Genomic DNA, 113,127 nt, shown 5'->3' with positions numbered 1-113,127 from the left:
ACACAAACACCCCCGCCAGGAGAAATCCAGGCGGGGGTTTTGCGTTCGAGGCCACACCCTCCAGACGCACGAAATCACCCGGCCCACCAGCGCACAGCCCCTTCGAACCGGTCATCGCCACGGCTCCCCGCCCGCCGGCCCAAAGCCCAAACCACGGCAGAATCCTCCATGTCACAACGCGACCGCCAGGCTCACCAGTCCACCCGAAACACACCCCAAAAATAGCTCAGATCGCACAAAACCAGCGTCACCAACGACCCAAAATCAGATCCAAAAGACCCAAACACCGACAGAAACCACCAAAGCCCAATCCCCACACACACCCAAATCCAAAAACCGCTCGCGCGTCAGGACAAATCAAACCAAAAAAACGACCAGAACAGCGACCGAAACGAAATCCGGAAACCAAGCGGCAGAAACGTGGGACAAACCAGGGCGGTCGTTACGGTCAGCCGTGCCGGACAGGGCGGAAACTCGCGGCTGCGCAGAATTTCTTTCCGTGGCTAAAAGGTAGGCCGCCCATTTGGAAGAAGACCGGACGTTGCTGGCGGAACAATACTCCTTACCTGTGCAATCCGGCCGTCGGGCAGCTTTCGCGAGCCTTTTGTAGACCGGATCGGCTTCCTGCCGGTTTGCCCGATTGCTGTGCGATCCTGTTGTCCACGCAGACCATTCCGGTGTCTCGTGCCCGAATGAGTTGACAGACCATATGTGATCGTTACGCTCGCGCAGTTCATTGTAATTCTTCTCATTTTTGATGAGCGAGAGTTTCGGAAATAGCAAATTGTACGAGGGGTGCAGTTCATGAAGATCAGATCAATGCTTGCCGTTGCGCTTGTGTCGTTGGGCGTTTCGACCACCGTCGCACAGGCGGTTACTCTTCACATCGTCGACGGTAGGTTGCTCGGCGCGTCGGATGTTCTTGTCGACGGGACGTATTATGATGTTCAGTTCAAGGACGGGACGTGCATCGAGTTATTCGCAAACTGTGATCAGGTTTCGGATTTCACCTTTCAGACAATGCTAGCTGCTACGGCAGCATCCCAGGCTCTGCTTGACCAGGTTCTGCTCGATATTGATCCTCTCCATCAGTTCGATACTGATGTAACCTTGGTAGGTGCCATAAAGGCTATTTCCGGGGATATTTCTCAGATGGCAATTCGAACCCCATTTTATACCGTTGCAGATCGAAGCGTCTTGGACGTAATGCGGGCGGTAAATTCGGTGCGTGCGGGAGCTGATTATGTGGACTGGCGGAGTTTTGATGGCGCCCACAATAGTTCCACGGCTGTAGAAATCGATGAGATCTACGCGGTGTGGGCGCCGGTGGCCGCAGTTCCCTTGCCGGCGGGAGCCTGGTTGCTTCTGTCGGGCCTTGCCGGGATGGCCGGACTCCGTCGTTGGAAGAGACACGCCGCATAGGTGTAGATCTTCAAATACGCCCGGAACCACGCGTTCCGACGGATGAGACACAGCCCAAGAGGTGCGAGGCCCCCCCGCGCCTCTTCTTCTCGTAGAGCCGGGCGACCGTCTTTGTCATCCTCTCAATAATCTTCGGGGTGGCAGCAATCGCGCCGCGGAAGAAATGGTATCCCAGCAAGTCGAAAACTTTAAGTCTCTTACCGGCAGTCGCCGCACTGACCTTGAGCGACGGCGTCTGGCTCAGAGGATGATGCAGCAATTGCTGAGCATTCAAAGCATTTCGATTTAACACTGAGCCGGCAGTCGCTGCCTCTCGGTTTCAACTCGAACGTGATTGCCGATACGTGCGGAGACACCAATAGATCGAAATGCTCTTCGCTCCACCACTGGCCGCAATATGCACTTACCAACCCATCCCGAGTTCGGACCGCAGCAAGGCCGGGTCGATCGACGGTGGCATGATAGATCTTGGATCCGGGGGCACGCTGTGTGTTGCAGGAAGCAACGCGATGTTCGGACGTGCTTCCGGCTTTCTGTCCGGCGCGGATTCGGTTCCGCGGCGAGTTCAGGTGAGTGCGGTCGCCATTCGGTTTCCGTGACGCAAAATTGCAATAGCCCCGGCCCATGATCCGACCGGCAGGCTCCGAGACACCGGAATTGGTGGTATCGTTCCGTCAAGGCCATGCAGCGCCCGTGCGGGACACTGCGTTCGGGGAGGATCTGGCAAAGATGAACGTGAAATCCTTGTGTCTTGCCGCAATCTCGGGACTTTTGCTCTGCGCCGTCGCCGGGCCACTTCAGGCACAGGATACGGATCCGGACGTGGACCTCGAGGCCGGCGACACCGCCGGGCCAGATGCGCCCGAACCCAATCCCCTCGGGCTCTTCTCCCACGGCTATGTCCGCTTCGGCGTCGGTTCGACCGACAACGACCCGATGGTCGCCTTTCAGCTCAACGGCGCGGCGAGCAAATACCGCTTGGGCAACGAAAGCGACCTCTACGGCGAGGCCTCGATCGGCATCCGCACGCCGATGGCCGGAGGGTCGGATTTCGTGGCCGAGATCATGTTCAACGGATGGGCGGATTCCAATCTTCTCGTCTGGGGATCCGACGTAGACGATGGTGGCGGCGTGGCGCAGGCCTACTTGGGCATCGAACGGCTGGGAAACAGCGCCGCGGCGGAGTCGTTTCTCTGGGCCGGGCGGCGCTACTACCGGCGTCGTGACGTCCACATCACCGATTTCTACTATGAGAACTACTCGAACGATGGGCTCGGCCTCGAGAATCTCGACCTTGGCAGCTTCCACCTTTCGTCCGCGCTGTTCTACTACGACGACGACGATAGTGACTACCAGGCCGGGACCGTCGACCTGCGCTTCCACGACATCGCGCTCGGCGGCAAATGGCTTGGCGAGATCGGCCTGTCCTACACCCGGACGGACGGGACCGACGCGCCTTCAGACAACGATGGCTACGCGATCAGGCTGCATGCATGGAACCTCGACCTGCCATGGGGCGAATGGCAGAACGCACTCATGTACGGGCGGGGCTCGGGAATCAATTTCAACTCTTCCGGTGATACCGGCGCCACAATGGACGACGATCGCTGGCGGTTCGTGACGCAGGCGCTCTTCACCACCACCGAGGACTTCCAGACCCAGGCCACGGGAGTCTGGCAACGCACCGAGATCGGTGGCGAAACAGAAACCTGGTGGTCGGTCGGCGCGCGCCCGCAGTACAACATCACCGACAATTTCGGCCTCGCGGTCGAGTTCGGATACGACGTCGTGATTCCGGAGGACGACGACAGGACGTCGCTTGGCAAGGTGACGTTCGCGCCGTTCTACAGCTTCGGAAAGACCGGGTTCTTCGCCCGGCCGCAGCTGCGGGCCTTCGTGACCTACGCGAAATGGAGCGACCCCGGCGTGATCACCCAGCAGGCCGCTCTCGACGATGCGACCGACGGAACGACGATCGGCATCCAGTACGAGAACTGGTGGTAGGGACCAGAGCTCAACCGCAAGCTTGCTACTGGCAGGGCCGACCGTTCAGTTGCCGCCCAGGTCCACCCCGACGGACAGTTCCAGGTCCTTTATCCCCGAGACCATGCGCGTGGATTGGCCCGAACCGCCGACCACGCCCGTGACGGCGGTGCCGGAGATGTTGAAAGGGGACCCGGACGGCTCTTCACTCGCCGGTCTGGGGCTGCGACTTGGGCTGCACCCCGCCAGGGCCGCGAGGAGTGCGACGACAGACACCGCGTTCCGGATCATTGACTCTCTCCTGTCCACCGGCCCTCCTCATACCCGTTTGAACGAAGAGGTCTACCGGCACCTTGTACGCAGGCACGGATCGAGCGGATATCAAGGTCCCTCCGCCGGATCACTGGGGTGCGTCCTGTTCTGACCGGTCGCCCGCCGCCTGCCGGAAGAAGTCTTCCAGCCGGTGCGTGCCGTGCGGTTCTCCGACGACGTCCTGGCCCATCGCCGCCAGGAAGAACTGCACCGGCCCGTGCCAGGCCAGCGGGGTGACGCGGGGCAGGAGCCAGAGGGCGGCGCGGCGGGGCCAGTCGGGAAGGCAGGTGATCCGCGCCGGCTTGTCGAGCGCCGCGAAGGCAAGCTCGGCGATCTCGCGGTGGCTGAGGATGTCGGGGCCGCCGATCTCGAGCGACGTCCGGCCCGTCTCGATGGCATCCGCGATGGCGGCGGCGAGGTCGGCCCCGTGGATCGGGTTGATCCGGTGCGAGCCATCGCCAAAGAGCCAGACCCGGCCCGAGCGGGCCATGCCGAGGAAATCCTGCATGTCGGAAAAATAGCCCGAGGGCGAGATCACGCAGCTGGCGATTGGCGCGGTCCGGAGCTTGTCGACGAAGGCCTGCTTGGCGGCGACCAGCGCGACATCTGGCAGGGACGCGGCGCCCAGGACATGCACATAGGCGAACTTTCCGACACCGGCGTCGAGCGCCTCCTCGAGCAGGTTCAGGTTGGCGCGGTAGTCGACATCGCAATAGCTGAGCCCGTCGCGCTGGCGGGTGATGCCGAGGGCGCTCACCACGAGGTCGACACCGCCGAGAACGCCGCTGAGCGAGGTGCGCTCCGTCGCCTGCGCCTCGATCAGCGCATCTGCGACGAGGCCGCCGGCCTGCGCCCGCTGGCGGTCGCGTACCAGCGCGAGGACCTGCCAGCCGCGCCTGAGAAACTCCGCGACGAGAAATCTTCCGAGATAGCCGGTGGCGCCCGCAACACAAACCGTATTCATAGATGACCTCTTGCGGTGGTCGGAAAGCGCCGCGCATCGGGCCGCCTGAATTTGCCCGGAGTCTACCAGATCCCCGGGGGACGAGACATGAAAAACCGGTCACGACGTGGGTGACGTGGGTGCAGGGCGTCAGCGGGCGAGGGACGAGGCCGTTCCGGCCTCGGGGAAGCAGGTCGGGCGCTGGCCGGTCGCGGCCTGCCAGCGGCCGATGGAGCGGCGGGTCTTGTAGCCGGGAAGGCCGTCGACGCCGCCGACATCATGGCCCATTCCGACGAGCGCGGACTGGATGGCCGTGACGTCGGCCCGGGTCAGCCCGCCGACCGGGTCCCAGGACGCCGCGAAGTCTGCGACGCCATAGCGGATCCGGTCGCCGACATGGCCGACGAAGAGCGCGTAGAGATCGCTCATGTTGTAGTCCTTCAGGACGTAGAAATTGGGCGTGACGACGAAGGCGGGACCGAAGCGCCCCGCAGGCATGAGCAGGAAGCCTTCGGCTCCGTGCTCCGGCTCCGGAAAGGGGCGGCCGGAGACCCGGGTGATGCCCATGGCTTCCCAGTCGCGGATAGGCCGGCCCTGATCTGGGCCCTCCAGGGCGCAGGAGACCGAGGCCGGAACGGTGACCTCGAAGCCCCAGTCGCGCCCGCGGACCCAGCCGTGCCGGGCGAGGAAATGGCCGATGGAGGCCAGCGTGTCCGCCTCCGACCCCCAGATGTCGGCGCGCCCGTCGCCATCGCCGTCGGCCGCGTAGGCGAGGAAGGTCGATGGCAGGAATTGCGGCTGGCCGAGCGCGCCGGCCCAGCTGCTCTTCATGCCTCGCGGGGGCGTCTGTCCGGCCTCGACGATGCGGAGCGCGGCGATCAGTTCCTCGGTGAAGAAATCCGCGCGGGTGCTCATGAACCCCTTGGTGCCGAGCACCACGAAGGCGTCATGCGGAATCCGGGCGCGGCCAAAGGCGCTCTCGCGGCCCCAGATGGCGAGGATGATGTGCCCCGGAACGCCGGTCTCACGCTCGATCGCGGCGAGCTGGCCGGCGTGACGGTCGGCCATCCTGCGGCCGGTCGACTCGACACCGGCGACGGTGTTGCGGTCGAAATACCGGGCCGGTGCGGCGAATTCCGCCTGGTGCTGGCGCCGCGGCACCGCCGGCGCGCTGCCCGGTGGCACAAGGTCCGGCAGTGACCAGTCGAGCGTCACGCCGTCGAAGGCCGCGTCGAACGTCGCGCGCGAGACGCCCTGCGCCTTTGCGCGCGGCCAGATCTCCTGCACAAGCCAGTTGCGGAACCCGGCCTCGACACTGGCGCGGTCCTGCGCGGGCGCCGTCGCCGGGAGCAGGCCGAGCGTGGCGAGAAGGATCAGGACGCGGAGGATCATGCGGCGCGGAGTCCCTTGCGAGTGAACGGTGCCGGCATCCTAGCGCGGCCGGTCCGGCAAGTCTCCAATTGGCCGACGATCTTCATTCTTTGGCCATGTTGCCGACCCAGAGGCGGATAGACTGGGCCCCGGTTTACGGAGTGTGTGACGATGACCGGGTTCGGGTCGAAGGACGAGTTTTCCGAGCGGTTGCGACGGATCGAAAGCGAGCGCATTCGCAATGGGCGGGCCAGCACGACGAAGCGCTTGCCCGATTTCAGCAATCTTCCCGAAGAGCCGGTGGTGCCGCCGGTCCGGCGGGGCGGGCTCGGCGCGGGCAGCGTGATGGCCGCCCTGATGCTCTTCCTGGCAATGGTTGCCGGTGTGGCCGTCTATGTGTTTCGCGACAGCCTTCCGCTCGACGGTATAGGAACCGAGCTCGGCCGCCTTGCCGCTTCGGTTCGCCAGACGAGCGAGCGGATCGTCCCCTGGACGCTGACGGATGAGGTCGATGAGGGGCGGATCCTGCGCGCGCCGATGGTCGCCACCGCCGATTTCCGGGAGGTGAAGGTCGACAGGATCGTCCGGGAGGTCCAGCTGGCAGAGGCGGGAACCCGGCCGGCCGCGATGCACGAGATCGCGCCGATGCGCGACTGCCGGCCGCGCCCGCTCGGTGCGGGGGAAGGGCTGGCCAACCTGAGGCTTGAGTCCGGGCCGGGCGAGGCCGGGATGCAGGGCGGCGACGGCGCGGCGACGACCGGCGGGCCGCGCCCGAAGGCAGGGATGCCGATGGCCGATGTGTTCCTGACCGACACCACCACGCCGCAATATGTCGTGCTCCAGAATATGCGCGGCGCGATCTTATGGAACCTGCATACCGCTCCGGGTGTCGAGATTGCGCATGTGCTGGTGATCTCGCCGGGCGGCGCGGCCGTCTCGGCGACACCGGGAGATTTCGGAATCGAGGCGATCCGAATCGGCGACTACCTGTCGGCGGCGGATTTCGAGGCGATCGCGCGGAACGACTGGAACTCGGTGATCGTGCGGGAATGCTTCGTGGCGCCCTTCCGTCAGCCGCAGCCGATCTGGCGCGCCTGGAAGCGGGCGGAGGACCGCTACAAACGCGCTGGCGACACGATCCGCCGCTACCAGAAAGGGCGCGCCCGCTTCGACGTCTGGTTCACCCGGAGCTTCGGACAGTCGGCGGCGACCAACGCCGTCGAGGCCTATCAGGCGGAGATTCTGCTGGCGGGGCCGCTGCCCGATCAGCCATTCGATCCTGCGGCGCTCGACGCGCGCGAGGTCTGGGTGATGCCGGGAGGCAGCAACCTTTCGGGATCGGCCGAAGAGGGCGGTCCGGCCGGGTGACTTCCGTGCTTGTCCGTCCGGCCGTCAGGCCCGGACGGAAGCCGCCTCGGTGTGGATGGCCGCCGGCACACCGCTCTCGAGCATGCCCGCCAGCGCGCCGACCACCTCGCCGCGCCATTCCGGCGCGGCCATCAACGCTTCGGGGAAGACCCCGCGCAGCGCCGCAAGGCTGGTGAAGATCGCCTCCGCCGTGTCGGCCGTGCCGATCCGGGCGGCTATCTCGGCTTCGAGCGGGTCGCGCAGCGCGTAGGTCTCGCCGTCATCCTTGCGGCCGAGGCAGTAGCGCATCCAGGCCGCGGTGGCGAAGGCGAAGGGGCGGACGGGCTGGCCCGCCTGGAGCGCTGCCAGCGCCGGGCCGAGGACCCGCTGCGGCAGTTTCTGAGTCCCGTCCATGGCGATCTGGTAGGTCTCGTGCGCGATCGACGGGTTGGCGAAGCGCGCGGAGAGGTCCTGCGCGTATTCGCCGAAATCGATCCCCGGAAGCGGATCGAGCGTCGCCGCGGCGGCCGAGAGGTGGCGCTCGATCAGCGTCCTGAGATCGGGGTCCGCCATCGCATCGCGCACATAGCGCTGCCCGGCGAGGAAGCCGGAATAGGCCAGCATCGAATGCGCGCCGTTGAGCATCCGCAGCTTCATCTTCTCGTAGGGGGCGACATCCTTCACGAAGAGCGCCCCAGCCTTGTCCCAGGCGGGTCGGCCGGCGGGGAAATTCTCCTCCACGACCCATTGCGTGAAGGGTTCGGTCTCGATCACGGCGGCGTCGGAATGGCCGGTGAGGCGCTCGGCATCGGCGATCGTCGCGTCGGTGCGGGCCGGCGTGATGCGATCGACCATGCAGGATGGGAAGGCCACGGCGGACTCGATCCAGTCGGCTAGCTCGGGGTCGAGCCGGCGGGCGAAATCGACCACGCCGCCCCGGAGCATGACGCCGTTCTCCGGCAGGTTGTCGCAGCTCAGGACGGTGAAGGGCGGGGTGCCCGCGGCGCGGCGCGCCTTCAGCGCCTGAACGATGAGGCCGAGCACGCCGGTGGGCGCGTCGGGGCTGGCAAGATCGGCGGCGACTGCCGGGTGATCGGGATCAGCGCCACCTGCGGCCCGGTCGATCCCGTAACCCTTTTCGGTCACAGTCAGGCTGACGATGCGGATCGACGGGTCGGCCAGCGCGCGCCGGATCTCGTCGATATCGGTCTTGCCGCAGAGGGCTCGGGAGATGGAACCGATCACGCGAACGCGCGGCTCCCCTTCGCCGCGGATGATGAGCGTGTAGAGCCCGTCCTGCGGCGCGAGCTCCTCGGCCGGCGCGGCGCTCCGGAGGCTGACGCCGAGGATGCGCCAGTCGCCGCCCGCGAGCGCCAGCGCGTCGTCGGTATAGACGGCCTGATGGGCGCGGTGGAAGGCGCCGAGGCCGAGATGCAGGATACCTTCGCCATGCTTGGCGGGCGTGTAGGCCGGCATGGCGACAGTGTCGGGGAGCTTGCTCGAGGCGTTCAGGCGGGGGGGCATCAGGCGGCCTCCCCGCGATGCGTGGCGGCGGCGATGATGCCGCGCAGCTCGGCGAGCCCCTTGAGTCGCCCGATCGCCGGGTAGCCGGGCTGGGCCTTGCGCTTCTGGTCGTCGAGGATGTCCTGCCCGTGATCCGGGCGGAAGGGGATCGACCAGTCGGCGCGGCCGGCGTCGCGGCGGCGGGCCTCCTCGGCGAGCGCGGCCTTGATCAGGGCGACCATGTCGGTGTCGCCGCCGAGATGCTCGGCCTCGTGGAAATCGCCGCGGATGCCGGAGGTCTCGCGCTTGACGTTGCGCAGGTGCAGGAAATGCACCCGGTCGCCGAGGCGCTGCATCATCCCCGGAAGATCATTGTCCGGCCTTGCGCCGAGCGAGCCGGAGCAGAGCGTGATGCCGTTTGCCGGCAGGTCGACCGCCTCGACGAGCCAGCGGTAGTCGGCCTCCGTCGACATGATGCGCGGCAGGCCGAGCAGGGGGACCGGCGGGTCGTCGGGGTGGCAGCAGAGGCGCAGCCCGAGATCCTGGGCCACCGGCGCGACCTGCTCGAGGAAATCGGCCATGTGCCGGCGCAGGCGGTCGGCGTCGACCGCGGCGTATTCGGCGAGGTGCCGCCGGACATCCTCGAGGCTGAAGGTCTCGGCAGAGCCCGGAAGGCCGAAGACGACGTTGCGGGCGAGTTCTTCCTTCCGCGCTTCGGTCATCGACGCGAAGCGTTCGGCCGCTGCGTCGCGCAGCGGCTCGTCGAAATCCGCCTCGGCGCCGGGGCGCTCCAGGATATGCATGTCGAAGGCGGCGAAATCCACCAGATCGAAGCGCATGCAGGTCGCGCCGTTGGGCAGCCGGTAGGCGAGATCGGTCCGGGTCCAGTCGAGCACCGGCATGAAATTGTAGCAGACCACCTCGATTCCCGCGTCGGCGAGGTTCGCCAGGCTGGTCTTGTAGGCGGCGATATGATCGCGCCAGGCGCCCGATTGCTTCTTGATGTCCTCCGAGACGGGCAGGCTTTCAACCACGTCCCAGGTCAGCGTCGAGTCGCTGCCATCGGCCATTCTGCCGATCTCGGACTTGCGCCGCGCGATCTCTTCCGGCGTCCAGACGGCGCCGGTCGGGACATGGTGCAACGCGGAGACGATACCCTCAGCGCCCGCCTGCCGCACATCATCAATGGAAACGAGGTCGTTCGGGCCGAACCATCGCCATGTCTGTCGCATCGCATCCTCCGAAATCTCGAACCGGGCTCCCGGCTTCACAGGCTCTTCATAGCACCGCGCCGATCTGCTGACTAGTATGGCAGGGGCGCGGACTCCGCTACGTCGCCTGCTCCGATCCTGCGTAGCCGGATGCGCTCTTCTTGGGTTTTTCCGACCCGGAAGACAAGACGACACATTCCGCGCGATCGGGCCTCGACCCACCCTTCCGCCGCAGGAACGGTCCGAGCTCGTCCCGGCATCGACACAATCTCGCCCCGCCCGCGCATTAACCAAGACTCCAGCGGGACCACGCCCGTCAGCGACGCGTGCGTGTGTTCGGATTGTTGAAGCTGAGGCGGGACAGCCGAGGCGAGGACCCAGTATATGACGAAGTTCAAGACCGACCCCAGACAGCGCCGATCCTCCTGGATCCGCACCTGTGCGGTGGCCAGTGTCGTCTTCTGTTCCGGTGCCGCCGCATTCGGGACGCGCGCGGAGGCGACGACGATCCTGCTCGATGACTTCGACTCCGGCTTTGACGCCATGACCGGCGTGCTATCGGACACCGGCAGCACGGCCGAAGCGCCGAAACCGGGAACGCAATCCGGGATGAGGATCGACATGGCCGGGGTGGGTGGCTGCGACCACCTGATCGGCAGTTCCCAGGCGCTCTGTGGCGCCGATACGCTGAAATGGGCCGGGCCGAATGGCGCCTCGCTGCGCTACGCGGTCGATTTCGACGTGATCTCAGGAATCCTGTTCGACATCGCGGCCTTCTCCGACAGCGACCCGTTCGACCGCTATGACGGAGAGAACAGCGACCTCTGGGGCGACTATTTCCGCGTCTTCAGCCTTGTCGGCGGAAGCCGGACGCTTCTGGCCGAGTTCACGGGCGTGTCGATGGCGGAACGGACGCCGGAAACGGCCTATTTCCTGATCTCCACCGACGCCGGCGAATCGCTCGGTGCCGGCGTTGTCGCCGATGCGCGTTTCGACACTGTGGCGCTGAACTGGCTCGACGGGCGGTTTGGCGGCTGGGGCGAGATCGAGTTCCAGATTCGCTCGACTGGGTCGGCCGAGCAGATCGGCATCGACAATGTCCGGCTGTCCTCGGTTCCGCTGCCGGGCACGCTCTCGCTCGCGCTGTTGAGCCTCGGCGCGCTTGGTCTTGCGCGCCGGAAGCAGCGCGGCTGACCGACCAATACTGAAAGATCAGAGAGTACGGGATCGCCCGGACATGGGTGTACGAGATCGCCCGTACATGGCGGCCGCGTTCTGGCCTGCCGTTCCGCGCTCGTGAGACGGAGCCTGCGGATGCATGGCTCCGTCGTCCCGCTCGGCCCGGCTTACCAGCCGATGCCTTCGTAGCGGGCTTCGCCGGATTTGCGCTTGAGGACCTGTGCCAGGTCGACGATCGGCAGCTCGCAGGAGTCCAGAAGGGCGCGATAGGCCGGGATGTCGTGGTTGACGATCACCGCGTCGGCCTCCGCGATGGCCTGCCCGGCGTCACCTGCGAGCCGGGACGGGATCTGTGCAGCCATCCGGGCAAAGTCTGCGTTGCGCGTCCGGGCATCGCCGGACAGCCGCTGGGCGAGATGTCCGGCCGAGGCGAAATGCGCGTCATGCGCCGTCACGTCGACGCCTTCGGCCATCAGCCGTGCCACCACGTCGAGGATGGCGCTCTCGCGCAGGTCGTCGGTGCCGGGCTTGAAGGCGAGGCCGAGAACGGCGACGCGCCTCGCGCCGGTCGCCCGGATGAGTTCGACGGCCCGCTTCACCTGCACCTCGTTGGAGCGGGCGAGGCTGTCGATCATCGGCAGCTCGACACCCAGGCCGGCGCCGATATGCGCCGCCGCGCGAACCTCCTTGGGGAGGCACGAGCCGCCATAGGCGAAGCCCGGCTTCAGGTAGCGCGCGGAAATGTTGAGCTTGGTGTCTTCGCAGAAGACGTCCATGACCTCCCGGCCGTCGATCCCCATCGCCTTGGACAGGCGCCCGACCTCGTTGGCGAAGCAGACCTTCGCGGCGTGCCAGACATTGTCGACATATTTGACGAGCTCGGCGGTCTCGATCCGGGACAGGATCGGTGCGTTGTCCACCGGCTCGAAGATCCGCGCCAGCATGGCCTCGGTGCGCGGGTCGGATGCCCCGATCACCGTCTTCGGCGGGTCCCGGAAATCGCTCACCGCTTCGCCTTCGCGCAGGAATTCCGGCGCAAAGGCGAGGCCGAAATCGACGCCGAGCGACTTGCCGGAAATTTCTTCGATGCGGCGGCCGACAACACCGTGAGTGGTCCCCGGCGGCACGGAGGATCGCAGGACGACGACGTGGAACCGGTCGAGCCCGGCGATTGCATTCCCGAGTTGGTCTGCGACGGCCTCCACAAAGCGCAGGTCGCAGGAGCCGTCCTCGGCGGTCGGGGTGCCGACGGAGACGAGGGTCACATCCGTGCGCGCCACCGCGTCGGCGAGGTCATGGGTCGCCTCGATCGTGCCGCGTGCAACGCCGTCGGAAAGGAGGTCGTCGAGACCTTCCTCATACATCGGCGAGGTTCCGCTGCGGATCGCGGCGACCTTGAGCGGGTCCACATCCACGCCGATGATGCGATGCCCGAGATCCGACAGGCAGCCTGCTGTCACGGAGCCAACATAGCCGAGGCCGACGACGCTGATCGCTGCCTTTGCGGCTACCGGGTAGAGTTTGAAACGCGGGTCGCGGTCCGGCGCGAAATGGTCTGCCCTCAGTTCCTGCATGGTCGACACCCAGCCTTGTACTTTTTTCCTGTTTTCCGGCGTCGCATGGCGTTGCGTCAGGAATTAGGCAACGATTAAGACAAATTAAGGTAAAGTTGACCGCGTCCGCTCAGAGGCCACCGAACGTCGCGGTCCGGCCCATCAGCCACGCGACGCCGAAGAAGAAGGCGAGCATGGTGGTGACATACTGGAATGTCGCGACCGCGGTCTTGGCCCTGTAGATCCAGTTGTGGTCGATCGCCGCCTTCTGTCCGCCCCGGTTGGCCCAGGTCTGCTTGTGCGGGAAGAAGATCAGCACGGACTTCACGAGCGAGTTCGCGACCTGGTTGGCATAGAGAAGGAATGGCCAGGTCATGTCGACGCGGCGCGAATAGCTGAAGAGCATCAGCGACAGGAGCAGCCGCGAAACGACGACCCAGAGCAGGGCCGCCACGATATAGCCGGGGTGGAGAATGAGGCCGAGGAGGATCAGTGCCGGGCTCACCAGCATGGTCCAGATCGCGATTCGCTGGTCCAGCACGCACCACCAGATGAACGGGCCGACCCGACGGGGGCCGAGCTGAAGGGCGCGCGCGCCGTTGCGAAGCATGTTGCCCGACCAGCGCCGGAGATTCTGCAGCATACGCTGATAGCCGGAGCCGCGAATGATCTCGACGGTGTAGACCAGGGCGTCGGGCACGTAGCCCATCTTCGCGCCCTCGCGGAGCAGGTAATACCAGGTGCTCTTGTCGTCGCCCGAGAGGAAACGGAACCGCCCCCAGAGCCAGTGGTCGAGATAGTCGGCCTCGATCGTCCGGACGAAATCCTCGTTCGTCACCCGCCGCGCCCGGAACATGCTCATGCGGCCGGTGAGGGTGAGGACCTTGTTGCTCATCACGTGGCTCTGCATGGCCAGGCGCCGCTGGGCGAAGCGCATGTCGAGCCAGCGGCGCATCCAGCCGGGGCCGTAAGTGATGGCCTCCTCGTTGGTGGTGAGCGCCTCGAGCTTCGGATCGGCGCCGAACATGGCGCAGCATTTGGCCAGTGTGTCGGTTCCGAAGACGGTATCGCCGTCCATGAAGACGATCAGGTCGTCCGGGTCCGGCGCGGTGCGGATGATCGCCCGCATGATCAGCCCGATCGCCATGCGTTTTCCGGGCTGGTTCTGGCGCACGAACGCGATCTCGATATCGAGATCGTCCGGCAGTTCCAGCGCCAGGTCGGAGATGGTCCGCTCGTCCTGCACGTCGCCGGTGCCGACCCAGATCGTCGCCGGAATGCCGGACGCCGCGATCTGCGCGACGAGCGCCTCGATGACATGCCGCGTGATCGCGGGTTCCTCTCGGAAGGTTGTCATCTGGACATGCAGGTGGCCCGGCCGCCATCCGCCGTTCCAGACAGCATCGCGCCGCCGCTCCAGGCGCGGCCACACCCGCCGCCCGTAGGCGCGGGCGCGGCGCGCGTGGTTGAGCCACCAGCCATAGCGCCACGCCGCCAGGATGCCGAGCGCGTAAGTGACCTGCCGCGCGTGGAAATCGTAGATGAAGTTCGGCATATACATGACGGTGGCGAGGCAAGCCAGGACCGTCGCGGCGAGCAGGGCGGCGTCGCGCAGAGACCATTTGCGGATGCCGCTGGGCGCCGGCGCCTCGAGCTCGGCGAGGCGCTTCGCGATGTCGCCATACAGGTCGACCGGCAAGGGGAGGTTGCTGGGCATCAGAACCTCGCGACGTCGACCGGTTCGAGATAGGCGCGCGTCTCGTCGAGAATCGGCAGCAGGACCGGCTTGTAGGCGAGGACGCTCAGCAGCCCGTAGAGGCATAGAATCGCCAGCAGGCGCAGGGGGCGCGGCGACACGCGGCGGCGCCGGCGCTCGGTCTCCTGCGGTGTTTCGATCATCGGCACGATGTCGACCGGGGCATCCATCGAGGCGATCGTGTTCTCTAGCGGCACAACGCGGCCGGTGACGATCTGGCGGTAGAAATGCCGCAGAAGCTGCGTTTCCCGTTCGCCGAGATGGCTGAACCGCATCATCCCCGTTTCGAAATCCCGCTCCAGCCCGGCCTTGAAGGTGATCCAGAAGCCCTGAAACGGGATCGTGATGATGACGTTGCCGCCGTCGCCTTCGAGCTCTGCTGGCGGACGGATGCCGTCGAGCGACCACTCACGCACCAAAATGTCCCGGCCTTTCCCAATGCTGAGAAAGAGCGGGGCTTGGACCGTGTAGCTCAGGTCCGGACTTGGCCGTTCGTAGCGAACCTTCATTCTGAAGTGCCTTTTCAAGCGCCAGTCGAAATAATGCGCTTGAAAGCGGCGGAATTTTGACAGTTTGGCAACGATTTCTGGAGGCGTCAGACGGGCGGGTGTTTCCCGTTTCGCATACCCGGCCCTGAGGTGCGGGTCGGTAGATTTGCCTCGCGTCCCCGCTCCGGTTCCGGTCGGATCGGACGCTTCCTTGCGGCGCCTGTCAATGCCGCAGGGCATTCACCACGACTTTGAACGCGGGCAGGTTTTGATGCCGACTTGGGTAATAGATGTGGTAGCCCGCAAAACGCGGCGACCAGTCGTCGAGCAGGAGCGCGAGCGCTCCGTTTTCCAGATCTGCCGCAACCATATCCTCCGGCACATAGGCGATGCCGACACCGTCGAGTGCCGCCGCGACCATCGTGGCCTCGTCATTGAGCGTGAGCCGCCCTTCGACGCGCACCCGCAGTTCCTTGCCGTCCTTCTCGAACTCCCAGGCGTAGAGCCCGCCGGCCGTGGCCAGCCGCCGATTGATGCAGTCATGCGCCAGCAAGTCCTTCGGATGCGCGGGCCGCCCGCGCGCCGCGAGATAGGCGGGGGACGCGACCGCGACCAGCCTTCAGTCGGGCCCGACTCGCAATGCGATCATGTCCTGCTCGACACTCTCGCCGAGGCGGATACCCGCATCGAAACCGTCCCCGACGATATCGCGAAACCCGCCGTCAACGCTCAGCTCCAGCTTGATGTCGGGAAAATCCCGCAGGACCGGACGCAGCCTGGGCCAGATCAGTTGCGACGGCGCATGATGCGACAGGGCGATGCGCACCGAACCGGCGGGCCTGTCCCGCAGTTCCGTCAACGCGGCAATCTCTTCCTCGATCTCGGTCACCCGGGGCGCCAGTTTGCGCCGCAGCCGCTACCCCGCCTCGGTGGTCGACACCGAGCGGGTCGTGCGCGCGAGCAGACGCATGGCCATCCGCGTCTCCAGCTTCTTGATCCGGTGGCTCAGCGTCGATTGCACGACGCCGAGCTTGGCCGCCGCGCGAGTGAAATTCCCTTCTTCGGCGACGGCCGGAAACCACATCAGATCGTTGAAATCGGTCTGCGCCATGGCACGCTCATTCATGGTGTGTTTCGATAGGTCCAAGCGATGCTTGTCCCTTAATCAACAAGTCTGGGTCGGCCATATAACAATCAGTGCAACTTCAATGGTGGAGGCCATCATGAAAATCACCCGCGCGGGCACCAACCCGTCGGTCAAGGGGCCGGTCGACTGGTTCACCGGCAGCGTGCGCATCGATCCCCTGTTTCACGCAGAGCCGCCCGGACGGGCGGCGGGGGCCGCCGTCACCTTCGAGCCCGGCGCGCGCACCGCATGGCACACTCACCCGGCCGGGCAGACGCTGATCGTGACCGCCGGGCGAGGCCGTGTGCAGCGAGACGGCGGCCCGATGGAAGAGATCCGGCCCGGCGACGTGGTCTGGTTCCCGGCCGGCGAAAAGCACTGGCATGGCGCCAGCCCCGACGTGGCGATGACCCATATCGCCATTCAGGAGGCGGTCGACGGCGTGACCGTCACCTGGATGGAGCAGGTCAGCGACCCGGATTACCTCGGCTGAAATCCTCCCCAAACCCTCAAGGACATCGACAGGAAAGACGAAGTCATCGTCATCACCGCCGCATCGTCGGGGATCGGTCAGGCCACCGCGAAACTGCTGGCCGCAAAAGGCGCGAAGGTGGTCCTCGGCGCGCGGCGCGAGGACCGGCTCAAGGCACTGGCAGAGGAAATCCGCACGGCGGGCGGCGAGGCGGAATACCAGGTGCCCGATGTCACCAAGCAGGCCGATAACGACGCCATCGTGAAACTGGCGAAGGATCGGTTCGGCAAGGTCGACGTGATCTTTCTCAACGCGGGCATCATGCCCGGTTCGCCGCTCTCGGCGCTGAAGATCGACGACTGGCACGACATGGTCGATATCAATATCAAGGGCGTCCTGAATGGCGCCGCGGCCGTGCTGCCCGAGTTCATCGCCCGGAAATCGGGGCATGTCATCGCGACCTCATCGGTCGCCGGGCTCAAGGCCTATCCGGCGGCGGCGGTCTATGGCGGCACCAAGTTTTTCGTGCGCGACTTCATGGAAATCCTTCGCATGGAATCGGCGATGGAAGGCACGAATATTCGCACAGCGACGATCTATCCTGCCGCGATCAACACCGAGCTTCTCGACACGATCAGCGACACCGGAACGGCTGCGGGCATGGCGGCGCTCTACGAGCAGGTCGGCATCACGCCGGACCGCATCGCCAATGTCGTGGCCTTCGCCATCGAACAGCCCGCCGATACCAATGTCAGCGAACTGACTGTCGGACCGACGGTTCAGGCTTGGTAGAAGGGCCGGCGGCGAGGCCCCGGTTCCGCCGCCGGCCATCGAGATGTCGGGACTGCCGCGCCCGTCAGTCCACCGGCGTGACGTTCGGGAAGGTCCAGCTTCCGTCGAGGACCTCTTCGCGCGGCTCATAGAGGCGGACGGTGTAGTTCCAGCCCGGCGTGATGGGGATGCAGTTGATGCGCCCGTCCTCGCAACCGCCGAAATGGAGCGTGTAGGAGCCGTCCTCGTTGGGGGTGGCCGAGGTGTTGTTGAAGCTGTTCCGCCCCATTTCGTTGGGCGCGAGGAAACCGTCGGCGTCATAGACAGTGATCGACCAGAAGGCGTCCACCGGCACGTCGCGCAGCGTCACTGCATGCGGGGTCTCGCCGTCATTCATATCGACGGCGTCGACAAATGCACTGGCCGTCGTGGCCGGCTGCCCCGCCCAGCCCGCCATCCCGATCAGATGGCCAAGCGGGTCCACCTCGTCGCGACGGCCATAGGCGGTGCTGGCATCGAGGCCGACGGCAGCGGCGAGGTCGCTGACCGCCTTTCGCGCTGCCTCAAGGTTTTCAAGGTCCCAGTCCGGCGCCTCGAAGGGGCCACTTCCGCCGCCTTCGACGCGTATTCCGTCCTGCACGGCATGGGCGCGGGCGGCATCGTCGGGATCGCCTGCGTCGATGAAGGTGCGGAACAGGAGCATCGCGAAGCGGGTCCCGACCTCGTCCTCTGTCAGTTCATAGGCACCTAGTTCGGCATAGGCGAAGTTGTAGTGGTCCTGGCTGATCACCAGCACGGACTGGAACCGCCCGTCGCCCTCGGGCAGCGTCACCGTCACCGGCTCGGACAGGTCGATGATGGCGGACGAATACAAGGTGTCCTGGTTGGGCCTTATGATCGGCTGCGGCCCGTCGGCGGAGACGACCTGACGTTCATGGGCGATCTCGCCGACATTGGTCCCGTTGGTCTGCATGGTGACCCGGAACATCGTATCGCTCTCGGCGCGCATGAGGTTCTGGATCGTGATGTCCTCGGCGAGGACCGGCGCGGGTGCGGAGAGCGCAATGGCAAGAAGAAGATATCGCATGTTTTTTTCCTTTCCGTCAGTTCACGGGCTCGACGCCGGGGAAGATCCAGCTGCCATCCAGAACGTCCGGCGCCGCACGATAGAGCCGCACGGTGTATTGCCAGCCTTCCTCGAGTGGCAGGCAGTTCGCCCGTCCGTCCTCGCAGCCGCCCAGATGCACGGTCATGCTCCCATCGTCGTTGCGCGTGCCGCAGACCGAATTGACAACGTAGGCGCCCATCGCATTCGGCACGAAATAGCGATCCGCATCATTAACGCTGACCGACCAGAAATCCTTGACCGGCACGTCGGCCGGCACCTCGATCTTGTATTCACCTACGGGCAGGTTCGGCGCGATTCCCAGATAGAGCGCCTCATCCTCGGGCAAACCGCCCTAGCCGCCGGCCGTTCCGATGAAATGCCGCACCGGATCGACATCCTCCTTCTTGCCGAACATCCGGAAACTGTCCGGAAGGTAGGCGCCGACACCGACGGCGGCCTTCACGAGCCCCTTGTAGCTCTCTTCGTCATAGGGCGGCACGACGAAGGGTTCGGACGAGGCAGCCTCGATCGACATCTCGTCCTGGATCGCGTGCACGGCGGCCAGGTCCGCGGGGTCGGTCGCATCCAGCAGCACGCGCAGGTAGACGGCAACATAGGGCGTGTCGAAGCTGTCCGTGTCGAGCGTATATGTGCCGCCGCCGTGGAAGACCTCGTTGAGGTAGTGATCCTGGTTGATGACCATCGCCGACATGTAGCGGTTGCCGACATCTGGAAAGGTGACCGTCGCGCCCTTGCTGATATCGATGATGGCGGTGCTGTAGAGCGTGTCGCGATTCGCGCTGATCGTGGTCTGAGCCTCGACGGGCATTAGCTCACGAAAGTGGTAGAACTTGTTCACTCCACCGGCCAGCGCGACGTATTTCCCGAATTCGATATCGGTCGCCGCGCGGCCGCGCGCAGGCCGTGACTCCGCAGCGGATCGTTGCCGGCGCCGCTCGGTCTGGCGCCGGCTGGTGTCGTCAGATGAGGGTCAGCCCGCGATCTCGGCGTTGCACTTGCGGGCTTCCTCGATGGCGCGCTTGGTGCCGGTGAGGTCGATCACGAAAGCGACCGGCCGTTCCGGGAAGGCCACGAGCTCGTACCCTTCCGCGATGGCGGTCACCATCTCCGGGTTGTTGGTCAGCACGTAGCCGCCGCTGTAGCCGTCCTTGAGCTTGCCGCTCTTGATCCCGTCGGAGGTGCCGACGAAGATCGCACCGTCGACCGCGATGGCGATTGCGCCCTCCTTCTGCACGTCGATATCGGCCTGGGTGAAGATGCCGACATAGGCGTAGTCGCGATCCTTGGTTACGCCCATCTGCATCACGTTGCCCGCGTCGTCGACCCGTTCGACGAGGCAGGTCTTGGTGCCGGAATCGGCATAGATCGTCCAGTCTTCCACCATTCCGTATTCGGTGAAGGTGTCACCGCTTTTCGGGATCGGGCTGTCCTCGGCAAGGCCGGAAGTGGCGAGCACAGTCAGCATCGCGGTCGCGATCAGGGTTGTGTGAGTCCGTGTCATGTCAGGGTCTGGTCCTTGGTTGGATGGTTGGTCCGGCTATCGGACGTGTGTCGCGATGCGCCTCGGAATCGCTTTCAGGACGTTGACGTCCAGACTCGAAATGTAGCAGTCGCATCCGCCTTCGCCAGAAATTGTTGCGGCCGCCCCTGGCAACGACCGGCCTCCGCAGGTTGTCGCGGCGTCGGAACTGTCGGCGGGGTCGCCCCGGAACAGCGGTGACCGGATCAGGCGGATCGCGCAGGATCCTGCGCGATCCACGCCGTCACGCGTCGAGATTCTCGACGCTCAACGCGTTGGTCTGGATGAATTCCCGTCGCGGTTCCACCACATCGCCCATCAGCTTGGTGAAGATGTCGTCGGCCTCGGCCATGTCCTCGACCTTGACCTGCAGGAGCGTGCGCTCGTTCGGATCGAGCGTGGTTTCCCAGAGCTGGTCCGGGTTCATCTCGCCCAGACCCTTGTAGCGCTGCAGGCTCAGCCCCTTCTCGCCCTCTTCGAGGATGGCGTCGAGCAGGCTGATCGGCCCATAAATGTCGATCACCTTGTCCTTGCGCATCAGCACCGCGCCCTCGGCATAGACCTCGCGCAGCGCCTCCGTATGCGCGCCGAGCCGGCGTGCCTCGCCCGAGCGCAGCACCGGCCCGTCGAGGCGGCGGACCTCCTCGACACCCCGCACCAAGCGGGTCAGCCGGATGCCGCGATCCTGCGTCGGCCGACCCTGCCAGCCGCGCTCGTATTCCAGCGAGACGATGTCGAGCCGGGAGGCGACCCGATCGGCCGTTCCCTGCAGGTCGGAATCGACCTGGCCCGGGACGAAGGCGCCCGCGATCACCGCCTGTTCGAGGATGTGGGTCGCGTAATGGGTCGGGAAGCTGCGGAGGATGCGGCGCACGAGGCGGGCCTCCTCGACGACACGCGCGAGGTCCTGCCCGGCGATCTCCTCGCCAGTGCCGAGCCGGAGCCGCGCTCCGTCGATGCCCATCTGGATAAGGTAGTCGTCGAGCGCGGACTGGTCTTTCAGATAGACCTCCGACTTGCCGCGCGCGACCTTGAAGAGCGGCGGCTGGGCGATGAACAGATTCCCGTATTCGATGATCTCCGGCATCTGCCGGAAGAAGAAGGTCAGCAGGAGCGTCCGGATATGTGCGCCGTCCACGTCGGCGTCGGTCATGATGATGATCTTGTGGTAACGCAGCTTCGAGATGTCGAACTCGTCCCGTCCGATGCCGGTGCCGAGCGCGGTGATCAGCGTGCCGATCTCTTGGCTCGAGAGCATCCGGTCGAACCGCGCCCGCTCGACATTCAGGATCTTGCCGCGGAGCGGGAGCACCGCCTGGTTGCCGCGCGCCCGGCCCTGCTTGGCCGAGCCGCCGGCCGAATCGCCCTCGACGAGGAACAGCTCGGATTTCGCCGGGTCCTTCTCCTGGCAGTCGGCGAGCTTGCCGGGGAGGCTCGCGACATCCATCGCCGTCTTGCGCCGCGTGAGCTCGCGCGCCTTGCGCGCCGCCTCCCGCGCCAGCGCCGCCTCGATGATCTTGCCGACGATCACCTTGGCCTGCGCTGGGTTCTCCTCGAACCATTCCGCGAGCTTCTCGTTGACCAGTCCCTCAACCGCCGGGCGGACCTCGGAGCTGACCAGCTTGTCCTTGGTCTGGCTGGAGAATTTCGGATCAGGCACCTTGACCGACAGAACGCAGGTGAGCCCCTCGCGGGCGTCGTCGCCGGTGAAATTCACCTTCTCCTTGCGGGCGATGCCCGAGGATCCGGCATAGAGGTTGATCGTCCGCGTCAGCGCGCCGCGGAACCCCGCGAGATGGGTGCCGCCATCACGTTGCGGGATGTTGTTGGTGAAGGGCAGGACGTTCTCGTGGTAGCTGTCATTCCACCACATCGCCACTTCGACGCCGATCCCGTCGCGCTCGCCCTCCATGTAGATCGGCTCGGGCATCGCCGAGGTCTTCGACCGGTCGAGATAGCGCACGAATTCCCGCACGCCGCCCTCGTAGCAGAGATCCGCCTCCAGCGGCTCCGCGGGACGCTCGTCGCGCAGGATGATGCGGACGCCGGAATTGAGGAAGGCCAGCTCGCGAAGCCGGGTCTCCAGCGTCTTGAAGGAATAGTCGAGGTTCGAGAAGGTCGTTAGCGAGGCCATGAAGGTCACTTCGGTGCCCTTCTCGCCATCCGAATCACCGACCACCCGCAGGTGCTCGGTGCATTCGCCATGCTCGAAGCGTGCGTAATGCTCCTTGCCGTTGCGCCAGATCCGGAGGTCGAGCCAGTCCGAGAGCGCGTTGACCACCGAGACGCCCACACCGTGCAAGCCACCGGAGACCTTGTAGGAATTGCTGTCGAATTTGCCGCCGGCATGCAGCTGGGTCATGATGACCTCCGCCGCGCTCACGCCTTCCTCGGCATGGATGTCGACCGGGATACCGCGTCCGTTGTCGCGCACCGAAACCGAGCCGTCGGCCCGGATCGTGACGCTCACGAAGTCGGCATGGCCGGCCAGCGCCTCGTCGATCCCGTTATCGACCACCTCATAGACCATGTGGTGCAGCCCCGAGCCGTCGTCGGTGTCGCCGATATACATCCCGGGGCGTTTGCGGACGGCCTCCAACCCCTTGAGAACCTTAATGGAATCTGCGCCGTATTCTTCTGTCCGGTTCGCTTCGTCTGCCATGCGGCCCTTCCTTTGTATCGATGCGATTTTATACTTGGCCTCTCGGGGATTGTCACGCGGAGGACACAAGATTTGGTGGTCCGCGGCCCCCGTTTGCGCTCCGATCGGACGCGGCCTGTTGCGACCCGGTCACGGCATCGCCCAATCGCTCGGGCGGGTGCATGTCAAGACTTGATGGTGGAGGCCGGGAACCCGAGAACGCAGGAAAGCACAAGGGAGACTACAGATGTTCACGTCTCGTATTGCGATCTGCACCGCGATTTCCATGCTGGCCCTTGCGGGCACGGCATCCGCGCAATCTGCTGGTGAATGGACCCTCGGCTTCGGCGCCGCCTATTCGATGCCGAAATACGACAACGGCTATTTCGACCCCGATAACACGTCCAGCAACCAGACCGTCACGGTCAGCGATACCGCCAGCCTGACCTTCACGGGCGAGTATTTCATCTGGGACAATGTCGGCGTCGAACTCCTCGTGCCGCTGCCGTTCTCGCATTCGGCGGATGTCGAGGATTACGGAAAGGCCGTGGATCTGACCTATTTCGCGCCGACCCTGTCGCTGCAATACCACTTCCGGGCCTCGGAACAGATCTCCTACCTGATCGGTCTTGGCGTCAACTACTCCACTTTTACCGATGTGAGCACGAGCGGAGATCTCAAGGGCCTCGACCTGGATGTCGACAACTCCTTCGGCGGCGCGCTCCACCTGGGCCTCGACTACTGGATGAGCGACGACAGCGCGATCCGGGCCGACATGCGCTGGATCAGCATCGATACCGACGCGGATGCCGGTGGCAGCCGCGTCGGCGAGATCGAGGTCGATCCCTTCATCCTCGGCCTGTCCTACATCCGCAAGTTCTGAACCGGCGATCAGCCGAACATCTCGAGGCGGCTGCCATCGGCCGCCTCGAGGACGTTCAGCCGTTGCGCCCGAGCTCCCAGATCCTCGAAGAGCTCCGGCCCCGTCCCGGTAAGCCATGCCTGCGCGCCGAGCGCGAGGATCTCCTCGTAGAGCGCCGCCCGCCGGCCCGCATCGAGATGCGCGGCCACCTCGTCGAGCAACAGGAGCGGCGGCGCGCCGCCCGCTTCGGCCAGTGCCCGCGCGTTCGACAGGATCAGCGACAGCAGGAGAGCCTTCTGCTCCCCTGTCGAAGCATTGCGCGCGGCGATCCCCTTGGCGGCATAGACCGCCTCGAGATCGGCCCGGTGCGGCCCGACCAGCGTTCGCCCCGCCGCCATGTCGGCCCGCCGCCCGTCGCGCAGGGCAAGCAGAAGCTCGGCCTCTTCCGCCGGAAAACCCGGCCCGTCCGGCCCGACCAGCGCCAGCTCCGCGGCCGGAAACACCGTCTGCGCGCCTGCCTGCGCGGCCTCGATCCGCGCCAGAGCCGCGCGCCGGTTGGCCTGGATCGCCGCGCCCGCCTGCGCCATCTGCGCCTCGAGCGCGTCGAACCAGGCGCCGTCCCGCGCCCCGTCCTTCAGGAGACGGTTGCGCTCGCGCATCGCCTTCTCATAGGCCAGTGATACCTCGGCATGTCCCGGCTCGAAGCTGAGCACCATCCGGTCGAGGAAGCGCCGCCGCCCCTCGGCCCCCTCGATCCAGAGCCGGTCCATCGCCGGGACCAGCCAGACCACGCGCACGATCCGCCCGAGTGCCGTCTGGGTCGCCGCCTTGCCGTCGATCGTGACCTGCCGCGCCGCACCCCCTTCCGACCAGGTCGCGATCTCGTGCCGCCGCCCGAGCCGGTCGATCTCAGCCGTGACCTTCCAGCCAACCGCCTCCGGCTGCCGCGCCATCTCTTCGGCCGAGGCGCGCCGCATGCCGCGGCCCGGAGAGAGCAGCGAGACCGCCTCCAGAAGGTTGGTCTTCCCGGCGCCATTGGGCCCGAAGATCGCCAGCGGCGCCGGTCCGAGTTCCAGCCGGGCCAGACGATGCGACCGGAACTGCACGAGTCGCAGCGAAAGAACCGCCAGTCCCGCCATTCAGCGCTCTTCTTCTGCTCGGAAACATCCCCGCCGGAGGCATGACGACTCCGGCATGCCGGCGGTCACACGCGCATCGGCATGACGACATAGACCGCGCTGGTGTCGGAGCCTTCGCGCATCAGCGTGGGGTCGCCCGAGGAGTTGAACATGAAGACGGCGTTCTCGCGATCCACCTGGCTCGCGATCTCGAGCAGGTATTTCGCGTTGAAACCGATCTCGAGCTTCTCGTCGCCATAGGCGACCGAAAGCTCCTCCTCGGCCGCGCCGCTGTCAGGCGCGTTGACCGAAAGCACCAGCCGGTCCTCGTCGAGCGAGAGCTTCACCGCCCGCGAACGCTCTGAGGAGACGGTCGCCACGCGGTCCACGGCACGCGCGAACTCGGCCGCATCCACCTCCATCTTGCGCGGGTTGCCAACGGGAATCACGCGCGCATAGTCGGGGAAGGTGCCGTCGATCACCTTCGATGTCAGCGTGATGTCGGGCGTGGCGAAGCGCACCTTGGTCTCGGACACCGAGACCGCGATTTCCATGTCGTCATCGTCGAGGAGTTTGCGCATCTCGCCCACCGTCTTGCGCGGCACGATCACGCCCGGCATCGTCTCGGCGCCCGCCGGCAGGTCGGCGTCGATCCGCGCCAGCCGGTGACCGTCGGTCGCCACGCAACGCAGCACGCGGCCACTCTCGCCATCGGCGACATGCATGTAGACGCCGTTGAGATAGTAGCGGGTCTCCTCGGTGGAGATGGCGAATTTCGACTTGTCGAAGAGGCGGCGCAGCACCGGCGCGGGGGCAGAGAAATTGGAGCTGTATTCGCTGTTGGCCATCACCGGGAAATCTTCCCGCGGCAGCGTCGCCAGGGTGAAGTTGGACCGCCCCGCCTCGACCGTGAGCCGCCCCGCGGCGCCGTCATCTGTGAGCTTCACCAGCGCGCCGTCCGGCAGCTTGCGGACGATCTCGTGCAGGACCACGGCGGAGACGGTCGTCGCCCCCGCGCGCTCGACCTGAGCGAGCGCCCGGTCCACCACCTCGATATCGAGATCGGTCGCCCGGAAGGAGACGCTCTCGCCCTCCGCCTCAATGAGAACATTGGCGAGGATCGGGATCGTATTGCGCCGCTCGACAACCGATTGCGCTTGAGACACCGCTTTCAGAAGGGCGCCGCGTTCGATGCTGATCTTCATGCAATCGCTCCCATATTCCCCGGGAAGGTCACCCTATCGCTTTCGTTTCGCGGCACAAGTGCCTAAAGGCCACAGAACGCTGCTTTGCAGGGCTCACGCCTCCAGCATCCGGCGCAGCAATTCGAGGTCCTCCGCGATCTGGTTGTCCACCGCCTTCAGCTCCTCGATCCGCCTGACCGCGTGCATCACCGTGGTGTGGTCGCGCCCGCCGAAGCGGCGGCCGATCTCGGGCAGCGACCGCGCGGTGAGCTGCTTGGACAGATACATCGCCATCTGCCGCGGTCGCGCGATCGTCCGGTGCCGTTTCGGCCCGATCATGTCGGACATCCGCATGTTGTAATGCTCGGACACCTTGCGCTGGATCTCTTCGACGGTGACCTTGCGGTCGGAGGCGCGCAGCACGTCGGCGAGGCAGTCCTGCGTCAGGTCGAGCGTGATCTCGCGACCCACCAGCGAGCCGAAGGCGAAGAGCTTGGTCATCGCTCCTTCGAGCACGCGGACATTGGTCGAGATCCGGTGCGCGAGGAATTCCAGCACGCCGTCCTGGATCGCCAGGCCCGGATAGCTTTCGCGATACTGCTCGACCTTGTGCTGGAGGATGCCGAGTCGCAGCTCGTAATCGGTCGGGTGCAGATCCACCACCAAGCCCGATTGCAGCCGGCTCGCGATCCGCTCCTCGAGCTTCTTGATCTCGCCCGGCGCTCGATCGGCCGAGATGACGATCTGCTTGGCCTGGTCGACCAGCGCGTTGAAGGTGTGGAAGAACTCCTCCTGGGTGGAATCCTTGCCGGCGATGAACTGTACGTCGTCGACCATCAGCACGTCGACCGAGCGGAACAGTTCCTTGAACTGGATCATGCCGTTCTCGCGGAGTGCCTGCACGAAGCGATACATGAACTGCTCGGCGGAGAGATAGACGACCCGAAGGTCCGGCCGGTCGGTCTGCAGCTGCCAGGCGATGGCGTGCATCAGGTGCGTCTTGCCGAGGCCGACGCCACCATACAAGAACAGCGGATTGAAGCTGACGGAACTGCCCTCGGCGACGCGCCGGGCGGCGGCATGGGCGAGCTGGTTGGGCTTTCCGACGACGAACTTGTTGAAGGTGAAACGCTTGTCGAGCGGAGCGCCCGGCAGGTCGACGGGGCGCGCGCGCGGTTCCGCGGGGGCCGCCACGGGCTCCGCGGCGACGTGTGCCGGCGCACCGTTGGCCGCGGCGGCTAAAGACCCGGCCGGTTTCCGCGTCCCGACGGCGGGCACGTGGAACTCGATTCGCTCGACGGCGACACCGGCGCGCAGCAGGTGTTGCTGGATCTGGTCGCCGAAATTCCGCGACACCCAGTTGCCGATGAAATTGGTCGGCACGTGAAACCGTACGACACCATCCTCCGCCGCGTCGAATTCGAGCGGCTCGATCCAGGTTACGTAGTTATGTTTGCCCACTGCCTGATAGAGATCTTGCTGCACACGTCCCCAGGTGTCATCCGTCATTTTGCCCTTTTCCGCTTCGCTTATTCTTATGGGATCGCCTGTGTCCCTCGGCGTCCCTTATCTTTGGCGCAACCCAAAGCGTCAGCGGAAAAACACGAACAAGGCCGGCGCATTACGCCGGTGATGCCGGGCAGAAATCACCCGACTCAAGCCGTTTCTCCTATCGGGCATGCCGACAGGAACCCTGCTCTTTCGTGTTGTGGACATGGACGACGCGACCCGTAGCAACCACGAGCGCTCCGTCCCATCCCCGCGGTCCCCGCGCGACGGCGCGAACCAACGAGAACTCGATCCGGACACAATCCTCGCAGCGGTGAACTTCCCCAAGGCCGCTGCGCGATATGTCCGATCCATGTCCCCCCGGACGAAATGAATCGCAGGAGCACGCTAGCAACTGGCGTGAAGCGGGTGCAACTGAACTTCGATCTTGACTCCGACTTTGCCCGGGCGAATCCCGTGTCAAGCCCGAAGCCCCTGAAAAGTGGTAAATTTCCCGTCAATACAGAAAAAGGATGTGCCCTTTCGGACACATCCTTCAAATTCCGTGATGTCGCGAGATTTCAGGCGCCGAGGGCCTTCACGCGCGACGACAGGCGGGACATCTTCCGCGCCACGGTGTTCTTGTGCAGAACGCCCTTGGTCACACCGCGCATCAGCTCGGGCTGAGCGTTGCGCAGGGCGATGGCGGCGGCTTCCTGATCCCCGGAGGAAATGGCCTCCTCGACGTTCCGCAGGAACGTCCGGATGCGCGAGCGACGCGCCTTGTTGATGGCATGGCGCCGTTCGTTCTGGCGGGCGCGCTTCTTCGACTGGGGCGTGTTAGCCATGTGATCGGGTTCCGGATTTCGGTGATTTCATTCTTGAAGCCGCGTCTCTAGGCGGGTTGCCTCTCCGAGTCAACAGCGAATGCGGCACTACTTGTCCCGGAATTGCGCCTCGCGCTTGTCGAGGAAGGCCTGCATGCCCTCTTTCTGGTCCTCGGTGGCAAAGAGCGCGTGGAACAGGCGCCGCTCAAAGAGGAGCCCCTCGCGCAGCGGCATCTCGTAGGACCGGTTCACCGCCTCCTTGACCGCCATAACCGTCAACGCCGACTTGCGCGAGATCTTCGCGGCGGCTGCCAGCGCCTCCTCGACCAGCTTCTTGGCCGGCACGACACGGGAGACGAGGCCGGCGCGCTCTGCCTCTTCGGCATCCATGAAGCGCCCGGTCAGATGCATGTCCATGCTCTTCGACTTGCCGACGAATCGCGTCAGCCGCTGGGTGCCGCCCATGCCGGCGATGACGCCGAGATTGATCTCGGGCTGGCCGAACTTGGCCGTTTCGGCGGCAATGATGAAATCGCACATCATCGCCAGCTCGCAGCCGCCGCCGAGCGCATAGCCCGCGACCGCGGCGATGATCGGCTTGCGGCAGCGCAGGATCTGCTCGGCCTGGGTGCCGAAAAGGTCCGAGCTGAACACGTCGACGAAGCTCTTCTCCGACATCTCGGCGATATCCGCCCCGGCGGCGAAAGCCTTCTCGGACCCAGTCAGGACGATGCAGCGGACCCGTTCGTTCTCCTCCGCCTCCGCGAGCGCTTGGCCGAGTTCCCCGAGCATCTGCGTGTCGAGCGCGTTCAGCGCTTCTGGCCGGTTCAGCCTGATCAGGCACGTGTGATCGGTTATCTCGACGATCAATGTCTCGAAAGCCATGCTGGCGGAACCTTTCCGTGGTTTCACAGGACGGAAGGGTTACCATCCCCGTCAGGGCTTTCAAGCTATCTTTGGCAGTTCGGGCAATAGAAGGTGGAGCGTCCGGACTGGGTGACGCGACGTATCTTGCCGTCGCAGCCTTCGGTCCGGCAGGGGGCGCCCTCGCGCCCGTAGGCGCGGAAATCGTGCTGGAAATAGCCCAGCTCGCCGCTGGCCTGGCGGTGGTCGCGAAGGCTCGCGCCCCCGGCCGCGATCGCCGCCTCGAGCACCTGCCTGATCACCGGCACCAGGGCGGCGAGGCGAGCCCCGGACGTTCGGTCACAGCGCCGGAGTGGTGACAGGCCCGCGCGGTGCAACACCTCGCAAACATAGATGTTTCCGAGCCCCGCCACGACGCGCTGGTCGAGCAGCGCCGCCTTCAGCGGCGTCCGTCGGGGGCGCAGCGCCGCGGCCAGCCCCGGCCCGTCGAAGGCATTTCCCAGCGGCTCAGGCCCGAGTCCGCGGAGCAGCGGGTGGGACTCCCAGGCATCGCTTGCCACCAGGTCCATGGCGCCGAAGCGGCGCGCGTCGTTGAAGGCGATCCGGGCGCCGTTCTCCATGTGGAAGACGACGTGGTCATGCCGCTCCAGCGGCTGAATCGTGCGGTGAAAGCTTCCGGGTGCTTCGCCGGAAATCGTCATCCGCCCCGACATTCCCAGGTGGATGAGCAGCGACTCGCCGCTGTCGAGATCCGCGAGGATGTATTTCGACCGCCGCCGCAACCGCAGCACCCGCCGCCCCGAAAGCCGCTCTGCCATCCGCTCTGGCAGCGGCCAGCGCAGCTCCGGCCGGCGCACCTCCGCGGCGGCAATCCGCACACCCGCCATCGCCGGTTCCAGCCCGCGGCGCACGGTTTCCACTTCCGGCAGTTCCGGCACGCCCGGCTCCTTCCTGTCGCGCTTCGCCGCACTTGCCGGGGCGCGCCATTGCAGCCCCGCGGCTGCGCCCTATAAGGAGGGGTGAAAATCAGCGGGAGCAAGTCCCATGAGCGACGACTCACCCAAGACAACGCATTTCGGCGACAAGGTCGTGCCCGAGCACGAGAAGAAGGGCATGGTGCATGGCGTCTTCTCCTCCGTCGCCTCGCGCTACGACCTGATGAACGACCTGATGAGCGGTGGCATCCACCGGCTCTGGAAGGACGCGATGATGGACTGGCTGGCACCACGGCCTGGCCAGCGCCTGCTCGACGTCGCGGGCGGCACCGGCGACATCGCCTTCCGCTTCCTGCGCCGCGCACCCGACGCGACGGCGGTCGTCTGCGACATGACCGAGGACATGCTGGTCGAGGGCCGCAAGCGCGCCGAGGCCGAGCATCTCGCCGACCGGCTCGAATGGGTCGTGGGCGACGCGATGGCGCTGCCCTTCGAGGCCAATTCCTTCGACGTGGTCACCAATTCCTTTGGCACCCGCAACGTTACCCGGATCGAGGACGCGCTCGCCGAGGCCTACCGCGTGCTCCGGCCCGGCGGGCGGCTGATGGTGCTGGAATTCTCGCAATTGCCCAACCCGGCGATGCAGTGGGCCTATGACCGGTACTCGTATAACGTGATCCCGGTGATGGGGCAGGTCGTGACCCGTGACCGCGACAGCTACCAGTATCTGGTCGATTCGATCCGCAAGTTTCCCGACCAGGAACGCTTCGCGGAGATGATCCGCAACGCCGGGTTCGACCAGGTGAAATACCGCAACATGACCATGGGCGTCGTCGCCCTGCACTCCGGCTGGAAGCTCTGACCCCTTGCGCGGCCCCCACAACATCTGGCGCCTGATCCGCACCGGCGCCACGCTTGAACGCACCGGCGCCATGGGTGTCGTGCTCGAGGCCTTCAACGCGCCGGTCGCGGTCCGGATCGCGGCGCGCACCGCCGGCTGGCCGTTCAAGTGGCTGGGCTACAGGGGCGATCCGAACCTGCCGCCGCTTCTTCGGGCGTTGCAGGCGATGGGCCCGGCCTATGTCAAGCTCGGTCAGATCCTCTCGACCCGCCCGGATGTGGTGGGCGAGGACCTCTCGCGGCAACTGAAGATCCTGCAGGACCGGATGCCGCCCTTCCCGCGGGCGGTCGCCATCGCCTCGGTGGAGAAGGAGCTGGGAATCGAGATCGACGCGGTGTTCTCGGATTTCTCCGAGCCGATCGCCGCCGCCTCGATCGCGCAGGTTCACCGGGCACGGCTGCGCGAGACCGGCCAGGAGGTCGCGGTCAAAGTCCTCCGGCCGAATATCGAGCGCGATTTCCGGCGCGATTTCGATGCCTTCTACCTCGGTGCCACGATCATCGAAACCCTTGCGCCGGCCTCCCGCCGCCTGCATCCGCGCGCCGTGATCGAGCATTTCCACGGGTCGGTGCGCGGCGAGCTCGACCTGCGGCTGGAATCCGCTTCCGCCTCCGAATACGAGGCCAGCACCAAGGAGGATGAAGGCTTCTGGGTGCCGAAGATGCACTGGAAGCTGTCGGACCGCCGGGTCATGACGCTCGACTGGGCCGAAGGGCCGTCCTGTAACGAGCTCGAGGCGATCGATGCGGCCGGGCACGACCGCAAGGTGCTCGGCGAGCGGATCCTCGGCCTCTTCCTGAAGCACGCCCTTCACAACGGGTTCTTCCATGCCGACATGCACCAGGGGAACCTGAAGATCGCGGCCAATGGCGATATCATTGCGCTCGATTTCGGCATCATGGGGCGGCTCGACGAATACACGCGGCGGGTCTACGCGGAGATCATCTACGGATTCATCCAGAAGGATTATCGTCGCGTCGCGGAAGTGCATTTCGAGGCGGGCTATGTGCCCGCGGATCGCGACATCGACGAGTTCGCCAGCGCCCTCCGGGTCGTCGGCGAGCCGATCTTCGGCATGTCGGCGGGCGAGATCTCGATGGGACGGGTGCTGAGCTATCTCTTCGAGGTGACCGAGCGGTTCGGCATGGAGACGCGGATGGAGCTGATCCACCTGCAACGGACGATGGTCGTGGTCGAGGGCGTGGCGCGCTCGCTCTATCCGAACATCAACATGTGGGATGTCGCGCGCCCGGTCGTCGAGGACTACATCAAGAAGAGTATCGGCCCGCGGGCGTTCCTGCGGGACCTGTCGCGGACGGTCCGGATCCTGTCGCATATCGCGCCCCGCCTGCCGGAGATCGCGCAGGACCAGCTTGCCAGGCAGGCGCGGGTGTCGGCGCCGCCGGCCGAGGACGATCGCGGCGGAAAGCGATGGCTGTGGTTCGCGGCGGGGGCGGCCTTCGCCGGGGCGGTCGCCTTCGGCATCACCCTGATCTGACCGTCGGGCTTCCACCCTGTCATCCCTCCGCGCTGCGCACGGCAGAGATCTCCTCGGTCCCGACCGATACGCCGCCCGGCAGCATCAGCGCATAAAGGTCGCCGGATTTCTGCACTTCGAGCACGTCGGCATAGATCTCCGCACCGCGGGTCGAGATCAGTTCGCCGTCGGAATCGAAGCTCTCGACCTCGAAGGAATATCTTGACCAGGCGACATCATGGCCCGCCGCATCGCGGCCGTTCCATTCCAGGTCGCTCTCGCCGGTATTGATCATCAACCGATTCACCTCGGTGCCGTAGCGGTCGAGAACCACGAGTTCGGCGCGATAGGCGGTGGGATCCGGACTCGCATGAACCGGAACCGGCGTGCCGGCATAGTCGGCCGGTGCGACCACCCGCACCTCCTTGCCGATCCATTCCGCCATACCCGCCATGTCGTTGGAGGCGGAGACGGTGATCAGGTCCGACAGAAGATCGTTGGTGTGAACCTGCTGTTCGAGGGCCGAGAACTGGGCTAGCTGGGCAGTGTATTCGGTCGAATCCACCGGGTCGAACGGGTCCTGGTTGCGAAGCTGCGCGGTCATCAGGGTGAGCCAGGTCTTGAAGTCGGACCCGAGGAGCGACTCGGCCGTCATGGTCGTTTTCGCCTGGCCGGCGGTGGTTGATGAACTCGTTGCAGAGACTGTCGACATCACGAGTGTCCTTCAGAGCCTGAGATCGAGCCTGCCCGGCGGCGTGCCGGGCGCGGGAGGAGGGGGACGATCGGCATTCGGATCCACCGCGTCGAAATCGTCCGCCCCGTCCGCAGTTCCGGTCCGGGCCGGCCGGTCGGAATCGTTCGACCGGTCGCCTTCGAAGGACATGGTGACATCGTCATATCCGAGAGCGTGCAGGTCCTGGGAGAGAAGATCGATATTGCGGCGGAACAGCTCGAGCGTTTCGGGGCGGTCGGCCTGAATGACGACGTTCAGGCCGGTATCGGAGCCGACAAAGGATATCCTCAGCGTCCCGAGCTCTCGCGGCGACAGGCGCAGGTCGATGCTGCCATCCCCGCCGCGCGTCACCCGCTCCGCGATGGCCGCGGCCACCGGCCGCAGGACCGCCGCAGTCCGGACGGACGGGGGCAGCGCGCCCGACAGGCGTGCGGCATGGGGTGCCGGGTCATGCAGGCGAATCGCGGCTGCGAGTTCATCCCCTGTCAGAACGTCCTCCGGGTCGTCCGAGAACAGGGGCCCGGGCATATTGGTTGGTCCTCGCTGCATCACCACCTCTCCGGACACCACGGCGGCCCGAATCGCGGTGGTGCCCGCCGAGTAGGGCGATCGCCGCGCGGCCCCGGCATCGGCGAATCCCCGGATGGCGTCGCGCCTTTCCGGAAATGACGGGTCCGGACTTTCGCCGCGGGCAGGCTCGACCTCTCGTGCCGCGTCGCCCTCGCGCGTCACGTCCTGTGTCGAAAGCCGTGCCTGAAACGAAGTCTCGTCCGTGCGTGCCGGCGGTGACCCCATCGAAAGCGACGACGGCGGGGATGGGTCGCTGCGGGAAGTTTGCGCCTGCCGGAGTTCGGCGTCCGGCAGGCGCGCTTGGGGCGCGTTTGCCCGGGTCCCGGCGGGCGCAGGCGTCGTGACGCGGGGGAGGGTCGGATCGGCCCTCTCGTCGTCCGGATTGTCCATAGCGGATGCGCCCGGCGTTACCCGGCCTGCATCGACGGGCTCGGGAGTCGATCTAGGGAGATCGCGCGGCATCAGGCTATCCGGGCGAGGGACCGCCGCGCCGCCTTCATGCAGCGGCCGGGGTGCGGCTGCCACCAAGTCCGATGCCCGCGCCGAAGGATTTCGCGCGCCGGTCCCCTCGCGCTCACCGGAAGCCGGCGGTTGGACGATCCGGGGACCTCCCACCGACATCCGCTTCGGGCCGGCGGAACCGTCGCCGGACGGGTCGCGGAGCGGACCGTCCGGAGTCAGGACCTCCGCGTGGCGTGACGTATCGCCCGATCTCATCCGAGGTTCCCGCCCTGGCGCGGGCACCGAATCGGCATCCGGTCTTTGTCCGATCTCGGCCAGCGACATGTCCGACGCGTGCGGCGGGACGGCAGACGAGCCGCTTGCTGTCGATTGCCCCGCGGGTCGAGACCGTTGCGCGACGTTGTGGACATTCGGCAGCGGCATCTCCGCTTCCGGCCCCGCCCTGCGCTCAGGACTAGCCGACGCGGAATGTTGGCCGGAGGGCGCCTGATCGATCGCCTGGGCGGGAGGTCGCGCGCGATCGCTCGTCACGTCGATCCCGGACCCACCTTCGCCGACGGCGGCTGTCTCAGCGGGACTAGTGGCCGGGCGGGTTCGGGTTGGTCCCGTGGGCACGCCGGGCCTCTGGTTCATGGCCGCCGGCGTCAGTGAACCAGAGGCAGGGGCCGAATCCTCTTTGGCCGGCATGTCTGCCGCGCCAACAGGAGCTGCGGGTTTCGATCCGGCCACGACCGCTGCGATGTGCTCCCCAGGTTTGCCTGACTGGTCGGCGTCTGGGACGAGGGGCGTCGCGGCGGTCTTCGTCGGTGGTTCAATGCCCGGTTCGACCGCCGCGCGTTGCTGCACGCCTCGGGCGCGCTCCAGATATGGCCCGGGCATTGCGACCTCCCGACTGTCCGCGCGCGGCGGCAATCGGGAGTCGCCCGATACTGCCCCCTCCAGCATCATGATCGCAGGCACAGCCGATCCGACTTCCGCCTGCAGCGGGTCGGGCTCCGAGGGCGGCATTTCGTCCCGGCCCCGGATCGTGCTCGCGCCAGATGCATCGCGCCACTCCGAACCGGCCAGGTTCCCCGACACGGCGAAGATCTCATCAAAGCTTGCGCCGCCCTTTTCGGCGCGCGGTCTCGCTTCCCGCCCGGGATCTCCGACTGCGGCCCCGACGAGGGTCAAGGTGAGCGCCTGTTGCATGGATCACGTGCCTTCTGGCTAAGATTGCACGCAGATTGACGGGGTCGGGTTACCGATCCTTTACCCGCGGTCGGTAAATATCCGAAAAGTTTTAGCTTGCTGGAGACCGGGAAATGACTGTTCCGCCTGTCGACCTTGGAGTCGCGATGCCACCGCACGGGCCGCGCAACACGGAGGCCGGGCTGCGAAAGGTCGCACAGCAACTCGAGGCCGCGTTCCTGTCCGAGATGCTGAAGCATGCCGGCCTCGGCGACACGCCGGAGGCCTTCGGCGGCGGTGCGGGCGAGGACCAGTTCTCGAGCCTGCTGCGCAATATCCAGGCCGACCGGATCGCCTCGCGCGGCGGCATCGGTCTTGCTGAATCGATCTTCAACTCACTCCGGGAGCGCACGCATGACTGACACGACGCTGCGGCAGCTTCTCGCACTGCTCGACGAGGAGAGGAATCTGCTGCTCAAGGGGGATATCGGCGCGATTGGATCCCTGGAAGCGGCCAAACTGGATCTGGCGCAGCGCCTGGAAGCGGAGGATAAGCCGTCGGTGGAGGCGCTCGACAAGCTTCGTCGGAGCGTAGAGCGCAACCGCAGACTGCTCGAGGCCGCGCGGAAGGGCCTGAAATCCGGGGCGGATCGGCTGCGGGAGATCAGGAAGGCGCTGCTCCGGCTTGAAACCTATACCCGCGGCGGGGATCTCACGAATCTCCAGCAGGCGTCCCCGACTGTCTCGCGACGTGCCTGAATATGAAGAAATTCGCCTAAAATCCAATGTTTAGGACCCTGTGCGGTTAGGATTCCATTAGTTGGTCTCCATCATCGTGGGCCCAGCACCCGAACCAGGGTGGCGCGACCGGCCCGCGAGTCGTCCGTAAGATGCAGAATGCTGAATTCCACCGGTTTGTCCCGGTGGCCCCGATCCCGGCCAAAAGCGCCGTCAAGGAAGGACATTGGAAAATGACCAGCATCCTCACGAACACTGCCTCAATGGTTGCTCTTCAAACCCTGAAAGGCATCAACAACAACCTGAATTCGCTGCAGAACGAGATCTCCACGGGCAAGTCGATCTCGTCGGCCAAGGACAACTCGGCCGTCTGGGCGATCTCAAAGGTGATGGAATCGGACGTCAAGGGATTCGAAGGAATTTCGGACAGCCTCGCGCTTGGCGAGTCGACGGTCGCAGTCGCCCGCAACGCTGCGGAAACCGTGACCGATCTCCTGACCGAGATGAAGGGAAAGATCGTCGCCGCCCAGGAAGAGAATGTCGACCGCGAAAAGATCCAGACCGACATCCAGGCGCTGACCAACCAGATCAAGTCGGTGGTCGGCGCAGCCCAGTTCAATGGACTGAACCTCGTGACGGGTACGGAAGACGTGAACGTCCTCGCATCGCTTGACCGTTCGTCGGACGGCACCGTCAAGGCGTCCGATATTTCGGTGTCCAGGCAGGACCTGACCACGACCGCCGGCGTCTATGGCACCGGCGACACGGCGATCGCTGCGAACATCACGGCAAGCGCAAGCGCCATCGACAGCACGGGCGCGGCGAACCAGCTCGAGCTGACAATCGCTGGCGCCGGAACCGACGATCTCACCCTGACAATCAATGGCAAATCGCTCACGATTGCACATAACGCAGACCGCGACGCGATGATGCTCGACGCTGCCGGCCAGATCAACGCGCTCGGCATGACCGGGATTACCGCGGACGAGGATGCCGGCGGAACCGGGCAGTTAAACATCATCAACACGAACGCGTTTGAAACCTTCAACGTGTCCTGGAACTCCGGCGGCACCAACACCATCGCGGCGGTGAACAACGGGGATACCACCCAGAACGTCTCCGCGGCGACCGGATCGAACAGCAATATCCTCGAACAGCGTGCCGAAGAGGTCGTGCTGGACAAGAATGCCGCAGTGAACGACGGTGACAGCTACCGGATTTCGGTGAACGGAAACGATTTCAACTACATCGCCGGCAAGGGCGAAACGATGGAGGACGTTGCCAAGGGCCTGAAATCGGCGATCGATGCTGGCAACGAGACCGGGGTCGCCACCAAGGTCACGCAGAACGATGCCGGCGAGTGGGTCGTCATGGTCGACTATGACGGGTCCGACACGACGGCGGGCGCCACCATGACCCTGTCTGAGAACGGCCAGGCAGGCGGCACCGCGTCCGGTGGCCTGTTCGGTCTCGACAATATCGACGTAACGACCGATTCCGGCGCCGACGCGGCGCTCGACAATATCGAGACGCTCATCCAGAACTCGATCGACGCTGCCGCCGAATTCGGGTCGTCGCAAAGCCGGATCGAGATCCAGTCCGACTTCATCGGACGCCTGTCTGACTCCCTAAAGGCCGGAATCGGTACGATGGTCGACGCGGACATGGAAGAAGCATCGGCCAAGCTGCAGGCGCTCCAGGTGCAGCAACAATTGGGCATCCAGTCGCTGTCCATTGCCAACCAGTCACCGCAGTCTGTTCTCTCGCTCTTCCGCTAGGACACCCCGCCGGGGCGCGTCACGGCGCGCCTCGGCACCCTGTATCGGCACATCCCGAACCTTGAACGGAAGGAAACTCCGTGAACGCCGTCGATATGGCCAAAAGGGCCTATGGGGCAAATGCAGCCCCTGTCAGAACCCCGCGCAACACCGAATACGCAATCTTCGCGCGCATCACCCAACGGATTCGGGACGCGTCCCGAAACAGCGACCCCGGCAGTTTCAATGCCCTGGTCAGCGCATTGCACGATAACCGACGCCTCTGGCGAATCCTCGCAGTCGATGTCGCCGACACGGGCAACGCCCTGCCTCAGTCACTGCGCGCCCAACTCTTCTATCTCGGCGAATTCGTTGGCCAGCACAGCAGCAAGGTCCTGCAACGCAAGGCCTCTGCCGAGCCACTGGTCGATATCAACATGGCCGTCATGCGCGGTCTGGCTGGCGGAGGCGGCCAGGAATGAGCGGGCTCGTTCTGAAACTCGGTCCGAAAGAGCGCGTGCTCATCAACGGCGCCGTCATCGAAAACGGCGAACTTCGCAGCCGTTTGAGCATCGTGACGCCAAAGGCGCATATCCTGCGACTTCGCGATGCCATCCATCCCGAAGACGCGAATACGCCGGTGCGACGCGTGTGCTATATCACGCAGCTCGTGCTTTCGGGAGATGCCGATCCCGAGGAGGCACAGTTGCAGTTGCTTCGCGGAATCGAACAGCTCAGCCAGGTTCTGACCGATCCAGACAGCCAGAAGCGACTTGGCCTTGCGACCAGCGCGATCATCGAAGGACAGCACTACCAGGCGCTGAAGGCCCTGCGCGGTCTGCTGCCGCGGGAAGAACGCCTGTTCGCGGCGGCCCGGAGGTGAGCTTTCAGCCGGTTCTTCCCCTGGGCGGCTATGCGGGGTGGATGTTTCTGAGCCGAACGCTCGAAACGCAACAGGCGACCCACAAGGAGGGTCTGACCTCGGACACCGAGTATTTCGCCGAGAAGATAGGAGAAGTCAGAACGGTCGATGACCTGATGAAGGACAGGCGGCTTCTGCGCGTGGCCCTGGGAGCCTTCGGCCTCGGGGAGGACGTCAGAAACACCTATTTCATCCGGAAGGTCCTCGAAGAAGGCGTGTCGAACCCGGACTCGCTCGCGAACAAGCTATCCGACAAATCCTATCACGCCCTTTCGGAGGCGTTTGGCTTTGGCGCTGGGGAGGCGCGCCGCACTGGCCTTGCCGGGTTCGCGGAGGAGATCTCCAAGGCTTATGAATTGAACAGGTTCGAGATCGATGTGGGGGAGCAGAATGACGATTTCCGCCTTGCCCTGAACGCGCAGCGTGAACTTGCGGAGCTTGCGAAGGAAGAAATGGGAGGCAACGCGAAGTGGTACACGATCATGGGATCGCCTCCGCTGCGCGCCGTCTTTGAAACCGCGCTGGGATTGCCCTCTTCCCTTGCCGCGCTGGATATCGACGAGCAGCTCACGATATTTCAGGAAAAGCTGGAGCGGAAATTTGGTTCCGGCGACATCGCGCAATTCGCGGAGGACGGGAAGACCGACAAACTGGTTCAGACCTTCCTCCTCCAGTCCGAACTCAAGCAAGGAGTTCAGTCCATGTCGCCGGCCAGTGCGGCCCTGATCCTTGTGAGCGGCCGCTAGGGCACAGGCGTCTGGTAGCGTCCTGCCAAGTCTCCGCAATGTCCCGCGATGCGCAGCTTCATGCCATCGCCCCGGTCCAGTCGGCCGCAAAGGGCCTGCTGCCCGGGAAGGGTGCGCGGCGAGGACACCGGACTGAAGTCGCCGCGTTCGGATCGGAGTGGCGACCCAGCCTGCGCCTGTATTCGCCGCCGCATTGATAGCTGTCGGGCGGATGCAGAGAATCTCAGTGCCTGAATTGGCACTTTGCAGGGGTCCGCCTTGGCGCCTTGATCGTCCGCGCGTCGGCCGCGGCGGCCCGAACTGACTGGGCAACTTCCGGGGCAGTCTCGCGCTCACGGCCGGTGGCCCAAGGCGCGCCCCGCGGTCACGCTGTATGGGATCTCAGCACCACGAAACCGGCATGCGGGAGCCGAATGTCGATGGCCCCCGAGGTGCTGTCGATCGGACCGGGATTGCAGATCCCGTCGCCGCCATAGCCCGGATCGTCGCTGGAGAAGACCTCGGTCCAGGGCCGTGTCCCGATCCGGGGATGAACCAGAACATAGCCGTGAGGGAACGGCCGATCGTTCAGGCTACCGACGACGAGATAGGTTTCTGCCTCGTCCCACCGGGAGAAGGCGATGACCCGGTTCGCATTGTGCGTATAGAGGATCTCGATCTGCCGTTTCCGAAGGGCCGGCCGCGCCGCACGCAGTGCGTTGACCTCCCGGAAAAAGGCATAGAGCCCCGCACCGTCTCGCTGCGCGAGGCCGAGAAGATCCTCCTTGTGATCCAGAACTGCGTTGTATTTGAAGCGCTTGACCGCGCCGACCTCCTCTCCGAATAGGGTCATCGGGGTTCCCGCAGAGAGTGCGGTCATGCCCCAGGCGAAGCGCACACGCGCCTCGGCATAGGCGCGCGTTGCCCCGATGAGCGGCGCCGCGTTGGCCGCGACCACGAGAGACCGGTGCGAGGTGAATTCCTTGCCCGCATCCGTCATGTGCCGGTCTTCGAAGGCGCCGCTGCTGTTTCCGGCCTCGTCATGCGATTCCGGATAGACGACCCTGCGGTCGGCCGTGGCCGCAAGGACGCTCGCGAAGAGGTCCATCGCGAGGCCGCCGCGGCCCATCGAGACGGCTGCCTGGCGCAGCAGGTTCGCAGACCTGCCGGCGCGCCCGGTGTCCCCGGCCAGATTGTGATAGAAGTCGGAAAACCACCGCGCGTCGAACCCGATGCCGCCGGCCTCGACGGGCCGGGTGATCTCCTCCCACCCGGAATGGTCCTCGGCGATGAGCAACACGTCCGGGCGAACCATGCGCAGGCTGCGGCCGAATTCGCGCAGGAACTTGCCGCCGAATGCATTGGCGGCCGGGACGGGCCGGCCGTCGGCATGCAGCCGGTTGTAGCTGTGGATTGACGTCGTCTGGTCGACCCGGAACCCGTCGACATGGAATTCCGTCAGCAGGGCGATCGCGCTGCTGATGAACATCTTTCGGACCATTTCCTCGGAAAACCGTGGCGCATAGGCAGTCGAGAGATTGTCGAGATAGCCGCCGTCGCGCTCCCGGTACTGCGAGGGGTGCCCTTCGTACCAGTAGTAGAAGTCGTTCTGGGGATAGGGCGAGTCATATGCGGAGGTGGACCGTTCCGCGTCATGCGCGAAATGGTTGAAGACAACGTCGAGAAGGACCGCGAGCCCGCGCCGGTGGCATTCCCGGACGAAGAACTTGCAATGATCGCGCCCGCCGGCGCTCGACTCGATCGCGAAAGGATGTGACGGCGCATAACCCCAGTTCTCGCCGCTGCCGGCGAATTCCGCCAGCGGGAGCAGTTCCACCGCGTTGAAACCCGCGGCGGCGATGTGGTCGAGAAGGCCGATGGCATCCTCGAGCGTGCCCGGGCCGGGGCGGCCGAACCCGAGCGCGCCGACATGCAGTTCGTAGATGATCAGGTCCTCGATCCGGTTCGGCGGCCGCCTGCCTTCGGTGAACTCATCCCGCCAGAACTCCGTGGCGTCGATGAAATGGCGCTCCGGCCAGACCGGCTCGGCCCCCTCGAGATAGGGCGGGGACTCCCGGAGATAGGCGGTGACGCGGTCGGGATCGACGGTCACCGAGCAACTCACCGAGCCGCTGAGATCGGAGACCGGTCCGTCGAAGGCCGCGCCCCGCGGATTCATCGCGCCCCGGCCGATCTGGAGGCGCGAGTAGATGTCGCTCCGGTAGCGAACCGACCCGTCTTCGCGCGTGATCCGGTACATGTAGGGCAAGTGTTGCCGATAGACGCCGCCCTCGGGCAGGCCCGGGTCCCGTGGGTCGCTCACCCAGGTCCCGTCCGGACAGCGGGTGAGCGGGATCGCCGGCAGGTCGCTGCGACGGCCGGACCCGTCATCGGCGATATAGCCGCCGCGGATGTGGTCGGGCGGCAGGGCGCGATCGGCCGGGTGTCGCCCGGGATCCGTTCCGTCCCAGGTCGCGCCGAAGACCAGTTCGACGGCCTGTGCATTGGGCGCCCAGACCACGAAGCGCAGACCATCGGCGCCGCCAGCGCGCCGGACGCGGTTGGCGCCGAGCCAGCGGAGATGCGTCAGCCGGTAGCGGACCTCCTGAGCGCCGTCGCCGACGTCGAAACTGCAGAATCTCGCGCTGCTGTCGCTCCGGCCGATCTCGGTCGGAATGGCCCAGACCTCGCCGCCGTGCGGCCCCTGGAGCCCGACTCCCCAGTCGAGGCGCTGGCCGGGCGCGGCGTCGAGTTCGACCGTGGCGGTGAAGGCGACGCAGCCGCTCTCGTCCTCGACCTGCCGCATCGGACTGCGCGTCCAGTCGCGCGAGGGGCGCCCGGCTTCGTCCCAGCTTCCTGCGAGAAGCGGACTGCGCCCGTGAAAGACGCTGGTCTCCCCGAGGCAGCGTTGCGTCAGCCCGGTGTGATACCAGAATGTGACCTGAGCCATGTGATCCGTCCCTTGAAGCCGCAGGGATCCCTGCAGCCCCTCCTCGCGACCAGTCTACCATTGCCGCGCGCGGCATCGGTAGCCTCGTCGCGGGCAGAGGGTGCGCTACTTGCGCAGAAATGCGGAGAAAAACCCGTCAATCCGGCGCGCGGAGCGATTATTTCACGCTCGGCAATTGCAATCCTGCCGCGATCTGTCTGAACTGGGGATGCCGTAGGGCGGTTCCGCGCCGCGCCCGCGGACGCACCGCGCGACACGCACCGGACACAGATCGCATCCTCGGGATGCAAGGGGAGGACATCCATGAAGACATTTCTGGCCGCCGGCATCGCCGCGGCACTTGCCATAGCTTGTCCCGCACAGGCCGAGATCACGATTGCCCATGTCTACGGCAAGACCGGACCCTTCGAGGCCTATGCCAAGCAGAGCCATGTCGGCCTTGAAATGGGGATCGAATATGCGACCGGCGGAACCTGGGAAGTGAATGGCGAGAAGATCGTCATCATCGAGAAAGACACCCAGCTCAAGCCCGATATCGGCAAGGCGCTGCTCGAGGAAGCCTATGGCGACGACGATGTCGCGCTGGCGGTCGGGCCGGTCAGCTCCGGCGTGGCGCTGGCGATGCTGCCTGTGGCCGAGGAATACGAGAAGATCCTGATCGTTGAGCCGGCAGTGGCGGATTCGATCACAGGCGAGAACTGGAACCGCTATGTCTTCCGCACCGGGCGCAACTCCAGCCAGGACGCGATCTCGAACGCCGTGGCGATCGGCGGCGAGGGCGTGACCGTGGCCACGTTGGCGCAGGATTACGCCTTCGGGCGCGACGGGGTGGCCGCCTTCAGGGAGGCGCTCGAGGCGACCGGCGCGACGCTCGCCCATGAGGAATACGTGCCCACCGACACGACCGATTTCACCGCGGCCGCCGAGCGGATCTTCACCGCTCTGAAGGATATCGAGGGCGAGAAGAAACTCTGGATCATCTGGGCCGGCGGCGGCAACCCGATGGGCAAGATCAACGCGATGGATCCGGGTCGGTACGGCATCGAGATCTCCACCGGCGGCAACATCCTTGCCGCACTCACCGCCTACAAGGAACTGCCGGGCATGGAGGGCGCGACCTATTACTACTACGAAATCCCGCAGAACGAGGTGAACGACTGGCTGGTGAAGGAGCACATGGCGCGCTTCGACGCGCCGCCCGATTTCTTCACTGCCGGCGGCATGGCGGCGGGGATCGCCGTCGTCGAGGCGCTGAAGAAAGCCGGCTCGTTCGACACCGAGGATCTCATCGCGGCGATGGAAGGCATGGAATGGGAGACGCCGAAAGGCCGGATGGTGTTCCGGCCGGAGGACCACCAGGCGCTGCAGTCGATGTATCACTTCAAGACGGTCGTGAAGGACGGTGTCGATTACGGTGTGCCCGAACTGGTGCGGGAGTTGACGATCGAGGACATGGATATCCCGATCCGCAACTGATCCGCCGGATCCGGCGCCCGACGCGACGCGCCCGCCCGGTGGCAGCACCGGGCGGGCCCCGATTTCCCGGAACCATCCGGACGCACCGATGACCGCATCGCTTCTTCAGACCCGCGACCTGGCCGTCCGTTTCGGCGGCCACGTTGCGGTGGATCACGTCACCTGCGATTTTCGCGCCGGCGAGTTGACTGCGATCGTCGGACCCAACGGCGCGGGCAAGACCACCTATTTCAACCTGATCTCGGGGCAGGTCCCCGCCAGCGCGGGCAAGGTTCTGCTCAAAGGGCGGGAGGTCACCCGTCTGCCCGTCGCCGAGCGCACGCGGCGCGGCATCGGCCGGGCTTTCCAGCTGACCAACCTCTTTCCCGGCCTCAGCGTCTTCGAGAACGTCCGGCTGGTGATCCAGGCGCGCTGCCACCGCGGCTTCGACCTCTTCTCAATGGCGATGAGCCATGCCGAGATCAGCGAGGCGGCACAGGAGATCCTCGCGCGCGTGCGCCTCTGGGATCTCTCGGGCCAGCCGGTCTCGGAGCTCTCCCACGGCAACCAGCGCAAGCTCGAGGTCGCGATGCTGATCGCGCTCGACCCGAAGGTCTACATGTTCGACGAGCCCACCGCGGGCATGTCGGTGGACGAGGCGCCGGTGGTGCTCGACCTGATCGCCGGGCTAAAGGACGACGTCACGCGAACCATCCTGCTGGTCGAACACAAGATGGACGTGATCCGCACGCTGGCCGACCGGATCATCGTGCTGCACAACGGCACGCTGGCCGCGGACGGTCCGCCGGCCGAGGTCATGGCCTCGGATGTCGTGCAGGAGGCCTATATGGGCAAGGCGCTGGAAGATGTCTGAGCCGATCCTGAAACTCGAGGGCGTGTGCACCAACATCGCCCAGTATCACATCCTCCAGGGCGTGGATCTCGCGGTGTCGGCAGGCGGCGTGACCATGCTCCTGGGGCGCAACGGCGTCGGCAAGACGACGACCCTGCGCACCATCATGGGGCTCTGGCGGGCACATGCGGGCCGCGTCCTCTTCGACGGCCAGGACATCGCCGTGCTCTCCACGCCCGCCATCGCGCGCACCGGCATCGGCTTCGTGCCGGAGGATATGGGCATCTTCTCCGACCTGACGGTGGAAGAGAACATGGTGCTCGCCGCCGCCTCCGGCCCGCTCGACCCCGCGCGGCTCGACTGGATCTTTGCCGCCTTTCCGCCGATCCGGACCTTCTGGAAACAGCCGGCGGGCAATCTTTCGGGCGGGCAGAAACAGATGCTCTCGATCGCGCGCGCCATGGCCGAGGAGCGCCGGCTCTACCTGATCGACGAACCGACCAAGGGGCTCGCGCCGGCCATCGTCGCGACCATGGCCGGCGCGCTGCGCGACCTGAAGGCGCAAGGCGCCTCGATCCTCATGGTGGAGCAGAATTTCGGGGTGGCGAAACTTCTGGGAGATACCTGCGCCGTGATGGATGACGGCCGCACGATCTGGGCCGGCGAAATGCGGGAGCTGGCCGAAGACGCGGCGCTCCAGGAACGCCTGATGGGCCTCAACATGGAGAATGCATGAGCGCTCCCGACCATACCCCCACCATGGCGCGGACCGGAATTTGGCAGCGGCTCGAGCCGCACCTGCCGCTGATCCTGGTGCCGCTTCTCGCCGGTCTCGGGCTGGTGGCGATCCCGTCGCCCACTTCCTGGCTCACGCTCACGGTCTCGGGGCTCGCAATGGGGATGATGATCTTCATCATGGCCTCCGGCATGACGCTGGTCTTCGGCCTGATGGACGTGATCAATTTCGGCCACGGCGCCTTCATCTCGGTCGGCGCCTTTGTCGGCATCTCGATCCTGCTGGCGCTTGGTTCCATGACCGGCACGCCATCCCTCTGGCTCAACCTTGCGGCGGTCCTGCTGGCGATCCTCGGCGCCGCGCTGGCCACCGCCGCGCTCGGCCTCGCCTTCGAGAAGGTGATCGTCGAACCGGTCTATGGCGCGCATCTGAAACAGATCCTTGTCACCATGGGCGGGCTGATCATCGTCGAGCAACTGATCCTTGTTCTCTGGGGTCCGGACGAGATCTTCTTCACCCGGCCCGAGGCGCTCAAGGGCGCCGTCACCTTTGCCGGCGCTGCGATCGAGAAGTATCGGCTCGTCGCCGTGGGCTTCGGCCTCGCGCTCTTCCTCGCGATGCGCTGGATCCTGCGATCGACCAAGATCGGTCTGATCGTCCGCGCCGGCGTTGAGAATGGCGAGATGGTCGAGGCGCTGGGCTACCGCCTGCGGCTGGTCTTCGTCGGCGTCTTCGTCGCGGGCTCGGCGCTCGCCGGGCTCGGCGGGGTGATGTGGGGGCTCTACCAGGAGGTCATCACCGCCCATATGGGCGCGGACCTCATGGTGCTGATCTTCATCGTCGTCATCATCGGCGGGCTGGGCTCGGTCGAGGGCTGTTTCATCGGCGCGCTGCTCGTGGGGCTGATGCAGAACTACATCGCGTTCCTGCAGCCGAAGCTGGCGCTGATTTCGAATATCGGCCTGATGGTGGCGATCCTGATGTGGCGGCCGCAGGGCATGATGCCGGTGGTGAAGGCGAAATAGATGCTGACACGGCTCCTCTCCGGCGACGGCCCCCGCTCGCTCCCGCTGGCACTGATCCTGCTGGCGATTTTCCTCTGCCTGGCGCTTGCGCCCTTCCTCTTTCCCGGCACGCGCTCTGTCGACACCGCGGCGCGGATCTGCGTCTTCATCCTGCTGGTGGCGAGCTATGACCTGACGCTCGGCTATGCCGGCATCGTCTCCTTTGCTCATACCATGTTCTTTGGCATGGGGGCCTATGGTGTGGCGCTCGCCTCGACCCATCTCGGGCGCGGGTTCGACGCGCTGGTGCTCGGCACGCTGGCCGGCGCGCTGGCGGCGGCGGTCTTCGCGCTTCTGATCGGGCTCTTCTCGCTGCGCGTCCGGGCGATCTTTTTCGCCATGATCACGCTTGCCGTCGCCTCCGCCGTCGCGGTGCTGGTGAGCCAGCTTTCCGGGCTGACCGGCGGCGAGGACGGGCTCAATTACCAGATTCCGCGCGCGCTCACGGCGGCCCAGAAATACCTCGACGAGCCCGTCTTGGGCGTGCGTATCAACGGCAAGCTCCTCAACTACTACCTCGTCTTCGCTGCCTCGACCGCGCTTTTCCTGGTCCTCCTGCGCATCGTCAACTCGCCCTTCGGCCGGGTCTTGCAGGCGATCCGCGAGAACGACTTCCGCGCCGAGGCGATCGGCTACCGCGTGGTCTATTACCGCACGATCGCCACCTGCGTTTCTGCGGTTGCCGCGGCACTGGCCGGGTCGCTCTATGCGATCTGGCTGCGCTATGTCGGCCCGGACACCACGCTCTCCTTCGAGATCATGGTCGACATCCTGCTGATGGTGGTCATCGGCGGCATGGGAACGATGTATGGTGCGGTGATCGGCGCGACGCTCTTTATCCTGGCGCAGAACTACCTTCAGGGCCTGATGGGCGCCGCCGCGGCCGGGCTCGAAGGTGTGCCGCTCTTGCCCGGCCTGCTCGATCCCGACCGCTGGCTGCTCTGGCTGGGTGTGCTCTTCGTGCTCAGCGTCTATTTCTTCCCGACCGGAATCGCCGGGCGGTTGCGCGGCGAGTGACGGCCCGGGTCCGACCGGGCCGCCAGTGAAATGGCGGTGGCCTCCGGGAAAGGCATCGACATCATTTAAGTGAGCCCCGAGGATACGGCGCATGGACAAGCTCTCGGTGATGAACGCCTATTGCCGGATCGTCGAACGCGGCAGCATCGCGCGCGCCGCGGAGGATCTCGGCGTGTCCGCAGCGCTTCTGAGCCGGGAACTCAAGCTTCTGGAAAAGAGCCTCGGATGCAGCCTGATCACGCGCACCACGCGCCGCATGTCGCTGACCGATGCCGGCCGCCATTACTACGAGGAATCCCTGGGCATTCTCGGCGCAGTCGGACAGGTTGAGGACAGGATCCGCGCCGGCACCGGCGTGATCCGGGGCCACCTCCGGGTAAACGCGTCGAGCTCCTTCGGGCAGATGGTGATCGCGCCCCTGCTGCCGGATTTCCTCTCTGCCTATCCGGACCTGAAATTTACCTTGTCGATGGACGACCGGGTCGTCGACATGATCGAGGGCGGTTTCGATGTCTCGATCCGCATCCGGCCGGCGATGCCGGACTCCTCGTTGCTCGCCCGGCGGATCGGCATCATGCGCCAGCGGATCTTTGCCGCGCCCGCCTATCTGGAGCGCGCCGGGACGCCACGCACGCCCGAAGACCTCTCCGCGCATCGTATCGTTGGATTCCTGCTCGCCGATCACCTGACGGAATGGACGCTGGCCGGGCCGGACGGCGAGGCCGTCATCCCGCTCGACCCGCGGGTTCGGGTCGGCAACAGCCTCGTGTTGCGCGACCTTCTGGTCGCTGGTCAGGGGGTCGGCACGCTGCCGGATTTCGTCTCTCGCGGGACGGAGGCGCGCGGCGACCTCGTCCGCGTCCTGCCGCAGCACGAGTTGCCGGCGCCCGAGATCTTCGCCGTGACCGCCTCGCGCCTCGGCATGGATGCGAAGGTCTCGGCCTTCATCGAGCACCTTCGCGCAGCGCTGAAGAACCGGGATCCCTGACAAGACGGAGGCAAGGGGCCGGCTGTGCCAACCCGCTACGACATCGCCGGACCCGGCTCTGCGAAACTCTCCACGCGGAATGTCTCAAGCACGTAGTCGCGGCCCCAGTGGTCCGGCGGCAGGCCGGCTTTGCGCTTGAGCCCCTCGAGAAAGGCGCGCGGGTCGGCGAGCGTCTCCCAGACCGACGGCAGAAACACACCGCGGCGGCCACCGGAGGACAGGATGAGCCCATCCTTGCCGGGCGTGATCCGGGCGAGGGCCTCCGCCTCGTCGGCGCAGCGCAGCGGCTTTGGCCGGCCCAGCACGGATATCGAGATCCGCAGGCGGTCCAGCAGCTCCGCGGTCACGGGCGGGAAGCGCGGGTCATGAAAGCCCGCGCGCAGAGCGTTTTCCACAACGTCCTCGACGAGCGGGCGGTGGGGCGTGAGCGAGCCGATGCAACCGCGCAGTGCGCCAGCCTCGGTGAGGGTCACGAAGCTTGCCGCAAAGGTCTGCAACGGCGTGAGATTGCTTTCGGCGTGCGGCGCCGCGCGCCCGCCGATAAGACGGGTCCGGATCGCGTCCCGCGCGATCCCGAGCAGCGTGGAACGCGCCCCATGGGTCAGCATCGCCGCACCGGACGGGTAGAACGCCCAGGCGCCATAGCCCACGACCCTGTCGCGATCCCCGGTCACCGCTGCGCTGTCGCCCATGCCGAGCCGCAGCGCCCTGGCGCCCTGACCGGCCTCCGAGAGCAGCCAGCCGCGGAGGCCGGTGGCGCCGCAGGCATTGTCGGGTCTCAGTGCCTCCGCCTCGCCGGTCTCGATCAGACGCGCGGTCTCGGCGTCTTTCCGCGTCGCCTCGTCCTGGGTCAGGAAGTGGCTGAGATCGGAGGACAGGACCGTGAGCGTGTCAGGATCCGCGAGCGCGTCCAGTGCGGCGGCCACCTGCGTGGCCGGCACGTCGCCGCAGACGAGCGGCACGAGTCTCGCTTCCGGCCAGAGGCTGCGGATAAAGGGAAGCTGGGTCTCGATCCCGTGCTCGTTGTCATGTGCGGCGTCTTCCTGATGCGCGAGGCCGGCGTCGGCGAGGGCGGCGCAGGCGCGCCGGTCGATGGCAAGGGGACCGAGCGGGGTCGCGAAGACGTCCTGGCTCGGGAACGCAAGGCCCCGAAACCAGTACCGGTGCGAGGGTGACACGACGACAACCCGCGCGGGCGTCCAGGTCACCGACGCGAAGGACAGCCCGGCGAAGCGCCCCGAATAGGCGTATCCGGCGTGAGCCGACACGATGGCGCAGGGCGGTGCCGCGCCGGCCTCCCCTGCTGCCTGCAGGCAGGCCTCGACTTCGGCGGCGAGGACCCGGGCGTCAGCCGGAAAGAACGTGCCGGCGAAACGGCAATGGCGTTCGGACATCTTCCATTCCATGATCGTCGCCCCCTGTCTGTCGGGGACATGGCGCCCTATATGATACATGATACCACAAAAGGAGAGGCTCCGCTGCATACCGCGCGCTATTGGTCATCCCGGCCCGAGGACGGGCGGCTCGTCTGCGAGCTCTGCCCGCGCTTCTGCGCGTTGAAGCCAGGCCAGCGTGGGCTCTGCTTCGTGCGCAAGGCCGAGGGCAACCGGATCGTTCTCGACACTTATGGCCGCTCCTCGGGCTTCTGCATCGACCCGATCGAGAAGAAGCCGCTCAACCACTTCCTTCCCGGCACGCCGGTCCTCAGCTTCGGCACCGCGGGCTGCAACCTCGCCTGCAAGTTTTGCCAGAACCACGAGATCTCGAAGAGCCGCGAGGTCGCCAGCCTCTCGGACCACGCCACGCCGGAGATGATCGCCGATGCGGCCGAGAGAGCCGGCGCGGCATCGGTCGCCTATACCTACAACGACCCGGTGATCTTTCATGAATACGCCGTCGACATCGCGGCGGCCTGCCATGCGAAGGGCATCCGCAGCGTCGCAGTGACCGCGGGCTATATCTGTCCCGAGCCACGGTCGGAGTTCTTCGCGCATATGGATGCCGCCAATATCGACCTGAAGGCCTTTACCGAGAGGTTCTACCACGACCTCACGGCCTCGCATCTCGCCCCGATATTGGAAACCATCGAATATGTGGCCAAGGAAACCGACTGCTGGCTCGAACTGACCACGCTCCTGATCCCCGGCCACAACGATAGCGACCGTGAGTTGACCGAGATGTCGGAATGGATCATGGACCGGCTCGGCCCGGACGTCCCGCTGCATTTCTCGGCCTTTCACCCCGACCACCGGATGTCCGACGTGCCGCCGACGCCGCAGGCAACGCTGCTGCGCGCGCGGGACATCGCCCGCGCCGCGGGGTTGCACCATGTCTATGTCGGCAACACGCACCACTTGGACGGGCAGTCGAGCTATTGCGCGGGCTGCGGGGAACGGGTGATCGGCCGCGACTGGTATCTCCTCACCGACTGGAACCTGACCGATGACGGGTGCTGCCGGTCCTGCGGAAACCGCTTTCCCGGCGTGATCGAGGGGCCGCCGGGCAACTGGGGCCGCAAGCGTCAGCCGGTCCGGATTTCTGCCCCCACCTGACACGTCCTGCCCCGGCGGCCATTCCACCCGGCCTGTTGGCCCGACAAACACCCTGCTCGTCGCCGCGATCACGGCCCGCCGCAGTTCCAGCGGGCCGGATGTGACCTTACGTCAATTTTCTTGACAGGTTCGAAAGCCGGGTGCGAAGCTTCCCGGATAGGTTGCAGCGCACAGCAATAGCGCGAAATCCCCGTCCTGCCGGGCCGGACCGGCGGGAACGCCGCGACGACGAAACGAGGATTGCCATGCCGAAAGGACGACCTCACGTCACTGCCGCCGACGACCCGCTTCGCCTCCGAGCCGCGCTCGCGATTCTTTGTCTGATCCTGCCGTCCGCCGGAGTTGCCGCCGCGGATTGCACGCTCGGCGGAGCTGCCTATTCCAGCGGTTCCTCTGCCTGCATCCCGCGGACGCAGGGAACCGACGTGGTATCGGTCCTGCATTCCTGCGAGGACGGGCAGTGGGTTTCCGAAGGCAGTGTTTGCCCGGAGAGCTACGCCTATTTCTGCAAGGTCGGCCCTTACGCGATGGAGATCGGCGAGACCTTCCTGCTCGGGAGCGGCCCGCAGGCGATCCGGTGTGACTTTCCGGGCGTGCTCTCGCTCGCGTCGGCCGGTCCCGGGACAGACAGCGCGGTTGCCACCGTAGCGGACGCGGCAGACCCGATGGCGCCGAGCCGGATCGTCCGGCGGGTGCAGGCGTTCCTGACGTCCGAAGGAACCGGGGGCTCTTTCGGCATCGACTGCGGCGGTGCGGATTGCAGCGGCCTGGCCGACGCCGCGACCATCGATGCTGTCGCCACGCATCTTACCGTCAACATCGAGAATCTCACGGCTGAGGAGAAGGCGCGTTTCGGCATTCCGGCCGGGGACGGAACAGCAGAGATCGGCCATCTCAGCCCGATCGACCTTTTCCCGCTCTTTGTCGAGACATTCGACATTCCGGACTTCGACTGAGGGAGTGGCGCCATGCGTATCGCGGCGAGCATTTCGGACGATTTCCCGCAACTCGGCGGCGCCATCGAGGGGCTCTCCGAGAGTGTCGCGGCCAATCCCGCGCTCCGGGAAGCGCTGGAGGCGGCCTGTGCGGGCAGGCTCGACAAGCTGGACCATGCGCTCGGATATCCGACCAATCCCTGGATCGCTCTCGCCGAGCCGGGCGAGATCGAAGGGAGCGATCCGCGGGGCCACTACATTTCGACGCGGCGCAACACCATTGTGCTCGCGCGCGGCCTCGCCGAAGCGCTGGACGCCGGCGGCGAGGAGGCGATGCGGGCGGTGACGGTGGCGGCGCTGCGCGGCCTCGTCCACTGGATCGCCGGCACCGAGTGGATCACTCCGGACGCCGCGCCCGGCCAGGCGTTCGAGGCCGCGCTGCTGGCCCAACCGCTCGCGCCGCCGACGCATGACGCCCCGGCGACGACCGCGGAGCCGGTTCAGCCGGCAGCAGATGACGGCTCGTCCCCGGTTGCTTTCCGGCTCGGCGCGGCGATCCTCGACATCGCCCGCCGCCATATCGGTCAGCGCTATGCCTTCTCGCCGACGCCAGATTACGACGACCCGAACTGGTCCGGCCCGTTCGACTGCGCCGAATACGCCTCCTATTGCGCCTGGCGGGCCTATCGCATCCCCTATGGCGTAAACCGCGATCCGCAGAAGCGGTTCAACTCCTATTCGGGTTACTGGCAACGGGACGCGGTCGACCGCGGTCTGAAGATCGCCTGGCGCGATGCGTTGCAGATCCCCGGCGCGATCCTGTTGCGCTTTCCGCCGCGCGGGTCGCCACCGCCCTACGGGCATGTCGCGATTTCCCTCGGGAATGGCGGCGACACCTACGAGGCGCATGGACGCGCTCGCGGTGTCTGCCAGCACAATGCGTTGAACCGAAGCTGGGATTGCGCGGTGCTGCTGCCCGGCGTCCTCTACGACCTGCCGGACGGGATCGGCAGCGACCTGCTGGTGTTCAAGCTCCTCGACCCGCCAGCGGGCCACAGCCCCATCGTCGAGCGCGCGCAGACGCGGCTCGTCGAGCTGAGCCTGCTCGTCGAGCGTCAGGTCAACGGCATCTACGACGCCGCGACGGCCGATGCGGTGGCCGCCTTCCAGGAGGATCGCGGTCTGGCGGTGGATGGCGAACTGGGGCCGGAGACCGGCCGCGCCCTCGGGCTGGGCGAGATCTGGGAGGCGGCGCCGGTGGCCGACCGCCCGGCGTTGGCTGCGGCGCCACCGGTTCGGGACGCCGCGATCGAGGCCGAGATCCTGACGCTCGCCCGCACGCTTTACGGCGAGGCGCGGGGCGAGCCGCGCGAGGGGCAGGAGGCCGTGGCCAACGTGATCCTGAACCGCGTCCGGTCGGCGCGCTATCCGAACACGATTGCGAAGGTCTGCCTGCAACGGTGGCAATTCTCCTGCTGGAACGAATCCGATCCGAACCGGCGCGTCATCGAGGCGCTGGAACCCGGCGCGAACCCGGTCTTCGACGCGCTGCTCGAGATCGCGGCGGCAGCGGTCTTCGGCCGTCTGCCTGTCCGGGTTGCCGGCGCCCTGCATTACTACGCGAGCAGTATTGCCCAGCCACGCTGGGTCCGGAAATCCCCCGGGGCGACTCTGGTCGCGACCATCGGAAGGCACCTGTTCTGGAGCGGGATTCGCTGACGTCAGGGCAACGCGCGGTAGCGCCAAATGCTTCGGCGTGGTAAATTCCGGATCAGGCGCGCGAATTATTTTCCATTCCGGATCCCGGATGCGGGTCGGATATTGGTATTTCGTCGGTGATTGGATCATGGAATTCAGACCTTTCCCGCAGACCATTTTCGGCCCTCGCCCAATTCCGTCGGGCGCGGCGCCAGATCCATTCCGGCAAATGGAGCGGCGCGAATGACACGTCTTTTCGATTTTTTCGGCGCCGAACCACGGGTGGAACGGCAGCCCAATGCTTTGACGGTTTCCGCTGAACGCAGCCTCGGCAGTCTGATGTCGGCAATCGAATCGACGCGCCCGGACTGGGTCGTCGTCCGCCGCCGGCACGAATTCACCGGGGAGCATTTCGTCTACGCCTTTCGTGTGGAGGAAATCCGCGACATCGCCGGAGAGCCGGGCGCGCACTGGCAGGTGGCCCTGGTCGACGGTCTGGGCCTCCATGAATGGGGGTCGAGCCTTCAGGCGCGCGGCGACCGGGTCGTCACCGAGGACACCTACAACCGCCAGGGGCCAGCGGCCGAGAGGGTTGTCGAGTTCGACTCCACGGGAAGCGTCGTCGCGCTCGCTTATCCGGCCGAACCCGATGTCGCGTCCCCGCAGCTCGACCTGCCTGGCTCCGATTTCCCAGTGGAGGCGGATTTCGACTTGGAAGATGCCGGTGCTCCAGAAGGAGACCTGGGTCCGGTTGCCCCGATGCCGTCCGTCGACGATCTGGACTTCGATCTCGAGTTTCCGCGCCACGATGGCGGCGCAATGGAAGAGAGCGCGCCGAGCGCCGAACCGAGCTACGAAGATGCGGCCGAGGAGCCGATGGAGGAAACCGCGGCGCCGGAGGAGGAGGGATCGCCGGCCGAACCCGAGTTGTCCTTCGAAGAATTCGACCTCGACCGGGAGTTCGGTGTGGGCGATGCGTCGCCGGCAGAGGAGCACCGGCCGCAGCCGTCATTTGCGCCGCGTGAACCTGCGGACGCTCCGGCAGCGCCGGAGGAGGACGACATCATTCCCGGCGCATTCGAGATCGACTTCGGCGCAACCGGGACACCTCAGGACGACGACACGGACGGCGACCTGCTCGTCCTTGGCGCGCCGCGCGGGGCCGGCGATGCCGAGGCGGCGTCGCCCGCGACCGTCGACATGACGCTGTCGGCCAATGCGCCGGCGGAGCTCGAAGTCGGGACAGAGGCCACGATCCTCTACCTGCTCGAACGCAGCGCGGTCGCTCGCCCGTTGATACACGCGATCCGGACGGCGGCGCGGACGGACCGGTCGATCACCGTGATGCTGGCGATGCACGGGCCAGCGCTCGAGTTGATTGGGCAATCTATCCACGTCGTGGACCCACCTTCGGCCGACCAGCCGCGCTCGGGGTTCTTCCGGGTGCGCGGGCGTGAAGCGGGTGCGGCACGCATGGAGCTTGCCTTCTTGCAGGAGGGCTCGCAGCTGGGCGTGATCGGGCTGGAGATGGAGGTGGTTGAAGACGAAGCGAGCACCGTCGCCGCGCCGCGCCGCGTTCCGGCGCGCCCGCCGCGTGTGGCCGACGCGGGCACGCTCCTGCTGAGGATCAGCGAAAGGATGACGGGCGACGAGTTCCGCTACGAGTATTTCCTCTACGGGCCGAAGCTCGGGGTGGTGGAGAATTTCCTCTCCGAACCGCTTCGGGATGCCGGCGGTGGCCGGGCGCGGACCGAGATCGATTTCGTACGCCGCATCTATGAGCGCGTGACCCCGGAGCTCCGGTCCAGCGCCGATTTGCGGCAATTGACGAGCGATCTCAGGCGGATCGGCCAGATGCTGTCGCGGGAGCTCTTCCCCGATGATGCGATCCGGCGGCTCTGGCCGATGCGGGACCGGATCGAAGTGATCCAGGTGGTTTCCTTCGAACCCTATGTGCCATGGGAGCTGGTGCGGCTCGAGCATCCCGACAGCCAGGAGGTTGACGACAGGTTCCTCGCAGAATACGGGCTCGTGCGCAGCTCCGCGGGGGTCGAGGCGGCGCAGACGCTGGAACTGGGCGACTGGTGCTGGATGGCGGCGAACTTCCCGATGGGCTCGCTTGCCGCGGTCGGCAGCGAGACCGATTTCTTCACCGGTCCCGACCCGGCCCTGGTAAATCCGCAGATCCGTCTCGACTCGATCGAGCCGACCGTCGATGCATTGCTCGAGACGCTATCGCGCGGCGAGTTCGACGTCCTCCACCTCGCCTGCCATGCCGAGAGCGACCATGATGCGATCGAGGGCGCCCGGCTGATCATCGGCGACCGGCCGGGACCGGAAGGCGCGGCCACGCGGCTTGGCGTCGACACCGTGTCGATCCAGGCCGAGGCGCGCCTGAAGGCACGCCGGCCGCTGGTTTTCCTCAATGCCTGCGAGACCGGCCGGGAGGGTGTGGTGTTGACCTCCTGGGGTGGCTGGCCGAAGGTCTTCATGGAGCGCGGGGCTGGGGCCTTCGTGGGATCGTCCTGGCCGGTCTATGACCGCCCGGCCGCCGCCTTCGCCCGGCAGTTCTACCGCGTGCTGCTGAACGGCGAGTCCCTCGCCCGGGCGGCGCGGGAAGCCCGGAACGCCGCCAAGGGATTCGGCGATGCCTCCTGGCTCGCCTTCAAGATCTATGGCGATCCGGCCGCGCATTGCCCGGTCCCGCCCTTCGATCCGTTCGCCTGACCCGACTCCGGACGCCGGGCCGGCAGAAACCGCCAAAGAGGGAGACAGCAAAGATGCAATTCGACCAGTCCTGGCTCGAGGGGCCGGCCTTTACCTGGCGCAAGGCCTATGCCCTGGCTTCGGCCTGCAAGCTTGCCTATGCGCAGCCCGTCGAGATCCAGCGCATGCTGCGCGACCGCTGGCGGATGGGAGGGCGGATCTTCTCCCGCGGCGACACGCAAGGCTTCGTCGCCGTCGGACCGAAGGTGATCGTCGCTTCCTTCCGCGGCACCAAGGGGCTCGGCGACTGGATCGGCAATATCCGGCTTGCGCCCCGCGCCTTTCCGCCGGCGGGCGGGCATGCGCATGTCGGATTCGTGCATGGCTGGGAACTGGTGGCCGATATCGTCAGCGAGACGATCGCGGAGGCGCCGGGGCGCACGGTCTGGTTCACCGGGCATTCGCTCGGCGCCGCCGTCGCCCTGCTCGGCGGAACCGCCGAGGCCGCCAGAACCACGGGCGGCATCGTGACGTTCGGCCAGCCGCGCCTGCTCGACGCCGATGCGGCGCACAACGTGGCCGGGATCTTTGGCGACCGCTACACACGGATCGTCAACGACACGGATATCGTGGCGCGCATCCCGCCCTTCTACCGCCACACCGGCCGCCTGCATCACTTCGATTTCGTCGGCGCGCTGCGCGGCATCAGCCCGTTCGAAAGCCTCGATGCGGACGCGGGCCCGCCGGAAGATGACGGCCCCGACCCGGTTTCGGAGACCGTGCTGGACGACCTTCGGGACCAGATCGAGAGCTTCGAGACTGCGCGCAGCGTGCTGCCGGAGGCCGAGCAGGACATCCTTCCGGAGGATGTCGGCCCGACCGTCGAAGAGGATATCGACATTGCCATCGAGGGCATTCTGCCCGGCGTGGAGGACCACCGCATCGACGCCTATGTCAACCTGATGCGCCGACAGGCCTTTCCGCCGGCGCAGCCGGATCTCGGCGAGGCGGTGTCGCATCTCGTCGAGCAGGATCTCGGCCTCGGCGCGCTGCGCGGCGCGACCCTGGAAGGCGATTTCGGCGCCCCCGCGGCGCCGGGCACCGCCGCGGGAGAGCCGGTCCGGCGCCAACCGGTGCTGCTGCGGCTGCGACGCGCCGACTGGACGCCGCCGGACGGCATGCCGGTCGGCTCGCGCATGGGTACGATCGTCACCGCCCGCGCCAGCGCGGCGGATCTCGAGGCGCTCGAGAACGATCCCAACGTAGCGGTGATCGAGGCGAGCCGGCAGGCGGGCATCCTCGATCTCTCCGATAGCCTTCCCTTCGTCCGCGCCGACAGTGTACACCGGCCGCCGACCGGGGAACGCGGTGACGCGGCGCTCGTGGGCATCGTCGATACCGGGGTCGACATCCTGCACCGGGCCTTCCTCGGGGCGGACGGCAAGACCCGGATCCTTGCCGTCTGGGACCAGTCGGGTCGGACCGGGCCGAGCCCGAGGGATGTCGACCCGGCCTTCGAGTCCGACTACGGGCGCCTCTACGTGAAATCCGAGATCGACGCCTTCATTGCCGCGCATGCTGCCGGTTCACCGACCCACCCGGTGCGCCTGCGCGACCGTGGCGAGCACGGCACGCATGTCGCCGGTATTGCCGCCGGCCGGGCGACCGGCGCGCAACCGGACGGCATGGCCCCCGAGGCGGGCATCGTCGTCGTGATGTCGAGCCTGAGCCAGGCGCCGGGCGACCCGTTCTCGATCGGCTATTCCAACGCGCATGTCGATGCGCTCGGTTTCCTGCGGACAGTCGCCGAGGGGCGGAGCTCGGTAAGCCCGCTGCCCCGGCCGATCGCGATCAACGTGAGCCAGGGCATGAATGCCGGCGCACATGACGGCACAACGACGCTTGAGGCGGCCTTCGACATGGCGACCGGCATGGGGCGCGACCCCGGCTTCGTCATCGTCAAGTCGGCCGGCAACGAGCGCGGCCAGGCGGGGCACGCGCTCAAGAAGATCTTCCAGGGCGTCGAGGAGTTGCGCTGGCTGAGCGGCACCCGCCTGCGCAGCTCGGATTACTTCGAAGCCTGGTTCGACGGGCTCGACGACGTCGCTTTCTCGGTGATCGACCCGTCGGGCAACCGTTCCGACGAGGTTTCGATCGACAACCGGAATGTCAGCGCCGTCCTCGGTGGCAATCTCTGCCGGCTCGGCATGACCGGACCGGGCGGGCATCCCGACAACGGCCACCACCGGCTGACCATCGACATTCAGGCCAGTCCGCAGCCGATCCAGCCCGGCCAGTGGACCCTCGAACTGAACGGGCGCTCGGTGGTGAGCGAACTTGGCGAGGTGCATGTCTGGGTCGAGCGCGACCGGTTCCGTGCCGTCCGCTTCGCCGTGGAGGACGAGGAGATGACGCTCTCGGTGCCCGGCACGGCGCAGAGCGTGATCTGTGTTGGCGCCTGCAATTCCGCCTTGCCGTTGCGCCTCAACCGATCCTCGTCCTGGGGTCTGACGCGCGACGGCAGGCGCAAGCCCGAGCTCTGCGCGCCGGGCCACCAGATCGTCTCCTGCTGGAGCGCGCAGTCGGATCTCGAGGCGGTGACCGCCAAGACGGGCACGTCGATGGCCGCGCCGCATGTGACGGGGGCGCTCGCCCTGGCGCTCTCGGCGCGGGAGAAATCCGGTCTGCCGCAGTGGAACGCGGTCCAGCTCCGCTCGGCGCTGGTCCGCTCCGTTCGCGGCCTGCCGCAGCGGCACCATCTCGGTGCCGGCTACGGTGTGCTCGACACCGAACGGCTCATGCAACTGCTCGCGTGAGCCACTTCCGCACCAACCGGATTTTCTGAGAGGTTTCCATGTCCGATTCTCCCGCCGCCGCCATTGCATTCGTCGAAACCCTCGATCTGCCCGATATCGGCCTCGGCCCGCTGCGTGGAACCGAGGCGGCAGCTCTTCCGCCCCCCGATTTCACCAAGACCGGGAGCGACTCCGTCGCCGTCGGGTCGCAGATCGCCGCCTTTGCCGAGGGGTTCGACGAGGGCCTGCGCGAACCGATCGCCAACGCCTTCCTGCTGGCCCAGCTCGCCGCCGACAAGCAAATCGAGAAGACCGGCGGCGACACGGAAGCCTGGTACAGGGAATATGTCCGGGTCCTTGGCGGGCTCGGGCTGACCGACGAGGACCGCGCGATCACCCTCAAGGAGGTGACCGGGACGACGCTCGAGGTCCACAAGGAGATCATTCCGGTGCTGACGGCGGTGATGGCGCCGGCGGTCGGCGCGGCGACGGCGCTCAAGGCGGTGCTCGACGGCCTCGCGGCGATGGACAAGAACAGCCCCTGGATCACGCTCTTCGATCGCACGAGCCAGCGCGCGGAGGCGAACCAGTTCCAGATCAGCTATGCCGATGTCGTCGACGGCGTCCCGGTGATCTCGCTGGCGGCCTTCGTGCTGGAGGCGCATCGCGCGGTCACCCAGGTGCTGTTCTTCCGGTTTTCCGATTCCGGGGCGCGGCTGCGCCATTTCTCGAAGCGGATGACGGTCAACCCGACGGCCTTCGGGGCGGCAGGGCCCGCGGTGGCGAGGAAGCTGGCCGAGCGGACGCAAGACTTCGTGGCCGATATCGAGATCTGACCCGCCAGGAGCGATGGCTGGCACGCCGTCCTTCCGGGCAACCGGCCGGGGCGTGGCCAGAGTCTCCGATTTTTGGCATACTGTGCCCATTGCAACGGAATGGTGACGTGCGGTGAAATCCTGGCTCCTCTACGGAGGGCTGCTCGTAGCAGTCCTCGGATTTGCACTCTGGTATCAGATGCGCCCCGTCGCGGGCGTCGACACCATGGGCGACAGCGACGCCACCCTGGCCTGGATCGGACTGGCGACCTCGGTGACCGGCCTCGCGACGTCGCTGGTGACGCTGGTCGCGACGATCCGGAAGCGATGACGGCCGCGGTCGCAGCGGTATTCCTCCTTTTCCTGCTTGCAGGCGCTGCCGTCGCGGACAAACTCGAGGAGATCTGTGACGGCCACGCGCCGGAAAACGGCCTGTGCGAGGTCCGTTTCTCGGCGCGAGAGGGGCCGCCCTGGCCCCGCTTCGCGCGGCTTTTCGGAAAGACCCCGTTCGGGCAATCGATCGCAGTGGTGATCGGCATCGGCGACTACGAGTCGGCCTATGCTGACCTGCCGGGACGCACCGAGGACGCGCAGCGGATGCGGGATTTCCTGCTCGGGGAGGCGGGGTTCGACCTCGTGGTCCTGCTGACCGACCGGGCGGCCTCGCGGGCCCGCCTCGAACGGTTGCTGACGGAAGTCCTGCCGCCGCGGATCGGTCCCGACGACCGTTTCCTGTTTCACTATTCCGGCCACGGCGAGACACGGAGCCTCGCCGGCGGGCGCAAGCGGGGCTACCTCGTGACCAGCCAGGCGCGGAGCCGGACGAACTGGAGCGCCATGGTCAGCATGGAGTCGATCCAGGCCTGGTCGCTCGACCTCGCGCGGGCACGCCACGGCCTCTGGGTCGTCGATGCCTGTTTTTCCGGGCTCGCCGGGGCCCAGACCATGAGCGCGCCGCGGCGCACCACTCTGGCTCGGTTGTCGCAACGCGCGCATCACATCCTGACCGCCGGCCTTGAGGACGAGGAGGCGCTGATCGTCAATGGAAGGAGCCTCTTCACCAACGCCTTCATCGATGCCGCACGGAACGCGGACCTCGCGGCGGGTGGCGATCCGGATGGGTTCGTGTCGCTCCAGGAAATCCAGATCCACATCGCCCGGACGCTCGACAGGGAAATCGAGCGGCTGAACTCCCGGCGCCTCGGGCGCCCCTACAAAATGTCGCCTCGGGTCGCGGCGCTGCATGACGACGACGGCGCGTTCTTCTTCGAGGTGCCGCTTCGCTCCGGGGAGGAACCCGTGGCGTCGCGGCAGGATCCGGCCCCTCCCAGCGACGTCGTGTCCGCGCTCGGCGCGGGCGCAGGCGGTGGCGCGGCCCAATCGCCGCGACCGGATCCGCCGCGCCCGGCGGACCTACCGGAGGCCTTCTCCGATTGCGCCGGATGCCCGGAGATGGTGGTGCTGCCCGCCGGCGCATTCGAGATGGGGGCCGATTTCGGTTCGGACGTGGAGAAGCCGAAACACCCGGTCGTGATCGGCAGCCCGTTTGCGATGTCCCGGACCGAGGTCACCCATGCCGAGTGGGACCTGTGCGAGAGCGATCTCGCGTGCCCGCCGAAAGCGGGCGCTGCCAACCATCCGGTCACCGGTGTTACCTGGGAGGATCTCGACAAATACCTGGCCTGGATCGGACGACGCAGCGGGGCGGCGTATCGGCTGCCGACGGAGGTCGAGTGGGAATACGCCGCGCGCGGCGGCATGCAACTTAAGTTCCCGACCGGACCGGTTGCGATTCCCGGCGCGGCGAATTTTGGCGATCTTTCCGAAGCGCCGGTCCCGGTTGCGAGCTACAAGGCCAATGCCTTCGACCTCCATGACCTCTCGGGCAATGTCTGGGAATGGACCGCGAATTGCGCGACGGCCTATCTGGACGGCCTCGGCGGTACGGTCGACGACAGCCCCACCTGCACCGGCGTCCTGCGTGGCGGCAGCTGGCGCTCTCCGCCCGAGGAGACGCGCGCATCAAACCGGTTTTTCTATCCCCGCGGCCAGAGCCGGGAGGATTTCGGCTTCCGGGTCGTCCGCCCGCTTTCCACCGGGGAGCCGGTCAAACCGAACTGAACAGAACGGATTTGCCCCATGAACAGCCTTCGATCCCTTCCGATCCTGCTGGCGGTCCTGCTCTTCACCGCAACGGCGCTCCCGGCGCAAGAGCGGTTCATCCTCCTCGTGGACGGGTCGGGGAGCATGTGGGGCGAGGTGGATGGCGAGGACAAGATCGTCATTCTCCGTCGCAGCTTGGAGCGGCTGCTGGCCGAGATCACCACCGAAGCGGAGGTCGGTCTCGTCGCCTTCGGGCACCGCGAGAAGGGCAATTGCAATGATATCGAGGAACTCGTCCCGCCTTTACCGTTCGACCCGGAGCTTCTGGGGGCCGCGATCCGCAGTATCCAGCCGAAGGGGAAGACGCCGCTGGCGGCGGCGGTCCGGAAGGCGGCAGAATCCCTGAAATACACCGAGGAGCGTGCCACGGTCGTGATCCTCGGCGACGGGCGCGAAAGCTGCGGCATGGACCCTTGCACGACGGCGGAGGAGCTCGAAGCGACCGGCGTCGACCTTACTGTCCACGCGATCGCCTTTGACCTTGCCGACGAGGAGGGGACACGGCAGCTCAAGTGCTTTGCGCAGTCTACCGGCGGACTCTTTCTCGAGGCGAGCAAGCCCGACGAACTCGTGGCGGCACTTGAACAGGTTCGCGAGGTGGTGGCACCGGAACCGGCAGAGCCGGCCGGGCTAGCGCTGGTCGCCCGTGACTCCGCGACAGGGGCCCCGGTGAAGGGCGCGCTGCAATGGACCTTCATTCACGGCGAGACTGAGGTGGTGACCGCGTTCGAAGCCGCCAGCGGCGCCACGGCGCCGAAGCTGGCGCCGGGCGAATATGATGTCGTCGTCGAGAGCGCGGCCGGAATCGGCGAGGCCCGTGCGCGCGTTGGCCCCGGACAGGCGACAGAACTCGTCGTCGAGATCGTCGCGACCGCACCTGTCGGGTTGGTCCTGTCCAGCGACACGGTGCAAGCGGGCCAGGTGCTCGACGTGGAATGGACCGCCGACAGCGCACCCGACGACTTCCTGTTCATCCTGCCGCGCGGGGCTCCGGACAACCAATATGCGCGCGACGAGTATCGACGGCACGTGGTCCGGGACGGCCCGGTCGCCCGGCTTGTCGCCCCGGCCGAGCCCGGCGACTATGAGGTGCGCTATTTCCGCCTCGCGGCGGACGGCCTGCTGTACCGCGCCGCGTTCCGTGTGACCGAAGCTGCCGTCACTATCGACAGCCCGCCGGAAGCGCTCGCCGGAGGCATGGTCCGCATCGAGTGGAGCGGCCCCGCCGCTCCCAGAGATCTGCTGTTTGTCGCGCCCGTCGACTGGAAGCTGAACACCTATCCTCTGGATGAGGATGCCCGGGTTGCCGCGACTGCGCCCGGCACGCTCGACCTGCCGGTGCCGCCGACGCCCGGAAGGCACGAGATCCGCTACTTCAGCTGGGCCAATGCCACGGTGCTGGCGCGCGTTCCACTCGATGTGACACTTCTGGCGGCTAGCCTGTCCGCGCCGGACAAAGTTCCGGCAGGATCCGTGACATCGGTCGAATTCACCGGGCCGCGCGCGGAGGGGGACAGCCTGTTCTTCATGCCCGAGGGGACCGAAGACAACCGCTATTTCGGCGGCGAGAGCAGCGACCTCGTCCGCAAGGGGTCGCCGGCGCAGATCACCGCGCCGGCCGAGCCGGGGCGGTACGAGCTTCGCTATTTCAGTCGCGAGAATGGCGGGCTTCTTGCGCGCCGGGCCATCACCATCACCGAGCCGGAGGTTGCCCTCAGCGCCCCGCGCCTGGTGCAGCGCGGCGAGCGTTTCGAACTGGGCGCGAAGGGGCCGGGCGCGCCCGGCGACATCGTCTTTCTCATGGAGAAGGAGGCCGGGGACAACCGGTATCCCGGCGCGCTCAACGACCGGTTCAGCCCTGGACCCGATGGCGGCGGCTTCCTCGACGACGAGGGTCTCTATGTCTTCGAACTCGTCGCTCCCGCGCAGCCCGGGCAATACGAGATCCGCTACATGAGCTGGCCCAATGCCGCCGTCCTCGCGCGGCGGACGCTGATCGTTCGCTGAAGCGCGCAGCCGCACGGCGCCGCGCTCAGTCCTTTCGGAACCGCGTGGCGAGATCCGCGAGGACCTGTGCCGGGTCGCGCTTTACCTCCTCCGCGAAGATGTCGAGATACGGCCGTTCGCGCTCAGGCGGACGCGGAGCCGCCGTCGCTGCGACCGGGGCGCGCCGGATGCGGGGTTCCTCGGAGATGCTGAGGCGCAACATGACAGGGCGGTGATCGGAGACGCGCGTGACGAAGCCGGAATCCCGCCGGTCCTGCGCGACGATCATGAAGTCGTCGGCATCGACGCGCGGACGGAAGCCCGGCGACAGGAAGATCGAATCGATCAGCGACCGGTGGGGTCGGTTGAGATAGGTGACGGCGCCGCCCTTTTCGTCGGCCGCGCTCATGGAGCGGAAGCCGGCATCCTGCAACGGGTCGAACTCGCCGGTCGCAAGCTCGGCATTGAAATCGCCGCCTATGATCCAGTCGTTCTCCGCGACCCCGGTCCCGGACGTTAGCTCCACCGCTCGGGCGAGGATCGCACTCGCCATGCGCCGACGCTTGGCACCCTCGCTCTTCGCCTTGAGATGCACCGGCACGAGGTTGAAATCGAAGGGCGGCGCGCCCGCTGGTTGGTGCAGCGCCGTGAACCGGAAGAGGCCGGGGTAGCGATCGAAGATCCTGCCTTCGACCGCCTCGAACCGGCGTGCTTCCGGATCGTCGCTTCTGAGCTTGAGCAGCGAATGGATCTCCTCCGGCCAGTCCAGCCGCACCCCGTCCACGGTCCGCGTGTTCCACATCACGGTGGTCGACTGCCGGCCTGAGGCCGCCCCGGGCTCAGAGGCAGCGAAGTTGAAGCTCTGGCCGAACGTGCTGTTGAGATAGTCCACAAGCGCTTCGGTCGCCTGCGGCGAGGTTTCTTCCATGGCCCAGATGTCGAGGCTCAGATCGGCCACGATGCGGGCGACGTCGTCGATCTTCTCCTCGTAGCGGCGGTTGAACCACTCGACGTTCCAGAAGGCGATGTCGACATCCTCCGAGGTGCCCCGGTAGGTGTCGACCACGGCTTCCAGGCCCTCTCCCTTGCCGCTCCGGCCGAGCGAGCCGAAGTAACCGGTGCGCGAGTCCGTTCCACCAAGATAGGACTGCACGTGCCGCGCGGCCGCCTGGTCCGGTCCGCGCGCCGCCCGGCGGTCGATGTCGATCGCGATCGCCGAGGTCTTGATTCCTTCGTTCAGCACGGTCACGTCACGGCCGATCTGGTTCAGGATGCGCGTGCGGATCTCGTCGGGAAGCGCCTCGCTCACCGCGTGGTGCAGCGCGAAGAGACGCCAGTCATCGGTCAGGACCGGCGAGCCCGAGCTGCCCTGATCGGTATCGGTCGCATAGTGGATCAGGACCTCCCGCTTGCCGAGATCGACCACCTGATTGTTCTTGATCGAACTGCGCTTGGGCTGGCCCTGCGGATGATGAACGATATTCGCATTGGCCCGGTCGCGCGCCATGAAGGAGCCGCGCCAGAACGGGATTGTCCCGAAGCTCTCGTGCGGGGCGCCATCGATCCAGACGAAGCTGTAGTCGAGCTCGCTGAAGGCGCTGGAGATGAAGAGGCGCTCGGGATTGAGCGTGAAGGTCGTCGTGGCGGCGAACCGGCCGGCGGATTCCTCGTAGAAGTCGAAGATCGCCCGCGCCGACCGCGCGACCTCGGCCGAGTTGATGACGTGATTGTTGGTCAGCAGCAGGTTTGGCGCGACGAGGAAACCGGTGCCGCGCCAGCGCCCGCTCCGGCCGTTGAAGCTGATCCCCTCGCAGGTCAGCTTGCAGACCGCACGGCCGACCTCCGCACCGTTCGCAAGGAAGCGGAAGGGCAGGGAATCGTCGTCGTCGATGGCCATCTCGGGGGTGGCCCGCCGGGCGATCCGCTCCCGGGTGCGCGCAAATCCGGAGGCGAACTTGTCGACATCCCCGAAGCCGAGCAGCGCCGGGTCGAGGTCCTCGATCCGGTCCTTGAGAAGGTTCATTTCCCGGATCTCGACATCGATCTCCGGCGCAGGGACCGTGCCCTCCGGGCCCGGAATGCCAGCAATCCGGGGCGGGCGCTGCCGGACGACATCCCTCAGGACCCCGCTGAAACGTTCGGCGACCCGGGCAAAGCCGTCCGAGGTGGCATGGATCTCGTCGGTCCAGTCCCGCAGCCTCGGAAGCGTGCCGCGGATGTCCACGACATGGACATGCTGGTCAGTCTCGGCGACGCTTTCGAGCATGTCGTAGAGCGCGTCGATCAGGATCTCGACGATCTCGCGCCGCAGCTCCGGATCGTCGATCTCCTTGGCCGCCATCGGTGCGCCGAGCCAATGGTCCCTGCCGGCATAGGGCGGATCGCGCGGATCGCGCGCGCCGGCCGGGAAGGGAAGCGCGTAATCGTAGCCGTGGAACAGGATGGGCAGGTTCGCGAAGCGGGCATCCGAGCGGATCGTGCGGACCACCGTCTCATACCCCTCGCGGAGCGCGGCAAGGACGCGGTTGAGCTCGGTCTTGTTGACAAGCTGGTGAGCGGTGCGTTTCGCATCGGAGCGCCGGTGCAGAATGCGTTCCAGCGCCGGGACGCCGTTTTCGTCGGCGCCGATGACGTCGTTGCCGGCCGCAGACAGGAGGAACGCCGCGACATCCTTGGCCTGCTCGTCCAGCGCGCTCATGTATTCGGGTGCGTCGAAGATCATGTTCCGCGCGGTGTCGCCCGCCGCGCCGCAGCTATAGGCGAGGTAACCCGCGTCGAGATGGTCGACGACGTCCTCGATCAGGAACGGGAACTGGAACCAGCTGTCGCCCTCGGTGACAATGACCGGCAGATCGACCCCGTTGCGGCGGCGCCACCAGAACCGCGCGCGGCGCCTTTGCCGGCAGATCCGGTTGCCGATCACCATCCCGCGTTCTTCGCGCCCGGTATCGACAAGCTCCGGGTCCGGAACGAAAACCGGGTCGAATGCGCCGACTCCGCTTTCGGCTTTCAGATACTCGGCAATTTCGGAGTCCGGCACGCTCGGGTCGTCGAGCATGGATTGAAATCCGGCCAGGGAAATTCTCTCGGGCATGGGAATGTCTCCTGTATCGCGCGTCTAGGAATATATCACAGAACGAACGATAATTCTGGGGTGCGAATGATATCCAAGTTTAATTCCAGGCGGCCGTTGCACGAAGACACGCACATTTTCGGAATCGTAAAAAGGACAATCCCCGTCGAATTGCAGTGAGCACGGTAATCGGTTCCGAAAATCGCGCGGCCGATTGGAAACCGGTTGCCGGTACCAATCGGCGATCTGCCGGGCCACTACATGGCGACATTGCCGCCGCTCAGGAACCGCAGCGCGCTCCGCCCGGGCATGAAGAAATATCCGCCGCCGCGGACCCTCACCACGTCCTGGAAGCCCTGAACGACGATCGGGCCGCGCGCCGTGGGGATGGTGATCTGGCCGCCCTTCTTTCCCCGTCCGATGATCGCGTCGACCTCGTCGGTGAGGCCGTGGAACTGGCGCGACATGTTCCAGGTCTGCTGGACGAATTCGAACTGCCGTTCGAGATCTGCATTGAGGCAGATGAAGAGCAGCCCGCGCGCCTCCGTGCCGTCCTCGCGCAGCTGCCGGTAACCGCGACCCGCGCGCAGGATTCGGTGCCGATTGACGATGGAGATCTGTTCCTCCGAGCCTGGAGTGAAACTGTCCCGCGGGTTGGAGCGGCGAATATGCGAGCCGAACGGGCAACGCTCGCCCTCCGGGTCCTCGACGCCGTGCAGGAAATCGTTGTCCGGCACCACCTCCCTGCTGCCGTCCCAACCGCTCGCGGGAGCGTTCGGGTGTCGCGTCAGCGAGGAGCCATCCGGCCAGCGCCCGACCGCCTTCGATTTGACCCAGATCGAGAGCCGTTCGCCGGTGAGGCCTGCCGGAACGCAGGGGTGACCTTCGAACGCGGTGGCCATCTCCCGCGCCTGCGCGTTGAAACGCTCCACCGCCTGTTCGAGCTGCCGGATGACGAGGTAGGAGCCGTTGCAGCCGAGGTCGCGCGCGGCATTGGCGGTGCTGCGGCGCGGGTCCGGCCAGTCGAGATTGGCCGGGTTGCGGTCGAGGGCGGGCAGCAGGTTCGCGGGGTCGCAGGAGGCCGCGACGTGGGGCGACGGGGGCAGGAAGCCCCGGTTGTCGGGATAGCCAAGCAGGAATTCGCCCGGCTCGACCACGTCGCGCGAGCCCTGGTTGGCGGGCCAGCGTCGGGTGCCGCGCAGGATCGGCTGCGAGACTCCATCGACAAAGCCGAAGGGTTCGGTGATCGGGCCCGAGTCCGGCATCCGCTCGGTTTCCACGATCGCCACGAACCCGCCACCGGCCGCCTCGAGCGGCGGCAACAGGTCTTCGACCAGCGCCAGCGCGGCATTGTCCTCGCCGGCGGGGGCGGCGAGCAGGTAGAGCGCCGCGTCAACGGCCGCAGCGCCATGGCCCCAATCCCAGCCCTCGGGCTTGTCGTCGCCGGTGTCCATCAGCACCGAGCGTGCCCGGCGCGCCTCGTCCATTCCCTGCCGGAAGGCGGCGGGAAATGTGGCCATTTCGGCCTCGCCGAGGCCAAGCCGCTCCAGCCCCCGCGCCGTGAAGGCCAGGAGCAGCGCCGAGTCTCCAGGTTTCTCGTCGCCGAAGGAGACGCGCGGGGCGATCTTCCGGAGCCAGCTCCGTGCCGCCTCCGCGTCCTCCGGCAGGCGGATGAGGCAGCAGGCGCCGTCTGCCAGCGACCGCATGCCGCCAAAGGCGATCTTCTGGATCTCCGGCGCCTGCAAAGAATTCGCCCGCCGCTGGCGCGAGCCGAAGAGCTCGAACCATTCGCGCGCCTGGTCCTCGGTCGCGGCCGTCAGCAGGCCGTGCCGCATCGCTGCGTTCAGGCGGACCGTTCCGGTCGTCTTGTTGGGATAGGCTCGGTACCAGAACCACGAGGGGCGCTGCTGCCGACGGGCCCAGCGTTTGAACCGGTCGCCGTCGCGCGCACCCTCGAAGAAGAGGTTGGAGGTGCGCGGGAAGCCGAGCGTGTTGCTCCAGACGCCGGTAAGGCCGTTCGCGGCCTTGGTGATGAAATCCTCCAGATAGCTCTCCCAGCTGCCGCCGAAATTGGAGAAGAAGAGGAGCTTGTCGGTGCCCGGCAGCAAGACCCAGCGGGCGGAGTGGATAGTGCCGATCTCGCCGAGATAGCCGGGCCGGAAGCGTGTTGCGGCGAGTTGGCCCACGAACCAGAAGGCGATCTTGAGCGTCAAGCGGCGCAGCAGCCCCGGCTTCATGATCGAGATTCCCGCAAGGTGGTTGATGTCGCCGTCATCCTCGATGCTCATGACATCGTTCAGGACCCTGTAGTCGGGCGTCGTGTCGTCCGGAGCGTCGGTGGTCTCCCGCCTGCGCAGACCGGTATAGAAGAGCAGAAGCAGCGCGATCAGCAGCACGACCCAGGCGATGAGTGCGAGCCCTGCGACGGTGATCCCGGTCCATACGCCGCTTGTCATGCCGGCCCAGACCCCGAGCCCGAGGATGCTGAGCGCGGCGAGGATGAGGACAGGCCAGGTGAAGATGACGATGCCGCGGACCACGAGGCCTGGCAGATAGCCGCGCCCCTCTGGAACCTCGCGCGGGGCGAGGAAGCCGACATCCTCGGGCTGCATCAGCCCTTCGGCCTCGGGCAGGTCCGCGGCCAGCGCCCGGATCGCCTTCAGCCGGCTCAGCGGCGAGCCGTCAGACTTGTCCGCGACGACCAGATCGCGCAGGCGGTTGGCGAAGGCCTCCTCGCGAAAGATCCGGTCGACCGTCATGCCCGGCACGCCACGGTGATTCAGCCCCGGCGTGTCGAAGAGGCCGATTCCGGTCTCGATCGCATGCTCCCCGAGGAACCGGCGCAGCCCGCCCGTCGATGCGTAGATGCCGGCGGCGGCGAAGATTGCCCGGAGGCTCTCCTCCAGATCATTGGCGATCACGTCGAGCGCGTGGCCCCTGTCGCCGTCATGGGACGATTCGAGGACAAGGTGCGCCTTCTCCGTGCCAGTGGCAGGCACCGTCGTGATCGACAGGAAATGCACGCCCTTGCCGCGCAGCGCATTGCGCACCTTGCCGCCGCGATAGGTCTCGCGCCCTTCGGCGGCCAGCACGGCGTCGGTCTCGGCCACGCGGCCGGCGTCGAATGGGAAGGCGAGGGTCAGGTAGGTGAAGCTCATGGCGTTTCTCCCAGTCGCACGACGAGTTCGTCGGGGAAGGGCCCCCGAGCAGCGGTGCTCACGACCTTGTCCGCGCCGGCCCGCAGCAGATGCGCCACGAGGGCAGGAATCTGCACGTCGTTGATGTCGCGGCCGGCGCAGACATGCAGGCCGTGGCCGTAATGCAGGTAGCGGCTCGCTTCGCGCTGCGGCAGGAGCCTGCCGGGACGGGGGAAGACGCTCGCATCCTGCATCGCAGCCAGCGTCGTCGCGATGACCGTCGTGCCGGGGGCGATGTCGCGGCCGGCCAGGCGTGTTGCGTGCCGTGTCCTGCGCAGGACGATTGGGTTGTGCGGGCGCTGCCGGAGCGCCTCCTTGCACCAGCGCGTCATGGCGGCCGGGTCGTCCAGGTCGCGACGCACCGCCCGGAGAACCTTCGGGCGTTCGAGAATCACGCGGGCGGCGTTGGCGACCGAGGTCGCCGTCGTGTCGATCGCCCCCACGATCAGCCCCGCCGCCATCCAGACCACCGCCTGCGGCTCCAGCGGCAACTCGCGCTGCGCCCGGATGAGACCGCCGAGAACGTCCGATCCGGCATCCTCACCGCGCCGGGCGATCTCGGCGGCGAACCAGTCGGCGAGTTCTTCGCCGGCGGCCCGCCCGCGCGCCTGGACCTCCGGGTCGTCGCCGAGGTTCAGGAAGGTTTCGTGAAAGACCGCACGGATGACCCGCACAAGATCCGCCTCGGTCGGCCCGGAAATGCCGAAGATCTCGGCGGCGGTTCGGGCCGCGACGAGGCGGGCGTAGCCGTTGATGACATCGATCCGTCCATGGCGTTCGCGCGCAGCCTCCAGCAGCGCAGAGGCCTCCCGGTCGAGGATATCGCGTGCCGCGCCGGGGCCGGCCTGACGCAGCGAGGCGTAGACGGCCTCGCGCTGCGGAAAGAGGTCGGGGTCGCCGCGGTCCATCGAGAGGATGAAGGGGCCGCTCACGCCCTCGATCCGGGGCGCGTTCACTGGGGCGATGATGAAATCGCTATCGCGTTCCAGCATCTCGGTGACGCTCTGCCAGTTCACCGCCAGCACGGTTCCGCGGAGCGAGATCGTGCTGCGGCGGGCCGCGAGCCAGCGCGCGGCCCAGAGGGCAGGGCGCGATTCCGTCAGGCGGTTGGCGAGGCTGCCACGGCTGCGCAGTCGCGTCATGGGTGGCTGCGGCTCGGGTCGGGCCAGCCGGTATGTCTCGAGCGCCAGGATTCCGGCTCGGCGGTCGCGGAAACGTATGACGATCTCGCGATAGTCTTCCGGCAGTTCCTCCACGGAGGGAAGCGGGGCCGGGAAATCGGTCGGCAGGAGCATTGGGCCGGCGAGCGCGGCGAAGATCACGTCGAGATCGGACGGCGTGGCACCGCCGAGAAACCCGGTCTCGCCGCTTTCCGCCTCGACCGCGTCGAAGACCGCGCCGATGCTCCCAAGCGCGGCGTCGAGATCGAAATCCTTGAGGCCGATGCCCTTTCGCATGGCCTTCTGCCAGGTTCCGAAGCCGGTCCGCACGAGGAATTTCTGCCAGTCGGGCGCGCGGTCGAGCGCGTAGCGCGTGACCGTCTCGCGGTGGTCCAGCATGAAGTGGTAATAGACCTGCACTGCGGGCCAGAAGAGCTTGTCATAGAACAGTGCGATCCAGTTTTCGGCGCGCTCCCGTTCGGCATCTGTCTCGCCCAGCACCTTCTCGCCGGGCCGGCATTTTGCATCGAGGCCGTGCAGGAATCCCTTCAGGCCGACCCATGGGCCCTCGGGTGTCCGGACAAGCGGCAGTTCGATGCCGACACCGTGGCGGCGCGAGACGAAGGCGTGGAAAATCGGCGCATGTGCCTGTTCCTCGTAGGGAATCCGCCTTCGCTCGAGAAGCCATCGGGCCATTTCCAAGGGTGGGCCAAGCCGGGTGGAAACGAGCGTGATACGCGGCAGCTCGAGGATGCGTTCGTCCATGAAAGGCTCCGGCGGAAAAACTCAGGCTATGCCGGAAGTGTACATCATGCCGGGAACCGCTCAATCGGCGATATTACGTAGCGTCCGTTTGGGGGCGAAGCGGCCGGGAGCAGGGCGCGTCAGGCGAGCCACGCGAGGGTGATAAGGGACAGGGCCGAGGTCCAGATGATGACAGGCGCGATCTGGTCGGTTCGCACGCCGTGCAGCATCGCCAGGGAGAAGGCCATCGCCCCGGAGGGGCCGGCCGCGCAAAGGACGAGCATCGCGTTCCAGTCTGCCGGCCGCTCGCCGAGATGCAGCACCGCCCAGACGAGAGCGGGGAAGGCCAGCAGTTTCAGCGCGGAGATCGCTGAAACGGTCGGCGTGGGCGTGAGCGTCTGCCCGGACAGGATGACCCCGAGCGCGAAGAGCGTGAGCGGCGCGGCGGCGGAACCGGCGAAGTCCATCGCGGTCAGGACGGGCGTCGGGGTGGTCAACCCCAGGGCGTTCCCGAGACTGCCGAGGACAATGGCGATCAGCACCGGGTTCGTTACGATTCGCAGCGCGGATTTCCCGGGCGCGGACCCCCGATTAACCAGAAGGTCCGTCGTCACGATGAAGAAGGAAAAGCTTACGGCCGTGTCCCAGGCCACGACGCCGGTCACCGGCAGCACTGCCGCATCGCCGTAGATCAGAGCGGAGATCGGCCAGATATAGAGCAGCGAGTTGACGAAGATCGTCGCCATCGCCAGCAGCCAGGCCTCGATCACGTCGCGTCTCAGGAGGACATGGCCGACAAGGAAGGCCACCGCGAAGAGAATGACCTGGGAGCCGGCGTAGAGGCCGATCGCGTCTAGGCGAAAGAGTGTCCAGTCCAGCCCGTTCATCAGCGGAAAGATGAGCGCCGGTTGCAGCACGAGGAAGGCGACGCGGTTGATCGCGGCGGCCTCGGCGCGAGACACCTTCCCGGTGCGGCCGAGGAGGAACCCCAGAGCCAGCATCGAAAAAACCGGAAGGATATCTTGTGTCAGAACGTGGAGCATGCGGCGCGCCGTGAAATCGCCCCGGTGAAATCACTTTGGCCGGTCCGGCACAAGGGCTCAGGTCTGAGAAATCGAGCCGCGCGCTCGGAGTGGCGCGCGGAGCATGGTCCGGGAGCGACCCGAGAAGTTTCTTTCGCATAGCAGAGGCGGTTGCACCGGTCCGACACGTTCGGTCGGCGCCCTGACAGGCTGCCGAGTGGCTACGCGCCGGGCGCGGAGCTCCCTCCGGATGCAAGCTGGCGGAAGGCTCTGAGCGTGTCACGAATCCCGTCTGCGGGTGCGATCGAGGGATAGTCACCCAGATGGGCACGGATCGGCGCATCGTCCAGGTCGGCGGGAATCGGCAGCACGGTTCCCGTCGTGGTCACGCCGTGGTCCGGCGCGAGATCCGACAGCAGGGCGATCGCGTCTTCCACCGTCATGCAGGTGCCGTTGAGGTCGAAGACGGGCGCGTCTTCGCCGTCGCGACAGATCGCTGCGATGAAGGCCGCCGCGGCCTCGCCTGCATAGAGCCAGCTGGCCGGACCGCCGAAGGCAACTTCGAACGGCTCTCCCCGCGCAACATGCGACAGCGCGACGCTGAATCCCGAGGTCATTCCCTGGTCGCGGGCGATGCCGTAGACGACATTCGGGCGAATGCCGATGGACGGCACGCCCCAGTCGAGCCAGAAGACCTTTGCGGTATACTCGTTCGCGAGCTTGTAGGCGCCATAGAGAGTCGAAATCACCGGGCCGCCCGGCGGCATGCCGTGGACCGCTGTTGAGCTGGCATAGACCAGCCGGCGGATCCCGGTGCGGCGGGCGGCCTCGAGGATGTTGATCGTGCCCTCGACATTGACCCGAGCCCCGCGAGCGGGGTCGGCCTTGCAGAAGGGCACCTGCAACCCCGCAAGGTGAATGATCGCCGTGATGCCGTGGCGGTCGCAGATTTCGTTCAGGCAGCTCTGATCGGTGATGTCGCCGGTCTCCCAGAGCAGATCCTGCGCGCCTTCCTCGCCGAGGACGAGCGCCGGCCGCCGCCGGTCCTCGTTGAGGTCGAAGGCGACGAGCGGCACGCCGGACCGGGAAAGGATGGCAAGCGTCCAGGCGCCGATGCAGCCGCCCGCACCGGTGACGAGGACCGGCCCGTTGATCCGGTTCGGGTCGATCAGAAATGCGTCCGTCAGAAAGTCCATGGTCCTCGTGCCTCCCTGCCATGTTCGCCCTACACTGGCGCAGCGGATGCATGCCGTCCAGCCTTTCGGCGCCGCCCGAACCCGGCTGTCGATGTCGCCTTCTCCGCGATTCCGCTTGGGATTTCCGCTGGCGCAGGATGCGTTGCGGACATAGGTTCTGCGGCGAAACAGAGAGGAGTTGTTGCGATGCCCGGCCTGCGCCCCGATATCGACCCTGACGGTTTGAGCGAGTTTTCGGTCGTATTCACCGACCGTTCGCTGAACCACATGTCGGCCAAGTTCCAGGGTGTGATGCGCGACATCGCCGCCATGCTGCGGGAGGTCTATGCCGCGGAAGCCGTGGCGCTCGTGCCCGGTGGCGGCACATTCGCTATGGAAGCTGTCGCGCGGCAGTTCGCGACTGGCCGAAGGGCGCTGATCGTCCGCAACGGCTGGTTCTCCTATCGCTGGACGCAGATTTTCGAGGCCGGCGGCTTCGCGTCCGAGACGGCGGTTGTCATGGCGCAGCGGGCTGGCAACACGGCGGTTGCCCCCTTCGCGCCGCCGCCGATCGAGGACGTGACGGCCGCCATCCGCGACACCCAACCCGACATGGTCTTTGCGCCGCATGTGGAGACCTCGTCCGGCATCATCCTTCCGGACGACTACATTCGCGACATGGCTGCGGCCGCGCATGAGGCCGGCGCTCTCATGGTTCTCGACTGTATCGCGTCGGGCTGTGTCTGGGTGGACATGGCCGAGACCGGCGTCGACGTGCTGATCTCCGCGCCGCAGAAGGGCTGGTCGGCCTCGCCCTCGGCCGGCATGGTGATGCTCTCTGCGCGGGCGGCGGAACGGCTGGAGGAGACGCAGTCGACCTCCTTTGCAATGGACCTCAAGAAATGGCGCGCCATCATGAAGGCGTATGAGGACGGCGGCCACGCCTATCATGCCACCATGCCCACGGACGCCCTTGTCGGGCTGCGCGACGCGATGGCCGAGACGAAGGCGATGGGGTTCGAGGCCTCCAAGGAGGCGCAGTGGCGGCTCGGCGCCGCGGTGCGCGAGATGCTGGCCGGGATGGGCGTGGTCTCCGTCGCCGCGTCGGGCTTCGGCGCGCCGGGCGTCGTTGTCAGCTATACGGACGATCCGGAGATCCAGAACGGCCGGAAGTTCCTCGCCCATGGCATGCAGATCGCTGCCGGCGTGCCGCTTCAGGTCGGCGAAGGTTCCGAGTTCCGGACCTTCCGGATCGGACTCTTCGGGCTCGACAAGCTGTCCGACATCGACGGGACGGTGGCACGGCTGCGGTCGGTCCTCGAGAAAGTCGTCTGACCGGATCGGCCCCGGCGGACGGGGCGGAGGGGCCTGACCGAAGGCAGTCAGGATGGGTGCCCGTATTTGGATAATTCAATTCATATATTTGAATTGAATTTGCCGGTTTTGCCACAGCTGATTCACCGCCGGGCCTTGTTGCCCGTGAAATCGCGGGGACTGGGGTACCTGCGACGAAATGGAGAGATATCCGCGAGATGCCCGCATCGAGCAGAATGTGAATTGTGGATACTTGTTAACTCCGTCGACATGCGGGCAGATTCGTATGCGCGCCTCAGGCCAAAAGACGGGCTTTCTCCGCGGCCGGGATATCAAACGGCTGACAAACCTGAGGGGGCTGCGCGTCATCCGATGGATTCCGCGTGTTCGGCGGCGTGCCCCGGGAGCCGCATTGCGGCGGCGCTGGAAGAACTCGTTTTTGGGATAGATATTTAGGCCGTCGAAAATCTGCCGCGGAGCCCTTTCCTGAGCGCTTTCGGTGCGATCGCTGGCCTTGCAAGAGCCAAATGGCAGGTCTACGCTCGAATTTAAACGCTTGAGATAAATGAAAATCTGAGCGCGAATAGGAGGGACCCATGAAATCGACACTTAGGACCGCCGTTGCAATAACGATCGCGGCAGGCATCGCCGCATGGGGAGGGATGGCATGGCAGCAGACGGCCTCGGCCCAGGAAAGCATGATACCTGCGCCCGCGACCCTGATGCCCGAGATTCCCAATCTGGACGAATGGCGCACCTCGCCGCATGCCGACATCACCAAGGAGGCGTTCCGCCATTGGGATGAAGAAGACGACAAGATGATTCCGGAAGCCTGCTCGCAGTGCCACTCGACGGCGGGTTTCCTCGACTATATCGGTGCCGATGGCAGCGAAGCCGGCGTGGTGGACGCCAAACAGTCGCCTGACCCGGCCACGGCGATGGGCATCTCTTGCATGGCCTGTCACGACGAGACGGCTGAGGAGCGGACGGTGGTGACCTTCCCCTCGGGCATCGAGCAGGAAGTCTTCACGCCCGATATTCGCTGCATGACCTGCCACGGCGGTCGCAACTCGACCGTTCAGGTCCTGGCCAAGATCGAGGAGGCCGGCTCGCCGGATCCCGACACGACCTCGCCCGACCTCGGATTCGTCAACATTCACTACAGGGCCGCGGCGGCGAGCCGTTTCGGCGGCGAAGTCCAGGGCGGCTTCGAGTATGACGGCAAGGACTATGTCGGCTACTACTTCCACGACCAGATCTCGCAGACCTGCAATGACTGCCACAACCCCCACACGCTGGAGGTGAAGGTCGAGTCCTGCATGGAGTGCCATGACGAGGTGGTCGAGGGCGACAAGGACTCGCTGCTCCAGATCCGGACGTCCAAGGCCGATTTCGACGGCAATGGCGACGTCAAGGAAGGCATCCAGGCCGAGATCCAGGCGCTTCACACCACGTTGCTCGACGCGATCATGGCCTATGGCGAGAAAACCGCCGGCGCCGCGATCGGGTATGACTCGCACAACTACCCGTATTTCTTCGTCGATGGCGACGGAAGCGGTGCGATCGAAGAGGGTGAAGCCAAGTATCCGAACCGGTATCAGACCTGGACGCCGCGCCTTCTCGAAGCGGCCTACAACTACCAGGTCGTGGCGAAGGATCCGGGGATGTTCACGCACAACCCCTACTATGCGCTGCAACTCCTGCATGACAGCATCGCCGATCTGGCGGATGCCGGAAGCGGGGTCGCGGTTCCCGGAGAGCGTCCGAACTGATCGCTGACGCATACCACAGGCACGAAACGGAACTGGCCGCCCTGGCGGCCTTTTCCGCAGAAGGACAACAAGAGGCACAAGGACGACCGACATGGCAGGGAACTGGGCAGGCGTCTGGCTCCGCAGGACGATTCTGGCGCTCGGTCTGACCGCCGCGGCCACGGCGCCGGCGGTTTCGCAATCGGCCGCAGCGACGGGCGGAACCGAGACGGCTGCGCTCCTTTCGGCGCTCGCTGTCCCGCCGTCAACCGCCGATCACAGCAAGTTCGAGGAACTCGCCGGTCCGTTCAGCGATGCCGCGGAGGTCAATCAGGCTTGCCTTGGCTGTCACAACACCGGACCGGAACAGCTTCATGGCACGGTGCATTTCGAATGGACATGGCCGCCGGCCCCCGTGCGCAACATGGAGGCGCCGGGCGCCGAACTGCTCGCCTTCTTCGGGGCTCTTTCCACGGAAGATGCCGAACCGTCCGGGATGCGCCATGTCGCCAACGGCTTCCTGCTCTCGACGCCGTCCAACCTGGACGCCTGCACTTCCTGCCACATCGCCGGCACCCGTTTCGACGATCCGGCGATGTTCGACGCGTCCAGCGAGCCCGTCGCGCCGGTGGACTGCCTGTCCTGCCACGAGCCGACAGGTCAATGGACGCGCGCGAATTTCCACGAGGGCGGCGCAGCCTGTTCGATGTGCCATGACGAACGGCTCCGCGGTGACACGCCGGAGGTCGAGGATCTCGTGGCCGCGGCCCAGTCGGTGGGTCCGTCGACGCTGGCGAGCTGCGGCAGCTGCCACTTCCAGGCCGACGGCGGCCCAGGCGTCAAGCATGGAGACCTGAACCCAGACCTGATCAACCCGCCAGTGGCGCTCGACGTGCATATGGCGGCCGCGCCGGATGGGGCGGGCTTCACTTGCAGCACCTGCCACACCACGACCGAACATGCGATCTCGGGAAGCCGTTACGCCGGTGGTCCCGGCGACGGGCCCGACAGGCCGGCTCTGGCCGGTGCCGCGGCGTCCTGCCAGGGGTGCCACAGTGCCACGCCGCATGAGGACCTTGCCAGCGGCGCACGGCTCGACCGGCATATCGACCGGGTCGCCTGCGAGACTTGTCACATCCCCTCCATCGCGCGTGGCGAGACGCAGACGCGGGTTCTCTGGGACTGGTCGTCGGTCGGCAAACGCGGGCGCGATCGCAAGCCGATGGTCCAGAAGGACGAGGACGGCCGCATCACTTATGCCACCGAGAAGGGCAACCTCGTCGCCGCCGGTGACGTGAAGCCGACGCTCATCTGGTCCAACGGCCGTCTTGCCATGCACCGCCCCGGCGAGCCTCTCGCTGAGGGGAGCGATCCGGGGGAGAGCGAGACAGAAGACCTGGCCGATCTCGCGATGATCGAAGCCGCGTTTGCCGGAACACCCTGGATCGCATCCTTCGAGGGCGATCCCACGGATGAGGATTCCCGGATCGCGCCGGTCAAGGTGATGCATTCGGTGGTACCGGTCGATGCCGAGGACCGGCGCCTTGCGGCGGTGAAATTCTCAGGCCGCAGCGGTGACGCGCTGTGGAACCGCTTCGACTGGGAAAAGGCGATCGACGCCGGCATGGAAGCGGCCAACACACCGTTCAGCGGTGACGTGGCCTTTGCTCGCGTCCGGCAGATGATTCCAGTCAACCACATGGTGGCCCCTGCGAGCGAGGCCTTGGCCTGCCAGTCCTGCCATGTGTCCGACGGCCTGCTCGCCAACCTGCCGGGCGGATATCTGCCGGGACGCGACGGCTATTCCTGGCTCGATCGCGCAGGGCTCGCACTGCTCGCCGCAGTGCTGGCCGGCGTGATCCTGCACGGGGTGCTGCGACTCGGCTTCGGGTTCTTCAACGGGAGGGGCCGGCATGGCTGACATTCCTGCGCAGGACGCACGTGGCGTCTATCTCTTCACCGCATTCGAGCGCTTCTGGCACTGGGTCCAGGCGGTGCTCATCATCTTCCTGCTGACCACGGGCTTCGAGATCCACGGCTTCTACAGCCTGCTCGGCTTCGAGCGGGCGCTGAATCTCCACATCTTCGCGGCGTTTTCCCTGCTCGTGCTGTGGGCCTTCGCGATATTCTGGCATTTCGTGACCGGGCAGTGGCGCCACTACGTTCCGAGCACGGACCGGATGTGGGCGACCATGCTGTTCTATGCCACGGGGATCTTCTTCGGCGCGCCGCACCCCTTTCGGCCGAGCGTCAGGCGCAAGCACAATCCGATGCAGGCGCTGGTCTACCTCATCTTCAAGGTGGCTATGGCGCCCGCGATCTGGATCTCCGGACTGATCCTCTGGGTCTACGGCAAGTTCCCGGCGCTCTACCCCGACGACCTGCCGGTCCTGTGGGTGAACGGCATCCATGTCGCCACGGCCTTCCTGATCGCGGCCTTCCTGATCTCTCACCTCTACCTGATCACGACGGGCGAGACGCTCACCTCGCAGCTTCGCGCGATGATCACCGGCTGGGACCGGCACGGCGAGAGCGAGCCGGACTGACCGTCCGGAGGCGTGAGGCCGTTTCCACGCTTGACCTTGCACTTCGAAGCATCGACGGTCTGCCGCAGCAATTAGCAGCGAGGCAGAATTGAGAACTTTCTTCAGCGAGGATCACCGTCGCCACTTCCCGCAGGCGGAGCTCAACGGCGGCCAGTTCGTGACACCTTTCGAGCGGCCGAGCCGCGTGGAATATGTGCTGAACCGGCTCAAGGAATGCGGGCTGGCCGATATCGTCGCCCCCGGCGCGGCGGACATGGAGGCGATCCGCGCGCTCTGTGCTCCCGATTACCTCGACTTCCTCGAGACGGCCTGGACCGAGTGGAAGGCGGCCGGCATGGCCGGCGAGGTCATCGCCGCCAACTTCCCGGCGCGGCGCATGCAGACCGCGCGCCCGCCGCGCGACATCGACGGCAAGGTCGGCTACTACGCGCTTGCCTCGGAAACGGCGATCACGGCGGGCACCTGGATCGCCGCGCTGTCCTCGGCGGCATCCGCACAGGCGGCGCAGGCCCATGTCGCTGCGGGCGCGAAGGCGGCCTTCGCGCTTTGCCGCCCGCCCGGACACCATGCGACGGCCGACATGTATGGCGGTTATTGCTTCATCAACAACGCGGCGCTGGCGGCCGAGGCGTTCCGGCGCGACGGTGCGGAACGTGTTGCCGTGCTCGACATCGATTTTCACCACGGCAACGGCACTCAGGACATCCTCTACGGGCGCGGCGACATCTTCTTTGCCTCGCTTCACGGTGCGCCGGAGGATGCCTTCCCCTATTTCCTCGGCTACGCCGACGAGACCGGCAGCGGCGATGGCGAGGGCGCGACCGCGAACTACCCGATGTCGCCCGGCACCGGCTACGACGTCTGGTCGGGCGCGCTTGACGATGCGCTGGCGCGCATTCGCGGCTTCGGCGCCGAAGCGCTGGTGGTGTCACTGGGCGTCGATGCCTACAAGGACGACCCCATCAGTTTCTTCAAGCTCGACAGCCCGGATTTCACCGATGCCGGTCGCCGGATCGGAACGCTCGGCCTGCCGACCCTGTTCTGCATGGAGGGCGGCTATGCGGTCGAGGCCGTCGGGATCAATGTCGTGAATGTTCTGGAAGGATTCCTCGATGCCTGAGGTCGCAATCGCGGTAACGCAATTCGCCTGTGGCGACGACCACGACACCAATGCCGACCGCGCCGAGGCGCTGGTACGGCAGGCGGCGGCGGCCGGCGGTCAGGTGATCCTGCTTCAGGAACTGTTCCACGGACCGTATTTCTGCAAGACCGAAGACCCGCGCTACTTTGCCTGGGCGCAGCCCTTCGAGGGCAACCCGCTCGTGGCGCGGTTCGCGGACCTGGCGCGCGAGCTTGGCGTGGTGCTGCCGATCTCGTTCTTCGAGCGTGCAGGGCCGGCGCATTTCAACTCGCTCGCGATGGTCGATGCGGACGGAAAGATCCTCGGCTGCTATCGCAAGAGCCACATCCCGCAGGGGCCGGGCTACGAGGAGAAATACTACTTCTCGCCCGGCGACACCGGGTTTCGCGTCTGGGACACCGGCTTCGGACGGATCGGCGTCGGCATCTGCTGGGACCAGTGGTTCCCCGAAGCGGCACGGGCCATGGCCTTGATGGGCGCCGAGATGCTGCTTTACCCAACTGCGATCGGCTCGGAGCCACCGGCGCCGGGCTATGACAGCCAACCGCATTGGGAGATGACCATGCGCGGACATGCGGCGGCCAACATCCTGCCGGTCGCGGCTTCCAACCGGATCGGACGGGAGGTGCAGGACGGGCAGGAGGTCATCTTCTATGGCACCTCCTTTATCTCGGATCCGGCCGGCCAGCTCGTCACCCAGGCGGGACGCACAGAGGAAGCGTGCCTGGTCGCGAAGTTCGATCTCGACGCGATTGGCGAGCTGCGCCGCAGCTGGGGCCTGTTCCGGGACCGTCGGCCGGATCTCTACAATGCGCTGAAGGGGTTCGGCGGCTAGCCGTCAAAGCGGCGGCGGCCGGCGGTTTGGCCAGTCTGTCGCCCGGTGATAGGCATCCCCCATTGCCAGCAGCGCGGCGTCCGTGCCGGTCGGCCCGAAGAGTTGCAGCCCGGTCGGCAGGCCGGTTTCCGAGAAACCCGCGGGCAGGGCAAGGCACGGGGCGCCGAGGAGGCTCACCGGGACGACGACCTCCATCCACCGGTGATAGCTGTCCATCTTCCGCCCCGCGACCTCCTCTGGCCAGCGCCAGGCCACCGGAAACGGCCAGACCTGCGCCGCCGGAAGCGCGAGCGCGTCGAATTTCGACAGGAGTTGCGCGGCACGCCTGAACCAGCCGGACCGGATCTCGCTCGCCGCGTAGAAGGCGCGGGCGCTCAGATCCGCGCCCTGCTCGATTTCCCAGAGCGTCTCGGGCTTGGTCGCCGCGCGTTTTGCCGGATCGGCGGCGAGTTCCTCGCGTGCGCCGGCGATGATCCCGGCCCGCAATGTTGTCCAGGACGACCAGAGCGCCTCGGCCGGAAATGGCGGCGCAAGAGGCTCGACGATCGCACCAAGTTCCTCGAAGACCCGAAGGGCCGCCTCGCAGGTTCTGAGGATCCCCGACTCCATCCGGTAGGCACCGCCCCAATCGGCAAGCCAGCCGATCCGCTTGCCTTTCAGATCGCCGCCGAAACCCGCCGCGAAATCCTCGAGAGGCCGGTCGAAGGGCACTTCCGGGTTCGGCCCGGCCAGCACCGACAGAAGCAGCACCAGGTCGCGCGGAGACCGGGCCATCGGACCATCGGTGCTGAGCGTCGAGAGGAAGGTGTCGCCACTCGCATCCCGCGGAACGAGCCCCACAGTCGGCCGGAAGCCGTAGATGTTGCAGAAGGCGGCCGGGTTGCGGAGCGAGCCCATCATGTCCGATCCGTCGGCAAGCGGCAGCAGGCGCGCCGAAACCGCCGCCGCCGCCCCGCCCGAGGAGCCGCCGGCGCTGCGCGCGAGATCGTAGGGATTCCGAGTTGCCCCGAAGACCGGGTTGAACGTGTGGGATCCGTGGCCCCACTCCGGCGTGTTGGTCTTGCCGACGACAATTGCGCCGGCCGCTCTCAGCCGCGCCGCCAGCAGATCGTCTTCGGCGGGAACATAGTCGGCGTAGATCAGCGAGCCATAGGTCGTGCGCAGCCCCTTCGTCGCGACCAGGTCCTTGATCGCGACCGGCAGGCCCCAGAGCGACCCGGCCGGATCCGCCCGGTCCGCCGCCTCGGCCTCGGCGAGAAGCCCGGCGCGCGCGCGCAGGGAGACGATGGCATTGACACGGGGGTTGGTCGCCTCGATCCGGTCGAGGAATGCCGACATGACCGCGCTGGCCGAAACCTCGCGGTTTCGCAGCGCCGTAGCCAGGCTGGTGGCCTCGGCAGAGATCAGGGTGTCGGCGTCGAAATCCTTCATCCGGCATGTCCCGGAAATGGCCGGGGGACATGCCCCCGGCGGGGCGGGCGCCGAAGCGCCCGGGTTTCTATTTCTGGAGCTCGGTCCAGATCGCGGTGTAGTATTCCTGCGCCTTCGGAGAACAGGTCGGCAGGAAATGCCCGGAACTCTGGAACTCCTCGGCGACGACGATCTCGGGAGCGGTCATCATGTCTTCGGGCATGAAAGGTTCCGACCCGGCGATGCCGTTCGCGTAGCGCGCGAAGGACGAGATCATGGCGGCATTTTCGGGATCCATGATGAAGTTGAGAAACTGGTGCGCCTCGTCGACATTCTTGGCGTCCGACAGCAGCATCACCTGGTCCATCCAGAGCGGATACCCTTCCTTCGGATAGCCATAGACCACGTCGGGATTCTTCAGCCGGGCGCGGAAGATGGCGCCGTTCCAGTAGACCGAGGCCATGACGTCGTTGGCCGCCATCTTCTCGGTCATGCCATAGTCCATCGACTGCCATTTGGGCTTGGCTTCCATCAGGGCGTCGCGCGCCTTCTTCAGCATCTCGGTGTCTTCGGTGCAGGGTTCGCCGCCGACATACCAGAGCGCAAGCGACATCACGTCGTTCATCTCGGGCGTGACGTTGACCTTGCCTACCAACTCCTCCGGCGGGTCCATGAAGATCGACGAGGTGTTGATGTCGCCGTCATAGGCGGTTTTGTTCACAGCGATGCCGGTCGATCCCCACTGCCACGGAACCGAGTATTTGCGGCCAGGATCGTAGGGCGACTCGAGCCATTGCTGCGCGATGTTGCCGTGATTGGGCAGTTTCGAAAGGTCGAGTTCCTGTATGAGACCCTTCTCGATGAAGATCGGCACCCAGCTGTTGGACGGCACGACGAGGTCGAACCCGTGCCCGCCGGCCTCGATCTTGGCCATCGCGGTGTCGTTGCTGTCATAGTCGGTGATCGTCACATTGATGCCCGTCTCGTCCTCGAACTTCTTGATCATCTCCGGGCTCGTGTAGTCGCCCCAGTTGAACAGCTGAAGTTCGCCCTCGGCGCTGGCGAGCGCCGTTCCCCCGAGCAGAAGGGCGATCGCGGTCAGTGTCGTCTTCATGTAATTCTCCATGTTGAGTCTCGTCTTTTTGTCTCAGTCCCGCTTTCTTGTGAGCAGGAAGAATGCCGTCAGCAGAATGACCGTAAGCAGCAGTAGCAGGGTCGAGATCGCGTTGACCTCGGCCGAGACCGAACGGCGAATCTGGGCCAGCATGTAGGTCGGCAGGGTATCCTGCCCGGCCGATTTCACGAAGAGCGTAATCACCACGTCGTCGAGCGACGTCACGAAAGCCAGCATCAGCCCGGCGGCGATGCCGGGCATAAGGAGTGGCAGCGTGACATGACGGAACGCCTGCCAGGGCGTGGCGTAGAGATCGGACGCGGCGACTTCGAGCGTCCGGTCCATTCCCTCCAGCCGCGCACGGATCGGAAGATAGGCGAAGGGGATGCAGAAGGCGGAATGGGCGGCGATGAGATAGCCCAAACCCTGGTAGCCCGTTGCAACCTTGATCGAGGCGAAAAAGATCAGGAGGGCGACGGCGGTCACGATTTCCGGCACCATCAGCGGCTGGTTGATCATCAGGTAGATGAAAGTCTGGCCGCCGGTGCGCCGCCGGCGCGTCGTCCCGAGCGCGGCCATCGTCGCCACCGTCGTCGCAATCACCGAGGCCATGGTCGCGACTGTCAGGGACCGGAAGGTGACCTCGCGCACCTGCTCGTTGTTCCAGGCGACGGGATACCACTTGAACGAGAAGCCTTCCCAGATCGCGATGCTGTCGCCGGCATTGAAGGAGTAGATGACCAGCATCAGGATCGGCATGTAGAGCGCCACGAACACCAGGATCGCGACAGTCGGGAACCCCGGTATCCGCGAGGCGGAGAATTCGCGCCTAGCCATTGGAAGTCTCCCGCGAGGTGGCGCGTATGTAGACCACAAGAGCCGCGGCCACGATCAGCAGCAGCAGCACCGAGAGCGCCGCACCGAGCGGCCAGTTCCGTCCCTGGCCGAATTGCAGCTCGATGAAGTTGCCGATCATCATGTTGCGTCCGCCGCCGAGGATCCGCGGCGTCACATAGGCGCCGAGCGACGGGATGAAGACGAGGATCGAGCCGGCCACGATGCCCGGCCGCACGATCGGGAACACGACCTTGCGCAGCACCTGCAGCCGCGTCGCGTAGAGGTCGTAGGCCGCCTCGAGCAGCTTCATGTCGAACCGGTCAATCGCTGCGAAGAGCGGCAGCACCATCAGCGGCAGGTAGACATAGGTCATGCCGAGAAACACCGCGAAATCGGAATAGATGATCACCAGCGGCGTGTCGATCACGCCCAGGTATATCAGGAAGGTGTTCAGGATTCCCTCGTTGCGGATGATCTGGTTGATCGCGAAGGTCCGGATCAGCAGGTTGGTCCAGAACGGGATGGTGATCAGGAAGAGCAGCGCGGTGCGGGTTCGCGCGGTCCGGGTGGCGATGAACCAGGCCGTCGGAAAGCCCACGATGAAGGTGAAGAGCGTGGTGATGAGAGAGAGCTTCACCGACCGCCAGAAGATCGTCAGGTGCGCATCCGCGAGGCTGTAGGTGCCGTCGAAGATGTCCTTGCTCAGGATCGTGCCGACCCAGGCGTCGGTGGAGAACTTCCAGACGACATTGCCGTAATCGCCGGGCGTCAGGAAGGAATAGACCAGCATGATCAGCAAAGGGCCGGCCGCGGCCAGGGTCAGAATGACCAGCGCCGGCGCCGACAGCAGCCAGGTGTTGCGCGCATCGCGCCGCGTCTCTGCCTCCTCGCGTGCACTCATCGGCTCAATCCTGCAGGACCTGGACCGAGCCGGGCGCGAAGCTCACGCCCACATCGGTTCCGGTCGTCGGTGCGTCGCCGCCCGCGGCCTCGCTCTGGTAGCGCGCCACGATCTCGGTGCCGCCCTGAAGCAGCATGCGGACGTGGCTGTCGGTGCCGAAATAGGTCGTATCGGTGACCGTCGCCCGCATCGGCGCCGCCGCCGGATCGTTGAGGATCCGGACATGCTCGGGACGCACGGCGATCGTGTGCCGTCCCTGCGGCGAGTCGGGCGCCACCTGCATGGCAATGTCGCCCGCGATTGTCGCCGTGCCGTCATGGACATCCGCCGGGATGAAATTCGTCTCGCCAATGAAATCGGCCACGAAGCGGTTGACCGGGTGATTGTAGATCTCGCGCGGCGAGCCGATCTGCAGCAGGCGCCCCGAGCTCATCACGCCGATCCGGTCGGACATGGTCAGCGCCTCTTCCTGGTCGTGGGTGACGAAGATGAAGGTGATGCCGAGCTCATGCTGCAATCGCTTGAGTTCCGACTGCATCTCCTTGCGGAGCTTCAGGTCGAGCGCCGAGAGCGGCTCGTCGAGAAGCAGCACCTCGGGCGACGGCGCCAGCGCGCGGGCAAGCGCGACGCGCTGCTGCTGGCCGCCGGAGAGCTGGGCCGGCTTGCGGTCCGCCATCGCGCCAAGCTGCACCATCGACAACGCCCGTTCGACCTTGGTGCCGATCTCGGAGGCTGGTCGCCCCTTCATCTGCAGGCCGAACCCCACATTTTCGCGCACGCTCAGGTGCGGGAACAGGGCATAGCTCTGGAACACCGTGTTCACCGGACGCCGGTTCGGCGGCACGTCGGTGATGTCCTGCCCGTTGAGGAGGATATGCCCGGAGGTCGGCGTTTCGAAACCGGCGATCAGGCGAAGCAGCGTCGTTTTCCCACATCCCGACGGCCCGAGAAGGGTAAAGAACTCGCCCTTGCGAATGGCGATGGAAACGTCATCGAGCGCGACGACTGCTTCGGAACCTGCGCCGTAGACCTTGCGCGACGATCGTGTCTCGATCGCATTTTCTTTCGGCACTCGTCCCTCCGCACCCGTTTAGGGCAGGATTGTCGGAGCTTCGTACGAAAGGCAAGTCTCCTCTGCCGTCACTTTCCTGCCGTCTGTGCGAGGGGCGGTCTTCGGTCGAACCAGGGACGCGCGCGCTCAATATCTGCGCAGAGCGCCAACAGCAGCTCGTCTTCGCCGAACCGTGCGGCGAGGTGAACGCCGATCGGCAGCCCTTCTTCGGACCAGTGCAATGGCAGCGTCGCGGCGGGCTGGCCGCTTGCGTTGAACGCGGCTGTGAAGGGCGAATAGGCAAAGACGCCGTCGGCGCCGGTTCGGTAGCCGACATAGTCCTCGGTCGCGTGGCTGAACCGCCCGATCCTGGCCGGCGGCTCGGCCATGGTCGGCGAGAGCAGGACGTCGTGGTCCTGCATGAACACGGCCATCGCGCGCCCATAGGCATGGACGGTGTTGACGCATTCCAGGTACCGGTCGCCGGACAGGGTCGCCGCATGGGCGATCGCGCCCCGGGTGACGCCCTCCACCTCGTCATCGCCAAGCGGCCGGCCGCGCGCCGCCACCGCCTTGCGGACCGACAGGGCGGAGCCGCAGGCCACGATGTCGGTCCAGGCCCGCATCATCCCGGCGGTGTCGGCCTCCGCGGGCCGGGCCGGCTCGACCCGGTGCCCCATCTCTGCCAGCAGCTCCGCCGCGTCGAGCACGGCACGGAGACATTCGGGATGCACCGGCTCGCCGGTGAAGGTGGTCTCGCAGAGCGCAATCCGCAACGGTCCCGGCGCCCGCTCGATCGCCTCGCGGAAAGTCCCGCGCAACGGGGGCGCCCGGTAGGGCGCGCCGAGATCCGCGCCCTGGGTGCCGTCCAGCAGCACCGCCATGTCGCGCACGCTGCGCGTAAGGAACCCGTCGATCGCCATGCCGGCCCAGCCCTCGCCCACATAGGGACCGTCGGGAAGGCGCGCGCGGGTCGCCTTCACTCCGAAGAGGCCGCAATTCGACGCCGGGATCCGGACCGATCCGCCGCCGTCCGAGCCATGCGCCGCGGGCACAATGCCGGCCGCCACCGCGGCGCCCGCCCCGCCCGACGATCCGCCCGGGGTCCGACCGGTGTTCCACGGGTTGCGTGTCGGACCGCCATAGACCGCCGCCTCGGTGGCCGGCCCGATCCCACCCTCGGGCGCGGTGGTACGCCCGAAGATCACAAGGCCCATTGCCGCAAGCCGCGCGTAGATAGCGGAATCGCGCGCGTAGACTGTCTTCGCGAAAAGCCGCGATCCGTTGTTGCAGGGATAGTCGATGGCCTCGGCCCCAAGGTCCTTTAGCAGGAACGGAACTCCGCGCAGCGGCCCGTCCGGCAGCCCGGCGGCGATCTTCTTCCGCGCGACCTCCTCGGCGAGCATGACCACCGCGTTGATCTCACCATTCACCGCCTGCACGCGTTCCAGCGCCGTGTCGAGAAGTTCGCCGGGGCTCACCTCGCCACGCGAAACGAGATCGGCGAGTGCGGTTGCGTCATATGTATCGAAGTCGTCCAAACTGATCACCATTCCCTGCAGGTCTTTCGCAGAGACGGACAGATCAATTCTCCGGACCCGGCGCAAGGGCAGGATCGAAACTCCGTCGTCGTGCGTCTCCGATGTCCGGAGTCAATCGGCGCCGAACCGTGCCATGCGGATGACCTGGTCCATCGCGGCGCGGGCGCTTTCGGCATCGCCCTTGGAGATCGCCCGGACGATCACCCAATGCTCGGCGGCGCTTTTCTCAAGCTCCTCGCTGCTGCGATGATCGGTCTCGGCGCGAAACTCCCGATCCAGCACCGAATAGAGCGTGGTCTGCACGAGATCTCCCAGCGAATGCATGAACCTGTTTCCCGTCATGCCGAGGATGGCGGTGTGAAAGTCGATATCCGCGGCAATGAATTCCCGCCGGCTGGCGGATTGCGCGAGCGCCCGGCACCTCGACTCGAGGAGGCGATGCTCCTCGGGGCCGGCGCGCCGGGCGGCCATCGCGGCGGCCTCGGGCTCGAAGATCAGGCGGATTTCGAAGAGCTCGTCGAGGAAGGTGCGGGAATGGCGCAGCGAGGCATGCCAGCGCAGAACGTCGGGGTCGAACATGCTCCATTCCGAGGCCGGCCGCACGCGCGTGCCGACCTTGGCCTTCGATTCGAGCAATCCTTTGGCAATGAGCGTCTTCTTGGCCTCGCGCACCACCGTGCGCGACACGCCGAACATCTCCTCGAGATCGGGATCGAGTGGAACCAGCGTGCCTTCGGGGTATTCGCCGTCGACGATGGCCAGGCCCAGTTGTTCGACAACATGCATGGTGCTATTGAGCGCCCGCCGGGACAGTCCGCCGGGCGCGGCGAAGTTCATGATCGCGTCGCGAATTCGGTAGCCGGTCGTCTTCGCGTCGTCGTTGCCCAACTTAGTGCCTTCTGCAGCATGATGAACGCAAAGAGCAGACCGCCGATCACGATCTTGGTCCACCAGCTCGACAGCGAACCGTCGAATACGATGTAGGTCTGTATCAATCCCATAATCAGGATGCCGAAGAAAGTCCCGGCGACGAATCCGGAGCCGCCGGTCAGGAGCGTGCCACCTATGACGACGGCGGCGATGGCGTCGAGTTCGACACCGACTGTGGACAGGGAATATCCGGCGGAGGTGTAGACCGAATAGACGATCCCCGCGAGCCCCGCGAGACCGCCGGCAATGGCATAGATCATGACGGTGGTTCGTGCGATCGGCACGCCCATCAGCCGCGCCGTGGCGAGGTTGCCGCCGAGCGCATAGACATTCTGTCCGAAGCGGGTGCGGTGCAGCACGATCATCGCCGCGATGTAGCACAGGATCATGATGCCGCCGATCAGCCGGAACCGCCCTCCGCTCGGCGCCTTCCAGTAGACATCCTGGATCGTGTCGTAGAACTCGTGGGTGATCGGCACGGAATCGGTGGAGAGCACATAGGCGAGCCCGCGCATCAGGAACATGCCGGCCAGTGTCACGATGAAGGGTGGCATCTCGAGATAGTGGATGATCGCACCGACCGCTGCACCGAAGCTGATGGTGATGGCCAGCAGGAGCGCGAAGGCCACCAGCGGGTGCATTGTGGTGTCGCGCAGGATCACGGCGAGGAAGACGCCGGAGAAGGCGATGACCGAGCCGACCGAAAGGTCGATGCCGCCCGACAGGATGACGAATGTCATGCCAACTGCCGTAATCCCAAGAAAGGCGTTGTCGGTCAGAAGGTTTGCGACAACACGGGTCGAGAACATCGCCGGGTACTGCCAGGCGCAGACTGCGTAGGCCAGCACGAAGGTCGCCATGGTGATGTAGAGCGAGAGTCGGGGAGAGCGCGTCATGAGCGGGTCTCCTTTGCCGGAGAGTTGCGCGGCCCGACCGCATGGGCCTCGGGCACGGCGGAGCCGGCCGAGGCGCGCAGCAGGTAGAGCGCGTGTTTCACGGTGGGCGACTGGATCACCAGGATGACGATGATGATCAGCGCCTTGATGACGAGGTTGAACTCGGGCGGCATCCCGGAGAGCAGGATCACCGAGTTCACAGACTGGATGATGAGCGCGCCAAGGAGCGAGGCGACGATGGAGAAGCGCCCGCCGAGCAGCGAGTTGCCGCCGATCACCACGGCGAGGATCGCGTCGAGCTCCATCCAGAGCCCGGCATTGTTGGCATCCGCCCCCTTGATGTCGGCGGCCACGATCACACCGGCGGTCGCCGCGCAGACCCCGGAGATCAGGTAGACGGCGAGCAGCAGCACACGCGAGTTGATGCCCGCGAGCCGCGAGGCCGTCTCGTTGATGCCGATCGCCTCGATCAGCATGCCGAGCGCGGTGCGCCGCACCACGAAGGTGACGAGCGTTCCCATCGCCAGCCAGATGATGATCGGGGTGGGCAGGCCGAGGATCGTGCCCGCTCCGAGGAAGATCAGGCCCTCGTTGAGGAAGGTCATGATCTTGCCCTCGGTGATGAGCTGCGCGACACCACGGCCCGCGACCATCAGAACCAGCGTGGCGACGATCGGCTGAACCCGCAGAAAGGCCACCAGCACACCGTTCCAGAGCCCGCAGAGAAGCCCCGCGGCGAGGGCGGCGATCAGCGCCGTGAACCAGCCGCCGCCGCCGGTGACGACGCTGGCCGCCACGGCCCCGGCGATCGCCATGACCGCGCCGACCGACAGGTCGATCCCCTTGGTGGCGATGACCAGTGTCATGCCGATCGAGAGCAGCGCCACCGGCGCGCCGCGGTTCAGAACGTCGATCAGGTTGCCGAAGAGCCGGCCGTTCTGGAATTCGATGGAGAAGAAGCCGGGAAAGACCAGGAAGTTCAGCAGCAGGACGATGCCGAGAATGATGAGCTGCGGTGTGATGCGGCGAAACGTTGCCCCGATCATGCTGCGCTCTCCCCCTGGCTGATGGACTTGACGATCCTGTCGGTGGTGATCTCGTCGCCCTGCAATTCGCGCACCTGGCGGCGGTCGCGTAGCACGATCACGCGGGTGGAATAGGCCACAAGTTCCTCCATCTCGGAGGAGGCGACGATCAGCGCCATGCCCTGCGCGCAGAGCCGCTCGATGAGCTGGATGATCTCGGCATGCGCGCCGACATCGATGCCGCGCGTCGGTTCGTCAAGGATCAGGATGTCCGGCTCCGTGGCCAACCAGCGTGCCAGCAGCGCCTTCTGCTGGTTGCCGCCCGAAAGCAGGCGGATCGGCATGTCGGGGCTTGCCAGGCGGATGTCGAGAGCCTTCACGTATTCATCGACGATCGCGTTGATCCGCGACCGCGAGAGCGGACGCGTCCACCCCTGCCGTGCCTGCAGCGACAGGATGATGTTCTCGCGGACCGAGAGGTCTCCGACGATGCCGTCGGTCTTGCGGTCCTCGGGGCAGAGCCCCAGCCTGTGTTCGAGCGCGGTGCGCGGGCTGGACAGGCGGACCGGCGTGCCGCGGAGCTGCGCCGAACCGCGATCCGCCGACACGACGCCGAAGATCACCTTGCAGGTCTCGGTGCGCCCCGAGCCGAGCAGTCCGGCGAGACCGACCACCTCGCCCTGCCGCAGATCGAGATCGAAGGGGTCGATCATGCCGCGCTTGCCGAAATCCTTGAGGCTCAGGATGGCGTCGCCGGGCTCGGTCTGCTGGGATTTGCGCTTGGTGGCCTCGAGATGGCGGCCGAGCATCAGCTCGACGATGTCGCCCTGGGTCACGTCGGCGAGCTTGCGCGTGCCGACGACGCGGCCGTTGCGCAACACCGTGGCGCGGTCCGAGATCTCGAAGACCTGGTCGAGGAAATGGGTGATGAAGACCACCGCCATGCCGCGCGCCGTCAGTTCGCGGACGACCGAGAAGAGCAGGTCGATCTCCTCGCGGTCGAGGCTCGCCGTCGGTTCGTCGAGGATCAACACCTTGCCGGAAAGCTCGACGGCGCGGGCGATCGCGACGACCTGCTGGATCGCGATGGAATAGGAGGAGAGGAGCAGCGACGGGTCGATATGGAGCCCGTAGCCTGCAAGGATCTCGGCTGCGCGCCGGTTCATCCTTCGCCGGTCGACCATGCCGGCCCGCATCGGCTGCCAGCCGAGGAACAGGTTGTCCGCAACGGTCATGTTCTCGAGGAGGTTGACCTCCTGGTAGACCGTGCCGATGCCGAGCGCCTGGCTCTCGACCGGCCCGCGCGGGTCGATCGGGCTTCCGTCCAACTCGATCGTGCCGCCGTCGCGGTGATAGGCGCCGGTGATGCATTTGATCAGGGTGGATTTTCCGGCGCCGTTCTCACCCAGCAGCGCGTGGACCTCGCCGGGATAGAGCGTCAGGTCCACCTGGTCGAGCGCGATCGCGCCTGCGAAGAACTTGTCGATTGCTGTTGCCCGCAGGGCCGGTTTTCGCGTTTCAGTCATGCCTTGCTCCCCCGTCGAAAGGGCCGCCGGCGGGTTGGCCGGCGGCGCAACGGAAAGGCCGTTCCCGGCCTTCCCGCCCGATGAGGGTATCAGTAACCGAGACCCTTTTTCATCTCGTAGATGGCCTGGTTGTCGTCATCCGCGGTATAGAGCCGGGATTCGGTCTGCACCCATTTCGGCGGCATGGTGCCGTCTGCCCAGTAGGCGTCGAGGATGTCGAAGGCCGGGCCGGCCATGTTCGGCGTCAGTTCGACCGTCGCGTTGGCCTCGCCATTGGCAATCGCCAGGTGCATGTCGGGCACGGCGTCGATGGCAACGACGAGGATGTCATCGCCGGGCGTCGCGCCGGCTTCCTTGATCGCCTGGATGGCGCCGACGGCCATGTCGTCGTTATGGGCATAGAGCGCGCAGATGTTCTCGGCACCTTCCGCCTTGAGGAAGCTTTCCATCACGACCTTGCCCTGGGCGCGGGTGAAGTCGCCGGTCTGGCTGCGAACGATGGTGATGTTCGGCGCGTCGGCGATGGCCTTCTCGAAGCCGGCCTTGCGGTCGATGGCGGGCGACGAGCCCGTCGTGCCCTGAAGTTCGACCACGCGGCATTCCTCGCTGCCCACGGCGTCGACCAGCCACTTGCCGGCGACTTCGCCCTCGTAGACCGTGTCGGAGGTGACGGCGGTCATGTAGAGATCGTCCGAGGCGTCGACCTTACGGTCGAGCAGGATCACCGGGATCTCGGCGTCCTGGGCTTCTTCCAGAACCGAATCCCAGCCGGTCGCGACGACGGGTGCAAGCAGGATCGCGTCGACGCCCTGCGCGATGAAGCTGCGCAGTGCCTTGATCTGGTTTTCCTGTTTCTGCTGGGCGTCGGCGAATTTCAGGTCGATGCCACGCTCTTCGGCCTGTTGCTTGGTGACGGTGGTTTCCGCCGCCCGCCAGCCGGACTCGGAGCCGATCTGCGAGAAGCCGACGGTCTTGTCGGCGGCCGAAGCAATAGCCGGCGCAAGGGCCATGGCCGAAATGAGTAGTGCTGTCTTGAGTTTCACGTTTGCCTCCCTAATGCAAAGTCCTCCAACGTCGAATAAGTATGATTTTTGAACTGCGGTAAATGGACGATCCTGTCCCAGACATGGCCGATCGATTTGTACCGCGCGATGCGGCTGCGCGCCCGGCGCAGCGGAGTGGAGCCTGCCACATCGCCGGTTCGACCTGCCCGTTCCGCGCAGGATTCATTCCCCACCACGACGCGATAGAGGTGCATTGGCAGCATCCGCAATCCTTGCTTCAGGCCTCCGCTTGCTGCGGCAAGAACGCCTTGGTCCCGGCGGAGCAACCGCCGGCAGGTCGCGGCCGCTCCAAGTCGAGTCGGGGGTCCGGAAGGACGATCTCCGGCGACAACCGATGGGGCGCGGCGGCAACGTTTTACCCATTTCGCCAGGTCTCGATTGAGGCGCAGAGGGCTTGATGCCATCGTGAGAAAAAACGAGGCAGGACAAATGAAATCTATGAAATACGAACTCGCGGGTTTCGCGGGGCTTCTGGGTCTTTTGGCCGTCTTCATGGCCCTTCCAGGCGGGGAAATGGAGCGGGAAACGCTGAAATCCGTGGCCAGCGGCCTGACTCAGGATCGCGCCTACGGCCCCAGGTAGCAGCAGAATCACATTGCAGGTCTGGTCACGTCCATCACTGCGCAGGTTATTCGGCGGTGGCGCGATGACAGCTGCGACGACCGCTTCGTCAAGCGGCCCCACGCATGAGTCCGCAGCTGACCAGTCGCGCAACATCGCGGTCCGATGGCCTGAGCAGGACCGGGAGAGCGCAGCGAGTCGTCGAAGGTGGACGCGTTTCGAACTCGCCCAGGTTTCGTGCCGCCTGGACAGAGGCGGCGCGCGTCGGGTCAGGTGAATCCAACTGCCGCCCTTGATCGACCCATTTTGATTTTGCCTGCCGCGCCGGAGCTGTACTGTTGTGACATTCAATCCGGACGGGGACTCGCGATGACACAGAGCGTTGCGTTCAGGCGGGCGGCGTGGATCTTCGACATGGAGATTTCGGTGCCTGATCATTTCTGCGAAACAATGCTGCGCCAGTCGGAGGCCGGACAGGATGGGATCGTGCATTCCGCGGGCGTTCGGAAGAGGCGCGCCGACGCGGGTCCGGTCAGGCCCGGTCGGGGCTGCGAGAGGCATTGCTTCGGCACTCAATGGGACGCGCCGTTGCGACATCGTCGCGCTGGCGGCGCTTGCCGGAGATCCGTCTACTCCGGCCGATTGCCGTGACGCTACACCGGCTTGACCGGATTAGACACATGAGCGCGGGTGCCGGTGCCCGCTGACAGGAGACACCGAAATGACCGATTCAGGCAGCCTCATGGCCGACCCCCCGGCACATGCCGACATTCTGGCCGCCGCGGGGTTGACCGAAGCGGAACTGTGGGGCGGCACGCTGTCCGTGACTTCGCCGATCGACGGCGCCGAGATCGCGCGCGTTACCGAGACCGACCCGGGCGAGATGCCGGCAGTGATCGCCCGCGCCCAAACGGCCTTCCGGGACTGGCGCAACCTGCCCGCTCCGCGCCGCGGCGAATTGGTGCGGCTCCTCGGCGAGGAGTTGCGCGCCGCGAAGGAGGCGCTCGGGGCGCTGGTGACGCTCGAGGTCGGCAAGATCGCCTCCGAGGGCCTTGGCGAAGTGCAGGAGATGATCGACATCTGCGACTTCGCTGTCGGTGTCTCGCGGCAGCTCTACGGGCTCACCATCGCCTCCGAGCGTCCCGGCCACCGGATGAGCGAGACATGGCACCCGCTCGGCCCGGTGGGCGTGATCTCGGCTTTCAACTTCCCCGTCGCGGTCTGGTCCTGGAACACCGCTCTGGCGCTGGTCTGCGGCGACCCGGTGATCTGGAAGCCGTCGGAAAAGACCCCGCTGACCGCGATGGCCTGCATGAAGATCCTCGGCCGCGCCATCGCCCGTTTCGGCGCGGATGCTCCCGAGGGCCTGGTGCAACTGGCGATCGGAGGTGCCGAGGTCGGGGCGGCGCTGGTCGAAAGCCCGGATGTCCCGGTGATCTCGGCCACCGGCTCGACTCGCATGGGCGCGGTTGTGGGGCCCAGGGTGATGGCCCGCTGGGGACGGTCGATCCTCGAGCTTGGCGGCAACAACGCCATGATTGTTGCGCCCTCGGCCGATCTCGACATGGCGGTGCGGGCCATCGTCTTTTCCGCTGTGGGCACGGCGGGCCAGCGCTGCACCTCGCTGCGCCGGCTGATCGTGCATGAGAGCATCCGCGAGGATCTGCTGGCCCGGCTCAAGTCGGCCTATGCAAGCCTGCCGGTCGGTGATCCGCGCAAGGCCGGCACGCTGATCGGGCCGCTTGTGGACAAGGTTGCGCTCGACGCGATGCAGGCCGCGCTTGAACGGGCTCGCGCCGAGGGCGGCATCGTGCATGGCGGCGCTCCGGTCACGGATGCCGTGCCCGGCGGCGCCTATGCCGCGCCGGCACTGGTCGAAATGCCCGGCCAGACCGAGACCGTCCGGACCGAGACCTTCGCGCCGATCCTCTACGTCATGTCCTACCGCGATCTCGACGCGGCCATCGCCTTGCAGAACGGCGTGCCTCAGGGGCTCAGCTCCTGCATTTTCACGCTGAACCTGCGCGAGGCAGAGGCGTTCCTCTCGGCGGTCGGTTCGGATTGTGGCATCGCCAATGTCAATATCGGGCCCTCGGGCGCTGAGATCGGCGGGGCGTTCGGCGGCGAGAAGGAGACTGGCGGCGGGCGCGAGAGCGGCTCGGACGCCTGGAAGGGATACATGCGCCGTCAGACCAGCACCGTGAACTTCTCCGCCGACCTGCCGCTTGCCCAGGGTGTCAGGTTTGACCTCTAGGGCGGACACCGGCCTCTGGGGCGTCAGCACGACCGAGTGGGTGACCACCCGGCCTCTCGACCGTGATCTCGATGTCAACCTTGTGGTGATCGGCGGCGGTTATACCGGCTGCTCGGCCGCGCTGGAGGCGGCCCGTTCGGGCGCGTCGGTGGCGCTGCTGGAAGCGAAGTTCATCGGTCATGGCGGCTCCGGACGCAATGTGGGGCTGGTCAATGCCGGGCTCTGGCTGCCGCCGGACGCGATTCTGCGCCAGATGGGCGAGTCAGCCGGAATGCGTCTTCTGGAAGATCTCGGGAAGGGCCCCGAGGCGGTCTTCCGGATCATCGAGCGCGAGGCGATCGAGTGCGAGCCGGTCCGCGCCGGCACCCTGCATCTGGCGCATTCCGCCGCCGGGCGCGCGGATCTCGAGGACCGCTATCGGCAAGGCAACCGCATCGGAGCGCCGCTGCGGCTGCTCGATGCGGACGAAACAGCACGGCGCACCGGCACGCGGCGTTTCCACGGCGCGCTGTTCGACCCGCGGGCTGGCACGATCCAGCCGCTGGCCTATTGCCAGGGCCTTGCCCGCGCGGCGCAGGCAAAGGGGGCGCATCTCTTCGAGGCGTCGCCGGCAGACGGCGTCGTTCGGGACGGCGATCGGTGGCGGGTCTCGGCCAACGGGCATGACGTCCGCGCCGCGGCGCTGCTTGTGGCGACCAATGCCTATCCGCGTTTTGTGACCGGGCTCGCACAGGCGCGTTTCTCCGTCGTCACCTATGGCCAGTTTGCCACCGAGCCCTTGCCGGACGACATGCGTGCGCAAATCCTGCCGGACGGCGAAGGTTGCTGGGACACCGCGATGGTGATGTCCTCGTTCCGGGTCGACCGGGCCGGCCGCCTGATCCTCGGTGGTATGGGCAGCGCCGGCGGCCCCGCGGGGGCCATCCACGGCGCCTGGGCCCGGCGCAAGCTGCGCGAGGTCTTTCCCGCGCTTGCCGGGGTCCCCTTCGCGCATCGCTGGCACGGACGGATCGCCATGACCGCGGACCACATTCCGAAAGTGCTGCGGATCGGGCCGCGCGCCTGTGCGGTCTTCGGCTATTCCGGGCGGGGGATCGCGCCGGGAACGGTCTTCGGAACCTCCGCGGCCCGAGCGTTGCTGAACGACCAGCCCGATGCGTTCCCGATTCCGGTGCAGGACGCCTATTCAGAGCGGTTCACCGCCGCCAGAACCGCATTCTTCGAGTTTGGCGCGGCCGTCGCCCATGCGGTCGACCCTCTCCGGTAGACCGGCTGTCGCCCGTCAGTCGCGATCGCGGGTCGAGGCGGGACGGGCAGGGCGTCGGGCGCTACACCGCGAGAGGACGTTGGTCTGCCATTCCCATGGAAAGAAGCAGCGGTCGGTTCGCCTGTTGCTGCCGGAACGACGCCTTGTCGGACAAGCCGCGCCAGTTGGCGAGGATCAGGGATTGCGCGACCGCGCCGCCAAGCGTCGTGCCCGGGCCGGGCACGATGAAGATGTCCGGGGCGAACTCGCGGGCGGCGACGGTGATGGCCCGGGTAAAATCGTAGGTCTCGGTCACCTGTTGGCCGAACGTGTATTCCCAGAGCTCCGTCAGGTCCGACGCGCCGGGCCACCAGATTGCGCCGCGGCCGTCGATTAGTGGCAGATCCGGTTGCGAGAAGAGCGACTGTGGCAGGGCTGCCCGCCCGCGCGCCGCAACAGGCGCTTGCAGTGCGCTGTGGAAGGCCGCGTGGTTGGCAAGGCGCATCGGGAAGCGCCCTTGCGTCGGCGCGATTTCGGCCTCGAAGGCATTGAGCCCGGCCGCGTTTCCGGCCAGGATCAGCATGCCGCCCAGGTCGATCGACAGGCGCAGCACATGGTCCGCCCGCCGGTCGATCTCGGCAACCTGTGCAAGAAGCGCCGCGCGCCGATCCGGCAGCGGGCGCCAGTTATCCTCCATCCAGGGATACACCGTCTGCCCGCCGATCCGCGCCTCCTGCATCAGCGTGCCCATGGTGTTGCTCACCCGGAATCCCGCATCCGCGGTGAGCGCCCCGCCGCAGGCCAGCGCGGTGTACCAACCCATGGAGTTGCCGGTCACCGCGACGATTTCGATCCGGTCGCGGTCGATTGACAGGACGTCGCCGTAGCTCGCGGCATAGATCAGGGCCGAGGCGTTGTCGCCGCGTCCATGTGTCGACGCTGAAAACTGCGCGGCCCCGTCGAGCGCCGTGAGACTGTCCTGCCCGGCCTCGCGGCGCAGCGCGTCGAAGCGGTCAAGAAGCGCGGCGTCCGGAAAGTTCCGGTCAAGATAGCCCAGTTCCGACCTGTTGTAGGTGCCGCGGCCGGGGCAGACGATGACGGCGGTCGTCACGGCCGGCCCTCCACCAGTCTCTGCGCGGCCTCGGCGATGCTGTCGGCCGATGGCATCGTGGCGGCATAGGCCGGGCCCGTGGCGATGAAACTGTCCTCGGCGGTCAGGCGGGCAAGCCGTGCCTCCACCGTCTCGTGGAAATGCGCCATCAGGCCCTCGGCCACGCCGCCGGAATGGCGCGTCTCGTCCACGATGAGGATGTTCCGACATCCTCGGACGGCCTCGGTCAGCGCGGCTTTCGGCAGAGGCGACAGCCAGCGGATATCGACGATGCGCGCATCGATCCCGGCGGCGGTGAGCCGCGGCAGCGCCTGGTTGGAGAGATACACGCCGTTGCCGAAGGTGACCATGGCCAGGTCCGTGCCGTCGCCCTCGATGCCGACCTCGCCCAGGGCCAGCGTCTCGGACGGGTCCGGATAGAGGCACATCCATCCGCCGTCCTTCTCCTCGAGGAGGTCGCGCATCGAGTAGAGCGCGATCGGCTCAAGGAAAACCACGACCCGTTGCTCCTCGCGCGCCAGCCGCACGCATTCGCGCAGCATTCGTGCGGCATCCGCGCCGCGCGACGGCACGGCGAGGACGAGACAGGGAATGTCGCGCAGCACGGCAACCGAGTTGTCGTTGTGGAAATGTCCGCCAAAGCCCCTCTGGTAGCCCAGCCCGGCGATGCGGACCACCATCGGGTTGGTGTACTGGCCCCGGGAAAAGAACGGCAGCGTCGCCGCCTCGCCACGCAACTGGTCCTCGGCATTGTGCAGATAGGCGAGGAACTGGATCTCCGGAATCGGCGTAAAGCCGTTCTGTGCCATGCCGATGGCGAGGCCGAGAATGCTCTGCTCGTCGAGCAGTGTGTCGATCACCCGGTCCGGACCGAAGCGTTGCCGAAGTCTCTGGGTGACGCCATAGACGCCACCCTTGCGTCCCACGTCTTCACCCATCAACACGATCTCGGAATGCGCCAGCATCAGGTCTGTGAGCGCCCAGTTGATCTGGCGCGACATCGGCTGCGGCTCCGTCATCGCCGCGATGTCCGAACCGAAGATCTCGGATCGGAGCGCGTCCGAGGGCCCGTTGCTCGGCGCGCAGGAGCGCCGCGGCGGGATCAGACTCGCCATGACGTCCGCCGCGGTCTTCAACCGCGGTCTCTTGACGGCCTCCTCGGCGATCCGGTCGACGCGTGCCGTCGTGGCATCGTAGATATCGAGCGCCTCGGCCGGCGAGATGACCTTGGCGGCGCCGAGCAGGCGCACCGAATGCAGCAGCGGATCGTTGGCCTCGTCCGCCTCGACCTCGGCCCTGGGCAGGTAACTCGTCGCGACATCGGCACCGGCGTGACCGTAGAGCCGCACCGTGCGGACATGCAGGAAGGCGGGTTTTCGGAAGGTCCGCACATAGGCGGCGGCGTCCAGCGCCGTGGCATAGGTGTCGTAGATGTCGAGCCCGTCGCAGGCGAAATACCGAATTCCCGGACGGTTGGCGAAGCTGGCCGCGATCCAGCCTTCTGGCGTCTTGGTGGAAATGCCGATGCCGTTGTCCTCGCAGCAGAACAGAAGCGGCAGGGGGACGGACTGGAACGCCGTCCAGCCGGCGGTATTGAAGGCGCCCTGCGCCGTTGAGTGGTTGGCGGAGGCGTCGCCGAAGCTGCAATAGACGATGGCATCGTCGGGCAGACTGGCGTGCTCCGGTCGCCTGCGTCGCGCCGCGCCGATGGCATAGGCGGCGCCCACCGCCTTGGGCAGGTGGCTGGCGATGGTCGAGGTCTGCGGCGGGATGTTCAGCGCCTTCGAGCCCAGAACCTTGTGCCGGCCGCCGGAGATCGGGTCTTCGGAGGAACAGGCGAAGGACAGTAGCATGTCCCAGGCCATGGTCTGGCCCGGCACCTGCTCGGCGCGCTGGATCTGGAAGGCGGCGTCGCGGTAATGCAGGAAGGCCGGGTCGGTCGGCCGCAGCGCCGCCGCAACCGCCGCCAGCCCTTCGTGCCCCGAGGAGCCGATGGTGTAGAAGCCCTGGCCGGCGGCCTGCATCGCCCGGCTCTTGCGGTCCAGCGCCCGGCTCAGGCAGCCGGACCGGAAGACCGAGACCGCCCGGGCTGAGTCGAGCGGCCCGCGCGGGGCGGCGCCCTGCGGCAGGTCCGCCGCCGCGACCCGGCGCCTGAAATTGTCGTGGACAATGGCGCAGCGATCCATCTTCCGGCCCTCAGAAGAATGCCTGAAGGCCGGTCTGCGCCCTGCCAAGGATCAGCGCATGGATATCATGCGTTCCCTCATAGGTGTTCACGGTCTCCAGGTTGATCATGTGGCGGATCACCTGGAATTCGCCCGAGATGCCGTTGCCGCCATGCATGTCGCGAGAAGCCCGGGCGATTTCCAGCGCCTTGCCGCAATTGTTGCGCTTGATGAGCGAGATCATCTCCGGCGCCATCTGGCCCTCGTCGAACAGCCGCCCGACCCGGAGGGCCGCCTGGAGCCCGAGCGCGATCTCGGTCTGCATGTCGGCGAGCTTCTTCTGGAAGAGCTGAGTCTGCGCCAGCGGCCGGCCAAACTGAACCCGGTCGCGCCCGTATTGAAGGCTGCGCTGCCAGCAATCCTCCGCCGCCCCCAGCACGCCCCAGGCGATGCCGTAGCGCGCGCGGTTCAGGCAGCCGAATGGCCCCTTGAGCCCCTCGACGCCGGGCAGCAACGCGTCTTCGCCGACCTCCACGCGGTCCATGACGATCTCGCCGGTGACCGATGCGCGCAGGCTCAGCTTCCGGGCGATCTTCGGCGCGGACAGGCCCTTCATGCCCTTCTCCAGCACGAATCCCCGGATCTTGCCGCCATGCGCCTCGGACTTTGCCCAGACTACGAAAACATCTGCGATCGGACTGTTGGTGATCCACATCTTAGACCCAGTGAGCACATAGCCGCCCGCGACCTTCTCGGCGCGGGTCTTCATGCTGCCGGGGTCGCTGCCGGCATCTGGTTCGGTCAGGCCGAAACAGCCGATCCACTCCCCGGTGGCGAGCTTCGGCAGGTATTTCTGCCGCTGCGCCTCGCTGCCGTAGGCGTGGATCGGATACATCACCAGCGAGCTTTGCACCGACATCATCGAGCGATAGCCGCTGTCGATCCGCTCCACTTCCCGGGCCACTAGCCCGTAGGAGACATAGCCCGCGCCGATCCCGCCATATTCCTCGGGGATCGTGACGCCCAGCAGACCCTGTGCGCCCATTTCGGAAAAGATCGCCGGATCGGTCGTCTCGGTCTCGAAAGCGTCGGTGACCCGCGGCGCCAGCAGGTCGCTGCAAAACGCCCTGGCCGCTTCGGCAAGCAGTCGTTCCTCCTCGGTAAGTTGCTGCTCCAGAAGCAGCGGGTCGAGCGGGGCAAAACTGGAACCAGACATCACGGCCTTCCTTCATTGGCTCTGAACGCCCGATCGCGCGGCACGATGGAACGCTTTTCCTGTCGGGGTATAGCTTTTCCGGAACTGTGAGAAACAGGAATGTTGCCTGGTGCCGGGAGAAAGTCACGGGACACCGCCGCGCCGCATTCGCCCGTCGACTCGGGTGCAGCGGGGTCGGAGGGCCACCGAGCGATGGCGCATCCCACCGGTCGCGGGTTCCGATCCTTCCGGCGGTCGCCGCCCGTATATTGGACCGGAGATTCAATGCCGTGACGATAATCGTTCGCGACGGCGGGATCTCCGTGTCGCCGGGTCCCTGTGGGTCGCTATCTGGCCGGACAGTTGCGTCCTGCGCAGAGCGGGGATCTGCACGGGAGCATGCCGTTTTCGCATTCTGGTCTTTTGGGAGGCCTGACGTTGGATTATCTCTCAGGAAAACAACCGGGAATCGTCGCTTTGGACCAGGCTGTGAAGTATCGGGTGACAGGAATGGACTGCCCTTCCTGTGCGGCGAAGATCGAAAAGGCGGTGAGGTCCGCCGGTGTCGAGACCCCGACGATTTCGACGGCCACGCAAATCCTCACATTGCAGGTCGCTCTCGATGACAGGCGCCTTTCGGATGTCGAGCATGCCGTGACGGATGCCGGGTATCACCTCGAGCGTTTGCTGCCAGACGCCTCCGGCGATCCGCGAGAAGCCCGGCCGCATCTCTCGGCCGGATACAGGCGGGCGCTCTGGATCGTCGTCGCTCTCAATGTGGGCTACGGAATAATCGAGATGATCGGAGGTTTCCTCGCCGGCTCTCAGGCATTGAAAGCGGACGCCCTCGACTTCCTCGGTGACGGCTTGATCACGCTTCTCGGTGTGCTGGCAATTGGCTGGAGCCTGCTCTGGCGCGCACGCTCCGCCCTCATCCAGGGCCTGTTCCTCGGGGCGCTCGGATTGGGGGTGATCGCCAACACGGTCTGGAGACTGTTCGCGCAACAGCAGGTCGAGGCCGAGCTCATGGGCATGGTTGCCCTCGTCGCTCTCGCGGTGAATGTCGCGGCCGCGATGGTTCTGGTCCCGCACCGCGCCGGAGACGCGAATGTGCGCGCGGTCTGGCTGTTCTCGCGCAACGACGCCATCGGAAATGCCGCCGTCGTTGCGGCTGCGGTGCTCGTCGCGCTGACCGGAACGTCCTGGCCCGATCTCATCGTGGCCTTTGCCATCGCGGCGCTCTTTCTCCACTCCTCGTTGGTGATTGTCCGCGATGCGCTGAAGGATATCGCCCTCGGACGATCGCGGGACTGATCCGACAGACTATCAGAGCCGGTCGTGTCCATTCCGACTCCTTCCGGAATCCCACGAGTGAAAAAGCTGGCCCGGTACCGTTGTCTTTGGGCTCAATCCACCTGAACTGGAGGATCAATCGTTTCCAGCCGCCTTCGTCTTGCTGGAGCGCCCCGGATCAAGTTCCGTACCCTCAGATCCGTTTCCCTTGCCGTTGTTCGGATTGATCTTGCCCGATGGATTGGTTGAGGTGACAGCGGGAGCGGTCGTTGCCGGTTCTGGTGCGGGCTGCGGCGAAGATGTGGTCGACGATACCGACGCGTCTTCACGCGTGGATCGCGACGATGCGGTCGGAGCCGGAGTCGCAGATTCGGGCACCGAGGCTCGCGCCGGCTCTGGCGTTCGAGTGGACGGTGGAGATGATGGGGACGCGGTCTGGCTCGGCCTTTGCGGGCTCGCGCTGCTCTTCAACCTCGGCGCAGCACTGTCCGCGTCTCGTCGAATGAAACCGATCACTTCGGTTTCAACACGCCGGTTAAGCCTCTCTCTTCCGTCGGTCTTGACCTTGGGGCGCTCCTCCCCGAGCGAGACCATCGCAATCAGGCGGCTTTCTTGCACGCCTTGCGCGACGAGAAAGGACAACGCGGCTTCCGCGCGACGCATGCCCAACCGACGATTGAGCGCGGTGTCTCCGACCTTGTCAGCGTGACCGGTCACGCTGAATTTCACGTCGTCATGTCGATTTATCCAGTTTGCCTGAATCCGCAGCCTGCGCTTGGCCTCGGTGTCGAGGGCTGCAGAGCCAAAGTCGAAATATATCGTTTCCGGTGTCGCCGCCCGAAACTGCGCCGCCAACTCGCCGGTTGATCTTCCTGAGCTGACGTAAGGAGACGTGCGCGTCCGGGTGGCTGTGCCCTCCGGGGTGCAGGACGCCAGGAGCATCGCGCCAAGGGCGGCAAGGCAGGTCATGACAGGAGCGTTCAAAGCAGAAGCCTTTAGTCAAATTGTCGGTGACAAGAACAACTATGCAGCGAAAGGCGGCGCCAATTTGGCGACTCGACGCAGTCGGCCCACAAATTTGTCGTATTTCTTGCGCCGCGGCTTCATTCGAGTGGTGTTCCCCCCGCAGCCGAGCCTGCAGGAGACCGTTGCCACTGTATGAGCACCGCGATCGAAGTCCGACCAATGGTCCCGGGCATCCTGCGTCTTCTGGCGCGGCGGCGCTGAACTCACGTCTGCTCTGGCGAACGCGCCAACATCGAGCGCACATGGTTCAACTGGTTTGATACCCGGTCGACGCCAAGGTCCCCGCCGATTGTCGTTGCTGGGTCGGAGGGCTTTCAGAGTCAAGTCCGTCTGATCGGAGAATCTGGCCTACGGCAGTTTCCCGCGCCCAGAGAAACAGCGATTGGGCGCCCAAAAGGAGATCTGCCGCCACCGAATGCTGCCATTCATTCACTCATGCATCGCTTGTGCCGAAGCCGTCCATGGGGCCTCCAAACAGCGAAAGTGCATCTTCTGTCAGGAATTTGGCCGATCTGTGATATCCTCTAGCGATAACAGGGGGGAACGAAAATGACTGCCAAGACGCCAGGCGAACTTCGTGACCAGGTTCACGGAGCGGTAATTGCACGCGAAGACGACGGCTACGACGAGGCCCGACGCGTTCACAATGGCATGATCGACAAGCGGCCGGCGGTGATCGTTCGCGTGGCCAATGCCGGCGATGTCATGACGGCCGTGAGATATGCAGCCGACAACAACCTGAAGCTTGCAATCCGGGGCGGAGGGCACAGCGGACCCGGCTTCGGAACCGTCGACGACGGCGTCGTCATCGACTTCTCGGGTATGCGCGGAGTGAGAGTCGACCCGAAAGCCCGAACCGCGCGCGCGGAGCCAGGCGTGACCTGGGGAGACATCAACGCCGCGACCCATGCGTTCGGCCTCGCGACGCCCGGCGGAATCATCTCGACGACGGGAATAGCAGGCCTGACACTCGGCGGCGGGGTCGGGTACCTCACCCGCGGCTACGGTCTCTCGGCGGACAACTTGATCTCGGTCGACGTGGTCACCGCCGACGGCGAGATGTTGATCGCAAGCGAGGACGAGAACGCTGATCTATTTTGGGCGCTGAGAGGCGGCGGCGGAAATTTCGGCGTTTGCACCTCCTTCGAATACCGGCTGCACCCGGTCGATACCGTCTACTGGGGGCCGATGTTCTACGAAGTCTCCGAGACCGAAAACATCCTGAAATTCTTCCGGGAATACATCAAGGACGCGCCGGAACAGATGGGCGGGTTTCCCGCATTCCAGGTCGCACCACCGCTGCCGTTCATCCCCGAGGACCGTCACGGCGACATGTTCGTGGCCATCGTCGCCTGCTGGGCGGGCGACCCGGCGGAGGGTGAAAAGATGTTCAAGGCCTTTCACGACGTCGCGGAGGTCAAGGCCGAACATGTCGGCCCAGTCCCGTTCCCGGCGATCAACGCTGCCTTCGACGGCCTTTTCCCGAGGGGTATCCGGCAATACTGGAAGGGCAACTACGTCAAGGAACTCACCGACGCAGCCATAGCCGAGCATGTGAGCCATGGGCCGAATGCTCCAGGAGTCAGCGCCTCGATGCATCTCTATCCGATCAACGGAGCTTGTCACCGCGTCGCATCTGACGCCACCGCCTTCGGGCATCGCGACGCCAATTTCGCGATGGTGATGCTGGCAGCCTCGAATGACGCAGCGGACGACGAGCGCAACATCAAGTGGGTGCGCGACTATTCCGACGCGCTGGCGCCTCATTCGGAGCAGGGCGGCTACATCAACTTCATGGACGACGACGACGGCGGTCGGGTGAAGGCGAACTACGGCGCAAACTATGATCGGCTTCTCTCGATCAAACGCAAATACGATCCCGGCAACCTGTTCAGGGTAAACCAGAACATCGCGCCGTAACCCGACGCGGCGAGTCGCGGCGGACTTTTGCTCCAGCAAAGTCTTCCGCGATCCCAAACTGAATGGACGGTCCGCATGGTCCAAAGGATCCGCGGACATGTGGTAACGCTTGGCCAGCTTGCCGGTCGGCAGAGCTTGTACCCGTGCAACCGTGGTTCGCAGGCTTGATCCGCACTCCGACTTCAGGATTGTGCTCTCTGTTCGGATGTCGGTCATTGGCTTCGCATTTGATCCGACCGAAAGTCTGGTTCCGCAGAACCGTCCTGAGTGTGCGCCGCCGATGTCCGCTTCTCACTCGTTTTTCTGGCGGATAAACCAAGAAGAGACTGCTGCGTTTCCAACGAAGGTCTGATTGGTCGGCAAGCTCGTCGTTCAGAAGCAAGTCGTCCCAACGATTGGGCGCATCACTGCCAAGGGCTCCGATACCCACGGTAAACGGAAAGTGTCCGGTGAACCCGACCTGCCGGTTTTTCTCCTTGCCGGATGATGCCGAAAGCACGTTCATACCTCGTCCATGGATTTGGGTAAACGGACGACATTTCAGCTGCGCATTTGATGAAGCCCGTGGCTCTTGGCAGGAAATACTGGACGGTCACCGAGTCCGAACCCGGCGGGAACTCCATCGCCATTCCCATCGCGCTGATCGAAAGCGCCAAGCTGAACGACGTGAATCCGCAAGCCTGGCTGTCTTGGGAACTCGGTTGCATCGCCAATCACAAGATCATTGGTCCCAACGACGTCGTGCCGTGGAGTAACACGGCACTGGCGGCGTAACCGGGCACTTCGAAGCGGCGCCAGAACGCTCTCGCCGGACGGCTACTCGTTATCTGCCATGGCCCCTCTTTTTGAGTTGGCGGGCGCACACCGAAACATTTGAAACCAAGAATGCCTTGGCAAGACACATTTCGGAAACGGGCCCAAGTGAAATTGACGGCATCGCTTCTATACAAGGATGTCCCAGATGAGCCTTTCTTCTCAAAATATCCACGACATCCGCGCAACCTGGTCGGAGTTGGCACAGGACGCGGAAGGCACCACTGATGCTTTTTATGCGGAATTGTTCCGCATCGCCCCGGATGTACGCCCGATGTTTGCCGACACCGACCTGACCAAGCAGGGGCGCAAACTCGCCGCTGCAATCGGCCTCGTGGTTCGGCACGCAGACAACCTCGTGCCGATGGTCGCACCGCTGCGCGAGATGGGTGCGCGACATGCCGGCTACGGTGTCGAGGACAGGCATTACGATGCTGTGGGCCAGGCATTGATCGCCACGTTGCAGGCTCGCCTCGGCCCAACCTTCACCCCTGCCGCGCGCGATGCCTGGATCGCGGCCTACTCTGCTGTGGCTGGCACCATGCAAGCCGGCGCAGCGGACCTCACCCGTCAATCCGCCTGAACCCTTGGAAGGAGATCCGAAATGAAAACCAATCGATTCACTCCCGCCGAGAAGGCCACTGTCATTGGTCCATTCTGCGTCTGGCCTCGCCAAAAGGCACCACGCGCGCCGCGTCGCCAACACTGACCCGCACCATCTTCTGCGACCATCCTCTGGGCAGCAAGGATGGCGCAGATCACCTGGCCGCTGATCTCCACCTCGCTCAGTTCGAACAGGATCGCCGCGGTCGTCCGCAGCTTTGCACGCCAAACAAACGACCTGATTCAGAGTGAATAACCCCGCCATATTCATCGGGCGGGGCATCGAGCCGTGTTCGTGTCCTGATCTTGGGCTGATCTGATGTCGGCTGATGAGCGACGCCTTGCTGTCTTCGAGGTTTCCGCGAAGCACCGCGGTGACCGCGAGTACTTCAACCGGCTTTTTTACGAAATCCAACACGGGGGTTGTGAGGGATTCATGGCGTTCCTTCTTGGCTGGGAACAACCGGACACGATCGAATTGCGGAGCCCGCCCCGTACCCGGGGGCTGATGGAACAGAAGATCTCTGGGCTCCGTGGGCCTGAGCGTTGGTGGTATGAGGTGCTCTGCGAAGGGTCCCTTCCGGCGACTGATTTCGGCTTTGACGAAGCCCACTGGGAAGACGCGTCGAAGTCCGTTCGTCGTGACAGTTTTAGGCAGGCGTATCAAGCTTGGATGGCGGAGCGGCGTTATCAGGGCGAAATTGTCGGTCCCTCCGAGTTCGGCGGGATCCTGCGGGACATGTGCCCTGCAGTGAACTCGACCCGCCCCACAGAGGACGGGGATCGCATCTGGAAGTATGTTTTCCCGCCCTTGGGCGCCTGTCGGGCCGCCTTCTCCAAATACATGGGCGGAGAGGAGCAAATTAGCTGGCCCGATTAGGTTCGTTGCACCGGTGGGCTAGGTTTTTTTGGATTGGCCTGGCCCTCCGCCGCTCGAAGCTAGTTGCCAAAACAGACACGATCAGACTCCTAGTTTCAGGCATTCGGTGGCAATCTGGACGAAAAGGCCTTGGGACCGTACACCTGAACTGGCAAACCAGGCCCATGCTGGACATCCTGCGGCGCGCAGCGGATCACAGGAACCCAACTCTTGACGCCCTATCGAGCAAGTGGTTTATCGCCGTTACGTCCTGCCGTTGTAGACTTTAGATTTGGATAAATTTACCCCCAACTATCGACAAATCCTAATAGCTCGAACGGCAAGTTGGGCTCATCCCGCCGCCTGCGTGCGCCAAAGAAAAAGTACCAGTTGATTGCAAGACAAACCAAAAAAGAAGTTAGAGGAAATGGTCCGCCATCAATCACTTGTTGCACCGAGAATTTCTCTCACTCACAGGCGACTAAATCCGCTCGAAAAAATGGGGAGGAACGAGCGATGCTGGTGCCTATCGGGAAAAAAGTTTAAGCACTGCCACCTAATTCGCGAAACACTTGAGCCAATAAATGCTTTCGAGCAAGAACAAAGGATGTTTGCGGAGCTTAGAGAGGGCTACTGTTCTCTACCTAAGACTGATGGTGAAAACCCTTGCAGCTCAACAATCACGAAAGCTCACACCATACAAAAAAGAGGTGGCCTCGATACGATCGCCGAGAGCAATCATGTGCTGACTGTGAAACCTCTCATGAAAGACTTGATCCAATCAAGCGGCAACCCGAAGCCACGGAAGATCGGCCTAAATAACGCTTCGGTGTTCCCTGGGTTTTGTAGTAAACACGACTCGGAGACTTTCAAGCCTATAGAGGGGAAGTCACTTAACCTCGACACTCAATCAGCATTTCTCTTCTCTTATCGAGCCGTGGCCTATGAACGCTTCTCCAAGGAGGCGGAGGGACGCTTCATCGCAATCATGAAAGAAGTCGCTGATCGCGGGCAACCATTCTGGAAACAGGCCGCGATGCAGTCGCTTCTTTACGACGTATCTTTTGGTGTGGATCTGGGCAAACGCGAAATAAACCGAGTGAAAGAAAGTTTCGATCGGTTGTTGTTAGATGACTCCTATGAGGGCTTCCATTATTTCGCCATTCGCTTCGATCAAGTCCTACCGGTTGTTGCATGTTGTGCATTTCAGCCCGAGTTTGATCTTACGGGAGTTCGCTTACAGCAGTTAGGTCAAGATAAGGTGGAGCTCGACAACATAACAATTACGGTAACGCCGTTTGAAGGAAATACAATTGCAGTTCTTGGGTGGATTGGACCAGAGAATGGACCTGCGCGATCTCTTTCGAACTCCTTTCTTTCCATCGAAAAAGCGCGCATTGCCGATGCTCTAATACGGTTGCTATTTATTCATTCAGATAATATTTTCCTAAATCCGACTTGGTGGGACGACCTTCCCGAAAGAAACAAAGTGGCATTGAGCAATATGACCCGCAGCGGCACTCTGGCGCGCGAACGGACGGCATCAGAGTATACTAACACGTCGTTGCAGCTTTCTTCGGCGGCGGCCATAGAAACAGTAACTGGATAGGGCCGCTTCATTCTTGTGAGTTGTTGCGCTTTCGTGCGGGTATCGATGATTCCCGGAACCCGCGGCTCACTCCAAGCCGGACATTGGTGCGTTATCGGATGGTTCAAATTTTCGACCCGCACTATCCGTGCCCCAAGAGTGGGTTGCGCCCAACTCTGTTCAGTCCGAATACAATGAAAAACACCATTCTCGGAGTAGCACCATGTCGCCAAACAATCAGAGCTTCCATTCCCTGTGTAAACGGCGAACCGAAGTGATCAAGTTGATCCCAGAGGTGAAGCCGCGGCTGGCGCTCCAAGCGTTCCAGAACCTGATCTTCGAAGTAGCTATTGACGAGTACAACGGGTCGTTGGAGGTGGCCACCGAAGAGGTTTCCGGAGCAAGTGCGTCCTACATCGACGATTATGGTGGCGATCGCGAGGTAATCACACCGCATGGAGCAAAGCTACTCAAGAGGATGTTCGAGGCTGGCATGATCCCGCAGAAGCGGAAGTTATCCCCGAAAGACCTTTCTGCGCTTGATGCCTACATCGACAGTGAGGGTTCCATTCGGCAGAAGGCCATTCTGCTCGATGAGAAAGTGAAGGCGGAAAAGGAAGAAGGGGAGGCAGCTTGGCGAGCCATTGAGGCTCGCGCTGCCCACTTGGCTGAACACCCCGAAGATGCAAAGCTCGAGGAAATCAACTCCACTCTGATCGACCGCGTCTTCATAGCGAAATACGGCTACGGTCGTGGCGGTGAAATCGATCTAGCCGGATGCCGCTGTAGCAAGGTATTGGACCGCTACGTATCAAACAGTGGCAAGACCCGCAGGACAGATCCCCGGATTTCTTGGATTGACCCCGACGGAAACCAGCACGGCGATCCCAATCCTCCCGCGCCTAACCGTCGCTCGGATCCAAACAGAAACTGGGGACTTGGGCGCGAATGAGACAGACTGCCCTAAAGCTTTAGGACGAAGCCAGACATGAACTCAACCAAGATCCGCAATGCAGTACGTTGGCGTGGGATCACCTCGCTCTACCATTTCACGCCGACGATGAACCTAGAAAGCATCCTTACGCACGGACTTCTCTCTAGGACTGTTATGGAAGAGAACGAAATCGACTACGTCTATTCGGATAGCTGGCGCAAAGACGGCTATCTTAACGCTGTCTCAGTATCGATCCACGACATTAACCAGTCGATGTTTTCCAAAAAAATACGCAACTCTTCCTGCACCTGGGTCATCTTGGAAATCGACGCATCGGTGCTTTGGACCCACCCGTGTCGGTTCTGTTGGATAAACGCCGCGTCATCGGAGATCGTGAAGCATTCACGCTTTATCGGAGGGCCCTGGGCCTTCAACGAAATGTTTGCTGACCGCAGTGTAAGTATTGGCGATGAACGCTCTTTCCGCGCTGTTTTCAACACACCGGACAACATGCCCACAAGGAACGATGCCGAGGTCCAGGTTCTTTCCCCAATCGCCCCGGAATTGATCCGCGACGTGACGGTGGCGCATGACAAATACCGGTCAGCCACGGAAACCACGATGAAAGCTGCAGGACGTCTACTGCCCATCGCTATCGTTCCCGAGGCCTTCACTTAGCCGCTATTCAAGGTGTAAATGGCGATCGCTTTTTTCGGCAAACGACACCTCCGTGAAGGAAAGCTCTCAACTTGGGCGACGAGAAATTGTTGCCTCCAATCATTCAAACGGCACGGCAATGAATCGTCACCGGCTTCGAAGCTGCTGCGTTTCTCCAGTTGGGCCGACTCCGCGCAAAAAAATTCGTCGAACCGCATTCCTGCTGGTTCATTTTGCGTTGCTATGTCCGACCATGGATTGGGCTGCGTCTAACCGTTCAGTTTTGTGGTCCAGTTTCAGTCTATCCTGCATCACCAAGAGAGCCAAGTTTCTTGGGCGGGTCCAACCAGTGTCAACGGCGGTGCGATTTCCTGCCAGAGGGCAGCACAAAATCCGGCCAGTTCCAGCGTGATCGGCGCCCCGGCAGACGCGCTCCCTATGTAGCTGGCGGTTGCCGGGGCGCCTTGGTCCGCGAGG

The 113,127-nt window shown here is 65.5% G+C and carries 92 protein-coding genes and 2 pseudogenes; 48 read left to right on the top strand and 46 right to left on the bottom strand.

Annotated features, from left to right (window positions below):
- Positions 1-804: 804 nt before the first annotated feature.
- Both EU800_RS28390 and EU800_RS28385 read left to right on the top strand, forming a co-directional pair.
- Positions 805-1,422 carry a VPLPA-CTERM sorting domain-containing protein gene (locus EU800_RS28390; protein WP_129633242.1) on the top strand — a complete coding sequence of 206 codons (618 nt, stop codon included), beginning with the start codon at positions 805-807 and terminating at the stop codon, positions 1,420-1,422.
- Between the two features lie 729 nt (positions 1,423-2,151).
- Positions 2,152-3,426, top strand: coding sequence for a carbohydrate porin (locus tag EU800_RS28385; RefSeq protein WP_165354665.1), 1,275 nt, complete (start codon positions 2,152-2,154; stop codon positions 3,424-3,426).
- A 45-nt stretch (positions 3,427-3,471) separates the two neighbouring features.
- Here the strand turns inward: EU800_RS28385 and EU800_RS28380 are convergent, their stop codons facing one another.
- From EU800_RS28380 to EU800_RS28370, 3 genes are all read right to left on the bottom strand, one after another.
- Entirely contained in the window at positions 3,472-3,696 is a 225-nt protein-coding gene (locus EU800_RS28380; RefSeq protein ID WP_129633238.1) for a hypothetical protein, read from the bottom strand.
- Between the two features lie 109 nt (positions 3,697-3,805).
- The gene (locus EU800_RS28375; RefSeq protein WP_129633236.1) at positions 3,806-4,681 is read right to left on the bottom strand and encodes an NmrA family NAD(P)-binding protein; all 876 of its coding nucleotides are present in this window, start codon (positions 4,679-4,681) and stop codon (positions 3,806-3,808) included.
- A gap of 129 nt (positions 4,682-4,810) precedes the next feature.
- A complete protein-coding gene (locus EU800_RS28370) occupies positions 4,811-6,052 on the bottom strand; it encodes a lytic murein transglycosylase (RefSeq protein ID WP_129633234.1) in 1,242 nt (413 codons plus the stop codon).
- A gap of 150 nt (positions 6,053-6,202) precedes the next feature.
- Here EU800_RS28370 and EU800_RS28365 point away from each other — a divergent pair, with 150 nt between their 5' ends.
- Positions 6,203-7,399, top strand: coding sequence for a hypothetical protein (locus EU800_RS28365; RefSeq protein ID WP_129633232.1), 1,197 nt, complete (start codon positions 6,203-6,205; stop codon positions 7,397-7,399).
- 24 nt (positions 7,400-7,423) lie between these two features.
- Here the strand turns inward: EU800_RS28365 and EU800_RS28360 are convergent, their stop codons facing one another.
- Positions 7,424-8,902 (bottom strand): mannitol dehydrogenase family protein, encoded by a 1,479-nt coding sequence (locus EU800_RS28360; RefSeq protein WP_129633230.1) that lies wholly within the window; start codon positions 8,900-8,902, stop codon positions 7,424-7,426.
- A complete protein-coding gene (uxuA, locus tag EU800_RS28355; RefSeq protein WP_129633228.1) occupies positions 8,902-10,113 on the bottom strand; it encodes a mannonate dehydratase in 1,212 nt (403 codons plus the stop codon). Before uxuA ends, EU800_RS28360 begins: the two co-directional genes overlap by 1 nt.
- Before the next feature lie 363 nt (positions 10,114-10,476).
- On the opposite strand from uxuA, the gene EU800_RS28350 reads away from it, so the two are divergent.
- Positions 10,477-11,286 carry a PEP-CTERM sorting domain-containing protein gene (locus tag EU800_RS28350; RefSeq protein ID WP_129633226.1) on the top strand — a complete coding sequence of 270 codons (810 nt, stop codon included), beginning with the start codon at positions 10,477-10,479 and terminating at the stop codon, positions 11,284-11,286.
- A gap of 152 nt (positions 11,287-11,438) precedes the next feature.
- Here EU800_RS28350 and EU800_RS28345 read toward each other — a convergent pair whose 3' ends face one another.
- From EU800_RS28345 to EU800_RS28325, 5 genes and pseudogenes are all read right to left on the bottom strand, one after another.
- On the bottom strand, positions 11,439-12,845 hold the full coding sequence (locus EU800_RS28345) for a nucleotide sugar dehydrogenase (RefSeq protein ID WP_129633224.1): 1,407 nt from the start codon (positions 12,843-12,845) through the stop codon (positions 11,439-11,441).
- 109 nt (positions 12,846-12,954) lie between these two features.
- The gene (locus EU800_RS28340) at positions 12,955-14,541 is read right to left on the bottom strand and encodes a glycosyltransferase (RefSeq protein WP_129633222.1); all 1,587 of its coding nucleotides are present in this window, start codon (positions 14,539-14,541) and stop codon (positions 12,955-12,957) included.
- Positions 14,541-15,089: a hypothetical protein gene (locus tag EU800_RS28335; protein WP_129633220.1), complete on the bottom strand. Its 549-nt coding sequence runs from the start codon at positions 15,087-15,089 to the stop codon at positions 14,541-14,543. Before EU800_RS28335 ends, EU800_RS28340 begins: the two co-directional genes overlap by 1 nt.
- Before the next feature lie 202 nt (positions 15,090-15,291).
- Positions 15,292-15,957 (bottom strand): annotated as a pseudogene (locus EU800_RS28330) (LysR substrate-binding domain-containing protein).
- A 27-nt stretch (positions 15,958-15,984) separates the two neighbouring features.
- On the bottom strand, positions 15,985-16,179 hold the full coding sequence (locus EU800_RS28325; protein WP_242500573.1) for a LysR family transcriptional regulator: 195 nt from the start codon (positions 16,177-16,179) through the stop codon (positions 15,985-15,987).
- A 112-nt stretch (positions 16,180-16,291) separates the two neighbouring features.
- Here EU800_RS28325 and EU800_RS28320 point away from each other — a divergent pair, with 112 nt between their 5' ends.
- Positions 16,292-16,687: a cupin domain-containing protein gene (locus tag EU800_RS28320; RefSeq protein ID WP_129633218.1), complete on the top strand. Its 396-nt coding sequence runs from the start codon at positions 16,292-16,294 to the stop codon at positions 16,685-16,687.
- A gap of 24 nt (positions 16,688-16,711) precedes the next feature.
- Positions 16,712-17,458: an SDR family oxidoreductase gene (locus EU800_RS28315; protein WP_129633216.1), complete on the top strand. Its 747-nt coding sequence runs from the start codon at positions 16,712-16,714 to the stop codon at positions 17,456-17,458.
- Positions 17,459-17,522: 64 nt separating this feature from the next.
- On the opposite strand, the gene EU800_RS28310 is transcribed toward EU800_RS28315, so the two are convergent.
- The 5 genes from EU800_RS28310 to gyrB form a co-directional block, all read right to left on the bottom strand.
- Positions 17,523-18,524 (bottom strand): DUF1214 domain-containing protein, encoded by a 1,002-nt coding sequence (locus EU800_RS28310; protein ID WP_129633214.1) that lies wholly within the window; start codon positions 18,522-18,524, stop codon positions 17,523-17,525.
- A 16-nt stretch (positions 18,525-18,540) separates the two neighbouring features.
- Positions 18,541-18,891, bottom strand: coding sequence for a DUF1214 domain-containing protein (locus EU800_RS28305; protein WP_207209909.1), 351 nt, complete (start codon positions 18,889-18,891; stop codon positions 18,541-18,543).
- A 6-nt stretch (positions 18,892-18,897) separates the two neighbouring features.
- Positions 18,898-19,404, bottom strand: a complete 507-nt coding sequence (locus EU800_RS28300; protein ID WP_207209908.1) for a DUF1254 domain-containing protein — start codon at positions 19,402-19,404, stop codon at positions 18,898-18,900.
- A 132-nt stretch (positions 19,405-19,536) separates the two neighbouring features.
- Positions 19,537-20,067 carry a hypothetical protein gene (locus tag EU800_RS28295; protein ID WP_129633212.1) on the bottom strand — a complete coding sequence of 177 codons (531 nt, stop codon included), beginning with the start codon at positions 20,065-20,067 and terminating at the stop codon, positions 19,537-19,539.
- A 262-nt stretch (positions 20,068-20,329) separates the two neighbouring features.
- The gene (gene gyrB, locus EU800_RS28290; RefSeq protein WP_129633210.1) at positions 20,330-22,747 is read right to left on the bottom strand and encodes a DNA topoisomerase (ATP-hydrolyzing) subunit B; all 2,418 of its coding nucleotides are present in this window, start codon (positions 22,745-22,747) and stop codon (positions 20,330-20,332) included.
- Between the two features lie 226 nt (positions 22,748-22,973).
- On the opposite strand from gyrB, the gene EU800_RS28285 reads away from it, so the two are divergent.
- Positions 22,974-23,609, top strand: a complete 636-nt coding sequence (locus EU800_RS28285) for an OmpW family protein (RefSeq protein WP_129633208.1) — start codon at positions 22,974-22,976, stop codon at positions 23,607-23,609.
- An 8-nt stretch (positions 23,610-23,617) separates the two neighbouring features.
- Here EU800_RS28285 and recF read toward each other — a convergent pair whose 3' ends face one another.
- From recF to mutM, 6 genes are all read right to left on the bottom strand, one after another.
- Positions 23,618-24,727, bottom strand: a complete 1,110-nt coding sequence (recF, locus tag EU800_RS28280) for a DNA replication/repair protein RecF (protein WP_129633206.1) — start codon at positions 24,725-24,727, stop codon at positions 23,618-23,620.
- A gap of 65 nt (positions 24,728-24,792) precedes the next feature.
- Positions 24,793-25,911, bottom strand: a complete 1,119-nt coding sequence (gene dnaN / locus EU800_RS28275; RefSeq protein ID WP_129633204.1) for a DNA polymerase III subunit beta — start codon at positions 25,909-25,911, stop codon at positions 24,793-24,795.
- Positions 25,912-26,004: 93 nt separating this feature from the next.
- Positions 26,005-27,399, bottom strand: coding sequence for a chromosomal replication initiator protein DnaA (dnaA, locus tag EU800_RS28270; RefSeq protein ID WP_129633203.1), 1,395 nt, complete (start codon positions 27,397-27,399; stop codon positions 26,005-26,007).
- A gap of 560 nt (positions 27,400-27,959) precedes the next feature.
- Entirely contained in the window at positions 27,960-28,226 is a 267-nt protein-coding gene (rpsT, locus tag EU800_RS28265; RefSeq protein ID WP_129633201.1) for a 30S ribosomal protein S20, read from the bottom strand.
- 87 nt (positions 28,227-28,313) lie between these two features.
- Positions 28,314-29,090: an enoyl-CoA hydratase gene (locus tag EU800_RS28260; RefSeq protein ID WP_129633199.1), complete on the bottom strand. Its 777-nt coding sequence runs from the start codon at positions 29,088-29,090 to the stop codon at positions 28,314-28,316.
- A 65-nt stretch (positions 29,091-29,155) separates the two neighbouring features.
- Positions 29,156-30,007, bottom strand: coding sequence for a bifunctional DNA-formamidopyrimidine glycosylase/DNA-(apurinic or apyrimidinic site) lyase (gene mutM, locus EU800_RS28255; RefSeq protein ID WP_129633197.1), 852 nt, complete (start codon positions 30,005-30,007; stop codon positions 29,156-29,158).
- Between the two features lie 106 nt (positions 30,008-30,113).
- Between mutM and ubiE the strand changes: the two genes are divergently transcribed.
- Together ubiE and ubiB are read left to right on the top strand one after the other, a co-directional pair.
- On the top strand, positions 30,114-30,866 hold the full coding sequence (gene ubiE / locus EU800_RS28250; protein ID WP_129633195.1) for a bifunctional demethylmenaquinone methyltransferase/2-methoxy-6-polyprenyl-1,4-benzoquinol methylase UbiE: 753 nt from the start codon (positions 30,114-30,116) through the stop codon (positions 30,864-30,866).
- 4 nt (positions 30,867-30,870) lie between these two features.
- Positions 30,871-32,403, top strand: coding sequence for a 2-polyprenylphenol 6-hydroxylase (ubiB, locus tag EU800_RS28245; RefSeq protein WP_129633193.1), 1,533 nt, complete (start codon positions 30,871-30,873; stop codon positions 32,401-32,403).
- Between the two features lie 19 nt (positions 32,404-32,422).
- On the opposite strand, the gene EU800_RS28240 is transcribed toward ubiB, so the two are convergent.
- Entirely contained in the window at positions 32,423-33,094 is a 672-nt protein-coding gene (locus EU800_RS28240; protein ID WP_129633191.1) for a flagellar hook capping FlgD N-terminal domain-containing protein, read from the bottom strand.
- 12 nt (positions 33,095-33,106) lie between these two features.
- Positions 33,107-33,643 carry a flagellar hook-length control protein FliK gene (locus EU800_RS28235; protein WP_165354664.1) on the bottom strand — a complete coding sequence of 179 codons (537 nt, stop codon included), beginning with the start codon at positions 33,641-33,643 and terminating at the stop codon, positions 33,107-33,109.
- A gap of 1,841 nt (positions 33,644-35,484) precedes the next feature.
- Between EU800_RS28235 and EU800_RS28230 the strand changes: the two genes are divergently transcribed.
- The 6 genes from EU800_RS28230 to EU800_RS28205 all read left to right on the top strand — a co-directional run bounded on the left by EU800_RS28230 (position 35,485) and on the right by EU800_RS28205 (position 39,480).
- Positions 35,485-35,739 (top strand): rod-binding protein, encoded by a 255-nt coding sequence (locus EU800_RS28230; RefSeq protein WP_129633252.1) that lies wholly within the window; start codon positions 35,485-35,487, stop codon positions 35,737-35,739.
- Positions 35,732-36,076: a hypothetical protein gene (locus tag EU800_RS28225; protein WP_129633187.1), complete on the top strand. Its 345-nt coding sequence runs from the start codon at positions 35,732-35,734 to the stop codon at positions 36,074-36,076. The genes EU800_RS28230 and EU800_RS28225 overlap by 8 nt, the downstream gene beginning before the upstream one ends.
- A gap of 212 nt (positions 36,077-36,288) precedes the next feature.
- A complete protein-coding gene (locus tag EU800_RS28220; RefSeq protein ID WP_129633185.1) occupies positions 36,289-37,833 on the top strand; it encodes a flagellin in 1,545 nt (514 codons plus the stop codon).
- 80 nt (positions 37,834-37,913) lie between these two features.
- Entirely contained in the window at positions 37,914-38,294 is a 381-nt protein-coding gene (gene flaF / locus EU800_RS28215; protein WP_242500572.1) for a flagellar biosynthesis regulator FlaF, read from the top strand.
- Complete coding sequence (flbT, locus tag EU800_RS28210; RefSeq protein WP_129633183.1) at positions 38,291-38,695, top strand: flagellar biosynthesis repressor FlbT; 405 nt, start codon at positions 38,291-38,293, stop codon at positions 38,693-38,695. The genes flaF and flbT overlap by 4 nt, the downstream gene beginning before the upstream one ends.
- Positions 38,696-38,736: 41 nt before the next feature.
- The gene (locus EU800_RS28205; protein WP_242500571.1) at positions 38,737-39,480 is read left to right on the top strand and encodes a DUF1217 domain-containing protein; all 744 of its coding nucleotides are present in this window, start codon (positions 38,737-38,739) and stop codon (positions 39,478-39,480) included.
- A 364-nt stretch (positions 39,481-39,844) separates the two neighbouring features.
- Here the strand turns inward: EU800_RS28205 and EU800_RS28200 are convergent, their stop codons facing one another.
- A complete protein-coding gene (locus EU800_RS28200) occupies positions 39,845-42,409 on the bottom strand; it encodes an alpha-amylase family glycosyl hydrolase (protein ID WP_129633179.1) in 2,565 nt (854 codons plus the stop codon).
- A gap of 303 nt (positions 42,410-42,712) precedes the next feature.
- Here EU800_RS28200 and EU800_RS28195 point away from each other — a divergent pair, with 303 nt between their 5' ends.
- From EU800_RS28195 to EU800_RS28170, 6 genes are all read left to right on the top strand, one after another.
- The gene (locus tag EU800_RS28195) at positions 42,713-43,885 is read left to right on the top strand and encodes a substrate-binding domain-containing protein (RefSeq protein ID WP_129633177.1); all 1,173 of its coding nucleotides are present in this window, start codon (positions 42,713-42,715) and stop codon (positions 43,883-43,885) included.
- An 88-nt stretch (positions 43,886-43,973) separates the two neighbouring features.
- On the top strand, positions 43,974-44,738 hold the full coding sequence (locus EU800_RS28190) for an ABC transporter ATP-binding protein (RefSeq protein WP_129633175.1): 765 nt from the start codon (positions 43,974-43,976) through the stop codon (positions 44,736-44,738).
- Positions 44,731-45,453 carry an ABC transporter ATP-binding protein gene (locus tag EU800_RS28185; RefSeq protein ID WP_129633173.1) on the top strand — a complete coding sequence of 241 codons (723 nt, stop codon included), beginning with the start codon at positions 44,731-44,733 and terminating at the stop codon, positions 45,451-45,453. Before EU800_RS28190 ends, EU800_RS28185 begins: the two co-directional genes overlap by 8 nt.
- Complete coding sequence (locus EU800_RS28180) at positions 45,450-46,478, top strand: branched-chain amino acid ABC transporter permease (protein ID WP_129633171.1); 1,029 nt, start codon at positions 45,450-45,452, stop codon at positions 46,476-46,478. Before EU800_RS28185 ends, EU800_RS28180 begins: the two co-directional genes overlap by 4 nt.
- Positions 46,479-47,534 (top strand): branched-chain amino acid ABC transporter permease, encoded by a 1,056-nt coding sequence (locus EU800_RS28175; protein WP_129633169.1) that lies wholly within the window; start codon positions 46,479-46,481, stop codon positions 47,532-47,534.
- A 91-nt stretch (positions 47,535-47,625) separates the two neighbouring features.
- Positions 47,626-48,522, top strand: a complete 897-nt coding sequence (locus EU800_RS28170; RefSeq protein WP_129633167.1) for a LysR family transcriptional regulator — start codon at positions 47,626-47,628, stop codon at positions 48,520-48,522.
- Between the two features lie 35 nt (positions 48,523-48,557).
- Here EU800_RS28170 and amrB read toward each other — a convergent pair whose 3' ends face one another.
- Positions 48,558-49,916: an AmmeMemoRadiSam system protein B gene (gene amrB, locus EU800_RS28165; RefSeq protein WP_165354663.1), complete on the bottom strand. Its 1,359-nt coding sequence runs from the start codon at positions 49,914-49,916 to the stop codon at positions 48,558-48,560.
- A 51-nt stretch (positions 49,917-49,967) separates the two neighbouring features.
- Here amrB and amrS point away from each other — a divergent pair, with 51 nt between their 5' ends.
- The 9 genes from amrS (at position 49,968) to EU800_RS28120 (ending at position 64,193) form a co-directional block, all read left to right on the top strand.
- Positions 49,968-51,074, top strand: coding sequence for an AmmeMemoRadiSam system radical SAM enzyme (gene amrS / locus EU800_RS28160; RefSeq protein WP_207209907.1), 1,107 nt, complete (start codon positions 49,968-49,970; stop codon positions 51,072-51,074).
- 245 nt (positions 51,075-51,319) lie between these two features.
- On the top strand, positions 51,320-52,030 hold the full coding sequence (locus EU800_RS28155; RefSeq protein WP_129633161.1) for a hypothetical protein: 711 nt from the start codon (positions 51,320-51,322) through the stop codon (positions 52,028-52,030).
- A gap of 12 nt (positions 52,031-52,042) precedes the next feature.
- Entirely contained in the window at positions 52,043-53,728 is a 1,686-nt protein-coding gene (locus EU800_RS28150) for a cell wall hydrolase (RefSeq protein WP_129633159.1), read from the top strand.
- A gap of 222 nt (positions 53,729-53,950) precedes the next feature.
- Positions 53,951-56,434: a CHAT domain-containing protein gene (locus EU800_RS28145; protein ID WP_129633157.1), complete on the top strand. Its 2,484-nt coding sequence runs from the start codon at positions 53,951-53,953 to the stop codon at positions 56,432-56,434.
- Between the two features lie 53 nt (positions 56,435-56,487).
- The gene (locus tag EU800_RS28140; RefSeq protein WP_129633155.1) at positions 56,488-59,229 is read left to right on the top strand and encodes a S8 family serine peptidase; all 2,742 of its coding nucleotides are present in this window, start codon (positions 56,488-56,490) and stop codon (positions 59,227-59,229) included.
- 38 nt (positions 59,230-59,267) lie between these two features.
- The gene (locus tag EU800_RS28135; protein WP_129633153.1) at positions 59,268-60,044 is read left to right on the top strand and encodes a hypothetical protein; all 777 of its coding nucleotides are present in this window, start codon (positions 59,268-59,270) and stop codon (positions 60,042-60,044) included.
- Between the two features lie 112 nt (positions 60,045-60,156).
- Entirely contained in the window at positions 60,157-60,354 is a 198-nt protein-coding gene (locus EU800_RS28130; RefSeq protein ID WP_165354662.1) for a hypothetical protein, read from the top strand.
- The gene (locus EU800_RS28125) at positions 60,351-62,144 is read left to right on the top strand and encodes an SUMF1/EgtB/PvdO family nonheme iron enzyme (protein WP_165354661.1); all 1,794 of its coding nucleotides are present in this window, start codon (positions 60,351-60,353) and stop codon (positions 62,142-62,144) included. Before EU800_RS28130 ends, EU800_RS28125 begins: the two co-directional genes overlap by 4 nt.
- Before the next feature lie 18 nt (positions 62,145-62,162).
- Complete coding sequence (locus EU800_RS28120; protein ID WP_129633149.1) at positions 62,163-64,193, top strand: VWA domain-containing protein; 2,031 nt, start codon at positions 62,163-62,165, stop codon at positions 64,191-64,193.
- 25 nt (positions 64,194-64,218) lie between these two features.
- Here EU800_RS28120 and EU800_RS28115 read toward each other — a convergent pair whose 3' ends face one another.
- The 5 genes from EU800_RS28115 to EU800_RS28095 form a co-directional block, all read right to left on the bottom strand.
- Positions 64,219-67,266 (bottom strand): trypsin-like peptidase domain-containing protein, encoded by a 3,048-nt coding sequence (locus tag EU800_RS28115; RefSeq protein ID WP_129633147.1) that lies wholly within the window; start codon positions 67,264-67,266, stop codon positions 64,219-64,221.
- Positions 67,267-67,502: 236 nt separating this feature from the next.
- Positions 67,503-70,403, bottom strand: a complete 2,901-nt coding sequence (locus EU800_RS28110; protein WP_129633145.1) for a hypothetical protein — start codon at positions 70,401-70,403, stop codon at positions 67,503-67,505.
- Positions 70,400-72,367 carry a cytochrome P450 gene (locus tag EU800_RS28105; RefSeq protein WP_129633143.1) on the bottom strand — a complete coding sequence of 656 codons (1,968 nt, stop codon included), beginning with the start codon at positions 72,365-72,367 and terminating at the stop codon, positions 70,400-70,402. Before EU800_RS28105 ends, EU800_RS28110 begins: the two co-directional genes overlap by 4 nt.
- Before the next feature lie 119 nt (positions 72,368-72,486).
- Positions 72,487-73,389: an AEC family transporter gene (locus EU800_RS28100; protein ID WP_129633141.1), complete on the bottom strand. Its 903-nt coding sequence runs from the start codon at positions 73,387-73,389 to the stop codon at positions 72,487-72,489.
- A 200-nt stretch (positions 73,390-73,589) separates the two neighbouring features.
- A complete protein-coding gene (locus tag EU800_RS28095) occupies positions 73,590-74,564 on the bottom strand; it encodes an NAD(P)-dependent oxidoreductase (protein ID WP_129633138.1) in 975 nt (324 codons plus the stop codon).
- Positions 74,565-74,750: 186 nt separating this feature from the next.
- On the opposite strand from EU800_RS28095, the gene EU800_RS28090 reads away from it, so the two are divergent.
- The 6 genes from EU800_RS28090 (at position 74,751) to aguB (ending at position 82,130) form a co-directional block, all read left to right on the top strand.
- Positions 74,751-75,878 (top strand): aminotransferase class V-fold PLP-dependent enzyme, encoded by a 1,128-nt coding sequence (locus EU800_RS28090; protein WP_129633136.1) that lies wholly within the window; start codon positions 74,751-74,753, stop codon positions 75,876-75,878.
- A 575-nt stretch (positions 75,879-76,453) separates the two neighbouring features.
- Positions 76,454-77,629, top strand: coding sequence for a cytochrome c3 family protein (locus tag EU800_RS28085; RefSeq protein ID WP_207209906.1), 1,176 nt, complete (start codon positions 76,454-76,456; stop codon positions 77,627-77,629).
- Between the two features lie 91 nt (positions 77,630-77,720).
- Positions 77,721-79,529 carry a multiheme c-type cytochrome gene (locus EU800_RS28080; RefSeq protein ID WP_129633134.1) on the top strand — a complete coding sequence of 603 codons (1,809 nt, stop codon included), beginning with the start codon at positions 77,721-77,723 and terminating at the stop codon, positions 79,527-79,529.
- Complete coding sequence (locus EU800_RS28075) at positions 79,522-80,154, top strand: cytochrome b/b6 domain-containing protein (protein WP_129633132.1); 633 nt, start codon at positions 79,522-79,524, stop codon at positions 80,152-80,154. Before EU800_RS28080 ends, EU800_RS28075 begins: the two co-directional genes overlap by 8 nt.
- A gap of 88 nt (positions 80,155-80,242) precedes the next feature.
- Positions 80,243-81,274 (top strand): histone deacetylase family protein, encoded by a 1,032-nt coding sequence (locus EU800_RS28070; RefSeq protein ID WP_129633130.1) that lies wholly within the window; start codon positions 80,243-80,245, stop codon positions 81,272-81,274.
- Positions 81,267-82,130: an N-carbamoylputrescine amidase gene (gene aguB, locus EU800_RS28065; RefSeq protein WP_129633128.1), complete on the top strand. Its 864-nt coding sequence runs from the start codon at positions 81,267-81,269 to the stop codon at positions 82,128-82,130. The genes EU800_RS28070 and aguB overlap by 8 nt, the downstream gene beginning before the upstream one ends.
- A 3-nt stretch (positions 82,131-82,133) precedes the next feature.
- On the opposite strand, the gene EU800_RS28060 is transcribed toward aguB, so the two are convergent.
- The 12 genes from EU800_RS28060 to EU800_RS28005 form a co-directional block, all read right to left on the bottom strand.
- Positions 82,134-83,561 (bottom strand): amidase, encoded by a 1,428-nt coding sequence (locus tag EU800_RS28060; RefSeq protein WP_129633126.1) that lies wholly within the window; start codon positions 83,559-83,561, stop codon positions 82,134-82,136.
- A 67-nt stretch (positions 83,562-83,628) separates the two neighbouring features.
- A complete protein-coding gene (locus EU800_RS28055; RefSeq protein ID WP_129633124.1) occupies positions 83,629-84,654 on the bottom strand; it encodes an extracellular solute-binding protein in 1,026 nt (341 codons plus the stop codon).
- Positions 84,655-84,687: 33 nt separating this feature from the next.
- Positions 84,688-85,491: an ABC transporter permease gene (locus tag EU800_RS28050; RefSeq protein WP_129633122.1), complete on the bottom strand. Its 804-nt coding sequence runs from the start codon at positions 85,489-85,491 to the stop codon at positions 84,688-84,690.
- The gene (locus EU800_RS28045) at positions 85,484-86,392 is read right to left on the bottom strand and encodes an ABC transporter permease (RefSeq protein WP_129633120.1); all 909 of its coding nucleotides are present in this window, start codon (positions 86,390-86,392) and stop codon (positions 85,484-85,486) included. The genes EU800_RS28050 and EU800_RS28045 overlap by 8 nt, the downstream gene beginning before the upstream one ends.
- A gap of 4 nt (positions 86,393-86,396) precedes the next feature.
- Positions 86,397-87,464: an ABC transporter ATP-binding protein gene (locus tag EU800_RS28040; protein WP_129633118.1), complete on the bottom strand. Its 1,068-nt coding sequence runs from the start codon at positions 87,462-87,464 to the stop codon at positions 86,397-86,399.
- A 68-nt stretch (positions 87,465-87,532) separates the two neighbouring features.
- Entirely contained in the window at positions 87,533-88,996 is a 1,464-nt protein-coding gene (locus tag EU800_RS28035) for an amidase (RefSeq protein WP_129633116.1), read from the bottom strand.
- A gap of 99 nt (positions 88,997-89,095) precedes the next feature.
- Entirely contained in the window at positions 89,096-89,872 is a 777-nt protein-coding gene (locus EU800_RS28030) for a FadR/GntR family transcriptional regulator (RefSeq protein ID WP_242500570.1), read from the bottom strand.
- On the bottom strand, positions 89,818-90,810 hold the full coding sequence (gene yjfF / locus EU800_RS28025) for a galactofuranose ABC transporter, permease protein YjfF (RefSeq protein WP_129633114.1): 993 nt from the start codon (positions 90,808-90,810) through the stop codon (positions 89,818-89,820). Before yjfF ends, EU800_RS28030 begins: the two co-directional genes overlap by 55 nt.
- Positions 90,807-91,856, bottom strand: a complete 1,050-nt coding sequence (locus EU800_RS28020; protein ID WP_129633112.1) for an ABC transporter permease — start codon at positions 91,854-91,856, stop codon at positions 90,807-90,809. The genes yjfF and EU800_RS28020 overlap by 4 nt, the downstream gene beginning before the upstream one ends.
- The gene (locus EU800_RS28015; RefSeq protein WP_129633110.1) at positions 91,853-93,361 is read right to left on the bottom strand and encodes a sugar ABC transporter ATP-binding protein; all 1,509 of its coding nucleotides are present in this window, start codon (positions 93,359-93,361) and stop codon (positions 91,853-91,855) included. Before EU800_RS28015 ends, EU800_RS28020 begins: the two co-directional genes overlap by 4 nt.
- Before the next feature lie 89 nt (positions 93,362-93,450).
- Entirely contained in the window at positions 93,451-94,404 is a 954-nt protein-coding gene (gene ytfQ, locus EU800_RS28010; protein WP_129633108.1) for a galactofuranose ABC transporter, galactofuranose-binding protein YtfQ, read from the bottom strand.
- A complete protein-coding gene (locus tag EU800_RS28005; protein ID WP_129633106.1) occupies positions 94,401-94,619 on the bottom strand; it encodes a hypothetical protein in 219 nt (72 codons plus the stop codon). Before EU800_RS28005 ends, ytfQ begins: the two co-directional genes overlap by 4 nt.
- Before the next feature lie 235 nt (positions 94,620-94,854).
- On the opposite strand from EU800_RS28005, the gene EU800_RS28000 reads away from it, so the two are divergent.
- From EU800_RS28000 to EU800_RS27990, 3 genes are all read left to right on the top strand, one after another.
- Positions 94,855-95,007, top strand: coding sequence for a hypothetical protein (locus EU800_RS28000; protein WP_165354660.1), 153 nt, complete (start codon positions 94,855-94,857; stop codon positions 95,005-95,007).
- Between the two features lie 700 nt (positions 95,008-95,707).
- Positions 95,708-97,240 (top strand): aldehyde dehydrogenase family protein, encoded by a 1,533-nt coding sequence (locus EU800_RS27995; RefSeq protein ID WP_371685632.1) that lies wholly within the window; start codon positions 95,708-95,710, stop codon positions 97,238-97,240.
- Positions 97,221-98,507, top strand: coding sequence for an NAD(P)/FAD-dependent oxidoreductase (locus EU800_RS27990; RefSeq protein ID WP_371685631.1), 1,287 nt, complete (start codon positions 97,221-97,223; stop codon positions 98,505-98,507). Before EU800_RS27995 ends, EU800_RS27990 begins: the two co-directional genes overlap by 20 nt.
- 61 nt (positions 98,508-98,568) lie before the next feature.
- Here the strand turns inward: EU800_RS27990 and EU800_RS27985 are convergent, their stop codons facing one another.
- Genes EU800_RS27985 through EU800_RS27975 form a run of 3 tightly spaced genes read right to left on the bottom strand, consistent with a single transcriptional unit; the run spans position 98,569 to position 102,978 of the window.
- Positions 98,569-99,597 (bottom strand): ACP S-malonyltransferase, encoded by a 1,029-nt coding sequence (locus EU800_RS27985; RefSeq protein WP_129633102.1) that lies wholly within the window; start codon positions 99,595-99,597, stop codon positions 98,569-98,571.
- Positions 99,594-101,783 (bottom strand): alpha-ketoacid dehydrogenase subunit alpha/beta, encoded by a 2,190-nt coding sequence (locus EU800_RS27980; RefSeq protein WP_129633100.1) that lies wholly within the window; start codon positions 101,781-101,783, stop codon positions 99,594-99,596. The genes EU800_RS27985 and EU800_RS27980 overlap by 4 nt, the downstream gene beginning before the upstream one ends.
- Positions 101,784-101,793: 10 nt before the next feature.
- Positions 101,794-102,978, bottom strand: coding sequence for an acyl-CoA dehydrogenase (locus EU800_RS27975; RefSeq protein WP_129633098.1), 1,185 nt, complete (start codon positions 102,976-102,978; stop codon positions 101,794-101,796).
- 378 nt (positions 102,979-103,356) lie between these two features.
- Between EU800_RS27975 and EU800_RS27970 the strand changes: the two genes are divergently transcribed.
- Positions 103,357-104,271 (top strand): cation transporter, encoded by a 915-nt coding sequence (locus tag EU800_RS27970; RefSeq protein ID WP_371685630.1) that lies wholly within the window; start codon positions 103,357-103,359, stop codon positions 104,269-104,271.
- Positions 104,272-104,385: 114 nt separating this feature from the next.
- Here EU800_RS27970 and EU800_RS27965 read toward each other — a convergent pair whose 3' ends face one another.
- The gene (locus tag EU800_RS27965) at positions 104,386-105,105 is read right to left on the bottom strand and encodes an OmpA family protein (protein ID WP_165354659.1); all 720 of its coding nucleotides are present in this window, start codon (positions 105,103-105,105) and stop codon (positions 104,386-104,388) included.
- 720 nt (positions 105,106-105,825) lie between these two features.
- Between EU800_RS27965 and EU800_RS27960 the strand changes: the two genes are divergently transcribed.
- The 8 genes and pseudogenes from EU800_RS27960 to EU800_RS27930 all read left to right on the top strand — a co-directional run bounded on the left by EU800_RS27960 (position 105,826) and on the right by EU800_RS27930 (position 112,671).
- Positions 105,826-107,196 carry an FAD-binding oxidoreductase gene (locus EU800_RS27960; RefSeq protein ID WP_129633093.1) on the top strand — a complete coding sequence of 457 codons (1,371 nt, stop codon included), beginning with the start codon at positions 105,826-105,828 and terminating at the stop codon, positions 107,194-107,196.
- Between the two features lie 555 nt (positions 107,197-107,751).
- Complete coding sequence (locus EU800_RS27955) at positions 107,752-107,970, top strand: transposase domain-containing protein (protein ID WP_129633091.1); 219 nt, start codon at positions 107,752-107,754, stop codon at positions 107,968-107,970.
- A 187-nt stretch (positions 107,971-108,157) separates the two neighbouring features.
- On the top strand, positions 108,158-108,592 hold the full coding sequence (locus EU800_RS27950) for a globin domain-containing protein (RefSeq protein ID WP_165354658.1): 435 nt from the start codon (positions 108,158-108,160) through the stop codon (positions 108,590-108,592).
- Between the two features lie 339 nt (positions 108,593-108,931).
- Positions 108,932-109,492, top strand: coding sequence for a hypothetical protein (locus tag EU800_RS27945; protein ID WP_129633086.1), 561 nt, complete (start codon positions 108,932-108,934; stop codon positions 109,490-109,492).
- Positions 109,493-109,898: 406 nt separating this feature from the next.
- Positions 109,899-110,027, top strand: a pseudogene (locus tag EU800_RS29095) (SEC-C metal-binding domain-containing protein); the annotation flags it as partial.
- Positions 110,028-110,078: 51 nt separating this feature from the next.
- Positions 110,079-111,080: a hypothetical protein gene (locus tag EU800_RS27940; protein ID WP_242500569.1), complete on the top strand. Its 1,002-nt coding sequence runs from the start codon at positions 110,079-110,081 to the stop codon at positions 111,078-111,080.
- Positions 111,081-111,333: 253 nt separating this feature from the next.
- Entirely contained in the window at positions 111,334-112,011 is a 678-nt protein-coding gene (locus EU800_RS27935; RefSeq protein WP_129633082.1) for a hypothetical protein, read from the top strand.
- A gap of 36 nt (positions 112,012-112,047) precedes the next feature.
- Positions 112,048-112,671: a DarT ssDNA thymidine ADP-ribosyltransferase family protein gene (locus EU800_RS27930; RefSeq protein WP_129633080.1), complete on the top strand. Its 624-nt coding sequence runs from the start codon at positions 112,048-112,050 to the stop codon at positions 112,669-112,671.
- Positions 112,672-113,127 lie beyond the last annotated feature (456 nt).

This window comes from Tropicimonas sp. IMCC6043, assembly GCF_004146235.1.
In the GTDB taxonomy this organism is placed as follows: domain Bacteria; phylum Pseudomonadota; class Alphaproteobacteria; order Rhodobacterales; family Rhodobacteraceae; genus Tropicimonas.
The sequence above is the reverse complement of the archived record's forward strand: the minus strand, read 5'-3'. Positions and strand labels throughout refer to the sequence as shown.

Bases quoted from the DNA above. Each gene is read 5' to 3' on its own strand.
- EU800_RS28390 (WP_129633242.1), top strand. From the start codon at position 805: ATGAAGATCAGATCAATGCTTGCCGTTGCGCTTGTGTCGTTGGGCGTT.
- EU800_RS28385 (WP_165354665.1), top strand. From the start codon at position 2,152: ATGAACGTGAAATCCTTGTGTCTTGCCGCAATCTCGGGACTTTTGCTC.
- EU800_RS28380 (WP_129633238.1), bottom strand. From the start codon at position 3,696: ATGATCCGGAACGCGGTGTCTGTCGTCGCACTCCTCGCGGCCCTGGCG.
- EU800_RS28375 (WP_129633236.1), bottom strand. From the start codon at position 4,681: ATGAATACGGTTTGTGTTGCGGGCGCCACCGGCTATCTCGGAAGATTT.
- EU800_RS28370 (WP_129633234.1), bottom strand. From the start codon at position 6,052: ATGATCCTCCGCGTCCTGATCCTTCTCGCCACGCTCGGCCTGCTCCCG.
- EU800_RS28365 (WP_129633232.1), top strand. From the start codon at position 6,203: ATGACCGGGTTCGGGTCGAAGGACGAGTTTTCCGAGCGGTTGCGACGG.
- EU800_RS28360 (WP_129633230.1), bottom strand. From the start codon at position 8,902: ATGCCCCCCCGCCTGAACGCCTCGAGCAAGCTCCCCGACACTGTCGCC.
- uxuA (WP_129633228.1), bottom strand. From the start codon at position 10,113: ATGCGACAGACATGGCGATGGTTCGGCCCGAACGACCTCGTTTCCATT.
- EU800_RS28350 (WP_129633226.1), top strand. From the start codon at position 10,477: ATGACGAAGTTCAAGACCGACCCCAGACAGCGCCGATCCTCCTGGATC.
- EU800_RS28345 (WP_129633224.1), bottom strand. From the start codon at position 12,845: ATGCAGGAACTGAGGGCAGACCATTTCGCGCCGGACCGCGACCCGCGT.
- EU800_RS28340 (WP_129633222.1), bottom strand. From the start codon at position 14,541: ATGCCCAGCAACCTCCCCTTGCCGGTCGACCTGTATGGCGACATCGCG.
- EU800_RS28335 (WP_129633220.1), bottom strand. From the start codon at position 15,089: ATGAAGGTTCGCTACGAACGGCCAAGTCCGGACCTGAGCTACACGGTC.
- EU800_RS28325 (WP_242500573.1), bottom strand. From the start codon at position 16,179: ATGGCGCAGACCGATTTCAACGATCTGATGTGGTTTCCGGCCGTCGCC.
- EU800_RS28320 (WP_129633218.1), top strand. From the start codon at position 16,292: ATGAAAATCACCCGCGCGGGCACCAACCCGTCGGTCAAGGGGCCGGTC.
- EU800_RS28310 (WP_129633214.1), bottom strand. From the start codon at position 18,524: ATGCGATATCTTCTTCTTGCCATTGCGCTCTCCGCACCCGCGCCGGTC.
- EU800_RS28295 (WP_129633212.1), bottom strand. From the start codon at position 20,067: ATGACACGGACTCACACAACCCTGATCGCGACCGCGATGCTGACTGTG.
- gyrB (WP_129633210.1), bottom strand. From the start codon at position 22,747: ATGGCAGACGAAGCGAACCGGACAGAAGAATACGGCGCAGATTCCATT.
- EU800_RS28285 (WP_129633208.1), top strand. From the start codon at position 22,974: ATGTTCACGTCTCGTATTGCGATCTGCACCGCGATTTCCATGCTGGCC.
- recF (WP_129633206.1), bottom strand. From the start codon at position 24,727: ATGGCGGGACTGGCGGTTCTTTCGCTGCGACTCGTGCAGTTCCGGTCG.
- dnaN (WP_129633204.1), bottom strand. From the start codon at position 25,911: ATGAAGATCAGCATCGAACGCGGCGCCCTTCTGAAAGCGGTGTCTCAA.
- dnaA (WP_129633203.1), bottom strand. From the start codon at position 27,399: ATGACGGATGACACCTGGGGACGTGTGCAGCAAGATCTCTATCAGGCA.
- rpsT (WP_129633201.1), bottom strand. From the start codon at position 28,226: ATGGCTAACACGCCCCAGTCGAAGAAGCGCGCCCGCCAGAACGAACGG.
- EU800_RS28260 (WP_129633199.1), bottom strand. From the start codon at position 29,090: ATGGCTTTCGAGACATTGATCGTCGAGATAACCGATCACACGTGCCTG.
- ubiE (WP_129633195.1), top strand. From the start codon at position 30,114: ATGAGCGACGACTCACCCAAGACAACGCATTTCGGCGACAAGGTCGTG.
- EU800_RS28240 (WP_129633191.1), bottom strand. From the start codon at position 33,094: ATGTCGACAGTCTCTGCAACGAGTTCATCAACCACCGCCGGCCAGGCG.
- EU800_RS28235 (WP_165354664.1), bottom strand. From the start codon at position 33,643: ATGCCCGGGCCCCTGTTCTCGGACGACCCGGAGGACGTTCTGACAGGG.
- EU800_RS28230 (WP_129633252.1), top strand. From the start codon at position 35,485: ATGCCACCGCACGGGCCGCGCAACACGGAGGCCGGGCTGCGAAAGGTC.
- EU800_RS28225 (WP_129633187.1), top strand. From the start codon at position 35,732: ATGACTGACACGACGCTGCGGCAGCTTCTCGCACTGCTCGACGAGGAG.
- EU800_RS28220 (WP_129633185.1), top strand. From the start codon at position 36,289: ATGACCAGCATCCTCACGAACACTGCCTCAATGGTTGCTCTTCAAACC.
- flbT (WP_129633183.1), top strand. From the start codon at position 38,291: ATGAGCGGGCTCGTTCTGAAACTCGGTCCGAAAGAGCGCGTGCTCATC.
- EU800_RS28205 (WP_242500571.1), top strand. From the start codon at position 38,737: ATGTTTCTGAGCCGAACGCTCGAAACGCAACAGGCGACCCACAAGGAG.
- EU800_RS28200 (WP_129633179.1), bottom strand. From the start codon at position 42,409: ATGGCTCAGGTCACATTCTGGTATCACACCGGGCTGACGCAACGCTGC.
- EU800_RS28195 (WP_129633177.1), top strand. From the start codon at position 42,713: ATGAAGACATTTCTGGCCGCCGGCATCGCCGCGGCACTTGCCATAGCT.
- EU800_RS28190 (WP_129633175.1), top strand. From the start codon at position 43,974: ATGACCGCATCGCTTCTTCAGACCCGCGACCTGGCCGTCCGTTTCGGC.
- EU800_RS28185 (WP_129633173.1), top strand. From the start codon at position 44,731: ATGTCTGAGCCGATCCTGAAACTCGAGGGCGTGTGCACCAACATCGCC.
- EU800_RS28180 (WP_129633171.1), top strand. From the start codon at position 45,450: ATGAGCGCTCCCGACCATACCCCCACCATGGCGCGGACCGGAATTTGG.
- EU800_RS28175 (WP_129633169.1), top strand. From the start codon at position 46,479: ATGCTGACACGGCTCCTCTCCGGCGACGGCCCCCGCTCGCTCCCGCTG.
- EU800_RS28170 (WP_129633167.1), top strand. From the start codon at position 47,626: ATGGACAAGCTCTCGGTGATGAACGCCTATTGCCGGATCGTCGAACGC.
- amrB (WP_165354663.1), bottom strand. From the start codon at position 49,916: ATGTCCGAACGCCATTGCCGTTTCGCCGGCACGTTCTTTCCGGCTGAC.
- amrS (WP_207209907.1), top strand. From the start codon at position 49,968: ATGATACATGATACCACAAAAGGAGAGGCTCCGCTGCATACCGCGCGC.
- EU800_RS28155 (WP_129633161.1), top strand. From the start codon at position 51,320: ATGCCGAAAGGACGACCTCACGTCACTGCCGCCGACGACCCGCTTCGC.
- EU800_RS28150 (WP_129633159.1), top strand. From the start codon at position 52,043: ATGCGTATCGCGGCGAGCATTTCGGACGATTTCCCGCAACTCGGCGGC.
- EU800_RS28145 (WP_129633157.1), top strand. From the start codon at position 53,951: ATGACACGTCTTTTCGATTTTTTCGGCGCCGAACCACGGGTGGAACGG.
- EU800_RS28140 (WP_129633155.1), top strand. From the start codon at position 56,488: ATGCAATTCGACCAGTCCTGGCTCGAGGGGCCGGCCTTTACCTGGCGC.
- EU800_RS28135 (WP_129633153.1), top strand. From the start codon at position 59,268: ATGTCCGATTCTCCCGCCGCCGCCATTGCATTCGTCGAAACCCTCGAT.
- EU800_RS28125 (WP_165354661.1), top strand. From the start codon at position 60,351: ATGACGGCCGCGGTCGCAGCGGTATTCCTCCTTTTCCTGCTTGCAGGC.
- EU800_RS28120 (WP_129633149.1), top strand. From the start codon at position 62,163: ATGAACAGCCTTCGATCCCTTCCGATCCTGCTGGCGGTCCTGCTCTTC.
- EU800_RS28115 (WP_129633147.1), bottom strand. From the start codon at position 67,266: ATGCCCGAGAGAATTTCCCTGGCCGGATTTCAATCCATGCTCGACGAC.
- EU800_RS28110 (WP_129633145.1), bottom strand. From the start codon at position 70,403: ATGAGCTTCACCTACCTGACCCTCGCCTTCCCATTCGACGCCGGCCGC.
- EU800_RS28105 (WP_129633143.1), bottom strand. From the start codon at position 72,367: ATGGACGAACGCATCCTCGAGCTGCCGCGTATCACGCTCGTTTCCACC.
- EU800_RS28100 (WP_129633141.1), bottom strand. From the start codon at position 73,389: ATGCTCCACGTTCTGACACAAGATATCCTTCCGGTTTTTTCGATGCTG.
- EU800_RS28095 (WP_129633138.1), bottom strand. From the start codon at position 74,564: ATGGACTTTCTGACGGACGCATTTCTGATCGACCCGAACCGGATCAAC.
- EU800_RS28090 (WP_129633136.1), top strand. From the start codon at position 74,751: ATGCCCGGCCTGCGCCCCGATATCGACCCTGACGGTTTGAGCGAGTTT.
- EU800_RS28085 (WP_207209906.1), top strand. From the start codon at position 76,454: ATGAAATCGACACTTAGGACCGCCGTTGCAATAACGATCGCGGCAGGC.
- EU800_RS28080 (WP_129633134.1), top strand. From the start codon at position 77,721: ATGGCAGGGAACTGGGCAGGCGTCTGGCTCCGCAGGACGATTCTGGCG.
- EU800_RS28075 (WP_129633132.1), top strand. From the start codon at position 79,522: ATGGCTGACATTCCTGCGCAGGACGCACGTGGCGTCTATCTCTTCACC.
- aguB (WP_129633128.1), top strand. From the start codon at position 81,267: ATGCCTGAGGTCGCAATCGCGGTAACGCAATTCGCCTGTGGCGACGAC.
- EU800_RS28060 (WP_129633126.1), bottom strand. From the start codon at position 83,561: ATGAAGGATTTCGACGCCGACACCCTGATCTCTGCCGAGGCCACCAGC.
- EU800_RS28055 (WP_129633124.1), bottom strand. From the start codon at position 84,654: ATGAAGACGACACTGACCGCGATCGCCCTTCTGCTCGGGGGAACGGCG.
- EU800_RS28050 (WP_129633122.1), bottom strand. From the start codon at position 85,491: ATGGCTAGGCGCGAATTCTCCGCCTCGCGGATACCGGGGTTCCCGACT.
- EU800_RS28045 (WP_129633120.1), bottom strand. From the start codon at position 86,392: ATGAGTGCACGCGAGGAGGCAGAGACGCGGCGCGATGCGCGCAACACC.
- EU800_RS28035 (WP_129633116.1), bottom strand. From the start codon at position 88,996: ATGGTGATCAGTTTGGACGACTTCGATACATATGACGCAACCGCACTC.
- yjfF (WP_129633114.1), bottom strand. From the start codon at position 90,810: ATGACGCGCTCTCCCCGACTCTCGCTCTACATCACCATGGCGACCTTC.
- EU800_RS28020 (WP_129633112.1), bottom strand. From the start codon at position 91,856: ATGATCGGGGCAACGTTTCGCCGCATCACACCGCAGCTCATCATTCTC.
- EU800_RS28015 (WP_129633110.1), bottom strand. From the start codon at position 93,361: ATGACTGAAACGCGAAAACCGGCCCTGCGGGCAACAGCAATCGACAAG.
- EU800_RS28005 (WP_129633106.1), bottom strand. From the start codon at position 94,619: ATGCACCTCTATCGCGTCGTGGTGGGGAATGAATCCTGCGCGGAACGG.
- EU800_RS28000 (WP_165354660.1), top strand. From the start codon at position 94,855: ATGAAATCTATGAAATACGAACTCGCGGGTTTCGCGGGGCTTCTGGGT.
- EU800_RS27995 (WP_371685632.1), top strand. From the start codon at position 95,708: ATGACCGATTCAGGCAGCCTCATGGCCGACCCCCCGGCACATGCCGAC.
- EU800_RS27980 (WP_129633100.1), bottom strand. From the start codon at position 101,783: ATGGATCGCTGCGCCATTGTCCACGACAATTTCAGGCGCCGGGTCGCG.
- EU800_RS27975 (WP_129633098.1), bottom strand. From the start codon at position 102,978: ATGTCTGGTTCCAGTTTTGCCCCGCTCGACCCGCTGCTTCTGGAGCAG.
- EU800_RS27970 (WP_371685630.1), top strand. From the start codon at position 103,357: ATGCCGTTTTCGCATTCTGGTCTTTTGGGAGGCCTGACGTTGGATTAT.
- EU800_RS27960 (WP_129633093.1), top strand. From the start codon at position 105,826: ATGACTGCCAAGACGCCAGGCGAACTTCGTGACCAGGTTCACGGAGCG.
- EU800_RS27955 (WP_129633091.1), top strand. From the start codon at position 107,752: ATGAAGCCCGTGGCTCTTGGCAGGAAATACTGGACGGTCACCGAGTCC.
- EU800_RS27950 (WP_165354658.1), top strand. From the start codon at position 108,158: ATGAGCCTTTCTTCTCAAAATATCCACGACATCCGCGCAACCTGGTCG.
- EU800_RS27945 (WP_129633086.1), top strand. From the start codon at position 108,932: ATGTCGGCTGATGAGCGACGCCTTGCTGTCTTCGAGGTTTCCGCGAAG.
- EU800_RS27940 (WP_242500569.1), top strand. From the start codon at position 110,079: ATGTTTGCGGAGCTTAGAGAGGGCTACTGTTCTCTACCTAAGACTGAT.
- EU800_RS27930 (WP_129633080.1), top strand. From the start codon at position 112,048: ATGAACTCAACCAAGATCCGCAATGCAGTACGTTGGCGTGGGATCACC.